The following is a 96260-nucleotide window of genomic DNA, read 5'->3' as shown; positions in this document are numbered from 1 at the left end:
GCGTCTATCGTAACGAAACAGTCTCTTATTTCTAACAGTGTCAAAATACCTGGTAACGTATTCATTTAATTAGACTTTTATCAACGGGTGCTTGTCCTAAGACAACCGCATTTTCACACGTAAATGCACTCACCATAAACAGTGCATCTCGTCTATCAGCTTGAGTAAACGAACCTTTTAATCGTTTCCCATCTAAGGCAATAACTTCACCATGGGTGAGCTTGCAACACGTTTTCATCCAAGATGAAAACGAATCTTGAAATTGTGTTATGTCTATGCAGCTCATTACTCGAACAATGGTATCGTGGCGAGGAATGCCATTTTTAAACGGTACAAACTTTCTAAGCCAATCTAATCTATCGCGTCCAAAACCTTCAATATCTTCCCAATCTTGACATCCTGAAGTGACAGCACTGACCGTTAAGAATATGATATCAAAGGGCTTGTGGACTACTTTACCTTGTTGTCGAGGGTCATCAATTGATTCGAAGTACTTAAAGAATTGTGGTTAAGACATAAGCGTGTTACTTAAAAAAGAAGTATAAAATCATACTTCTAAGTCAAGGTAAAGTTCGTGATCAGGCCCTATATTTTCATGACTTTATAATATGGGCTGTTAAAGGAAAATGGGGATGCTAGCGCTCATAACAGGTATTTACCAAGGAATTTTACTGCCATCGTAACTAATAAAGCCGCCACTCTCCGTATCAGTTAGGTTATCTATAACTTGCTTCAACCCTATAGCTGACTCTTGGGCTGTAATCAGTGCACTTGGTCCACCCATTTCAGTTTTAACCCAGCCCGGATGCAGCGCAACGGTTTTGATACCTTCTGGTAGCAGATCATTAGATAAACTTTTGACTACGGAATTCAAGGCTGCTTTTGAGCTGCGATAAATGTACCCGCCTCCCTTGGTATTTTCTGTATGGCTACCAACTCGTGACGAAAGGGCTGCAAATATTTTTTTATCGCTCAGTTGCAAATTACTATAAAACGCTTCAGCTAACTTTGCTGGAGCAATAGCATTGACTTCCATAACCTCTCGCCACGATTCAACATCACAATTTCCGAAGCCATAACCTTTTGGCCCGTAAAGACCCGCATTATTGATGATCAAGTCAATAGGAACGCCAGCCAGTGAATGAGCAAGCTCGTTCACTTGTTGATAATTCACAACATCCAACTCGTGTATCGCTAAGCTACCACTTGCTTCTTGTTCAACTAGCTTTTTTAGCGCCTCGGCTCTTGAGGACTCCCTCACCGTTGCCAACACCTGCCAGCCACTCGCCAAATACAACTCTGTTAAAGCTAACCCGATGCCTCTATTCGCTCCTGTGACTAATACACGTGCCATAAAACCCTCTATTTTGTTTGTCCATATCGCTTATGAAGTGCATTGTGAATAAGGGAGAAAATCTATTCAAGTAAACGAAGAAATAAAATCGTACAGCAGAGTTTGATAATGGTATTAGGTAACTAGGAGGCTGCTTCTAGCCAGCTTTTTGCTGCGTTATTTCTAGAAAAATAACGAGTTTGCCCGCCAAGTATCCACCCACCAATCGTGGACGTAATACGATGCAACCGACTATTCCCAATTACCGCAGTTTTTGTAAATTGTTCACTATATTGAAATGCAATCCTCATATCATTGAGTGCTTCCCCCATCTCCCATCCCGTCAACTCGGTGATGTCAATAAGCGCATAAACAGCATTACGCTGATTTCTAGCAATAGCGTGATCCACCACTGGTAATATAATCAGATAGTCTTTATGTGTCAGTTTACCAACCGCTTTAAAGCTCAGTAATAAACCAGACTCCCTCACCTCAGTAGTAACAGAAATTCCGTGGAATTCATTCATTGCAACAACCGTTCATCCAAGTAAACTTTTAGTAAACAAATCACATTATTTTAAAATAGTTCAAAATGACAAATCGCGCACATTTATTCAAATCGTCTATGCTTAAACTTATGCATTTGCCAGCAATAACAACTAATTTATGCTTCGAAAATAGGAAAAGCCTTGAAAATACTAATAATATTGATATTCAGTCTGTGCTCTTCACTTTGCTTTGCTAACACCGACAAAACGTGGTTTAACCAAGCTGTGTATACCAAATTTGAGGATGCAGATGTCCACTCTTGGCAAGTAAGTAGTCATTATTATTTTGCCCCTCAAGCTTACTTTGGGGTCTGGGATGATTTCGGCTATTTGGACACAGACAGTAATATTTTGTTGACTTACACCAATGACGAGGATGTATACACGGGCGTTGAAGGAGAAGCCTTTCTCGGTAATTGGTTTGCCCCTTTGGGCATCGCAGATCTAGGTAATGCTGATGACGATTATTCAATCGGAGTAGGTCACCTGTTTTATGATAGTTTTAAAGCGAGCGTCAGGCATCAGCGCTTAACGAATGGCGAAGACATCACGTGGTTTCAAGGTCAGCTCAATATCGACTTAAACACCGATGCTTATGTTGGTATCACAGCCAACAGTGATGATTCCCTAGATGATTGGACTGTCGAGGTACGATATTTCAGGGGGTTAGGGGGGCAAAAGTTCTTTACCTTGGACCTGTCTCATCACAATCAAACGACTAAAAACCACAATGACTTTTTGGCCAATTACTACTTTAATCAACACTTTGCACTGGGTGTCGGCAGTCATGCATCCCACCTTATAATTGAGGGTAAGTATTTTGTGAATCATAGTTTTTTTGTAAAGGCTCGCTATCAAGAGCAAAGCGATGATGAAAAGTCGTTAGAAATGTCTATGCAGGCACAATTCTAATCTAACCAGAGTCTAAGTACCTTCAAGTCTTAACATCTGTGATTTTCGCTAGGCACTGATGGTTTATAGAAGTAATCGTTACGTTATCCAACGGACCAACGCGCTCTGAAAGCCACTTCTCAAAGTCTGTAAACCGTTCAAGTTCATACATTTTACCAATTACTTCACGAGAGTTTAGTGACAGAGCATCGTATAAACAAAGCTCTCCTTGCCACTCTTGCTCAGATGTAGCAACTTGCTCGCCCCGTTTTATTAAATATGCACGCTGAAAAGAGCGTTTTATTTGCACTAGACCTAGTGTGCTGGTATCACCAGATTGTGGTAGTTTAAAATCAGTTCTCTTCCATTCAGGCTTCGGAAAAACGACTGAAAAGTCAGGGCTATCAGGTTGAACATATTTAAATACAATGAGTTTGCTTGGCGTCAAAACGGCATCATAAGGGCTAAAAGCAAAGGCAATGTTTAAGCTACAGTCACCTTCATGTAAGGATAAATCACGATATATCTGAATGTCTGTTGTAAGCTTCACTACATGCTCTGCCCAGTCCCCATCAGGGATGATTAGCTCAGCGTAGAAACACGCATCATCACCTCTATTTAATGCCTGCGCACGTTCTTTATCTAAGCAAAAGAATTCACCAACAAATACGTCTCCCTCAGACTGCTGCGACTGAGGCGTTAGCCAAGTTTTTAAGCTAATCCGTTCAGGTATTAATACACCATCAGACTGTAAGTACTGCACTAAATGCTTAAAAATAAAAACTTGTGGCTCACGCTTTAATAGCGCGGTCATAGTTTCAGAAATGATAATGTCGAAGTGCTGTTGTTTGCGCTTTGGTCGCCACTGGGTTGCATCACCATGCACTAATTCAATTTGGTAGCCTTCAAGGCCAAAATGCGTTATCAAAGTCTCAACCGCAGCTATATTTTCTTGATGGATATCCAGTAAAGTTATTTCCAGAGGAAGCTGTTCACTGCTGGCAGCCAAAAATGGTAAGAGTAAGGTTGCGTAAGGACCAGTGCCAGCGTAAAGAATTTTAATAGGTTTTATGTTCGCCAGTAGTTTGTCTGCAATCGCGTTTGCCACGCCTTGAGCAAACATTTGAGTGCGTACAGTTTCTTCAAAACACTTAGCTGCCTGAACAGGAGAAATGGCCACACCGCATGCCGTTTGGGTCTTTTTCGAGTCATTCATATCCGTATCAGTAAATACTTGCGTTACCTCTCCTAGATACGCAACCATTGCTTTGATTTCAGACTTGCTAATGGTCCCTTTTTGGGAGTGCAGTAGCTTATTTACCGTCTCAACAAATTGTGCTTTGGTTTGACACATAGTATCCCTACAGATTTTTCTTATATTATTTCAGAGGATAGAGTGACAAAGAGCAAAAGTAAAACCAGTAAACTCGCAAAAAATACTCTTAAATACCTAAGTTGCTTATTTGTTTTTACAACTCGGTGGAGCAGCCCACCCAAATATAACCACAACGTATCAACGCAGACTGCGACTAGAAATAGCGTCGAGGCTGCAATGACACTAGCCTGAGCTGCAGACTCCATAGGAATATTCGTATTAGCAAAAATTGCGATACATGCTGCATATGCCTTGGGGTTTAATAAGTTGAGAATAAAGCCATCTTTAAACCCTAAAGGCTGACTGCTAAACTCTGACAGTCCACCTTCATTGGTTGCTATTTTAAAGGCAACATAAAACAAATATACAAGTGCTCCTATCTGTAAAGCTTTGGTCAACTGAGGAAAGCTTAACAACAATGCACCCAGCCCCGTAGCAGACGCAACAATTGCAACCAGAAGTCCCGTCAAAATACCAAACAGAAAAGGTCGGCCTGCACGTACGCCAACGCTTGCCCCAACAGCCGCAAGTGCTAATGGCGCTGGGCCGGGAGAGCCAAGCAAAAAAAATGTTGTAAGTGCCAAAGACAGTAATGCTTCATGCATAATACATCTCCAAAAGATCCTTAAGAAATAGCAAAAATTGATTGGTATGTGATGAGAATGGATATTTTTAAGGGGACACATAAAATTGCCCCCAAACAATGGTTGTTTTGACTAATTACAAAATATCGGGAATGCGCACGGTACCTTCCATTAAAACACGTGCACTGCGGCTCATAATCGCTTTTTTCGCAAGCCAGCGTTCACCTTGTAATTGCGCTTCAGCACCGACTTTCAGAGTGCCTGAAGGGTGGCCAAATGTGATCTGTGTTCTATTTCCGCCACCAGCAGCTTGGTTTACCAATGTGCCCGGAATGGCGCCTGCGGTAGCAATCGCCACTGCCGCCGTGCCCATCATAGCATGGTGTAACTTACCCATTGAAAGCGCACGCACACACAAGTCGATGTCTTGCTCTGTGATGGCTTTCCCACTGGATGCCAAATATTGTTGAGGTCCACTGACAAAAGCAATTTTTGGCGTATGTTGTCGAACTTTCGCTTCTTCCAGTGTCGAGATCAGCCCCATTTTTAAGGCCCCATGAGCGCGTATTGTTTCCATGCGCGCCAATAGTTGAGCGTCACCATTAACGGCTTCTTGTAATTCTGTACCGTCAAAGCTAAGATCTTGTGCTCTGAAAAATAATGTTGGGATCCCTGCATTTATCATTGTGACATCAAAGCTACCAATATCTGGAACTTCAAGTGTGTCAACAAGATTGCCACTTGGAAACATGTCCGCATTTGCATCAGCTGGGTCTAAAAATTCCACGACAACTTCAGCTGCCGGAAAGGTCACACCATCTAGCTCAAAGTCACCTGTTTCTTGTACTTCACCATTTGTAATAGGGATATGCGCAACGATTGTTTTACCGATATTTGCCTGCCAGATGCGTACGACGGCAACGCCATTTTTAGGGATCCGCTCGCCAGAGACTAATCCATTACTGATTGCGAATGCTCCCACCGCAGCGGTTAGATTGCCACAATTACCACTCCAATCGATAAATGGTTTGTCGATTGCGACTTGGCCAAACAAATAGTCAACATCATGATCGGGTTTCGAGCTTTTCGATAAAATAACCGTTTTACTGGTGCTAGACGTCGCACCGCCCATACCATCAGTTTGCTTAGCATAAGGATCTGGACTACCGATCACTCTGAGAAGTATCTGATCTCTAATTTCTCCAGGTTTTTGGGCGGCTTGAGGTAAGTCATCCAGCTTGAAAAAGACCCCTTTGGAGGTTCCTCCGCGCATATATGTCGCGGGTATTTTTATTTGTGGTTTAAAGCTCATTATGTTTCCTAACGAAAAGCCCAAGCATTGCTTGGGCTTTAATTGATAACAGTGTTACGCGTTAGCTTCTAAGAAGTCTTTAGCGAATCGTTGTAATACCCCGCCAGCTTCATAAATTGACACTTCCTCTGCGGTGTCCAGTCTACAAGTTACTGGCACCTCTACGACATCGCCATTTTGACGGTTTATCACAAGCGTTAATGTGGTACCCGGCGTGCGTTTGCCTTTTACATCGTACGTTTCTGCACCATCTAAGCCTAACGTGAGACGAGTCGTTCCTGCTTTGAATTCAAGCGGTAATACGCCCATACCAATTAAGTTGGTTCTATGGATACGTTCAAAGCCTTCAGCGACGATAACTTCAACGCCCGCTAGGCGTACACCTTTTGCAGCCCAATCCCTTGACGAACCTTGACCATAATCTGCACCAGCAATGATGATCAGCGGCTGTTTACGCTCCATATAGGTTTCGATGGCTTCCCACATGCGAGTAACTTTACCTTCAGGCTCAACACGAGCAAGCGAGCCTTGCTTCACGGCACCATTGTCTTTGACCATTTCATTAAGCAACTTAGGGTTCGCGAATGTTGCACGTTGCGCTGTCAAATGATCGCCACGGTGGGTCGCGTAAGAGTTGAAATCCTCTTCCGGTAATCCCATTTTCGCCAAGTATTCACCCGCCGCGCTACTTGCTAAGATGGCGTTAGATGGGGACAAGTGATCCGTTGTAATGTTATCGCCTAGAATTGCCAACGGGCGCATTCCCTTCATGGTACGCTCACCGGCAAGTGCGCCTTCCCAGTATGGTGGGCGACGGATATAAGTACTCATTTCTCGCCAGTTATACAGAGGGTCATTGTCCTCACCATAGTCGACACTCAAGTCAAACATTGGGTCATACACCTCTCTGAATTGCTCAGGCTTAACACTTTGTGCGATAACTGAATCTATTTCTTCATCGCTTGGCCATACATCTTTGAGGGTAACTGGGTTGCCATTTTGATCATGACCTAATACATCTTTTTCGATATCAAAACGAACAGAACCTGCAATCGCGTAAGCCACCACCAAAGGAGGTGATGCTAAAAATGCTTGCTTGGCATATGGATGAATTCGTCCGTCGAAGTTGCGGTTACCAGATAAAACCGCTGTTGTATATAAATCCCTGTCGACCACTTCTTGCTGAATTTTAGGATCGAGCGCACCACTCATGCCGTTACAGGTAGTACACGCAAATGCCACGATACCAAAGCCCAATGCCTCCAATTCAGGTAATAACTGTGCTTCTGTCATATAAGAACGGACAGCTTTTGAGCCAGGAGCGAATGAAGTTTTGACCCAAGGCTTACGTTTTAAACCAAATTTGTTTGCATTACGTGCCAGCAAACCAGCAGCAACGACGTTGCGTGGATTACTGGTATTCGTACAACTGGTAATTGCGGCAATAATCACCGCACCATCTGGCATTTGGTCTTCTGTTTTTTCATAGTCAGCAACAATCCCCTGCTTTGCAAGGTCTTGTGTCGCAACTCTGCGGTGCGGATTCGATGGTCCTGCGAGGTTTCGACCTACACTCGATAGGTCAAACTTCAACACGCGCTCATATTTCGCTTGTGTCATAGAATCAGACCACAAACCTGTTAGTTTGGCATACTGCTCTACAAGCTGAACCTGCTCATCATCACGGCCAGTTAGCTTAAGATAATCAATCGTCTTTTGATCGATATAGAACATTGCAGCTGTTGCACCATACTCTGGTGTCATATTTGAAATTGTCGCACGGTCGCCAAGGGTCAGGTCGTCAGCGCCTTCACCAAAGAACTCTAAATAGCTCGAAACCACTTTTTCGTTACGTAAAAACTCGGTAATCGCCAACACAATATCCGTTGCGGTGATCCCTGGTTGGCGTTTACCTACTAGCTCAACACCCACGATATCAGGTAAACGCATGTATGACGCACGCCCGAGCATCACGCTCTCAGCCTCTAAACCACCCACACCGATAGCGATGACTCCCAATGCATCGACATGTGGCGTGTGGCTGTCTGTGCCAACCAAAGTATCAGGGAATGCAACACCATCACGCGCTTGAATAACAGGAGACATTTTCTCTAGGTTAATTTGGTGCAAAATGCCGTTGCCAGGTGGAATAACATCGACATTTTTAAAAGCGGTTTTGGTCCAATTGATAAAATGGAAACGATCGTCATTTCTGCGGTCTTCAATTGCCCTGTTTTTCTCAAAAGCATTTTCTTCGTAACCCGCATGTTCCACCGCTAAACTATGGTCGACTATCAACTGCGTTGGTACAACCGGATTTACTTTGGCTGGATCTCCGCCTTTCTCAGCAATCGCGTCACGTAAACCTGCTAAATCAACCAATGCAGTTTGACCAAGAATATCATGGCAAACCACACGCGCAGGAAACCACGGGAAATCTAAGTCGCGACGACGTTCAATAATTTGAGTTAAATAATCATTTAGTTTTTCCGGTTCGGCTTTGCGAACCAAGTTTTCTGCCAGCACTTTTGAGGTATAAGGTAGTCCTTCATATGCACCAGGCTTTATCGCTTCGATGGCTTCACGCGTATCGTAATAGCATAGAGTTGAATCAGGTAATCGTTTACGGTAGTGGGTGTTCATAACTGCTTATTCCAACTGAGGTGTGACGGTATGTATCCGCTTGAATCAGACAACACTTCAAGCGTGTAAAGGCCCAACATATGGGCCTATCTCCTGCTTATCTTTCAGAAATAGCAGGGACTGGACGTAATTCTTCGCCTGTGTATTCAGCAGAAGGGCGAATGATACGGTTATCTGCACGTTGCTCCATGACATGTGCAGCCCAACCCGTCAGTCGTGATATCACAAAGATTGGTGTAAACAATTTAGTTGGAATACCCATAAAATTATAGGCCGAAGCGTGGAAGAAATCCGCGTTACAGAAAAGCTTTTTCTCACGCCACATCACTTCTTCACAACGCACTGAAACAGGATAAAGTACTGTATCACCTACATCCGCTGCCAGCTTTTCAGACCATAGTTTAATGATCTCATTACGCGGATCTGATTCAGAGTAAATCGCATGGCCAAAGCCCATAATTTTTTCTTTGCGCTCTAACATGCCCATCATTTCTTCTTCAGCATGGTCAGCTGATTCAAATCGCTCAATCATTTCCATTGCAGCTTCGTTTGCACCGCCATGTAACGGACCGCGCAAGGAACCAATTGCGCCAGTAACACAAGAATGCATGTCAGACAGTGTTGATGCACAAACACGCGCTGTGAAAGTTGATGCATTAAATTCATGCTCTGCATATAAAATAAGTGAAACATGCATAACGCGCTCGTGAAGTTCTGAAGGTTTCTCGCCGCGTAACAGGTGTAGGAAGTGTGCACCGATTGAATCGTCATCAGTCTCAACATCAATACGTACGCCATCATGGCTGTATCTGTACCAATAACAAATGATACTAGGGAAGCATGCCAACATGCGGTCAGTTACTTTACCTTGTTCATCGTAGCTTGCTTCACCTTCAAGGTTACCTAGCATTGAACAACCGGTACGTAGAACATCCATTGGATGAGCATCAGCAGGAATACGCTCTAGCACATCTTTTAGTGCCAAAGGTAGTCCTCTCATAGACTTAAGAAGTGCTTTGTATTCGTCTAGCTCTGTTTGGTTTGGTAAGTTACCCTTTAAAATCAAATACGCAACTTCTTCAAACTGACAATTTTCTGCCAAATCTTTTACATCATATCCACAATAGGTTAAGCCTGAACCTGACTTTCCTACTGTTGAAAGTGCGGTTTTCCCTGCAACTTGACCACGTAAGCCAGCGCCACTTAGTACTTTAGCCATGATATTCTCCTGAAATTTTTACCTGCTGAATTTATAAATTTTAGTACGGGACAAGCAAAACACTGCTGCCCTCTTTTATTTGTTTATATGTTTATTTGTTTTTGCCTTCTGCAAATAGCGCATCAAGCTTTTGCTCATAGCCGTGATAACCAAGGTAATCGTATAAATCCATACGCGTTTGCATTGTGTCGACAACCGCTTTTTGATCACCGTCATTGAGCAATGTTCTATATACCAGTTCAGCCGCTTTATTCATTGCTCTAAATGCACTTAGCGGATATAGCACCATACCAACTCCCCACTCGGCCAGTTCTTGTTTGTTCCAAAGCTCAGTTTTACCAAACTCGGTCATGTTTGCTAAAATCGGCACATCAAGCGCTTCAGAGAAAGAACGATAATGCTCTTCAGTTTGAACCGCTTCAGCGAAAATACCATCGGCACCTGCTTCAACGTATGCTTTTGCACGTTCAATTGCAGCTTCTAAGCCTTCTTGGGCGAAAGCGTCAGTACGGGCCATGATGAAAAAGTCTTTATCTATACGAGCATCTACTGCGGCTTTGATGCGATCAACCATTTCTGCTGTTGAAACAATTTCTTTATTTGGTCTGTGACCACAGCGCTTTTGTGCAACTTGATCTTCAAGGTGAACGGCTGCTGCGCCTGCTTTTTCCATATCGCGGATCGTCTTTGCAATATTAAACGCCCCACCCCATCCCGTATCGATATCTACCATCAAAGGTAAATCACAAGCCGATGTAATACGCTGAACATCAGCAATCACGTCGTTTAAGGAAGTCATTCCAAGATCAGGTAATCCATATGAAGCATTCGCAACACCACCACCTGAAAGATAAATTGCTTGGTGACCGATTTGCTTGGCCATCATCGCACTGTATGCGTTGATGGTGCCTACAATCTGCAATGGTTGATTTACGCTTAATGCGTCACGAAATTTTTTTCCTGCACTCATGGTGGTGTTATCTCCTGTGATGATCTTTTACATTTTAGATAATTTGACGGCAATATTATTTTTTGAGTATTGAATGTGGCGTCTCATAAGAATTTCCGCCAATTCACCATCTCGATTTGCGATGGCCTTAACGATATGTTTATGCTCGTCATATGCGGTTGTTACACGAGGGCCTGTCATACCTAATTGCACTCGGTACATTCTCGCTAAGTGGTATATACCGTTACTTAACATGGTGATAAGTTGTTGATTTTGAGTGCCAACAATAATGCGATAGTGAAAATCTAAGTCGCCGGCTTCCTGATAATATGATTGCCCTTGCTTAACCAGCTCAAACTGATCGTCCAGCAAGTTAGAAAGCTTGTCTATTTCTGTTTCAGGCATGTTTTGTGCCGCTAAGCGTGCAGCCATCCCCTCTAAAGCTTCTCTGATCTGGTAAAGTTCAAGCAGCCCTTCAGCAGTCAAAGTAACAACGCGCGCACCAACATTTGCCTTTCGCTCAACAATATTACACGCTTCCAAACGATTAATAGCTTCGCGAACAACAGCTCGACTCACCTCGTACTTTGTCGACAATTCAACTTCACTAAGCTTTGCTCCAGCAGAAATCTCACCCTCAACTATTTCTTCTCTCAAACGAAAAAACGTTTTATCTGAGGATGTTACTGCCTGCTCTTGGAAAAAGCCCATTATCAGCCTATGTGTATGTAATCTGTTAATGCCAACAATATAGATACACTTTACGTTAACGTCAACCTAATAAATCTAAAATTGTCGACAATTTTATTATATGCTGTATTCACAAGATTTATTCTTCCATGAGCAGATAGACATGATTGAGTTTAAAGGACCCATTATAGGTTCAAATTCATGTCGATTTGATTGCACGCACATGTTCTAAATTAACAATATAAACAAGGTAGTAAAAGGTAGGGATATGAGATAATAGTCGAGAGAATGAATTTTGGGCATTAAAAAAGCAAGCTAAGCTTGCTTTTTTAGGTGTTTAAACTGTGACAGTTACAGCTTAACGATTTCTTCAGCCTGAGGACCTTTTTGACCTGTAGTAAGTTTAAACTCTACACGCTCGCCTTCAGCTAATGTACGGAAACCGTCGCCTTTGATTGCACTGAAGTGTGCAAATACATCTGGGCCATTTTCCTGAGCGATAAAACCGAAGCCTTTTGACTCGTTAAACCACTTTACTGTACCTGTTAAAGTATTAGACATAATAATAAATCCTGATAAAAAATATAAATGCCAATCCTTAAAAGCAAACTCTAAACTGCTTAAAGAGAATCTATTTTTACAAAACTGGCAAACCTATGCCCTTGTGGGCGCATAGACCTAAATTTTGCCGGTGATAAAACTTCAGGACGGTACTACTACAAGCTAACACTTATACAACATCGTAATGGAGATTTATAAACACTGACCGAAATTCTGTCTATGTTCATCTTATAGGGATACCCCTCTAAGTCAACTAATTTTTAAACATATTTATGAATGCTTAATGACATATTCTCATAAGCAATGTGAACAATTAAATACAGTTCTATAACACCACTGAAAATGCGGTGTGCAACGGGATTGACGCAACTCAATCTTTATTGATTTTTATGCACAAAAATGTCAAAAAAAACACGTTTTTTAAAGTAGAAATGTATAATCAATTTACTGAAAATTACTTGGGAATAGCTTAGTTGAATATTGTTATAATCGGATTAATTTTGACATTTAGCATTGCATCTTACGCAACAATTAATATAACACCGCCTACCAAGCTGACTATTTCATATATTGATCATCCAAGCGTTTTAAATCAAGCGCTACCGCTCGTTGCACAAGCTTACCAAGCTGAGCGCATTGACGTCGATTTTGTAGCTATCCCATCTCACCGCTTAATCAATGAAATTCAGGCACAACATATTGACGGCGACGTTATTCTCGCCAAGGAGATATTTTCGCCTTACAAAGAATTAATCGCTGTAGGCCCACCGCTCACAAAAGTGCAGTTTGTTTTGCTTTGTGTTGAAGGTGTACCTTGCAACCTGCAAGTGCTGCAAACCTCCCCAAAAACAATCTTAGCAACCGATGAATCAATGCGAGTAATTCTCAACAAATTTCCAACCTCACGAAGAAATAGGTATTATCAACTTAACCAATTAGGCAAATTGCCTCACCTACTACAAGAAAAGCGCTTTGAATATGCAATATATGTGATGTCCTCTTCATGGCCTATCCCACAAGCTTTAGAGCATCTAAACCGTCATACATTGTTCGAAACACCGGCCTATCATGTTGTACACAAAAAACACGCCGCGATAGCTAATAGAATTGCGCCTCGCCTCACAGCAATTTTGAACAAACAAAGGAAATGAAAACAGGCGTATTAGCCATTGCGTAATATGCGTTCAATTTCATCTAACGAGAGGGGGGTCGTAAAAAAGTGCCCTTGTAACTGGTTACAGCCATGAGTCGCCAAAGTCATTGCTTGGAACTCGCTCTCCACACCTTCTGCAATACAATTCACACCTAGGCTCTTTGCGATATTTATCATCACTAAAGCCAAATCATCCTGTTGCTCTGTACCATAGATTTCACTAACAAAGCTCGGATCTATTTTAATTGAATCAAAGTGAAGCTCTTTTAAAAGTACAGGGTTTGTTTGCCCCAACCCAAAATCATCTATAGATAGTTTAAACCCAAATTTACTCAGCAATACCAATCTATCGGATAGCTCATCAGCATTTTCAAGTAATGGGCGCTCCGCAATTTCAAGTTCAAACTGGCTAGGAGTTAATCGATACTTTTCTATTAAGTCTATGATTTGTTCGGGAAATGAGCCATCTAATAAATGTCGTACCGAAAGGTTCAAGCACAACAGTAATGAGGGTTTGTGTGTAATCAAGTCAGCGAAAGCAACTATTGCCTGTTCAAAAACTTGCATACTCAGTTGAATGCCAATCCCAGCTTCTTCAGCCGTTTCAATAAACTGCTCCGCCGCAACGACATCATCTCCATGTCGCCATCGCGCTAACACCTCTAGCTTTTCTATCTCATGGCTTTGTGCATTAACGATGGGTTGAAAGTAAGGAAAAAACTCACCGCAAGCAAGGGCAACGACGAGCTCCTTTTCACGCTCTAGGCAATACTCGGCTTCTTTATCCAACATGGTACAATAAAATTGATAGTTTGAATGGCCTACTTTTTTCGCACGATACATGGCGCTGTCTGCGCATTTCATGAGCGTGTCGGCGTTGTCTCCATCATTGGGGTACAGTGCAATTCCTGCGCTAAATGAGATATTTACTGAAGTCGTTTTGATACCATATTCACCGCTAGCTGCTGCAAATATCTTATCAATTACATGCCTTACATTGCGCCTGTCTTCCATAGCATCAATGAGTAGCACAAATTCATCACCGCCAATGCGAGAAACCGTATCACAAGCTCGAATGGTAGATGTTAACTTCTTTGCGACTTGCTTAAGCAACTCATCTCCAGAGTCATGTCCATAAGTATCATTTATTAATTTAAACTTATTTAGGTCCAGAAAAATAACCGCAAACTGGTGCTTATGACGCTTAGCCCTCTTGCATGCCTGGATCAATCTATCTTGCAGCAGCAATCGATTGGGTAATCCTGACAATGCGTCATGATGTGCCAGATGTGCCATCTTCTTTCTCAGTAATCGAGATTCTGTTACATCTTGAAAAACCAACACCGCGCCTGCTATCTGATCAGAGCCTAGAAAAATTGGAGAGCAAGAAATCTCAATAGCAAACTCTAGACCCAAATGATTGCGAAAGCAGGCAAGTTGGGTGAGCGAGACAGTCTGCATTTGGGCCATAGCAGATCCCATAGGGTCGCATATAGGCTCTTTACTTTCTTCATCAATAAGTGACATCACTTCATGAAAGGGTTTTCCAACCACCTCTCGGTCTAATAAAGCAAGTACAGCTTCAGCGACGGGGTTGACAAATGAAATATTACCCTCGGTGTCTGCACATATCACACCATCGCCAACTGACCTGAGTGTAATAGCCAGCAGTTCGTGTTGTTTTTGTATTTGAGTTTGTTCGGCAATATTGATTAACTGGCCGAGAAAAACACCTGAAAGATGCGTGTGATTCAAGCTAACAATAAAATGGGCTAACTCCCCACTTTGAGAATCCAGGTGCAGATCGAGTTGCTCAAACTCTTCCCCACCGTCTTGCCATTTTTGGAACATTTTAAAACTTTTTTCGTCTACAAGTTTTACTATCCCAGTTTCGATTAATTCATCCTCGGACATATTTACATACGCACACAGTCCTTGACTTACAGCGTAAAAAGTACCATTTTCACACACTAAAAACTGTGCGACTAAAGACTCTTTGAAAACCTCATAATACAACTCGCCATGTTCCCCAAAACCAATTTCTTGTTGTTTTTTTCGTGCCAAGAAGATCACGCCACCGCCAGTGACTATCGCCATTACGAATCCGACTATTCCCAATGAGAAATAGTTGAACAGTTCAATCAATGCTTCATTGCCATAGATTCCGGCTTCTGCAAATAACAGGTTTTCAATAAGCTGGCTAATCTGAATCCCAAAAGATAAACCAACCAAAAGGAAGAAAAAGCTAAACAAAAGCTTTTGGGTCACTTGATTCATTTAGTTGTCCATAGTAAACAAGGTTTATAAATTAATTTTTTACCAAATTTAATATTAGACACAGTCACATAAATTGGACAGTTGAGGCGAAACAAAGAGATTGTTTATATTTCTGGAATTAAATGGTTTTTTGTCCTACATCTAATAAGGGTGTAATCTTTGGAAACCAACTATGATGAGCTTAAGCGATGACTCAAAAGTGGTAGAGAACTTTGTGCGAGTTGCACAGATCATTGCCAATTTAGAAGCTATTTTGAGCCAAGCAAAGAACCTTTCGTTAACAGCGAAAAACGCGCGTGTTGTCGCTTTAAGAGCGGGGGACGCGGCGCTTGGGTTCAAGCCCATCACCAATTTTATTGACGAATTTTCTGAACAGACCATTTCTTCTACTACCAAGATTTCTAACCTGTCTAACCAACTTTTTAAAGTCGCGTTAGAGCTTGTTAGGTGCAGCCAGTATTACGAACAGATTTGCAGATTAAGAAAACAAGTATGTACCAATCAAGCAGAGAATATGTATGCAAAGGCCGTTAAGTCACAGCGCCTTGCGGCAAATCATTTATCTCAGGCTTTAAGCGAGCTTGAGAATCATTTCGAAGACATTCAAAAACAAATGCAAAGCGCTGAATATATTGCAGTAACTAGCCGTGTTGAAGCGACAAATGCAGGCGAGTTTAGCGACAGCCTGCAATCAGTTTCTGATTTTATCGCCAGTGCTGCTAAAACCATTAAAACAGCTGTAGTTTATAACTTAAGTGAAATTCATACATTGCGAGGGCTATTAAGGTGAAACTAACAGAACTGCACAAAGCTAAAACTCACAGTTGGTTAATACTTGAGCGCAATGACGAAATGCTCAATACACTTGGCTCAGTCAATCAGTATTTCATCCATTCCCAATATGAATCAATGATCATGGATCCCGGTGGCATTGAGCTCTTCTCTCCTATGCTTGCCGCCATTTTGCAGCAAACGGAGCTCGACAAACTCACAGCGGTTTTCGCATCCCACCAAGATCCTGACATTATTTCTACTTTGGGCCTATGGGATAAAGCAGTGCCCAATGCAACTTTATATGCGCCTGCATTGTGGGACAGGTTTATAGACCATTTTGACTTGGATAACCTCAACTATGAAGGCATCAATGACGACGGTGGCGAAATCCAGCTAAGTGGCGTAAGGCTCCGCCTATTACCAGCCCATTATTTGCATTCTGCAGGCAACTTTCACTTATATGACCCTGCGGCTAAGATACTTATGTCAGCAAATGTAGGCTCAGCGATAAAATCAGAATCAAGCACTCAGTTTGTTGAAGATTTCGCCCAGCACATTAAACATATTGAGCAATTCCACAGACGTTGGATGCCTTCAAACAAAGCAAAAGAAAACTGGATAGCTAGAGTAAAAGAGCTAGACATCGATATTTTGGCACCCAATCACGGTAAGCTCTATAAAGGTGACCAAGTGCATGAGTTTTTGGATTGGTTTGCTAAGTTAGATGTTGGAAGCGCAGTGCGCTAAGCCGTTTATCAGTTTAAAAATAAACTTAAGATGGCATTTACAAAAAAGTGTATCCGCGATAATTACCCTTACTTATAATTAGTTTTGGATAATGCAGTATCTATTAAATAGATGGTGTATATCCTTTTAGATCGAACAAGTCAGTTACATTTTGCAAGCGCTGTGCAAAATAGCTGATACAGGTGCTATTCATAAACCTTGTGCTAATTAACGCTTTCCCCTTCATCTTGTTGAATAGCATGATAAAGTAAACAAAAACTCTAAACACAAAAGTTCGTGCGTATTTTTAAATTTTTCAAACGATTAGGTTTCATCTCGATTATGACAATCAGCCCCCTTTCAAGTGCAATTGATGCACAGCCAAGTTTGCGTGAAATGATTGGCCAAAAGCTTATGCTGGATTTCCGTTACTTTTGCGAAACAGGCGATGCCAGTAACTGCCGTCAACCAATGACACAGTTACCTCCGTCACTTCAAAAGCTGTTGCAGAAATACCAAATTGGTGGGGTGATATTGTTTGCTGAAAATGTGCAAGGTACCGAACAAATTGTTAATCTCACCAAGGAATTACAGAAAAGTAGCCAAACTCCGATATTTATATCAATCGACCAAGAAGGTGGCCGCGTTGCACGTATCAATAGGGCTGAAGCAACTTCGTTCACCGGTAACATGAGTATTGGAGCCACCTACCCTCAACACGGTGATAAATATGCAACGGAGGTTGCCACGGTCATAGCTAAAGAGTTGTCTAGCTTAGGAATTAATGTGAACTTTGCACCTACTGTTGATGTGAACGCCAATCCATTAAACCCAGTGATCAACGTCAGGTCATTTGGAGAGGACCCTAATCGCGTAGCCAAATTAGGGGCTGCCCAAGTTAAAGCTTTTGAAAATAGGGGGGTGATTTCAGCTTTGAAACACTTCCCAGGCCATGGTGATACACAAGTTGACAGCCATACCGGGTTGCCAAAAGTAGGGCACTCTCTTTCGCAAATAAAGCAGCGTGACTTGCTGCCGTTTGCACACATTATTCAGGCTCAGCAACCGGGTATGGTCATGACGGCACATATTCAGTATCCAGCTTTGGATAGCAATACAATAATTAACAGCAAAGGCGAACGAATGATTCGCCCGGCCACAATGTCTAGAGCAATCATGCACAAATTACTTCGCGAAGAAATGGACTATCAAGGTGTTACAATCACCGATGCGCTAGATATGGCAGGGATCAGTGATTTCTTCACACCTATTGATGCGGTCGTAGAAACATTTAAAGCGGGCGTCGATATTGCGCTGATGCCAATACCTGTGCGCACACCTTCAGACATTGAAAAGTTTGAGCTATTTTTTGACGCAATTTTAACTGCCGTCTCTGAGGGTAAGCTGCAACAACAGGAAGTGGCCTCTTCATATCACCGAATTATGCGCTTAAAAGCACGCATTGCGAAATTTCAGTCCAGCCCAACTACCGCTATCGCAAAAGCGACCTTAGGCAATCCTCAGCATCGTCAGTTAGAAGCAGAGCTTGCATTGGCTGCAATTACCAATGTGAAGAATGACGGCTTGCTGCCAATTAAACCTAAAGCAGGCCAACACATTCACCTTATTATGCCTGACAGGCAAAAAGCCACGGCGATGAAGCAAGCCCTGCAACAGGCAACATCTGCGTCAATCAAAGTTACCATCACAAGCCTACAAGCCTATAAGCCTGAACGGGCACAGCGATTTATTGCAGATGCTGATGTTGTGATCAGCGCGCACGCATCACCTCAACAGAGCGCTGCTGAAATTGGTGGCATGGATGATGTCGCAGAATTGAAAAGCTATGAGCTCTCAAAACATGCGCAACCCAAAGCTTTATTAAAACTGATGCAATATGCGCACTCGCATAAAAAAGCGAGCATATTTATTAGTTTGCGAGCACCCTATGAAATTTCAAAATATGCACAATACAATCAGGCAGTTTTAGCAAGCTATGCCTATAATGTGGATGTAACTGAAAAAAATGATGTGCGCGGACCTGCTTACACGGCACTCGCTAATGTGATTTTAGGAAACGCTGAAGCACTTGGACGCTTGCCCGTAAGTATTGATATGGAAAGTTTGAAAAAGTAATTCGCTTTTACTCTGCCCGCGCTAATAATGACATGTATCTTACGTGGGGGAATTATGGATCCAAAGGCGTCCTTAACGGCACCTAATGCGATTCGAGAAATGATAAGAGCAGGTGACTACTCGGGCCCTACCAATGGGTTTGTGCCCGGATTCACCCAGTGTAATATTGTCATTTTACCCAAAGTCTATGCCTTTGACTTTCAAAAGTACTGCTTACAAAATCATGACTGCTGCCCACTGTTAGCAACCAGCGTTACACCGGGAGACCACCATTTAGATGCCCTTGGTGGTAATATCGATATCCGTAGTGATATACCAAAGTATCGTATTTTGCGAGACGGGCAGCTTATTGATGAAGTAAATAATATTCATCAATTATGGCGAGAAGATTTTGTGACTTTTGCACTTGCCAGTTACATTGCCTTTGATTACGTTTTGCATAGTTTTGGTTTTACACATTCGACGACTAGCCCAGCTCATACACTGCCAATGTATATTAGTAATATACCCAGCTTACCGGTAGGCCCCTTTGCAGGCGATAAAGTCGTGTGCTTAAGACCTATGGATACACAAGAAATCATCAAAGCCATTCAGGCAGGCAGTATTAGCAGAGTTCCCCATGGTATCCCCGTTCATTTTGGCGATCCAAGTCAAATTGGTATTAGAAACTTGAGCAAGCCAAACTTCGGCGAGCCAATATTCTTCGAAGAGGACAAGCAACCGGTGTTTTGGACCACCAGCTTGACCGCTCATCTCGCAATTACCCGCGCAGCACCAGAATTGTGTATTATAAACAGTCCACAACATATGTTGGTCACCGACCGGCCAGATATGGACCTATTAATACAGTAAAATAAGTTGGGTATATGCTTTTAAATTGTGACTTAGGGGAGAGTTTTGGCGTATGGGAAATGGGCCTAGACAGCGAAGTAATGCCGCATATCGATATGGCGAACATCGCCTGTGGGTTTCACGGCGGAGATCCAAGCGTACTCGCTAACACATTAGAGCTGGCCAAATTACATAATGTGACCATAGGCGCACATCCGAGCTACCCAGACCTACAAGGTTTTGGCCGTCGCTCTTTGAACATGTCTCGTCAAGAGCTTATACATTGTGTGCACTATCAAATTGCAGCAGTAGAAGGAATGGCTAAGGTTGCAGGCGTCACGCTGTCTTACGTAAAACCGCACGGCGCGTTGTACAACGATATGATGCGAGATGAGCACGTTTTACTAACCCTTATTGAAGCTATTAGCTTATACCCCTCGAACTTAAAATTAATGATTTTAGCCACAGCTCAGGCCGAGCATCATAAGTCTCTTGCAAAGCAATTTGGCGTGACTCTGATTATGGAAGCTTTTGCCGACAGGTTATACACTGACGAAGGCTTGCTTACACCCAGAAGCGAGGCGGGCGCTGTCCATAATGAAGAAAAGTTAATTGAACAAGTACAACATCTTGCACGCCACTGCGCCGTGATAACCGCTGGTGGCAAAACCTTGCAACTCCCCGCACAGACGCTATGTGTACATGGGGATAACCAAGCCGCAATAGCACAAATAAAGCAGATCAGAGCTATTCTAACTGACGAAAGTTAGCGCTCCCAAAGTCACACGAATCAAAATGGATACTTTATGGCGATTTCAACACCACGCTTAAAGCTTAGACTGCTAAACAGTAATGATTGGTTATTTTTTAAAAACTTGAATCAAAACCAACAAATCATGCAATACGTTGCAGATATCGAAGATGAGCAAACATTATTTTCTCTATTCGAATCACGCGTCACGACTAGAAAAAAAGGACAAGAAGGCTGGCTTAGTTTCGTAATAGAAATGGCTGATACTAACGAATTAGTTGGGTTACATGGTATTAAACCGGTAACTCAAAATGAGTGTCAAGCTGAAATTGGCTTTATGCTGCATCCCGATTTTCAAGGAAAAGGGTTTGCGCTAGAGGCTACCCAAGCGGTAATTAATTTTGCATTCAAAAATTTAAAATATGAAGCACTCCATGCGACTGTGACGGCTGGCAATGTCGCTTCGGCTAAATTACTTGAAAAGCTTGGATTTATTCACAAAAAAACCATTGAAAGTAATTACCAAATCAATGGCAAGTGGTACGACGATTTAATACTCGTTTTAGAGCATGACTAAACCCAAAACAAAAAAGCGTCACCTTGCGTAAAAAGGTGACGCTTGGTCCCTTAGAGAGTTAACTCAAAGGTTTGACATGTACGAGTTAAAACGGGCCCGCGTTTTGGGCTGGGTTTTGCCATAAACTAGACCAAACGAAGTTACCATGCACATAATAAATTGTGTTGTCATGAATAACGCCTCTGTCGTCCGAAGCTCGTACATAAGGAACGCTTTGTGATGGAGTTTCATAAGTTGCAACGCTGCTGCCTAAATAAGTCAAATTAGGCGTATCTCCCATAGTTACTTCAAACGCCGCAAGCTCATTTTTGTTACTCCAAATCATATCTCCCCCCACTTCTTGCTCTGTGCGCCAAGTCTCAACTGGCAGGGTCATTCTGAACTTCTCATCACTTGCCTTAAGAAAACCCAAAGCATGATGATCAAACTCAACAGGCGAGTACCCATTAGTAAAAATATGCTCATTTAATAGCTTGGGAGCGCTCATATCAGACACATCAAACAAGCTTACTTTGGCGCCTACTTGAGAAGCATTGTCGGTTTCAGGAGCGGCCCAAAACCACTCATCGACATTTTGCCCAATACCAATTAATAAAGACTCGGATACTGGGTGAAGATATGCTGAGTAACCTGGGATCTCTAATGCACCAGCGATAGTCGGATTTGTTGGATTAGCTAAGTCAATCACATAGAGAGGGTCAACTCTTCTAAAAGTAACAATATATGCCTTGTCTCCAATGTAGCGTACCGCATACACATTTTCTTCAACTTGACCGTTTGTCTCTACTTTTCCAATTGGCGTCGGCTGATCTTCATTGGGTAATTTAGCCAGTACACTTAATTCATCCCCTTGTTGCTCAAGAATAAACAACTGATGAACAAGCCCTTCCGTAGCACTGAAGCGAGTCGTCAACAACCTTAGCCTATCTTCATGCTCACTAAGCCTAAATGCGGCGTTGCTGACGCCACCAAAACCTAGCGAACCAGACACAGCCCCAGACGCTTTGTAAGAAATACTATCTGTTGAAATATCAAACTTGTGCAGCGCAGTTTGTGTTATATCTTCGACACTCGCTACATCATTAGGCCAAAAGCTGTTGTACAAATAGATGCTATTTTTAGCGGCATAAACACCCTCACTCGGTGTATTAATACAGGTTGATTGGAGTTGTGTGGGATCACTTAACGAAATTTTTGTAATAGTCGTAATACGGTTGGCACTGTCTAATGATGTCGTGCCTGCGGGAATGTAGCAATTACTAGGTTCAAAAAGCGAAGATGTAGAGCCAGTGCTCAGATCCGTAATTTTTGGCATTAGCTGAGAAATGTCAGCTTGATATAACGCTTGATAAGCGGCTAATGCTTCTGTTTGCGTAAACTCAAAGTACGCACTGTAGTTGCTTACGACATAAAGGTCTCCATTAATGACTCGACTATCAACGATATCGCCCTCAATTCGGTACTGTTTAATAATAGATGCTTGCTCTGGAGACGTTACATCAGCTACGCTCAATTCAAAGGTACTAGGGTATACACTCCCTATAGGCGCTGTTGAAGCGTCTGAATTTGCAGCTGCATTGTCTGTATTTACAGGCGAGCTATCCATTGTATAAACCGGATATTTAAATACCAAGGCGAGTCTATTACCGTCCAAATACAGCTCCTGATGGCTATATAAGCTATCGGATGCTTCTATTTTTGCAACCTCTTCTATTCCTTGTTCAGTGCGCTTCATTACACGCACAAACTGTTGAAAATCATCTTGTATAATCACATCTTGTTCAGAGTGACCTGCAATGTACAAATAGGCACCATCATATTCAATGCGGTCACCTTCATCAACACCCGACTCTTGCACATTGGTTGTCGAGAAATTGGAGGATCCACTGTCTGCTTCTGGGGCCGCATTTGCAACATTATCAGTATCATCCGCTCCAGATTGCCACTGGCTCAAGTACATGCCATTCTTGACCAATTGATGAAACTCACTAGATGATGCTTGGCGTAACGAAGATGACGACTCCGCCAACCAATTCAACTCAGGAACCGATTTTGGCACGTTGGAATTACCCTCTCCTGGCTTGTCTTCACTATTGTTACTTCCTCCACAGGCTACAAGCGCTGGCAGTGCCACAATAAAAAAACTGCTCCTCGCTATTAGGTGGGAATTTCTAAAGTACAACATAGTTTTTCTCCTTGACTGAAAGTAATTCAACTTTAATACATCAAGGTCAATCTTCTGTTATTTAGCTCGATCTATTTGTTATTTTATGTAACTACTTCTGGCAATTGATAAAATTACTGGTAAATTTAAGCCTATCTTTTACAGGAGTCGATTGATTGAAATATTTCTTCTTTTTGCTGCCCATCTATTTGCTATTAGTGAGCCCATACAGCATGGCAAGTTGTGAGGAAAATAATGAGCAATGTATTGAAGTTGGACAATGGGATTTCGCCGTAGCCCTCGGGGCGGGTGTTATTACGAATCCAGTCAGAGGGGGAGACAACGTTCCACTCGTTGTGTTGCCGTACATTAGTTATTATGGAGACAAATTTTTTGTCGACAATACAAGCCTAGGCTACACATTTTTAGAGCAGCCCAAATATGATGTGAGCCTCGTCGCGCAACTCAATACCGAGCGCGCATATTTCGAGCGCTTCCATCCATCCAATATTTTGGTCAGCAATAGTTTTACGAATGAGTCAAACACGCCTTCAACCCCCGTCACAAACCCTCACCCTGATACAGGCACCGACTCAGAACAGCCAGATGACGCCACGGGAGGGGACAATGATAAACAATCTCCAGACGTGATTACTATTGATGATATTTCGAAACGTGATTGGGCATTAGATGGGGGTATAATGGCACACTGGTATTTTGAGGAATATGGAAAACTCTCAATACTTTGGTTATATGATGCCACCGGTACCTATAAGGGCCACAATGGCCGAATAGATTATAGCTATAGCTTGCCACTGGGGATGCCAAGAGTTGCCAGACTGAAGTTAAAAATAGGTGCCGAGTATAAAAGTCAGAAGCTAGTAGACTATTATTACGGTATTAGCACAATAGACACAGAATCTGAGCGCCACCTATATAATGGTAAAGCTGCAGTTAACCCCTTTATTAGTATCGCGTTTAACTATCGCGTCAATGAGAACTGGCAAATCAAGTTTAGTGCAAAACAAACTTGGTTGGACTCGGGGATAACCAACAGCCCATTAATCGATAAAAAGTACACCTCCAACATCTTTATTGGAGGCTTGTATGAATTTTAAGTGGCCATATGCGCTTATGGTTTCAGTCTGTTTGGTGGCAACAAAAACGAGTAATGTATATGCCGCACCAAATAGCAAAGCAGAGCTAAAAGTTAAGCCCATGATATGTATGGTTAAGTCGATAGGGCAAATCTGTGAAATGACAATTGCCATTCAGTGGCAAACAACAACGGCTCAAGATGTCTGCCTTTATCAAGACACGCAACAACTAAAGTGTTGGCAAGACACTCAACAAGCGAAAGCAAAGCTAAACATCTCTTTGGAGCAAGATATGACCTTTTCACTCAAAAATGCGCGTATGGAAACGCTAACCTCTCAAAAAGTGAAGGTTAACGCTGCTTTAAGCAGAAAATATAGACGCAAACTAAAATCTGACTGGAGTTTTTTCTAATGGCCAAAGTAATACTTGTTGAAGATGACGAAAGACTTGCGCAACTCACTGGACAGTTTCTTGAAAGTAATAACTTTGCAGTTACGCTGGTACATGATGGCGCAGAGGCTGTTGAAAAAATCGTGTCATTGCAACCGGATATCGTGATTCTCGACATCATGCTGCCCAATATGGATGGCTTTTCTATTTGCCGCGAAATCCGCAACTCTTACTCGGGACCGGTACTATTCTTAACAGCCAAAGACAGCGATTTTGATCATGTAAGGGGTTTAGAGATTGGCGCCGATGATTATGTGATCAAGCCTGTTGAACCTTATGTTTTATTAGCTAGATTAAATGCCCTACTGCGCAGAGGTGGCGGACCAACCACGAGTACTGACACAATAAAATTGGGCCAATTAGAAGTTGATAAGGCGGCTAGAAAAGCATACTTAGCCGGGGATGAAGTCGAGCTGACGAGTTATGAGTTCGATTTACTGTGGGAGCTTGCAAATAATGCAGGACAAACCCTGAGTAGAGAACATATATACAAATGTGTTGTCGGCAGAGAATATGATGGTCTGGACCGTAGTGTGGATGTGCGTATATCTCGCCTGCGTAAGAAGCTCGGAGACAATACAGATCAGCCATTCCGATTAGTTACAGTATGGGGTAAAGGTTACCTTTGCTCTAAATCTGCATGGGATTAAATGCTACATGCTAAGACTACTCGCTAGCCTTTATCTTTTTGTGTTCGTCAGCATTGTATTTATTAACCAAAGCAGTGAGTATATTTGGAAAAACTGGGGTAACCAAACACCTAATGAGCTTAATTATGCCAAGCAAGTCGCATTGAATTTAAAAGCGGTACTTGATGATGTGGGTATTGAAAGCTATGAACAAAGTGATCAATTCAATGTAATCAATATTCATGATATTGCTTGGTTCCCAGAACAACTAGAGACTTTATACCGAGGCGAGATTGTGGTTTCCTTTGATGCCAACGATCACTATCAGCTCAGCATGTTACTGGATGATGGTCAGCATCTTGTGCAACTTGGGCCATATGCCCCCAGCCACGCCTCTTTTTTCGCGCAGTATGGATTTCGACTTGTTTCGTTTTCTATCTTGGCGCTATTATTAGTATTGTGGCTAAGGCCTTTATGGCGGGACCTTACTCAGCTCAAGTTGATCACGACTAAACTAGCGACAGGACAGCTTGATATTGAAACAAAACCTTCGCGTTTCTCTGCAATCTCGACATTAACACAACAGATCCAAAAGCTGGCATTGCAAACTGCCAGCCTTATGCAAAACCAAAAACACCTCGTAAATGCGGTATCTCATGAACTCAGAACACCGCTGGCTCGATTAAAATTTGCCCTAGCCATGCTCGCAGCAAAAGACCCTGAGCAAGTAAAAGCAATGAATAAAGATGTGTTGGAAATGGAGCAACTAATCGATGAAATGCTCAGTTATGCAAGACTTGAGTTTTCTGAAAGAGAAATGCAAAAAAGTACGATAGACTTTAGTCAACTGCTCAACGAGTCTATAGAAAAGGCCCAAAGTAGCACCAATAAAAAGATTCAATGCAATATTCAGAATAACCTGTATGTACTTGGCAATAGTCACTATCTTTCTCGTATACTGCAAAATTTACTGCAAAATGCAGATAAATACGGAGCGCATGAGATACATATTCGTCTTGATGCGACCAAAGAAGGAAACATACACCTTCAGATAAGTGATGACGGTCCAGGTATACCTCATGACAAACGCGAGAACGTGTTCAGCCCTTTTATACGATTAGATAAAAGCAGAAGTAAAGAAACAGGGGGCTTTGGACTTGGTCTCGCTATTGTAAGCAAAATCCTCGGTTGGCATGAAGGTCACTGCTGGATCAGCGACTCTAACCTAGGTGGCGCGACGTTCAACGTCACTATTGCACAGTTACAAGATTAAAACTTAACTGAACGTCGTAGGACTTTGGTCTGTGCGCGTTTGTTTTTACCATCTAAGCGCCTTTTTTGTGACCCTTTAGTTGGTTTTGTTTGCTTGCGTTTTTTTTCCACTTTAACGGCGCCTAAAATCAACTGCTTTAGCCTCGCTAGCGCATCCTCTCTGTTTTGTTCTTGCGTTCTAAAGTTTTGTGCTTTAATAATAATGACACCGTCTTTACTAATTCGGCTATCTGACAGTGCAAGCAATCGCTCTTTGTAAAACAAGGGCAAGGTAGATCTATCAATATCAAAACGTAAGTGAATTGCAGAGGACACCTTATTCACATTTTGGCCGCCTGCGCCTTGGGCTCTAATCGCGGTTAATTCTATCTCCCAAGAAGACAGCTCAACATTGTTTGAAAGTCTCAACATCTTATTCCTACTACCTCATACGGACGAGCTTTATACCAAACCGTTTTATGGCTTGGCCACAGCGCATGATGTTACAGCCAATTTACCATTTCAGAAAAGAATGTTAGATTGACTCGCCCGAATGGTGCACATTGCTGCGGCTTACCACCAAAGAGCCACATAATGCCAGCTGACAGCACGTATTATATCAATGTCGCCTCTGCATTGACCAGTGTAGATTTAAATACTGTGTAAGACCACATAGAGCATTTACGACTAGGCTGATGTCATACAATTCTAGTAGCCACCGCCGGCGGAAGTTGAGCAGCTCGAAAAGCCGGATATAGAACAGCTGCTTGACCTAGAAACAAAGTACACAAGCTACCATACACCATGTAACTCATCGGCACTATGCCCAGTTCAAATACATTGCTGAACGTAACACTCAATACAATTGCTGCAATAACGCCAAACATAATACCGAAACAGGTTAGGATCATGTTTTCCAGCATAAAGTAACGAACTATTTCACCTTTGCTCGCCCCCATCGCACGCCTGAGTCCGATTAGTTTAAAACGTTTTACAATGCCATAGCGAGATTGACCATAGATCCCCAAAGTGGTGACCAACAATAATCCAAAGATTACGCCAAATAACGTTTTGCTTGCCGCATTTTCGGCGCTGTATGCACGAGCTTTAACGTCAATAAAAGTTTCTACTTGGTCAATTTTACGTCCATACGTTTCCATAAGGTAGGAGAGTGTTTGATTCGTCACACTAGCTTGTCTACCAGGCTTGGCACGAATAACAAAATTTACAATGCCATCCGTTTCTTTGACAGCAGAAATCACACCATGCTCAACAACAACCCATGAGGGCCAAGCAGACTGTAAAGTTTGTACTACCCCCACGACACGCTGTGGCTTATTGTTGATATATAAAGTCTTACCAACAATGTCCGTCCAGTTTTGGTCAAATAGCGACTCAGCTAAAGCTTTGGTTACGATAGCTTCTGAGGCCACTTTATAGCCATCGACCCTTGTTGTCAGTTCTTCTTCTTTTAAAAAGTTTCGGCCAGCAATTAGCGACACTCCAAAGCTATCGATGAGTCGTGCATCACCACCATAATAGCCAGAAAAGGTGTCATATTTTGTATCGGGATTTATGGCGACCTCCACTAAGCGTCCCCAACCGGTCAAAGGGATCCCCGTAGATACCGAAGCACTTTCAACGCCATTTATGGCATTTAATTTTAATAAATCTTGTTCAAGCTTTGCTTCTTTTTCCGCATCTTCCACTGGCAAATTGGTCGCGACATAGAAAACATTTTGCTCATCTAACCCTGACGCTCTGGCAATAACCTCGCGCTTTTCAAACGCTAAAAAGATTGCGTTAACTAAAATCGTAAACGTAATTGCCACTTGTAGAATAAAAAGTAATGCAGCCGCGTAGTTGCTCTTTAAGGACTTTAATATTGGCAGTAAATCTTTCATATTTGCCTCTACAAACTTTTGAGTTGTTTGGCTGGTTGCACACCTATCGCCCGCATTATTGGGAATAGACCAAATAGCAAACTTGATACAACTGACAAAATAACAGTCACTAACATAAACTCAACACTCATACTCATAATGTCTTTGCTCAAATGAGTGTAAAGTTGACTAGATACATACAGACACACATGAGTCATAACTAGCCCAAATACGCCCCCCAAAAGCCCAATAATGCTGGTCTCGAACGCATATTGTTGGACTAAATCAAAACTACTTGCACCTACAGCCCTGCGCAAAGCTACTTCAGCAGCTTTCCCTTGGAACTTAGTCATAATAATGCTCATCGCGTTGAGCAGGCACAAAACTAAGAAGCAGCCAGCTAGCCATACTGCAATTTTACTATCGCTAGAGTACGCTCTACGCTCTTGCATATACTCTGAACCAGATTGTAACTCGTTTACAATAGGCCGTTGAAAGCGACCTAGCGCTTGCTGCTCTTGTACATACGCATCCAAGAAGGCTAGGTATTCAGGCTTTTTTTCTTTACTACTGAGCTCAACCCAAAAGAACACCCAAATGCACTCTGATGCCCAAAGCGCAGCAACAGTGGTATTTTCAGGCTCTTTCCAGCATTCGTAAGATTGAAGGTTTGACGTCCACAACTCTAAATTTATTTGTGTCTGAAACGGTACAAAAATATCTCGAGGAGGCTTAAATGCGCGCATAGAGTCACCATAAAAGCGAGGAAGTGCAAACCAGTCATCCAGCACACCAACCACTTTGAATTGGTGCTCACCGAGCATAACAGAGCGACCCACCGAGTTTTCACCAGCGAACAAAGTCTGGTTCATTTTTTTTGAAATGACAGCAACCTGTTCTCCATTCTGATCGCTGTCCTGGGGCCATCCAGAGCCATACAAGAACGGCACTTCAAAGGTACTAAAAAAATCTTTTGAGGTTGCGCGCACGAAAGTCATATTAGCGTCAATAGCTCCTTGCTCGGGAAGCTTTAACATGTCTTTAAAACCAGCAATAGGAACATGCCCTAGCGCTTTATCTTGCCTCATTAAATTGACGGTGTCTTGAACAGAAATATATGTTGGTGGCTGCTCTTTCACCCGGTTTCGGTATGCAGCTTCTGGGCTCCAATTATTCAACCTTACAAGAAAAACACGATCGCTTTTAGACGGCAGAGGATCCTTAGTCATCATATAGTTTATCGTGTAGGTCGTCATAGTCGCCGAAACCCCTACCGCAATAACCAAAATGGCCAAGAGGCTCAGAGAGCGTGTTTGCCATAAACTTAAACAAGCCAGCTTGATGTAATAAATAATCATAGGCTCCCCCTAAGCTATCGCTGGGGTTCGTCTACTTACTTCATTGATCACACCATCTTTAACTTCTATTACACGGCTGGCCTGTGTAGCTTGCACTAAGTCGTGAGTTACCATAATAATAGTCGTCCCCGCTTCATTAATTTCTTTGAGCAACGACATCACACCATCGGCCATTTTTGAGTCCAAATTACCAGTTGGTTCATCGGCTAACAAAAATGCTGGTGAACCAGCAAGTGCCCGAGCGATAGCTACCCGTTGTTGTTGCCCACCAGAAAGTTGAGATGGAAAATGAGTGTATCGACTACCCATACCGACTTGCTCCAGAGCATGCTCAACACGCGCTTTTCGTTCAGCGGTAGAAAGCTTACGATAGCGTAAAGGCATTTCAACGTTATCGTATATATTGAGCTCGGGAATGAGATTAAAGCTCTGAAAAACAAAGCCAATCTTTTCGTTTCTCAACCGAGACTTTTGCTTATCATTTAAAGAGCAGACATCTGCACCATCTAGCCAATACTCCCCTTCTGAGGCGGCTTCGAGTAACCCAGTTATGTTAAGAAAGGTTGTCTTACCTGAGCCTGACGGACCCACAACAGCAACAAATTCACCTTGTAGCACTTCTAAGTCAAACGGATATAATGCCTGCGTTTCGACTGTATCTGTGCGGTAAGCTTTCTCAAGTTTGCGCATTCTTAACATACTCACTCCTTTATTGAACGATTCTTACGCTGCCTGCTTCTTTAAACACGCTAAGATCAGAAATCACCACTTTTTCACCCATTGCCAAACCAGATACCACTTCCACTTGACCAAGGCTTCTCGAACCCAACTTAATTTTCTTTTTGATTGCTGTGTCGTCTTGAACCACGTACACATAACGACCTCCACCAGTTTCCGCAAATTGACCTCGAGGTAAAAAGTAAACATCACTTTTTTCCTCTAGAACCACGCGGCTTGTCAATCGTTGATTTTGCCTTAAGCCTTTAATATTTATACTTTTAAATCTAATTTTACCTTCAACCTGACCATTTACTATTTCTGGAGAAATAGCCGTTAATTCGCCTTTATATGTGTTGCCATTGAGCATTAAGTCCGCACTCATGCCCAATGCTAAATCGTCCGCATAGTTTTCTGGTATGTTGACTTCAACTTCATATTGAGACAAATCGACCACACTTAATAGCGGTTGATTTTTTGTGACAGTGTTCTTTTGCTCTACGGTCAAATTACCAACGATCCCTGATACCGGTGAAGTAATGGAAAGTGCTACCACTTGCCTGTGAATTTCGTCCACTATGACTTGTTGCGCTTCAAGCTCTAACGCACGAGTTTGAATTTCAAACTTTTGGCTTTCTTTAAGAAGCGCAACCTCTTTTATCGCTAATCGGTGCTCTCTTTGCGCATTTTCAAGGTCATCTTTGGCCTTTTGAAAATCGATATCACTGACAACTTGGCTTTTATGACCCTCTTCATTTCGTCTCATTTCGCGCTTTGCTGCATTGAGCGCCACTTGTGCTTTTCCAATATAATTCTCTTGCTCGAGATTTTGTTTTTTCCCCTGAATTTTTTCGCGCTCAAGCTGTGTTTTTAAGCGCGTTAAATCAGCTTTCTCTTGTGCCAATAAGCTTTTTAATTCCGGGCTATCTATTGTCGCTAACTGCTCTCCGACCTCCACTGTATCTCCAGGAGTAACAAGGTACGTAACTGTGCCCTGAGCTGGGCTATAAAGAGTTGGCCTTTTAGCGGCAACAACTCTACCTTGAACAGAAATATCTCTAACAAATTGGCCCTTTTGCACTTCAGCAACACGTATATTCTCTAAACGGACAGCGCCTTTTCCACTAAACCAGACCGATAATTGCGGCACAATTAATACAAAAAATACGATGATACCTACAGCAATAGCCAAATAGAGTTTGTAATTCCTTTTCTTCTCTATTTGCGTGTCTTGAGCACTGGTATCAGAAATATAAGTCATTTTTTACTTCCTTGAGAATCATGTTACAGCTTTTCATTCTATAAAATACACAACCCGACACCAATTGTCACTAATAATAAACATTTCGTTAAAGAGTTTTATCGATGATAATACCTAGGTGAAAGCTTGGAAAAATAAACAAAATGTAGCCAGTTATAGGGCTTTTAATTGATTTATTTGATCATTATTAAAATATTCATTGCTGTTGTAAACAATTTTTAAGGTAAGATCCCAGGGTGATTTGTTAACAACTAAGAGCTGTTATTAGAATAATAATGTCTTTTTCGGGATAAAAAGTGCAGCTTCCGTGCCGCAGCAAGTGCTTGGGAGTGATACTTAGTAGTATTAAATCATCGATATAACTGCAACCTCTTGAGTGCAAACTGAGCACCCAAGAGGTTTAACAGTAACATCACAACTTTTGCGTCAATACTGTTTCGCTGTTCGTGACCGCGCGTTTAATCGCTTGGGCAAAGTCTTTACCTTTAGCCTTAACCACAATACTTGGTAACCCAGGCAATAAAACTTCAATGCTACATTGAGTCAAAGTGCCATGAAGCTTCGAAGGGACATCATCAATGTGTACTTTGACCTTACGAATGTTATTAACGTATCTAGCAAACTTACTTGCAATTAGCTTTGTAGCTTTGCTCTTTGCGCTTGCACCTAATATTTTGCCTGTCATACGTAAATTTAATTTCATATCTATTGACCTCGTTCAAATAAACGCTCAAAAGTAACGTCGTATCGAAATTACTGATTGCGTCGATGCATTAAATCTACTAAGGTGGAATCAAAGATAAAAGCTGATTAATTCTTAGTTAGTCATCGAAATTTACGAAGTATTATGAATATCAACTATAACCACCTGTACTATTTTTGGCAGGTCAGTAAATTAGGCAGTATTGCAGCAGCCAGTAAAGTACTGCACCTCACACCTCAAACTATCAGCGCTCAGATAACTAGCCTTGAGCAACGATTAGGTAAACCCTTATTTTTCAGAGAAGGTAGAGGGTTGCGGCTTACTGAATATGGTCAATTGACCCAGCAGTATGCAAATGACATGTTTAATGTTGCTGAAGAGTGGCTGGAGACTACACGTGGAGATCTAGACAACCTAAATCGCACTTTGAAAGTTGGCATTTCAGACTCTCTGCCCAAATCTCTTGTCTCCAAATGGCTTTCTCCACTTATTAAGCATGAGCGCATAACTAATTTACACTGTATTGATGGCCAACAATCAGAATTATTGGCACAAATGGCGACACATAAAATAGACCTAGTACTCGCCGATAAACCACTAGATAGCTCTACGCCATTTAAAGCTTTTTGTCATGAGATAGGTAAAAGCCAACTTGGTTTGTACGGCAACTCTAACTATTACGCAAAATTGAGTAAAGATTACCCTAATGCACTCAAAGATATGCCAATCATTTTACCGGCCAAGTCAAGTCCCGTAACAAATGCCATTCAGTATTGGCTCGAAGACCTTGAGATAAACATGTCGGTTGCAGGGCATGTTGACGATAGCGCATTGATGAAATCACTTGGACAACAGGGGTTTGGTATTTTTCCAGCGCCTTTGTCAATCAGGGCGGAAATTGAAAGGCATTATGATGTCACATTTATTGGCAGCATAGAAAATGTCTACCAGTATTATTACGCTTTTACGCCTGATCGACTTATAAAAGACTCAATTTACTCCGAGTTTGTGCAAAACGCGCAAAAAGAAGACGAGTGATCCAACCTAAACAGCTTAAATGACAAGAAAGTGACAGCAATGAATAAACCCAAAATTACAATTCACTATTGTGTGCTGTGCCAGTGGCTTTTGCGAAGTGGCTGGCTTGCTCAAGAGCTGCTATCTACATTTGGCCAGGATTTAGGAGAAGTCGCGCTTGCTCCAGCGACTAAAGGCGTTTTTGAGATTTACTACAATGACCAACTAATTTGGTGCAGAGTCCAAGACGGCGGGTTTCCAGATGCCAAAGAGCTAAAGCGCCGTGTCAGAGATTTACTTTGCCCTGAGCGCGATTTAGGGCACATAGATAAACACGCTGAATAGCGACTTTGAGTCTCAAAAAACCTGAAAGAGAGTATTCTTACCTAAATCTCTTTCAGGGTAATTTACCCGTTAATTATTTTATGATTGGCAGGTAGATATCAGTAATAGCGTCATATTCAGCAACTTCAGGGAAAAAACACACTCTCTCCAAGAAGATTGGAAAATCTCGAAGCTGATATACAGAATCCGGCAGCCAAGTTGCGTATAACGTATAAATAGTTGACGGATATACCTAAGGTATCATCGCTACCAATGTGCCTTAGTACAGCGCAATCACCGGCTGGTATTCGCTTGGTAACAACATCAAGAGTATTCTCTTTTACAGGAGAGTCAATGGCGCACCCTATATCAAATTGATATTCATCTGCACTCACTAAATTTGGGTCGTTGTATAGTAAGTTGAACGTCTGGCTCGCGCTTGGCGGCAAATTATTTTCTCGCCGCCAGTCTATAAACGGTTTGATGCTCGTGCCGAGCTTTCTCGGGTCACCTCTATGCTCATTCACCGCAATCAAGGTCTCTTCAAAAGAGGTGATTTCCACTTCTGGCACAGTATCCATACGCTTACTTTTTGTCTAAGTAATAAAATTGGATCGTATTTAACATGCCACAAGCTCCAATCTGGCGACTTTCTGAAATTTGACGGGCTTAAGCAAAAATGCTTTTTAAATGCTCGAGAATAAGCTTCACGGCTATCAAAACCAGCGCTCAAAGCAATATCAATGATTTTCATCTCATTTCTAAATGCCAATTGGCAAAGCTGATGAACGTCTAGATCAGTATCGAGGTTTGCCTCGATATACTCCAATACTTTTATAAACTTTTTACCTTAGACATATTTTACCCTCAAAAGGGCAATATGAAGTGCTATAAACACCATAAGCTTGACCAATATTGCTCAATCGCCGATTTAAGCCCATAAGCGTAACTTAATGAATTAGGTGCAAAAAATTTATTGGGGTTAATGTCGTTTAATTTATGGGCGCAGACGAGGCGAAGTTATCGCCCTGCGTCCCTGCGGATTTGTTCAAGTAGCTCATCATCACGGACCAGGCGCTGCATAACCAATTGCGCTTCTGAACTGTTTGAGTTGTTATACAAATCTAATATGTCACTTGCTAGTTGCTGCTTAAGCTCCGGAGATGTTTCACCTGACTGATAGTATTGGCCGATTAGTCCTTCAGCAGCCATCGTTTTCATATACTTATTAGGCTCTTTCTCAATAATATCTTGCAATGATTTAGCGATGCGTGTGTCAACCACAGGTGAGTGTGCGACCACTTCCAATGCTTGAACTTTTAACTTTTCATCTTGACTATTTCGACTGATCTCGAGCACTGCATCAACGGTTTCATAATCAAACATTTCGCCCTGAGTGCGGTTAAGAATGTACATGTTCATTTGCAACTGACCCATTGCAGACAAACGCTCTGTCGGCGATAAGCTCTCATCAAGTACTTTACTGCGCAAATCCTGACTGACTTTCATTGCAAACTCAGGATCTGTTTTTAATTTGAGATCATAGCCTTTTGGTAAGTCATCATAAAAACCATATACCGGGTTATCTTCTCGGTTTTGTTCTTTATCTTTTCGCTCTTTTTCTTCTAATACCGCCAAGATGGTCTGCTCCATACTGTCAGCAGACGATGTAGTTGAGAAAGCTCTATTTTCAACTTCAAGAATTCGCTCTTCCAAATATTCAATGCGCTCAAGAAGCGCACTTTTCTCCATGGAGTCAAGGTCGCGACTGTTTTGGTCAACCGCAGAACTCTTTAAGGCCTCTGCCCGCGAGGCGTGGCGCGCTGCGTTTTGCTGTTGAGATACAGCCTGCTCACCCTGCGGTAGTGAGTGCGTAAGGGCTTGATTATAAACAGATAGAGCAAGCGCTACTGCTGCGACACCTATGGCTATATTACTTTTAGTTTTAGACATCTTGTACCTATATGCCTACTTTGAGGCTTTAAAATTGAAATTGCTTCCGTGACCAAAACTCGATTTCGTAATGTAGTTTATTTGGCTCTAAAAAACTGTTAAACGTTGTACAACAAATTTAGCCATAAATTAGGGGTAAATTGCAAACCATGCGCTTATATAAGTCATTTTGTCGCGAATCAGTATCTTATATGGGTTATCTGTGCAGTTCAAACCATGCTAGTTTTATCTCGTGTGTGGCCCTACTCTATTGAATCTCGCTTTTACCAGCATGGGCTAGAAGCGCTAAGCTGTTAACTTATGGTGTTCTATTTTGTGCGTTTGGATATATAGTTAACTTCAATCATTTTCCGCATGCATATCGCTACGATCCCTTAATAAAATATGACTATTTGATTGACTCTCTCTATATATTTTCAATCGGCTACGGACTTATTGATGTGCAGTAGTTTTTCATTTCTTAAACAATTGACTGTGTCTCGCCAAGAAGTAATAGGTGTGGTTTCTACTGTTAGCATCGTAACGTTATTCTCATACTTGCAGATGCGACTGCCAGATAACGGTGCTTATGTTTCTATTTTAGTGGGTTTTTATGCCGTGTTAGTCGCGCAATGCGCCAGCGTTGCTTTAGTGTTACTTCTAAAAGCGACTAAGTTAAGCCTCCTAAAGCGCTATTATTTACCTGTCATAGGCTTATTACTTGCGACGTTAGCAGACGCATTAATCGGACAGTTTTGGCTATTTGGTAATCAGGGGCAGGGCTACTTTCCGCTGATTAGAACCATAAACTGGTTTGTCTATATCAGCTCAAGTCTACTCATTATTCAGCTTCTTTGGGTATACCATCTGTTTGTAACTTCTCAACGAGGGCTGTGAGCATGCAAACTGAGACTTTAACAGTGAGTAACCTGTCGCATCAAAGGCCGTTTAGCACTGTCCCTAGGCATCATTAGGTGATATGAAAGCGGTAATTGAATCGCTGGTAACCTCACCAGTGTTTTATCATCTAGTAACCAAGTCGCAATTATGATGCCACCCAAGAGCAGTGCCTTGTCCATACTTTGCCGCCGTTAATGTGTGACTCACATGGCTAAGGAGCCGATAGTTAAGCTGTTTAGGTAAATCCAACCCTTGGCTTTCAAACCACATTTCCCAACTCATACTACTTGGCGCATCTTCAACACCGCTATGGTAAGTCAAAAAGTTACTCAGAGCGTTAATTTCACCGGCATAGTTTGGCGAGCAGACTGGGTATACATATTCATACACACTCCAGCTCTGTTTGCTACCCATGGCCGAAGTGTAGATGCCCATGAATATCGCGTTGATTAAAATCTACCAACTGTTCCGAGGCGTTCAATTGCAATTCAACATTTGGAAAACAATCATAGAAGTCATTTAATCTTGGTACTAGCCAATTCTCCAACAGTGACTGGACCACTTCTAGTACAAGGCGTTGCAACGATTCAATTTGTGTCGCGGCTCCCACGCCAGAACCGATTAATTCAAACCCCTTGTTGATTTGTTTAGTCAATTGCTTGGCTGTATCGGTTAACATCACACCTTGTGACTTACGATGAAACAAACTCATACCAAGCTGCGATTCCAATATCTGCATTTGATGGAGGCGCAAAAGTTGAGGCGTCTGCTTCACCGACCATTGTGCCGCTTCCTTACTCTAATGAAGCGCATATTGACCCCGAAGAAGCCTATGGCGTCTCACAGTCCAGTTGCCATATGCTGCTTTTCCTGCATTTTGCAGCCAAAGCTGGACTAATGTGGATAGCTATGTTGATAGCGCAGAAAGCTTAATGAAACATAACACGTAAGGCAAACTAGCCATGACACACGTTATACTTAAACCGCAAGTTGAATGGCAAGCAGGGAACTCTGTGATAGTAAAAACACTTAACCTTTTACATCATCAACCGCATGAAGCCTGCTTTCTCGCAAATTCTGTTAATACAGATACCCAAATTAAACCAAAATAACTAAAAGGTAATTTCGACCACATACTGTTCACCGTACGACGGGTTACTCACACGCCAACCAAAACAGTCACACACCTGTTTAGTGATTTTGCTGCCTAGGCCATAACCGCTAGACAGGTCGTTGATACCCACTCGATTTTCAAATCGCATGCCTTTATCGAAAACGAAGGCTGCTAAAGTTCCCTGTCCATGTTGTAGCGCATTTTTCGCAATTTGCGTGAGCATTAAATTGAACAGTGTAATATGCACAGTCTGGGTCACTTGCTTCTCTGCCCCCTTCAAATCAATATTCAATCCATGGTCTTTCCACTTAGCACACCACTGTTCTAGTTCATGGTTCAATACATGACTTTGTAGTTGACTCGAGTTCGGCCGACTTAATAATAAAATACCCTGTGCTATTTGTGACAGTTCTTGCTGGCTTAACGCCAGTGTTTCCAGTACATCCAGAGCTTCCAAAGGTACATCATCTATCTGTTGTATCCTGCTCATACTGTGGCTGATCTTTGTCAATGGTGTGCGTATTTCGTGGCTTAAAAAAGCAGCAAACAACCGTTCTTGATCAAGCGTATGCTGCTGGGCAAATTGGGCGGTTTTAAACACAGCTGCAAACTGTTCAAACTCAGAAAACCGAGATGGTTTAATTTCACTATTTGCGACACTGCCTAATACATTGTCCGCCTCATTAGAAACATTTGCGCCAATACGCCAGATAATAAACCCAAGTGGTAGCAGCATGGTGCCAGCTAAGATTATAAAAATGGGCATTAAGCTTGGTGAGTCTTGCACTGAAAAATAATGTACAACATATAGCGGCTCTTCATCCAAACCTTGCTCTTTAAGGATATAAATATCTCCAGACTTAGTAGCGAACAACGCGGTATGGGCGAACATGATTTCAGCGCTTTCAACAGATGAGCGATACTCTGCGGGCATCTGCTCGAGTGCACCAATATATTTACCTTCGAAGTGGTAAGGTAAAGACAACTGCCCACTCAAAGCTAGCTCTAAGTCCTGATGCAAGTAAAACTCGGTCGTATCATCCCATGCATAGTGATAAACCCACTTTGCCACCAGCGTCCATATCAAAACAAACAGAACAAACAATGCCCCTATTCGTCTAACTAAATATGCTGTAATACTTTGCTTTTTACTCACTATGCTTCCTCAGCACAAGGCCTTGACCTTTAATTGTATGCAGCAACCCTAGTTCGCTATCTCTACTAATATTTTTTCGTAACCGAGTAAGTAACGACTTATACATATTGTTGTTCACATCTTGGTCGGGCCAAATTTTACATAAAATATCTTCCTTACTTACGGGGTTAGGTGCACTTTTTGTCAGTAAACTCAGTAGCAACCATTGCTGCGGCGACAGCACTAGAATACGTTCACCACGTTTGGCAATTTGAGTATTAAAGTCAATCAATAACGAATCTAACTCAAAGGTATTTTCAGACTGTGTCCCTTGCTTCTTGGCCAATAATTTTAGCCGCACCGCTAATTCAGGAAGGTCAAAAGGTTTGGTTATGTAATCCAAAGCCCCCGCAGAAAAAGCAGCAAGCTTATCTTCTAAAGCAGTCGCAGCTGTACAAAATAGCACTGGCACACCCTGCCCTAATATTTGTTCGTTTATCAAGCTCATGCCATTGCCATCAGGCAGGTCCATATCTAAAATCGCCGCATCATAACGACTATATTTTGTTGTTTGCGCAGCGATCTCTTTCGCACTGCTAACAGAAGCGGCATAATCCACTTCAATATTTTCGTGTTGCAAAAAGTCAATCAATTGAGCGGCTAGCGCAGTATCGTCTTCAACAAGCAAAACCAGCATAAACTCTCTACACTGTTACCTTATGGTTACCATGCCTTTGATAGTGTAGCGCCATCTAACAGGAGTCAACTATGCGAGTAACAAATATGCCTATTTTTCCTTTATTGTTAGCTGGTCTATGTCTATCAGGATGTAACTCAGATTCAAGTAACCTGACAAACAGTGCGAATGTAAGCAACGATACGCAACCCCCAACAACGACAGACCAAGTAGCAGGTGAGTTTGCTACACAGTTATTCACCAACGGTAATATATATACCGTAAATAAGGATAAACCTTGGGCTCAGGCTGTCGCAATTAAAGGAAATAAAATAGTTTTTGTAGGCAGCAGTGAAGATGCAAAGCAATATGTGGGTGACAACACGCAAGTGATCGATCTGGCTGGAAAAATGATGATGCCAGGGTTTCACGATGTACATATGCACCCTCTTGAATCAGGTTCAAATGCCACGCAGTTTACCATCCCTGAAGCCGCATCCACAAACACGTACATTGCTTTGGTAGAAGAAGCGGCCTTGCAAAACCCGAATGCCCAGTGGCTGATTGGATACGGTCATAATATCGGCACTTTACTCGAAATGCAGGATAGTCCATTGGATGTGCTTGATGAAGCAGTGAACGACCGCCCTGTCATTATTATGGAACAGACTTCACATTCAATGTGGGTCAATAGCAAAGCTTTAGAACTTGCAGGTATTCATAGTGATAGCTTAGACCCAATTGGTGGCGTGATAGGCAGAGATGAACAGACGCGCCTAGATGGTATTTTATATGACAATGCTGGTAATCAAGTCATGGAATTGGCCATGCGTTCATTGAGTAATGCTCAGCAAAATGATTATTTGGGATTAGTAGAATATACAATGCCAGCCTTAAATAAAGCGGGGATCACCTCTATTAGTGACGCGCGAACATATTGGCAGCGAGGGCATTTAGAAACATGGCAACGTGTGGCAGATGAAGATAAGTTGACCCTGCGCGTGCATTTAGGCTTGTGGGCTTACCCGCAAATGAACGATGCCAGCCAAATAGTAAAGCTAAAGTCCTTATACCAAGCACTGCCAGATAGTTTACTCAAAGTAAACCAAGTTAAGTTCTATGTTGATGGGATTCTAGTCAATACAACCGCAGCAATGCATGAACCTTATCATCAAAACTGGCTAGAGCTTGAAGGTAACAAAGGCCTAAACTATTTCACTCAAGCAAGGTTAGAACAGTATATTAAAGCACTAGAACCTACAGGCTTTGACTTTAATATTCACGCCATTGGCGACCGAGGTATTCACGAAGCACTCAATGCTATTGAAAATGCCTCTACGGGTAAATCCCGTCATAGACTGACGCACTTGGAGGTGGTAGATCCGGCTGACTACGCAAGGTTTGGCAAGTTAGGCGTGATTGCAGATGCGCAAGTCGCTGGCGATTTTACCGATCCCAGTCACTGGCCAGAAAATATTCCGTTACTTGGCAATCCGCGTTCACAAGACTTGGTTCCAATTAAAAACTTGGTTGCTAACAACGCCACATTGACACTTTCAAGCGATTGGAATGTAAGCCCATTTAACCCTTTTACTGGCATCAGTAACGCAATTTTTAGAACGCCGCAAGCAATCACTTTGGCACAAGCACTTGAGGCTTACACATTAAATAGCGCATATGCCATGCGCCAAGATCACCTCGTAGGTAGTATAGAAGTGGGAAAACTCGCCGATTTAGTAGTATTGGATAGAAACCTCTTTGACAGCACAATCACAGAAATTGCCGAAACGAATGTGGTGATGACGCTGCTAGACGGAGAAATCATTTACAAAAAGTAGATAGGTAAGACATGGACACAAAGGCGTATTAGATGCCTTTGTGTCCCTAATTGACATATATTAACGCACATACAACCTTTGAGACTATTTCATTATCACTGAAGCGCCACTTAACTCATACCTATTACTTTTACCCAACAGACACCACACTTTTTCAACACTTAAGCTACGCAAAATTACATTTAATTATTCAAATATACTGAATAATAGCTAGATAATTTTGTTTCCGTCAGTGGTACCATTGCGCAAATTTTAAACCTAAGTACCCATACCATGTTCAAATCATCCGTAATATCAAGAATATCATTCGGATACACGGTAGTTCTTCTGGCAATGGTTGCCATAAGCGTTTTTTCTCTGTTTAGAATGACAGAGATAAATAGCAACTTAAAAAAAGTGACACAGTTCGCTCAGCCTATTGATATAAAAGTAAATTCTATAGAAAGTAAACTAGACCAGCTCAACTTATTTGTGTATCAGCATTACTACGCAGACAGTATTTCTGAGCAGTTGAAATTGGAAGGTTCCATCAGAGAATATAAGAATGCCATCCAGCAGCAGTTAGACGCGGTGTCAGCCTTGTTTGCGAACTTCCCAGATAATGACGAAAAGTTACGTGTATTAGAAGATTTTGAGCTCAGTAAATCTCAAGTTTTTATTGCGCAAAGTAAGTCAATGACCGTGGCCAGTGCCGCACTGAAAAACAAAGCAACTTTACAGCAATACCAAGCACAAATTGATGCGCTTGATAAACAATTAGCGGATTTAACCAAACGCTATCAAAGTTACACACAATCTCAGCTCGTCACCACAGCTCTTGGCCAACTGAGGTATGGCGTATCCATTGCGAAACAGTTTTTGCTTATTAACGACCTACAAGACTTACAGGCGCTATCCGCAGAGTATAAATCTTGGTTGATTGACTATGTAAACACCGGTTATCAGCTAGAAGCATTGAATACCAACCGTACATTGCAGCGAAATATACTGCAACCTTTAGGCAATATCGCGACCGAGCTTGCGTGGACACTAGGCCAGCAAGACGGTATAAAATCTCTCCAAAGCAGCTATTTATCTAGCAAAAATGTACTTATTAGCAACCTCTCTCAAGTTGAATCAGGCTTACAACAACTGAAATCTGATATGACGCGAATAAGCGAGTTGAGTCAGTCTTTTAGTGCAAAAGTGGAAGATCAAACAACAAGGTCAGTAGAGTCAAGTTTCGTGTGGATCTCACTCGCCACTGCCTCGACCTTGTTATTTGGCATACTCATGGCTTACTTTATTACCCGTAGTATAAGTAAACCATTGAAACAAACAGTTTCTGATATTGAAAAACTCGCCACAGGAGATCTGAGCTGTGAAATTGACGTCAGAGGCGAGGACGAAATAGCAAAACTGCGTCAGTCTTTGCAAAGCTTACGCATTGCTTTTGTAAATATCATCGCTGATATTAAAACCCAGTCAGGGCAAATAAACCTCTCGATTGAGACGTTATCTCAAAGCGCCCAACATACAACCACCATTGCAAATCAACAAAAAGATCAAACCACTCAAGTAGCCAGCGCGGTTTTAGAAATGACTGCAACGTCAAGCGAAATATCCGACACAGCTGAACAAGCCACCAATCTAATGGCACAAGCTGATGGTTTGGCAACTCAGTCACAAGGGCTTGTACAACAAAATCAGTCGCTTAGTGAACAATTACGCAGCGAAATGACTTCGGCAGCAGAAGCCGTCGCCTCTCTTGATCAAGAATGTAAGCAGATAGAGGAAGTCGTGAACGTTATCGACACCATTGCTGATCAAACCAATTTACTGGCACTTAATGCTGCGATTGAGGCTGCTAGGGCCGCTGAACACGGCAGAGGCTTTGCTGTAGTTGCAGATGAGGTTCGTACGCTGGCAATGCGAACACAAACCTCCACAGAGCAAATCCAAACCAAAATTAATCGGCTAATGGAGTCTTCTGACTTGGCGGTTAAAGCATTGCATAGCTCGCTTGCAAACACTCAGTCTAGCTCCAAAATGGCACAAGAAATAGATGTACAAATAAAAGAGTTTGCTCAAGGTGTAAGTAATGCTCATCAGCTTAATGAAGTCATTGCTGAGGCAGCAAAGCAACAACATGTTGCTGCGCAAGAGATCAGTACAAGCATTGAAAACATTGATGCGCTATCTCTGCAAACCCTTGCGCAAATTCAGCAAAACAATGCTGCTACCGACGAACTAGACAACGCTTGTGATGCGTTAGTCGCGATGAATGAACAATTTAAAGTGAATTAGAGGCTGCTATGTCAAAGTATTTATACCCCCTAATTGCTGTGCTGCTTTGGCCAAGCTTTAGCTTTGCTCAGCAACAGCTTGACCTATACACATGGCGACAACAAGAGCAAATATTGTGGGAAAAGGTCAACCAGAAAAACCTCATTGAAGACATTAAGGTCAATGTAAAAGTAATCGACTATGACACCTACCAAGCACATATACAGTTAGCGATACAGAATCAGCGCGTCGACCTATTTCAATGGTCGCCAGGCCCTGCAGCACTCGCTACTCTTGTTGAACATGGACTAATAGTGCCACAAATAGAGTCGCTGCCCTCTATTAATAGCAATGCATTGCCTGCTGCTACTGGTGCCGATGGTAAAATTTACGGGGTGCCTTTTGCAATGCAACTTGAAGGGCTCTTAGTTAACCAAAAGCTCCTAGCAAAACATGGGTTGGCAACTCAGCCGCGTACGCTCTCACAGTTAGAAAACTTATTTTCACAATTGCGAAGCAAAGGTATCACCCCATTACAAATGGCCAGTGATCAATGGTATTTATCGCAGGTTGTTGCTGAGGTAATGGCCGCTGGATTACTCGAAGCTTCGAGTGCACAGGCACTTATCCAAGGTGAAATGTGCTTTACTTCAAACGAATATGTCACTGTGCTGCAAACCCTAAAGGAGTGGCACAGCAAAGGCTTTATCAATCAAGATGTACTGAAGCAAGATTACCACGGTATGGGCACAAGTAAGGCACTCGGTAATTCAGCCCTCGCGTTAGATGGTGGCTGGCGCGCAGGTCCAAACTCGGTGTTTTATCAAGTAGACAAAGACTATCAAGTAGAATTTTGGCCAATTCCAGGAACAAGTGGTAAGTTTTATGGGTTTGCAGATGGCACCTATCAAGCGAATGCACTTAGCCAAAATCACGCGCTTGCACAAAAGGTACTGGACTTTACAACCACAAAAGCCTTTGCAACTTTATTTGCCAATAATCTAAATGAAGTGCCTGCATATGGTGGACATGTTCAGATCAGCAGCGAACACGTGAGAAAGCAAGCGCGACTACTTAACGAGCATAGCTATAGTGCAAGTTTATTTACCGCTTCTTCATTAAACCAAGGAAAGCCCGGCTATCAGCAACTGGTCACTGAGGCCATCAAACAAGTGTTTAGCGGTAGACCAGCACAATCTGCTGCTTTACACATTCAAAAAGGACTAAACAGTTGGCAATATGTTGGTGCCGAATACTGCAAAGTTTAACCAGTTTCAAAAGCCAGTTGCGCGCACAAAGTGCTGCGAAGGCCCAGATAGTAAAAGTATTAATATAGGTGTGCAGAGATAATATGAAGATTCTACTCTCATAAACACATACCAAAACACACCTTTTGTATGCAGTTGGCAGAGCTAAACCTGACCACTGCATTACAGTCCGTAAGGATAGTCAAGTTCTAGAAAAAATCACCACAATTAAATACTTTTCACCATCGAGCTATTAAACAATGAGGCACGCCATATTATTTTAAAATATACAACACACTTTACCATTTTAAATAATGAGGACATTACAATAGAAGTATTTTACTTTAAGTATATGATTTAAAATCGGTGAGCTAATTCTATAGCGTATTAATGCCCATGCCAGTTTCCATTATCATAACTCAGCCTTTTGATTGTTAGTTTATTTTCACTTTGATTATATAAGCCTGATGCTGACTCTTTTGCCTGAAGCATTGCCGCTTGGGATTGTTCCCCTGTGAATATAAAGCTAATGGTGATTGGGATATAGACATGCAGTTTACCACCCATAAGCTGATTTAGCTCTTCTATATATTGTTCGCTAAGAATAAGTGACGGCTCATACCTACCATTTGCAGTAACAAAATCACAATCTTGATTATAAATTGAGATGTGCTGCAAACCTTGCTCTCTAGCAAACTTAGCCATATTGTGTTGTGCTAATTAAAGAAGCTCATCTCGAAGTAAGTCCAGTGCCTTTATATGGCTGTTGGAAAACATCACCTTCTGGCATGACAAAGGTCGCGGACAGTGATTCTGTAATTGAATAAGCTAACACGGGAGTATGATTGTCTGAAGCAACGCTCTGGCCTGAGGTTGGTTGCGCTTTTCACTATATAGATACAACACAGTTGCAACGGCCAATAACAACACACAAAACAGTTAGTACATCTGTCACTGCATAACGCTTCAAACAGACAAGTCAAATCGATAAGCCAATCAGGAGCAAAGTTTAACTGACATTAAGAAGTAAAAAATCTCCCTCGCGCCGATAAATCTTGCTCAAACATCCAATATGACCGTTCAATTAAAATTTACCCTTGTATTAACAGACAGGCAGGGTATCGTATAGCAAAATTTTGTCCCGTTTCTCAATTGGAAGTTAGATGCGTAAACTGTTGTTATTACTTTTGTGGTTGTCGACCCCTGCGATGGCCTACCAAGTTCAACCGATGATTGTTGATCTAGCGTCGCATGGAAAAAACTCACTCGTCACTTATCGTCTACAAAATCCCAGTGACAGCGCATTGCCAATTGAAATCGAGGTATTCAAACGTACTTTTGATGAAAACCAAACTGAAGTTTTAGTACCAGCGGAAGATGATTTTATCGTCCTTCCACCGCAGGTAGAAGTGCCCGCTAAGAGTTATCAAGTATTTCGCGCCAAATACTTGGGTTCACCAGAGCTTAAAGAAACAAGCTCATACCGTATTGTCTTCAAGCAATTACCCTTACCCAACGAAGACGAGAAATCTGGCGTGAAAATGGTGTTTAATTTCGCGACTTTAGTATTTGTTAGCCCTGAGGGTATAAAAGCTCAGCAACAAAGCACGATAAATTGCGAAAAAATAAGCTTTTGTATGCTTACTATAAGTAATGAAGGTGAGCGCGTATTAGACCTTTCGAACTTTGACTACCATTTTCATGACGGCAAAACTAAGGTAAGTTGGGCCCAGTTTCAATCAGTTACACCGGGCCGCTTTATCATGCCAGGGCATAAAGTGGAGCTTGACATCAAACCTTTGTTAGAAGACAAGCCAACGCCAAGTGCCGCACTTATCAACTTGTTTGACAAAAAGTAAGACAACGCATGTTAAAAACGGGCTTATATACTCGGCCTGCTCAGTATAAGTGTGCCATTTTCTCACTACTTTTGTTTTGGGCTTGCACATCCATTGCTGCAACATTCGATATGGACTTTCCTGTGCGGCTAAATTATGCCGAGGTAGGGCAACTTTCTGCCACCACAAATGGCTTTGAATTAGCTTCGATCTCAGCAGCCGAATTTAAAACCAGTTTACACTCTGTGCTCAGCGAAAGTGTAAACGATTGGCTGACCAGCAAAGGTGATGCCCCCATTACACCTGAAGAGTTTGCAGCCAAAGGCATCGAACTTAAGATGCAACCGCAAGATTTAGCCATCGATATGACTCTGACCGAAGCAGCAATGGCCACCGACAGCCTCACCTATGGCAGACAAAAGCACTTTGATAAACCAAAAGGTGAAGCAAGTTGGGCCATGCTAAACAACTTCAATTTAAACCACGAGCGCAGTAATAACAGCCATAACCATAAATCTCAGGTAGAGTGGTTAATGAATGCTAACCTAGGCGGTGGCGAGGGCGTAAACATGCGAGGAGCGTTGTTTTGGGAAAACGGCAACACACAAGACAGTGATGTGTATCGCGGAGATATCGCCCTGTTTTACGACAGACCAGCTAAACCATTGCGCATTACGCTTGGGGACACACAAATTAATAGTTCAGGGCACCTTGCAGGTGCCCAACTTGCGGGCTTTAGCATCGAAAAAGCCTATTCAAGGCTTCAACCACAACGCAGGATCACGCCTAGTAACAGCCAACAGTTTGTTTTACCCCGCGCAGCAAACCTTGAGATTTACATTAATGACTTCTTAATTTCACGGATCAGGTTGAAAGCGGGGCGCTATGATCTTAGCGATTTGCCGCTTACATCAGGGGTAAATAATATCCAAGTAATTGCAACCTATGCCAATGGTGAAACCCAAGAGTTCTATTTTACAACACATTATAATGCTAGATTACTTTCCGAAGGGCTAAGTGACTACTCACTTTCCGTGGGAAAGCTTTCTTCCTTAGAGCAAAGGCGTTATGAATATGATGACGAGCTGTTCGCCTCTGGTAATTATGAATACGGTGTTACTGACAAACTCACATTGGGCATGAATGGTATGACACACCCAAGTGGTCATGTATTGGGGGCGATTGCAACGGTAAATAGCCCTATTGGTAATATTTCAGTCCGCTATTCCAAAAGTAAAGCCAGTAATCAATACGGTGATATCTATTCTATCGAAACGGAACATAGTATTTTTGGCCACGGCAATTTTGGTTCACCCAACTTACGCTTGGGCTATGAAGTGAGAAGCGACTTCACCAACACACCTTGGCAAGAGTTTGACACTATCTCAAGTAGCAGTAGAGCATTTATGGATTACAGCTACTTTATTAATGACAATTTAGACTTTAACTTCAGTACCTCTCGTGCCAAGGATGCTGACAACTTCGTTACTGACAATGCGTCAATTGAGCTTAATTTACGCTATGAAGAAATAAGGATCCGCGCTGGCTTTACACGTAACCACAGTGAAGATGCCCGTATTGTCTCTGACAACCAGTTTTTCTTGAATTTTACTTGGAATCACTATGACAGAAACACCAGCAACCGCGCCCGCACCCAGTATAGCAGCCGAGATAAAGTAGCCAGTGCAAGCTATGCGAAAACAAACAACAATTTTGTCAACGACTATGGCTATGAAGTACGCGCAGAACAAGGCAGTGACTTTAGACAAGAGCAACTAGAAGCCAGTTATACCGGCGCTTTTGTCAGAGCCGATGTCAGCGCCACTAATTATACGCGGAAGCAACAACACGCTGACAGCAGTGCGAGTATTAACCTATCTACAAGCCTAGGCTTAGCCGACGGTCATGTGGGTATGGGTGCCACGACAACCGCCCCCTTTGCCGTTATCACTAAGCATAAAACCTTGAAAGATGCCGAAGTATTAGTGAATGTGGACCGCCAAGGTCGCGCACAAACTGAGCCAAGCGACGATATTGGTGCCCTTATTGAATTGGGGACTGGATATAGTAACTCGCAGCTCAACATAGATGTACCTGATGCACCACTTGGTTATGATTGGGGTCCAGGTATGTACGTCGTCGTTGGTGGAGCCAGCACAGGCCATCACATTCAAATAGGCTCTGAGCTTTCTTATACCATCATCGGCAACCTATTAGACGATAAGGGCATGCCAATTGCAATGAAACGCGGGCATGTTGTAAAAACTCAGGTATCAAGTGACAATGAATCAGCACTATTAAGTTTGCCAATATTTACCAACCGCACAGGCCGATTTGTGGTAGAAGGGATCAGCGTAGGCAATTATGTTGTTGAAATTAATGGTATGACTGGGCAATTTAGTATTTCTGATGAAGAACAACGCTTTATAAGAGTGGGTGCTCTTACGCTAACCAAAAGTCAGCCTGAAGGAGGCGAAAACGAATGAAATCCGTGATCTTTACTTGGCTGATTTTAAGCTTTTTGCTAGCTGCACCCAAGGCAATGGCAAGCTGGAACGACTGTTATGGCAGTATGTTAGCCACTTCCAACCCTTCAGAAATAATTGAGGAGCACAACAACCGTGTAACTGTCTATATACCTTTGAAAATAAAAGTGTCCGACAGTTTATTAGACTGTGCTGATGAGATATGGGTTGAAGATGTCTACTACTATTCAATGGTGTTTTCAGGACCCACGCAAGACAAGTACGCTAAGCTATACGACTCTCAATTCAAAAAGATAAAAGTAAGAAATGGCATATGGCGTTCTGATCTCAAAGACCGCTCTACACAAATGTGGGTAAGATTAAGGCACTATAGTCTATTCCCTGCCGGCGCCTATACAGGCCATGTAATTGTATCTGTAGTCAAAAACAATGAAATCATTGAAGAGCAATATCTCGATTTAACCTATTACTCCGAGCCACAAGTTGCTATATCCCTTTCCAATTCCAGTAAAGGCAAGGTATCTGGGAGCAATGGTAATTACCACATTGATTTAGGCGAGCTTAAGAGTAATATGCGATTTAACTGGGGCATAAAAATACTGAGTAATAGCTCCTACGATATAGTCGTAGACTCTGAGTACAATGGTCTACGACATGAAACTAACACGCAAGCACTCATTGACTACTCGATTCGGTTTGATAACACACAAATCCCATCATCCGGAAGACTCCATCGCAGTTATAATTTTTATCCAGGAGTTAAAAATAAATGGTACGGATTTGAGTTTCAGCTTGGCAATGTCGAACTTATGCCTGCTGGCACCTATCAAGATAACTTATCACTAACGGTTTACCCAAGGTAACCACACTACAGTTCCATTACAAACCTATTGTATGAAGTAAACCTAATAGGGGAGTTGTGTTTTGACACTTCCCTCTCAATCAAGTGGTGCACACACAACTATATAAACCAAACTGACACAATACCCATACTTAACGTCCGAAAACGGACAAAACGAGTACATTTCACCCAACCTGCTTAAAAAAGACCACTTAGTTAGGTAACTTGATGAATAGCGGCATAAAACTAATATTCATCTTAATTAATTTACTGATCATACCCCATCACCGTCAAAATGCCGTCATTTAAAATAAATCACCGCTGATCAGCGACTTTTGCAACGTCAAAAAATACGTGGTACGAGTTTTGATGTAATTATTGAGCAAGTTCGTTCAGCAAGTTGGTGAGTATTTTTGAAATTACACAGATATTTTTAATGGTTTAAGTTGTTGATAATAAACAATTAAAATATAAACATTTCAAAAAAATAGAAATAGAGAAATATTTTTTCACTATTGGCATGACCTGTGCATTTAAAATATTAACTAAGGTGATAACACCTAACCATGAAAACTAAATAAAAAACCAACTCTGTGTTTTGTTAAGGGGAAAAGCCATGAACGCACTACTTAAGTCACTACTAGCTGCAACTGCAATCACTTCAATGGGCGCTGCGGCGGCGGTTTTAGACACAACAGGTACTGAAGCAAAGTTCACTTTTGAAGGTACTATCCAACCAATGTGTAAAACAAGCAGCGGTAACAACAGTGTTACAGACCTAAAACTTGACTCTTCTCAACAAACTCAAGAAATTGGTACTTTAGATGTTTGGTGTAATACAGGTGAAAACGCAACAACTGAGTATACTTCTGCAAATGGCGGCTTCTTAGTTGCAAACAGTGGTCAAGGTAGCAAAATCGCGTACACGCTTAACATTGGTGACACAGCAGGTATTGACCTTCAAACAGGTGCATACAAGCACACTAAAGCAACTGATGCTGGTACTGGTACTACAGGTGAAACAAAAGCAACATCACTAAAAATCACACCTCAGTCAAACGGCCTAAATGATGCAGGTACATACTCAGATACTATCACAGTAACTGTAAGCCCTAACTAATTAAGCACTTAGGCAGCAAAGTTTATGGCTTAATCTATACTGCCTAAACTACAAACTCAGGGCGAACTAATATAGTTCGCTCTTTGTCATTTTAAGCGATAACGAGCTTTCCAGCTACTCGTGGCAGCCATGTTTGTTAGACAGACTTAACAAGGATAAGATATGTGCTAGAGCATCAAGCGTTGAAAACTGTCGAAACGACTCTATAAATTAGCCGCTGCTGCCCCCTCACAAAGAAAAAGCAGCACTGGCTGTAGAAGGAAGTGAAAACCAATTAATAATTTGTTGAAGCCCAAAAAGGTTTCAATGCATAAAATTGGCAATAGCATAACGAGTATCTAGACTTCGGTTTGACAAGCGGCCATACCTTTCAAAAATGATAAAGCCTGTTCTTTAGACATATCTTCAGGGTCAAATTCAACTTGACCATTTTTACGCAGCAGTTCATAAAAGGCTTCGGAGCCAGCAGCATACCCCATTTTCCAGAGCTCAAAGGTCGGCTGTTCAACTTCGTCGTAACCTAGTATAGTCGCACCTTCATGTCGCGGATCATCCGCGATATCCAAATACAACTCATTTACTGTTTCTCTCTCTCCTTCAAGCGCTTGCAAGAAAAACTCGTTTTCAAAACACAACATACCGCAAACCTTTAATTCATTATTGTTAGAACGAGCAGTCTCTAAAATATTGCGTAAGTCTGACAAGTTCATGGTCCGTGAAGCCTGACTGTAATATACCAATCTAACTAATTTCATTTTATCACTCTCCTAGTAATTTATTGACACAGCTGATCTTTCGCCCAAAATTTAATCATTGGCTATAGTTAAACAAAAAACAAGGCAAGGTGCTCTGAGTTATGGACAATTTAAACAACCAAATAGTCGTTGTATCTGGGTCAACTTCTGAGGAGTTAGAAGTCATTTTAACGCAATCACAATGTGAAACGCACAATGCAGAAAACTTTAAGCTCTTTAAAAAAGCCTATAGAAAGCACCGTCCCGGCGTCTTAGTTTTATATGTGAATGATAACGAATCAGAGCAATTGGCCAGTCAAGCTTTATCGCATATCCGAAATGCCATGCAAGACAAAGACGCAATTTTTATCGTCGCTCACCCACCAGAGCATATGCCGGATGCGTTAAACTGGATAGAAGAATACAGCATCGCCAGCTTTATTACTTTATCTACAGACAAAAGAGCGCTTAACCAGAGCGTTATTGATCGCAATATCAAAGCTTGGCGACGTTTTGTGCAAGTCGCTGAGCAGCATCAAGCTGAGAGTAACTTATTGATGAGTGTCGCTCACTTACATCGAAATAATAACAACGTGAACGAGGTCATGCTTAAATTTATGCAAGCTCTATCTAGTATCGCTTGCGCTTCTGTTCAATGCAGAATCAAAGTCAATGCGCAAGGAGAAGGAACAATAACAAGCTGCTCCCCTGATTTAGGCGAACTTGAAAGCACCTTAATACAAGCTTTTCAGCTCCCCGCTTTACCACCCTACCTGCAACGGGCCCTCAATGAGAAAAAGCCGCAAATTGATCTACTACCAAGCATTGACTCATTTTCCGCTTTGAGTCAATTGCTCAAGTTGAAACTAAGTAGTTATCTTATCTTCCCAATCGTAGTTTATGGCAAAGTCTTGGAGCTCATGGTGTTTTTCATTGATGAGAATGCGATGGAGTCTGTCTCGATGCGTCAAATCGATGTAATCAGTAAAGCTGCTGAACAGCTCACTATGCTGCTCGAGCGTAAAGAGTCTGAAAGACGGCTAAAAAAGCAATGCACACGGCTCAAAAGCGCCCTGATTGAACTAAAAGAGACACAAGAACAGCTCGCACACAGCGAGAAGATGGCAACAGTAGGGCAATTTGCAGCTGGCATTGCCCATGAAATCAATAACCCTTTGTCTTTTGTCCTCAGTAATTTTGGTTCGATGGACAACTACCTTGATAGTATTTTAAACCTGCAAAATTTGCATGACCAATTTTTAAGCGCCGTTGAAATCGGCAACCAAAATAGAAGAGATGAGATCAAAGATGAGATAACCCATTATCGGGGCCAATCGGAAATTGATTTTATCTACGATGATATGCGCGAAATTGTAGCCCAATCCCAGATGGGCCTAACTAGAGTCAGTGAAATAATTAAAGATTTACAATCTTTTAATGGCAAAGCTCAGCGCACAGAACTTGACCTTAACGCTTTGTTATCACAAAGCCTGACGCTCCTACGTTCGACAAACGCCAGCGATATCCCTATTAAAACTCGCTTCACGCACCACAGCGAAATCGTTTCAAATGCAGGGTTCATTCAACAAATACTTACTAACTTAATCAAAAATGCGTATCAAGCATTGGCAAATGACCCATCAACCGAACCTGAAATTGAAGTCAGTTCGGAAGAAACTAACGGGGCTATTAATATCTCTGTTAGAGATAATGGTCCAGGTATCAGTATTGGAAAACAAAAACGTGTTTTCGATCCATTTTATACCACCAAAGCAGTGGGTGAAGGGACGGGACTGGGGCTCTCCGTCAGCTATAATTTGAGCAAAAGACTCGGAGGCAAATTACTCGTTGACTCACAAGAGGGTAAATACTGTCAATTTACTCTTGTTTTGCCAATACATACTGAAGGTTCACCCCATTAAAACTCTCGGTGTATTTAAAGAATAAGGCTTTGTTTATGTGTCCATCCACCATATCCATCCTTGCGCAGGAGGAAAGACTCAGCCACCAAAAGTGCAGAGCATTAAACGATAATAAGTTGAAATAACTCATTACCTAACAAATCACTCACACTTTCGGATTATTCCTTAACCTCCAATTTAGTCCCGTTAAGAAAAACAAACAAGCACCTTAAGCAATTGTTCTGTAACAAATTGTGAAAGTTAGGCTCATAAACCAACTCAGCTATTGCCCTTACGACTATTACAATTGAGGTGGCAGAAAAATACGTACCGTTAATCCACCACTTTTGCGATTATAAAAAGACAGTTTACCTTGATGCGCTTCAATTATTTCTCGACACAGTGCGAGGCCAAGGCCAGTCCCTGAATGTTTAGTAGAGTAGAATGGTAATAAGGCATTTTCTAAGACTTCAGGGGCCATGCCAGGTCCATTATCAGAGATCTCTATGCCAATACCACCTTGACTCTGCTCACTAATAGCCAAAGACACCTCTCCAATGAGAGCTAATTCTGAGTACGCCTCATGTGCATTTTTTAAAATATTGATTAACACCTGCTCTATTTGATGTTCATCCGCATAAACTTCGGCTTTGGGAATGTCTGCGATCAGATCAAATGTGTATAACGCGCCGATTTGCTCTAATAGCTCGTGCCAATCTATAAGGCGCTTGTCTGGCATTTTTAGCTTAGACAGCGCACCATAGCCTTTAATGAACTCATTTAGGTGACCAACTCGTCGAGATATTGAACTAAATACTCGGTCTAGCCTAGGCTCGTCTAGATTTTTAGCCAACAATTGTCCCGAGTGACACATTGAGCTGATGGGAGCTATTGAGTTATTGAGTTCATGACTAATCACTCTGATCACTTTTTTCCATGTTTGAACTTCTTGCCGATTCAATTCATTGGTAATGGACTTAAGTAAATACAAAGTGTTATTGGCTTGGTGTATCCGCACTCCAGACTTCGCTAAATGCCACGCTTGCTCTTCACCTTGTGCATTTTTTAACGTGAATATGCTCTCGCCACTTTGTTGTAAAGCTTGCACAAAATCGGGGGTTAATTTAGCGCAAACATCACTCCAGCTATAGCCCAAAATTGAGTTGCCATGATTGAACATCAGCTCCGCAGCTCGATTGGCAAAGATGATTCTTTGATTAATATCTACCAGAAAGGTCACAACCGGAGAAGTATTCAGCACCTTATCAAGCAGCATCTCTCGTTGATATAGGTGTTGGCGCTCTTTTCTCAATTTATCCGTACATCGATTAAACAATTCAGAAATTGCGCCTCGACTATCACCGTTAGCAGCAGGGATGCTGACAGAAAAGTCCGAGTCCATAAGGCTTAACAAACCTTGCTCTAGGCTGCGATCTGCGTTTTTCAGTTGTTTAGACCTTTGATGGATTAGGTATCCAATCACACCATTAAAGCTAACGCCTGCAACTAGTAGCAACCATGGGTATTGATTGATAAATAAGTAAGTCGCAAGAAAGAATAACGTTTGCCCAATAAATGCCGCCCATAGCATGCTACTGTTCACCCTTGACCAGTTTAAACTTTTCTATACGTCGGTATAGCGTTTGCCTGCTTAAACCAAGCTCTTGTGCTGCATGTGCGATAGTCCAATCATGTTTTTCTAACACCGCAGATATATGATCTTTCTCGCTCAAAGTCGCTGATTGCGCTTGGCCAGTGAGCGCGCTGGTTGTCACTCGCCCATCCTCAGCAAAAATCAGCGCTCGCTTGCAAGTATTTTCTAACTCTCTCACGTTGCCAGGCCAACTGTGTTGCAGTAAGAACTGCTCAGCGTCTTTTGAGAGAGTCGCATTACCTCCGATAAAATACTGAGCAAGGGGCAAAATGTCGCCTTTGCGTTTGTTCAATGGCAAGATGGATAATTCCATGCCATTTAAGCGATAATATAAATCCTCCCTAAAAGCGCCATTTTTAATGTCTATCAGCAAGTTTGCATTAGTCGCACTAATGACCCTCACATCCACTTTTTGCGTCACATTCGAACCCAACCGCTCAAACTCCCCAGTTTGCAAAACTCGCAGTAATTTCATTTGACCGGATAAAGTTAAATTGCCGATCTCATCTAAAAACAAAGTACCGCCATCAGCGGCTTCAAAGCGCCCTGCACGAGCTTGGTTTGCACCAGTAAATGCACCTTTTTCAGCGCCAAACAGCTCCGCTTCCATTAAATCTTGTGGAATTGCCCCCATGTTGACTTTTATAAACGGTGCGCACACTCGGCTTGATTTTTGATGAATAAAGTCCGCTAGCTTTTCTTTTCCCGAACCATTTGGGCCTGTGATTAGTATATTTATCTGTGCGGCAGCTACCTTCGTTGCGGTAAAGACAAGCTCTGCCATTTCTTTACTTTGATAAATAAGTGCATTGTTTTCATCAGGCTGGATTGAGCCAGAAATGTGTTCAGTTATTGTTTCAAGCAGCGTGTGGTCGTCCCAAGGTTTGGGTAGGTAATCAGCAGCCCCAGACTTTATTAACGTTATGGCGGTTTCCAACTGACTCCATGCTGTTATAACTATAACGGGTAAAGTTGGATTAAGTGCTTTTATCGTATAAAAAAGCTGTTTGCCCTCTTCACCCGATGTCGTGCCTTCACTGAAATTCATATCTTGAATCACGAGGTCAATTTTTTGCCGAGATACACTCAATAAAGCCTCTTTCACATTAGAAGCACTTAGCACTTTGTAATTATGTATGCTCAGCAATAGATCTAATGCATCCAAAATATCGGGGTTATCATCAACAATGAGAATTGTGTTCATAACTTGTTATCTAACCCTGCTCGACAAATTACAAGCAGGGTATATATCCTTTTTTATACCGTTCGGGTAGCCGTAACGGGCGCGATTTTTGTTGTTTTCCAAGCTGGTAACCAAGTTGCCAGTGTACCAGAGATAAACACGATAATAACACAACTTAAATAACTGGTAACATCGGGCTTAGGCATTGAAATCACCTTACCCAGTAGCATATTAATGGCAATCACACTGGCAATACCTAACCCTGCGGCAATCACGCTAATTAACCAGTTTTCACTCATAACATAGAGTAATACGTCTTTTTTCCGCGCTCCCAATGCACGCCTGATCCCGATTAATTTCTTCTGTTTTGAGGCATGAAAATGTGCATGAGCAAAGCTGCTTATCATGGTTACAAAAAGCATGAATGCCGTTAATAAGCTAAACAAAATTGCCAAACTCGTCGCTTCTTTATAATAGTCACTGTGATGCTGTGTCATTGTAAAGATATCTCTAATATCACGCTCAGGATGAACCTTCTTCAACGCTTCAATGGCTTTGTTTTTAGTTTCCTGTAACTTTCCAGGCGTCACTTTGAGCAGATAGAACAATCTAGCTTGCGCGCGTGCCATATTTCTAAATTTAAAAATGCCATGATGTGCATATTGTCGCGAAGGTGTAATGGCTATATCTGACACCACCCCAATTATACGGCCTTCGCTTGTCTGCTTACCAATTGCTGACTCATTCGGGTATAAAGCTTCAGCAAGCGATCGCGTTAAGATAATGTTTGGCTCAAAGTCAGTATCTTCTAAATAGCCACGAGTTGCATTGTCTGCCACTTCAAAGTCCCTACCCTGAAACATGTTTGCACCTAGAAGGCGAAAGAAATCTTTACCAGTGTAATACGTCGGAATGCCATTAAACTGGTTATCAACGGGCGCATCTTCAGGGTAGTTGATATCTTCAATAGAATGAAAGTTACCACCATGCATCAAAGGCAGCTGATTCGTATATGAAACGAACGAAACCTCTAGTAATGCTTTCAACGCAGCCATATCTTCATCGACAACAGACAAGAAAAAGTCTGCATCAAGAAACGCTTCGGAGGTGGGGCGAATTTGAATTGCCACAACATTATCCATTTCGAAGCCTACGTCACGAGACAATTTATCGTTCGCTTCTATACTCAATAATAAGCTGTTACAAGCTAATCCAAGGGTTAAAATGAGCTGAAATATCAGCAACCCTGTCGCGAACTTTCTCAGCAACATAGACTTAATTAATGCTTTGATATTCATAGCTACTCCCTATTTTAAAATGCTTGCAAGTGATGTGCGAGTACCTTGAATTAACGGATATACTGTACTCAAGAGGCTAGAGGTCAAGGCAACCCCAAAGCCAATTACAAGCATATGCAGCGGCAGTTCAGCTACCGGCGCGAGCTCATCAAATAATTGTCTATAAAGGGCTAATAAGCTGAATGCCAAAACAAAGGAAAGTAACGCGCAGATAAAGCCAAGTATGATGCTTTCTACCACACCTTGAAAGAACACTTGCTTTTTACTCGCGCCAACAGCTCGTCTTAAGTTCGCTTCAAACTGACTCGCTTGATATCGCGATAACATCAAACTGTTGGCATTGAAAATACAAACCAATAAAAACAAACCTGTCGCAATCGTAAAAGCCAGTAGATCTTTATTGACGACTTCATTTTCATCTAACCACTCCTTGACGTTGTAGAGTCGATTATCTACCTCATGGCGGTGGTTACCTTTTTCTTTCAGCTGATTAGCATAACCATCTATGAAAGTCTGAAATGCAAGGCGTTGCTTGTCATCTAATAGCTCAACAAAGACTTGGATGTAGTACGCATTAATCTGACGTGTTTGGTCGAGCGTTGTATAACTGTCGGTCGACATCGTGCGAGCAAAAACAGCCCAATTATTGTCGATAGCCACTTCAATGGGAACGAAAATATCATCGGTCTTATCAAATGCTTTTCCTTCAGAAGCATGGTAAAACAGTGGGCGCATTTCCCAAGGCTTAAGCACCCCCACAATTGTGTAAATTTTGCCTTGCAGTTCCAGCTTTTCTCCAACACTATTCGCTCCACCAAACAGCTTAGCGTTTAGCTCATGACCAATCACAATGTTATTGCTATGTTTATTTTTCCAGGGTTCTCCATAGGCAAATTGAGCGCCCATTACATCAAAAAATGAGGCCGTGGTTGCACGCGTTGGACTGGCATAACGTGTTAAGTCTTGGGAATCTGCTCTGCGACTATAAACCATACTTGAATAGTGCATTGTCGCATTGTTCGCAACCTTCGAGTCCAAAATTGCTTTTGCGTCACTGTATCTCAGTACATGCATGCTTCCAAACCGATTGTTTGCCCCTGCGTAGGTATTCATATTTACGTTAAAGATCTGCTCGCTCTTACCCGGGATCGGATCTTTATACATAAGAGACAACATCGATAAATTAGCTAATAATGTGCCAATGCCAATCGATAACGTTAAAGCCACAAGAGCAAAAAAGAGTGGCGTTCGCTTAACATTACGCGCAAATAAATGTATGTAATATAAAAACATTTCTATTATTAACTCCCTTCTTATGCTGGCAATTGTTTATCAAGTGCAATGCTCGAGTCTGGCTGCATTGGGGCGTAAATACTGTAGTCGGTGATTTGGCCATCAATAATTTGTATATTACGATTTACCTCCCTTGCCTGATCCGGGTCATGTGTGACCATAATAATAGTGCTCCCCTCAGCATTGATTTCTTTGAGTAAGTCCATAATTTGCCTAGCCATTAACGAGTCCAAATTACCAGTGGGTTCATCTGCTAATAGTATTTTCGGCTCTCCTGCTAAAGCTCTTGCAATAGCGACACGTTGCTGCTGGCCACCAGACAGTTGGCTCGGTAGATAGTTGTGTCGACTGGCCAAGCCCACTAACTCAAGCGCATATTCTATCCGGTTACGTCTTTGTTTCGCACTGAGTCCACGATAGCGTAGTGGCATGTCAACATTGTCAAAAATGCTATAGTCCGGAATGAGGTTGTAATTTTGAAAAATAAATCCTATTTTTTCATTTCTTAAACGCGACAAATCATCGTCTGATAAACCACTAACGTTTGTGCCATCTAAGGTATATTCGCCTTGTGTAAAGCCATCTAATAAGCCAGCCACATTTAAGAATGTTGATTTACCTGAACCAGATGGGCCGGTGACCGCAACAAACTCTCCTTTCTCGACCTCTAAACTAAAGTCCCTTAGAGCGTGAGTTTGAATTGTTTCACTTCTATATACTCTGCTAATGTTTTTCATTGAAAGCATTATCTTATCCTTTATAAATTTTATTCTTATTTATCAATATTAAATGTCTGACTTTGGCTAAACGCCTCGTAATCCGAGATAATGATTTCATCCCCTTCTTTCACGCCTGCAATTAGCTCAATGTAATCCACACTGGTAGCTCCGGTCTTAATTTCACGTAAATTCGCAACGTTTTCGGCGATAATAAACGCTTTTTTACCACCATAAGCGCTAAGGAAAGGGCCTCTTTTCACTTGCAATACCTGCGGTTTTTTTTCAAATTCAATCCGGCCATTGATACGCTGGTTTTGACGCAACTTTGTCCCCGTGTTACTCGCCACTTTTACACGCACAACGATCTGGTTCTGGTCAATTTCAGGAGAAACAGAGCTGATTTTCCCATCCAGTAGTTGACCTGCTAACGTCAGCTCCACATTGAGCCCAATACCCAAGTCATCAGCGTAAAACTCAGGTACGTGAAGCTCTGCTTCGTATTCAGATAAATCCACTATGGTCATCAGAGCTTGCGCATCTGCCACCGCTTCTTTTTGTTGTACTAGCCAGTTGCCAACAACTCCGGACACCGGTGCTTGAACCTCTAAAGCACGCTTTCTTCGTTTTAGTTCGTCAAGGATCTGCTTTTGACGTTTTACAGTAAAATCTCTAGTTTTCGCTTCAAAAGTTAATCGCTTTTTTGCCAGATCCACACGTTTTTGAGCATGTTGATGCATCAAATCAGCTTCGAGTAATGTGTCTTGGCTTCTTGCGTAATCTAACTGGCTAATCACTTGTTTTTCAAAGGACTCTTGTGAACGGAGTTGCTCCCGTTTAGCGGCGTTTAAGCGGACAGTGGCTTCATCCAAACTGCGCTCTAAATCAAGTTGAGCTTCATCATCAGCCAACAACCCTCTATCGGCTTCAAGCTTGAGCTGCGCTAATAACGACATTTGTTGCTCAATCAAAGCATCTAGCTCAGGACTCTCAATACGGGCAATGAGTGTGTTGTTATCCACTGAATCGCCCGGCTTAGCCAATAAAGTTACTTGACCAGGTTCCGGGCTATATATCTGCGGCGCGTTGGCAGCCACTAAACGTCCTGACACAGAAACATCTCGAATTAAATCTTGTCTTACTACTTTTGCGGTCAGAAGCTGCTCATAGGGTACTGTTTTGATCCCTGCATACCACTGACTAATTGCAGGAATAGAAACAACGGTCATAACTGTCATTAGTAAAGCGATTAAGGCATATTTCACCTTGCCCTTGGTTTTATTTGGCGTAATCAATTCATCTTGAGACTGCGTTCCATCTATCATAGTGTTCACCTTTTAACTTTCTATGCATAGATAAAAGCGAAGACAGTGCCAACATTTAATTAACTTTAAACCACTGATATAATTGTATTTTTTATTTTATTATTTTTTTATGGTGTCCGAACGGACACTTCAACTGTCCAAGCGTGTCACAGAAACACTGGGCTGGACACGTCTTTGGACACCATTTTAGACACGTCACAAACTGAGTGCGAATGCTTCTGCACAATTCGCTTTTCAAGAGCACGATTAAAGGAGAAGCGATATCGCATTTTTAATCGCTAACCTGCACAACAAGCACCCGCAATTACGCCACCTAAAGGACCTTTACACGGTTCTAACCTTATACCATTCAACTCAATTCACATGTAAAGCCATCCGATAAACTGCATAACTTTTGAACAGATGCAAAGTGCTTTTTAAGCTGTAAATGCAACACAAAATACATTCAAAAAAGAAAACGTTATGTACAAATTAAAATTGATACTGTGTGCGGTTTTCATTGCCTTTGCAGGCAGCGCAAGTGCTTGGACAAAGGTGCCATCAGGCGTCATTGAGAGCTGCTCTTAGCAATACGTAAATACTTACCGAAGTATCGGTGAACATATCGTAGAGTATCGGTCTACAGATTCATCTTACCGCTACAGAACAAAGCTCTATGACTACAGAGTGAGAGAAATACGCAATCACTAAGTCATTAACCAAATACAATACCCATAGCGGATAGATATTTGCCAGAGCTTCAATCTATATCTTCTCATGGGTATTTCAGTTTGCAGATAAATTAAAAAATATAATTTAATTATACCTTTCTTTAAAAAGGGAATTTATATTTAAATTCAATAATTTAAAATACAAGAGACAGCTTTAGATAAAACTATAAATGTTAACTCTTGCAATAAAAAAGCAACCCACTTTTAAAAATCATGATTTTATTTTAAAACCTCGCCGTATTGCCGAAAAATCAACCACTCCAACGGAGATGATCGTGAATACTATTGCTAAACTCGCACTCGTCGCTGCAATGACGACACTCGCAGCCTGCTCTGACGATAATGACCCTGTCATCACACCAGCCCCAGAAAAACCAGAAAACTCTGTGTATGATGCAGCCAAAGCTGCCGGGTCATTTACTACGCTGGTCGCAGCATTGGACGCAACTGGATTGGACGCAACACTCGACAATACCAACAATAACTTTACCGTGTTTGCACCAACTGACGCAGCATTTGACTTACTAGGCACAGAGACCATCAATGCTTTACTGGCTGACACCGACACGCTTAGCGAAATTTTGACATACCATGTTCTTAATTCAGAAGTAAACGCAGAAACGGCGCTGTCACTTGCAGGGCAAACAGCCGAAACTGTCAATGGCGCTAAAATTGCCTTGTCACTGTCTGGCGATAGCTTACTGATCAACACTGCAACCGTCACACAAACGGACATTACAACCGACAACGGTGTCATTCATGTCATTGATGCAGTGTTGATGCCACCAGCCCAAACAACTTCAACGCAAAATATTGCCGAAGTCGCAACCGCTGCGGGGTCATTCACCACATTACTCAAGGCAGCTGAAACTGCAGGCCTCAGTAGCGCCTTAACTGGTGCTGGCCCACTTACCGTGTTTGCACCAACCGATGCAGCATTTGCCGCACTGGGTACTGATACCATTAACACTTTGCTCGCCAACTCTGACGTACTTGGCGACATTTTGAAACAGCACATTGTTTCGGGCAACGTGGACGCAGTCACCGCGATGTCATTAAATGGCAAAAGCGCCACAACCCTACTTAATAATCAGTTGCCTGTCACAATAGATGCGACAAAAGATATGTTGAAATTTGCAGGCGTCACTGTGACTCAAACGGACATAGCCGCGTCTAACGGTATCATTCACGTAATAGATGCTGTCGTTGTAGCCGATGTTATCGTTCCTGAATCTTTAGGGTTGATCCCGCAAGTTGCTCAAAATGCAGGGTCATTCAGTACTTTAGTTAGCCTGCTCAGTGCGACAGGACTAGATCAAGTGCTTTCAGGTCCGACGACTAAATTCACAGTGTTTGCACCAACCGATGCAGCATTTGCAGCTTTGGGTCAAGCCACCCTTGATGCACTTGCAGCAGATACACAGATGCTGTCAGATATCCTCTTGTATCATGTCGTCTCGGGCCAAAACATAATGTCTGATGCCGCCGCAGCTGTCGCAACATCAAACAATAACATGGTAATGATGGCCAATTCAGACAATGCCGCGCTGAGTATAGTTGATAGCAAGCTGTTTATTGACGACGCCGTGATTAGAACTGCTAACGTAAACGCTGATAATGGTGTGATACACGTATTGGATAAAGTGATCATGCCACCGGTAGAGAAAACAGACACTACAAAAACAATTGTCGATGTGGCAGTAGAGACAGATTCATTAAGCACTTTAGTGACCGCTTTAACCACTGCAAACTTAGTTACAACATTATCTGACACTAGCAAAAAGTTCACAGTATTCGCGCCGACTAATCGCGCCTTTGAAAAGATACCGACAGCGACACTTAACGCGTTATTAGCCGATGTTCCTGCATTGGCTCAAGTACTTACTCAACATGTTTTGGGCCTTGAAGCACCAGCTACGACCGCTTTAAAACTCAACGGGAAACAAGTAGAAACGCTTGCTACCAACATGCTAGATATTAAAGTTGTTGATTTTGCCAGTACTATCAATACTAACTCAGATGCCGTAGCGTATAGTGCTGCCTCGCAAATGCTCATTGTCGGGAACGCCCTCGCCAAAGCTGGCTTTACCCTGTATGTGTTTGACAATGACCTTACTTTCTCTCAAAGCCAGTGTAATGATGCGTGCGCGACGAATTGGCCACCAGTCATCGCAACGGCAGAGCAAATCTCTAACATTCCTGGATTGTCACTAGTATCAAGACAAGACGGTTCAATGCAAGCAGCCTACTTAGGAAGACCATTATATATGTTCAGTGGTGATACTGAGGCGGGCCAAAATACAGGCAATGGTGTCAACAATGTGTGGTGGCAAGTATCTCTACCGACGTCTGGATTGCAAATTGAAGGGAGCAATGTCACACAAAAAGACATTTATACCGCAAACGGCGTTGTACACTTGATTGATACCGTGATAACTACGGTTGATTAAAGTTTATTTCCCATCGACTTTGGGTATGGCGTCAAGCCATACCCAATTTCTTGTCATCAAGCAGATTGATAGCTTTTCAATTCAGTGATATATCTCTGATAAAACAGCTCACATGCACCAACCAAAGCTGCATCAGGAAGTGAGCTAATACATATTTTAAGTTGTTCACACTGTTCAAATTGAGCAAAACGAGCGTGCATTGCCGCTTCGAAGAGATGATAGGCATTAGAAACCGACCCCCCTAACACAATCACATCCGGGTCATAGGCAAGTTGCATATGGGCAATTGCCACACCTAAGTGATTACCTAATTGTTCGAAAAGATTGAGCGCGCCTTGGTTACCAGAAAGTGCCAACTCATATTCATTCGCGCCATCCGTATCTAAATTGCGAAAAAACTGACCGCTACAATAATCCTCAAGAGTTTTTTTCAAATAAGGTGCACTCCCAAACTCTCCCGCAAGCCCGTGACGCCCTTCGTGCAGCTTGCCTGAAATAATAACTCCCGCGCCAAGTCCAGTACCGAGGCAAACACCTAAAAGCGTTTGGCATGGCAGACCTTTGTCAAAGTGCGCTCCATACTTATATTCACCATACGCAAAGCAATTAACATCATTGTGCACCATCACAGGCACCTGAAATCGCGTTCTTAAAATACCCGCTAAGTTGATATTTCGCCAATTTGGAATATTCGTCACTTCAAAGACATAACCAGAATCACTATCAACCACTCCGGGAATACCAATCGCAATACCCGTACAGTCGTCCGTTATTATTTTATCAATCAAATCAATTATGTAGGAAGTCATCTCGTTTTTAGCGGCGTAAGAAGGTACAGGATAACGCTTAACATTTTCTACTGCACCTTGAAACGCCAATCCGCACAGCGCTTTAGTACCACCTAGATCAATACATACAATTTTACCTGTCATCAATTATGCTTCCTGCTCCGACGGTTTTTTACTAAACAAACGTATCGTGTGATTGTTTACGATTGGTTGAGCCGCGATGGCGACATAGAAAATGTACCCTGTCGGTATCAAAAGAGTGAATAGAGCAATTTGCAACGAGCCGAAAACCTCCGCAAACAAGCCTATGATTGGGGATGCAAATGCCCCTCCAATGATTCCAGTACATAGAATGCCAGCGATAGCTCCATGCTCTTTGTCAAAAGAGTTCAGTGCTAAAGAAAACAACCCAGACCATAAAATTGAGAGAAAAAAGCCAGTAATTGGAAACGCGATAACTGCGACTTCGGCAGTGCCTGTTACGGCTAACGATAAGCTCACAGCAGCACCAATGCAAAACCAAGACAATAACTTTCTCACGTCGCACAGCTTCATAAGTGCCAAACCGAAAAAACACCCCACAGTGAGCATCATCCAAAACTCACTCACAACTGTTGCCCCTACTAGCTTTGCATCAAGCGCATGTGTTTGATGTAAAAAAATACCTATCGAGTTTGCGATGCCTTGCTCCAAAGCGACATATGCTGCAATCGCGAAAAAGAACTTAACCACGGTGGTATTTCTAAACAATGCAACGCATTCACGCCAACTAAACCTCTGTTGTTCTGAGCTTGAGTGCGTTTTCTCAAATTGAGTTGCAGCAACCCAAATCAACATCACAAAACTCATCAATGCGAAAAGCCAATACATACTCAGCCAACTCATAGTCTCTGGTACTATTGTACTGAGCAGGGTACTTTCGTCTTCAGCTAGGTTAGAAAGACGAAGATACACAACAGGTGACAAAGTGGCACCCGCGCCAAACATTAATTGGGCCACCACAGATAGCAGTGCAAAGTGCTGGCTGCCACCACAACGTCGCAGCAACGGGTTGATAGAAACCTGTAACAATGCCATTGCGCTACCGATTAAAAATAATGCGGCCATTGCAAGTTCGAAAGATGGGAAAATGGCAAATAACAGTGCGCCGAAAGCGGAAAGAGTAAATGCTAACAAAATGACAATTTTTTCATTTGTACGCTGTACAAGAAGCCCTGCCGGTATGGACATCACACCATAAGCTGCAAAAAATGCAAATGGGAAAAACCCAGCTAGCGCTAATCCAATATCAAAACTTCGGATCAATTCAGGAAAGATTGGACCAAGAATGTTTGTAAAAAAGGAAATCACAAAGAAAGTTGCGAGTACCATGCCCACAGCAGGCAAATTCTTTTTCATTTATAGTACCTTATTTTAATAAAAAGGTGATGGCAAAAATAGGATCTGTTTGTTGGCAGACAAATGATCCAAGGGGAATCCGCCATCACCTTAACTCGTCGAATAAGGCTAGTTTGCCGCTAAATAGCAAGACTTTGCGGCACTTTTCAACCCTTTATCAATACAATTCAAGCTCACGAGTAAGCTCGTTAAGGGCCAATAATTTAGTACTAAAATGTGTACTTAGAAAACATGCAATAAACTAAGACTATTTAAGAGAGATCAAATAACTACAGCTTAACGTATGCGCTTTTTTTAAGCATAGCGTCTGAATTCACTGCTATGAGGTGTGCTTCAAATACCACGTTTATGGACGTGAATTTAGTTCATATATCCACGCAAAAGAGAATCATTCTAACGTCAAATTATTCCAAAACAAAACGCAAAGTGTAATTTTATAGTATTTTAATGTTAGACGAATTTTGCAGATAAATATTTGCCAATAGTGTTCATGGGTGTTGGCGAAGGTGATTATAAAAAGACAACCTTAGTGGCACCTCACGTGTTTAAGAAAACTTCTTCGAATTATTAATTCACGAAATAATATTTTAGGAGTAGCAATAATAGGTCAAATGCGCCTAGAAAAAGAAAGGCCACACAGGGCCTTTCTTGATTAGGAAATACAATTAGCTTACCAACGTCCACGAACACCAAATGTTAAACGTCGCTCATAAATATTTTGCGCCATACGATTATCTTTCCATTGCGCATATTGAGATTCATACTCCTCAGTTAAGTTACTGCCAGACATATACACAGTGAAATGATCATTCACATCGTAACTGGCAGACAGGTCAATATAGGTCGTTGGCTCTGTCCAAATACCTATATCGTTCATACCGCCCGGTGTCGAGATAACATGTAAACGCTTAGAACGGTAATTTGCCGCCAATCTGAATTGAAAACCATCCCGTTCATACCAAAGTACGGCATTACCTGATTCTTTTGAATTATCAACAAGTGGCATTGCTTCACCACCAAACCCTGTTTTGCCACTTTCACTTTCTGAATAGGTGTAGTTAAAAGCAGCACCAAATCCACTCCAGAAACCGGGCAAAAAGTCAAAAGCTTGTTGGTAGCTCAGCTCAGCACCTTTCATTGTACCGCCGCTACCATTCACTTGACCTCTTACTGTTACATTTCTACGTAGCACACCATCAGCGTCTTCAACTGGGATTTGCCACTGCGCTGACTCGATAAAAGACTCTAGGTCAATGTTAAAAATAGCGGCGCTCAACAGCGCACTCGATGAGAAGTACCACTCGAGTGTCACATCGGTATTTTCCGCTCGCCAAGGTTCGAGATCTGGGTTACCTTGCATTGTGGCATTGGTTGCTATCAGCAAATCAGGGCTTATTCCTTCTGATGCGGCCAGCTCGTCACCCGCACGTGCTCGGCTGATTGTTAACCCTCCCGCCAGCTCCTTTAGGTCAAGACGCGTCATAGTCTTACCCCAAGATGCACGTAAGATTAGGTCCTCTTGCAGGTTAAACGCCACATTCACAGATGGTAAAAAATCGTTGAAAGAACGATTCGAAATAATATCACCGTCGTCCTCAGCCACTTCTGCTGGGCAATTACTACAAATAGAAGCGCCAACTTTATTTTGTAAGATATCTAGCTCTGTTTTAATGTATTGAAAACCGGCATTAGCACGATAAAAATCATTCGAAAAATCAGCTCGCCAGTAAACAGACTGTGTTTTCTCCTCAACCGTATAAGAGCTTCCGGGTACTCCACCTCTGATATTGTTTGGGTACAGGCTATTTTGGAAAGCAAAAGGGTCATCTAGCTGACGCGGGTCAACAAAGTAGTACTCACCTAAATTAACGGGGCCAAAATCATTATTTGTTTTCACCCAGCCTTGAGGCAAACCGCTAAAATTGAATGGGGTGTCTGCACCCATGGTAATATCTCCAGCCGACGCACTAGGTGTGCCACCGCTGCCATCGGTATCAAACGCTGCGAGACCTTGGTCTTTCCACATTACGTTGACGCTTCCTTCACCAACAGGATTAGAAAAAGGGGCCAACAATACATATTGATTTCGAGTTACATCTCGCTGACTTGCCCTGACTCCAAAGGTCATTTTCTCTAGATGCCCAAGGTCAAAAACATATTCACCATCAAATCGCAAAATATCTAGGTTTGCCTCCTCATCGTAATTGTTTTCTGAATAAGTGGATACAATTGCGTAGCGATCGATATTTGAGCCAAACACCTCTCCTTGCACTTCCCCTGGTACTGATAATGTCGGGTGTTCACCAGTGAAATTCAACCTCATTGGTATAGGGTCCGGACCATAACCATTGGGGTTTACGGCTGTAGGGCCTGTACCATCATTTCTTTTAAGACCATGGGCAAGACCGTTTGTCATATAACCCTGTGCCACATTTTCAGTATGACTGCGCTGTGCATCTGCGGTAATAAACCTTGCTTTGCCCGAAAAGTTCCCATCTCCCTTGTACTCTAATTCAAAGTTAAAATTCGTCGACTCTCGTTGATTGGTGTGGCTCTCGGAGTGTGATACCACACGTGGTGAGTGCAGAGTAATGTCTTGTGCGGTATATAGGTTATGTCCGTTTGATAGCGTGCCGCGATTGATTGGATCATGTTGTTCTTGCCAATCCCAATGCCCGCCCCATGCATTGTCAGCCGTAATTCCCATTTGTCGATCTGCATCATCCATATCTGTATAAAAGACATCGCTGCTAAACACCCAATTATCGCTCAACTGAGCCTGAAAACTGACTGTGGCCCCTGTCCGCTCTCGCTCTGTAAAGCGGTTCATAATCCCGTAGTTAACATAGGTAAATTCGGCGTCGTCAAAGTCACCATCACCTGTTATATCCGTTTTAGGGCAAAACCAACACTCCGCCCCCTCGTCATTTTCGTATGGCGCATAAGCCCAACCATCGTTGAGGGTGCCGAGCCGATAGTTGGCAAGATTGACTTCGTCATAAGAAACGGTCGCTAAAATAGCGAAGCGTTCACCATTGTACCCTGCAGAAACCATGAATTTAGGATCAGACTCTTCTGAGTACGACCCCGATGAAACTTCTGCCAACGCCGCACCACTATAGCCCTCTTCCAAATCAAATGGTTTTCGAGTCAATAAATCAACAGTACCAGAAATCCCGCCTGCCAATGTGTCTGAAGTAGGAGACTTCATCACATTCATCGCGCCAACCAAACTTGAAGGGATATCTGTAAAGTCGGGTTGAACCGTTGAGATGGAGCCCGCACTTAAAAACTGTTCACCATTGAGTAATGTGGTGACTTGAGGCATTCCGCGTACGTTAATGGTAGAGCCCTCCCCCGCGCTTCGGCGAATTTGGATCCCCGGTACACGCTGTAAAGAGTCAGCGATTGTGATATCAGGTAGTTTACCGATATCTTCTGCGGTAATAGAGTCAACAACACCATCTGCAAAACGTTTGGTGTTTAAGCTTTTTTCTGTTGAAGCTCTGATCCCTCTAACCTCAATAACTTCAACTTGCTCTTGTTGAGCGCCTACCGATTCCGCCATAGTACCTGTTGACCATACACCAGCTAAAACAGCACACGTTAAGGGGGACAATTTAAATGGGGACAATCTATGTTTCATCATTATTCTCTCTGATTATTTTTATATCTGTTTTCGACAAGAAGATTAGAGAAAGACCATACAACTTAAGACTTAGTAACCACATTCATCTGCCACTTTAATGAACAGCTAGACTGAAACACTTTTCAGAAAAAGCGCTACCAAAAATTAACAACTCTAATTTCATCCGTTACTTATTTGAGCAGCCTGAGCGACAAGGTGTTTGCAATTTCTATCTCATGTAGGTACAAATCTATCAAGTAATAGCGTTGTCATCGTCTGTAGGGGAGGTTTTAGAAGAAAGTTGGTTAGTACTATAATCAATTTGAATAATATTACTTCGCAATCTAAATATGATGAAAACTTTAATTATATGTAACCGTTTTAACCAAATTAGAAACTAGTAGAGACCATTGCATTATTAATAAAAAACGAAAAAGCCGTTAAATTTAACCTTAAAGCGGTTGCCATTATTAAGATAAAAATAATTAAGGATAATGTTATGAAAGCGATGTGTGAAAAGGTAATTCCATCATCCAACTGTTCATGGCGATACTGTTTGTACCAACTCAATGAAATACCATTTAATTGGCACTATCATCCAGAGTACGAGATTTGCCTAACCTTGAATAGCCAAGGAGTGTGCCATATTGGCGACTATATCGCGCCATTTGGTGACTATGACTTGGTTTTACTTGGCCCGGAATTACCTCATACTTGGCAGTCAAAACCGAACTCAGACGGTAGCACACAAAAAGTTCATGTCGCTCAGATCCCCGCCCTTTGGCTACAACAACAATTAAGGTTCAACAGAGAGCTAGATAGCCTGCGCTCTTTACTCTATGAAGCAAAATGCGGATTAAAATTCGATACTCACGTGGCCAAGCAAGCTGAATTGTTGTTTTTACAAATGGGTAATGCAACCCCCCTTGAACGCTATGTCTTGTTATTCAATTTACTCAACTTAATGGCGAGTAACGTATACCAAACCCTGTCAAGCATGGAGTTTAATTTTTCGAACCAGCAGGACCCTGCCAAAGACAAGTTTGATAGAGTGATCAACTTTATCTATGAGAATTATACAGAGCACTTGAGTGCAGATATTTTGGCTGAACAAGCACATATGAGTACCAATCACTTCCATCGTTTTTTTAAAAAGCGTACAGAAAAAACCGTCACGGAGTTTATTAATCAGCTACGCATTGCTAAAGCCTGCAAGTTACTTATTAACTCCCAAGCACCTATCACAGTGATAAGCGATCAGTGTGGGTTCAACAATTTATCTAATTTTAACCGTCGGTTTTTGGCTTTAAAGTCGTGTACTCCAAGCCAATTTCGAGCGCGAGTTCAACACAAAGCATTGATTTAATTTGTATTAGCATTTTGAAGGACTGACTCATAATGCGATACTTTCAATTCAGCACTCAGTCAGATATATGTTTATAGTATGCGTGCAACTATAATAACCAAACAGGTACATCATGCGCTCACCACTATACTTATTATTTAGCAGCCTTCTTTTAACGACAACCATTCCCTTACTTGCACAATCAAGCTGTCAAAAAGGCGAGCGCTGCACCATGGTCGTTTACAGTGAACAATCTGATACATGGAAAATCATCAATAAAGAGCGTGCGCAGCGCGCATTTAGTCCCTTTTCTACTTACAAAATCCCAAATACCCTTATTTTATTGGAGCAACGTAAAGTCGATACGACGTCAATATATCAAGTTGATACTGCGCAATACAAACCTGAAAAATGGTGGCCAAATACTTGGCTAAATGATGATATCCGCCTCAAAGATGCTTTTCACAATTCAGTATTACCTCTTTATCAAGGCTGGACTAATACTTTGACAAAGCCTCAGATCCAAGCTCATTTGGACAAGTTTAGCTACGGCAATAAAGATATCAGTGGGCCGCAAGATGCTTTTTGGTTGAATTCAAGCCTACAGCTTTCTGCAATTGAGCAAATAGATTTTTTACGTCGATTAGACAACAAATCACTGGGTCTGAGTGAGAAGACTTATCAGACCTTTGAATCGATATTTTTAAAAGAAAGTAATCAGGGCTACAAACTCTATGCTAAAACAGGTACTGGACCAATCGCGAGGCAAACCTATGTTGGTTGGTATGTAGGCAAGGTTGAAAATGCACAAGGCACGCATTATTTTGCATTTAATATGTATGCACCAACTTTTAGAGAAATGGTCAAAATTCGGGTCAAAAAAGCCCAAGCGACGCTTAAACAATTAGACATACTTTAGATTTTATGTGAATGGGCATTTGTTTGTGCCCACTCACTTTTTTGAGCCCATTAGACAAGCTTACGCAATAACCCCTGCGTATTTTGGCGCATGGTACTGGATACCATAAAGTAACCAATCGCAGCAACAAATGCCGCACCACTTACCGGTCCCAATGCCCAAATATAAGGGTGTAACTTTCCTTCAACATCAAAGAGCTCTCGCTGAATGATCACCAAAGTAATATCGCTCACCAGCGCAGCGACGAACCCTGCTAACGCTCCAAGCAATAAAAACTCATAAAGCGTTGCCAATTTGATCAAGCGCCCTTTAGCACCTAACGTACGCAGTATAACGATTTCTTGCATACGCTCAGCAAGGCTCGCTTGTACCTGAGAGATCAGTACCAAAGCGCCACTGGTCAATACGATAGCCAATACAAAGCTAATGGCCAGTGATACCTGCGCAATCATGGATTGTGCTTGCTCAAGTTGGCTTTTAATATCAATCATACTTATTGTAGGGTGAGCTTTTAGCAATTCACTAACCGACTTAGCATCCTCTACCGCAAACTTTGCCGCTGTAAAATAAGTGACAGGGAATTTTCCTGCCACAACAGGATTGAAAATCATCACGAAGTTAGGCTTTAACGATCCCCAATCAACACTGCGAATGCTCGTCACCTTAGCATCAAAAGTGCGCTCATTAACCAAGTAAGTCAATGTGTCACCCACGTTGATGTCAACCCGCTCAGCTAACCCTTTAGAAACTGACACTTCAAGTTCCGTGCTATCAGGGTTAAACCATTGCCCATCTATCACTTCATTGCTAGACGGTAACTCAGTCATCCAAGTAAGATTGAGCTCTCTACCAACGCCTTCTCTAGCATCATCATCCTGCTCTTCACCTTCTTGTTTCGAGGTTCTGCGCGCGAATGTTTCACCATTTAAGCCATTGGCACGACCGCGGAAAATTGGAAAAATATCTTCGTGGACAATCTTTTGCTCTGCAAAGAAAGACGCTATATTCGCCACTTCAGATTCATTGATATTAATCAAAAATGCGTTAGGTGCGTCTTCAGGCACTTGCATTTGCCAATCAGATATAAGGTCGTTTTTTAGTACAAATAGGAACAGCATCAGCTTAATTGCCAATGCAAAACTGATCAACTGTACCGCATTTGCATTTGCGCGTTTTTGCAACGTAGCGATAGCCAATGACCAGCTGCTGCCAGGACTTAACCCGAGTTTTCTGCCTGCACGAAAAATTAGCCGAGATAGGCCAAACAGAACGAGCATTAAAGTCGCTGTGCCACCAAATAAAAGTAACGTTGTTTTCAGCTCACCACTGAACAACCACATCAAAGAAAAAATAGTCAAAACGGAAAGCCCCATATGCACTTTACTTATCGCCAATTTATCGCCTAAATTGCGGCGTAATACACGCAGAGGGGGAATATCAAATAGATCAAGAAGCGGCTTCAAAGAAAACATCAGTGCACAAACAACACCGATTGAAATAGCCAAGACCCAAGGCTTTAACCCTGCTTGCGGTAGTTGCGTATTCATAAAACTCGCTAAATAATCCGTTGCAACAGACTGCAGAACAAAGCCGATTATCAGACCGATCGTTAAAGAAAACAGCGTAACCATAGACAGGTGAAGCAAAAATATATTGCGTATCGTGTGGCGACTTCCTCCCAACGTTTTCATCATTGCCACAGGGTCATATTGACGCTCACAGTATCGCTTCGCGGAAACAGCCATTGCCACCGCAGCTAGCATGATCCCAAACAACCCAGCCAGCAATAGAAAACTCTCTGAGCGTGCTAAGTTTTCACCAAGCGGAGACTGCCTATCTTTAATGCCCTGCCAGTTTTGATTTTCTCTCAGTTGTGGCTTCAACCATCCATAGTAGTCCGTCAATGCCTGCTCGTTACCAGCAAATAACATACGATAGAAAACTCGACTTCCTGGCTGAACAGCTTGAGTCGTTACAATATCGTCGTAATTTAATAGCACACGCTTGTTACCCGCCAATGAGAAAAATGGCGCGTCAGGCTCACTCACTAAGATTTTACTTGCTCGAAATACGCCCGCACCAATTTCGACTTCGTCCCCGACTGACAATCCAAGGCTGTAAAACAACCCTTCGCTGATCCAAACCTCGCCTAACTTAGGCACACCTTGTACTTCATACTCAGATGCTAAAAAATCATTTTTTAGCGTCACTTTACCGCGCAAAGGATAACCCTGCGAAACGGCTTTAATAGACCCTAAAACCAACTCATCATTAGCAAACAACATCGAGTCAAAAAACATTTGCTGTGCAGTATTTAAGCCCACACTCTTTGCTTCTTCTAAAAATGCTAGGTCGATTGGATGATTACTTGCAAGTCGTCTATCAGCAGCAATAAAATCCGCAGATTTTTGTTCTATGTTCAGCCTGATCCGCTCTGTCACAGAGGACAAACTAAACACGGTCAGTACAGCAAGCGCAATAGCAGCAAAAATAATGGTTAACTCTCCCCGACGCAGCTCACGCCAAAAAAGAGTGAGTGCTAACTTATACCACATATGCTTTTGCTCCCTCTCCTTCGCGGATCTTTTCCAGCTGACCCCCTTCAATATGAATAATGCGATCACATTGCTTTGCTAACGCTTCATCATGAGTGACCAAAATAAGTGTTGTCCCGTTTTGTTTGTTTAAGTCAAACAGCAACTTTTCAATCAAGTGACCATTTTTGCTATCAAGATTGGCTGACGGTTCATCAGCAAACAAAATTTTTGGCGATCCAATAAAAGCTCTAGCAATCGCTACACGCTGCTGCTCACCACCGGACAATTGCGATGGGTAATGGCCTATTCGATGTGATAAACCCACTTTTTCGAGTAGCGACATGGCTTGTTCTTTTGCCAACTGATCACCCGCTAATTCAGCGGGTAACATAACATTTTCCAATGCTGTTAGGCTTTGTACTAGCATAAATGACTGAAATACAAAGCCAACTTTCTGAGCTCGTAACCTTGCTCGCTCCTCTTCATCCAGCTTATGAAGTGCCTCACCATCAAGGAATACCTCACCTGCAGAGCCGGTATCTAAACCAGCTAGTAAGCTGAGCAAGGTTGACTTACCGGAACCAGACGTACCAACAACGGCCACAGACTCACCCGACTTGACAGTGAAATTTATATCGCTAAGGATATCTAAGTCACCTTCAAAGGTACTTACTGTCTTATTAAGTCCTTTGACCTGTATAATATTTAACTGAGAAAGTACTGACATGATTCGAATTTTCCTAAAACTTGTGGTGTTACTCGCCTGTCTTTACCAACCTATTGCTGCGTATGCAAGCGAGACTAAAATTATGATCATCGGTGATAGCTTAAGTGCGGGCTACGGACTTAAACAAGACCAAGACTGGGTTAATTTGTTACAAAATAAGTACGCTGAAGAAAAAAAATCGATCTTACTTATCAACATGAGCGTCTCTGGCCAAACCACCGATAATGCACTGCTAAATATCGACGCGCAACTCAAAGCGCACAAACCAAGCCATGTTTTAATCGAATTAGGAGGTAACGACGGGATCCGCGGCTTTCCAATTAAGCTGATCCGGTCTCACCTTTCTCAATTGGTGGAAAAAAGCAAAAACAGCGGCGCAGAAGTGGCGATAATGGAAATTCAAATACCACCTAACCTTGGCCCACGGTACACAAAAATGTTTACGAATAACTATCAAAAAGTAGCGAAAGCTACAGGTGCACATTTAATGGACTACTTTATGGTGCCGGTGGCGGTAGATAAAACACTCATGCAAAACGATAACTTACACCCTAATGAGAAAGCTCAGCCAATCATTCGCGACTTTATGGCTGAACAGTTCAATCAATGGCTCAATTAAACCGGCTGCTTTTCAGATTTAAATTGCGTCTCCAGAGGCGCATTTTAAATCTGTCTAAACAAAAACTCAATGAGGCAATCTAACGCCGCCTAGCTGCGATGAGAAGGACAGGTAATCATAAATTGGGTTCCTGCTTCACTACTGTCATAATCAAGCGAAATGTCCAGCCGCTGACACAATCGATGAACTATTGAGAGTCCCATGCCTAACCCTTCACTGCGTTTACCTTTGACACCCGAATCAAATAGCTGCGACCTAATCTCTTTTGGAATACCCGGCCCGGTATCTTCCACACTCAACATCCCTGCGGTAAATCGCACACACACTTGTCCTGTCTGTATGTGAGCAAATGCATTGCCTATTAAGTTACTCAACAATAAGTTTAATGCACTTTCGCCAATGGCCATGGTTGCACTAGCTGGTACTTCAATCGCTATCTCAATATCTTTCTCTGCAATTTGCTCTGCTTGCTGCAAAATACAGTTCTCAACAATGGGCAACAACTTCACTTCTTTTTGAGTAATAGTTTCTTCCCTAGCTAACGCGAGTAACGTTTCTACGCTCTGGGCCATTTGTGCCTGAGCAGACATTGCACGGCCAACCAATTGTTGCTGCTTGTCGGTTAATTCAGACTGATTTAGTAACGTCAATGCGCCTTGGGTGACGGCAATAGGTGTGCGTAATTCGTGGGATGCATCTCGTGTAAATGCCTGCTCCCTGTCTATAAATTGACGTATCCGATCAAGAGCTTGCTCTAACGTCTGAGCAAACTCACCAATTTCATCATTAACGAACTGTTTGGAAAAGTTCTGAGGTAGCTTTTCCACTGGGGCCTCTGCAACAATATCGACTAGTTTGTCCAAGGGTTTGAGGAGCTTTTTAGCCATTGCCAATGACAAATAAGCGAGGATCACAGCCACAACCAAAACAATTGCCAAAGCAATCAGTAAAAAGTTCAGCATACCCACTTTAATTTTCCGTACCACTAGGTGTTCGCTCACTTCTGCAAGTAGCACTCCTTTTTCCATTCTTACCATGTGGTAGTGTTTGCCATCCGCTGCTGCAAATTCCTTTGCTCGCGGCTCCTCAGACAGGGTATTCTTTATAAAATCAGGTAGTAGGGTTTCACTCTCAAGGTATTCTATAAACTTTAACCTAGGTACAGGCTGATTTCCTGCTTCTAATTGTTCTGTAATGTAAGATGCTTCATCTTTGAGCAAAAAGTTGAACAAATGATCTTCGATTGTATAAGCGAATAAAAAGCAAACAAAGCCGAATAACACACTAATGAAAAGAGATACACCTACAAAATAGGAAATAATTCGGGTACGTAACTGACGCGCTTTCATATGCTACTCAATATCTAATGCAAGACCGACACTGTGGATTGTTTTAATTACCGACTCATCAAACGGTTTATCAATAGACTTACGCAACTGATAAACGTGAGAGCGCAATGCATCTGAGTCTGTAGGCTCATCACCCCATATTTTGTCACTGATCTCACTGCGACTCAGCGGCCTCGGATGGTGCTCCATAAGGAGTTGTAAAATCTTAAAAGGAATTGGCTGCAATACAATAGTTTGACCGGCACGACTTACCTGTTGAGTCTGTAAATTGAGACTGATCAACTTACTGTCTTCACCCAACTTAAGCGTCCGTTCACTGTGTAACAAATGCCGTTTGGCAAGTGCTAAGCACCGCACTAATAGCTCTTCTAACGCAAAAGGTTTGGTCAAGTAATCATCCGCACCACTGGAAAACCCACCTAACTTGTCATCCAATGCATCTCGAGCTGTCAGCATGATAATCGGTATATGTCGATTTGCCTGCTCTCGGAGCAACTTACATACAGCTAACCCATCCATCTTAGGCAGCATAATGTCTAGAATAATGCAGTCATAGTAGTGATTCAGCGCCAAATCGACACCTTGCTCACCATCATAAGCAAAGTCCATGATCATGCCAATCGGCTCAAAATACTCAGCAATATTACTGCTGATCTCTTGATTATCCTCAATAACTAATATTTTAAACTGTAAATCCGTTTCAGCATTGGGTGCTTTGGATTGAGACACTGCGCGCTCCGTGAATATGAGTTTTGGCACAGCTTAACATGGCAATTCGTGAAATGATTGTGAAATGAGGTCAGAAACTAAGTGACATAGGAGCACACATTTGCAAGCTGTTTAAGGGCTTATTACAAAATTATGCTCACGTGAAGATACTTCTAACATAGCTAAAGAGTGAGCAATTTACTTGCTCACCCACGATGCAAAGCACGACTAATGAATTTATTTATTTTTATTCTTATTTTTTTAGAGCTTATTCGCTCTTTCCTCCCCCCCATAACCTAGGGTTTTTTACGTTAACTTTCCTTTATTTAATACGGTTTGGCTGAAAAATTTAGATAGCCATTGAAACAAGCTAGGCCTTGGGTCCAATTGGACTTCCAAATTGAAGCTATACCCTTTTTTGTAATGTGTTCTGATTACTTCACCCTCGAACTTATGTTTTGAAATACTACGACGAAGTTCTGATACAGCGCGATTAATCGCGTTGTTATCAACAAACTCTTGTTGCCAGATCTCTCGACACAATTCATCACGGCTAATGACGCGATCTCTGTGCTGAATAAAGTAAACTAACAAGTCATAGATCAAAGGTTCAACTTTTACCCTTTCTCCACAAAATGTTAACGAACGTTTCCTTTTATTCAGTGCATAATGACCAAATACCGCAAAGGTAAAGTCAGTATTTTCTTTATCACTTAAACTCATGATCAACAATATACTTCCTTTATATATGACTTTAAAAGCAGATATATTTTATCGTCCATACAACCAATTTGGAACGAATTTAAGCGTAAAATCACATGACTTTTGTTAATAGCGACATATAACCAAATTGCCCATAAAAGACACAAAAAACTTAACAGTAAACCACAAATAAACAGTATTTATACAAAAAATACACATAAACGAATAAAAAACCTACGCTTCATTTTAATAGATCACTCTTTATTTAGGTAATCATGACAGTGTTTAATTTAGGCCTTTTTTATACACTTTAGTAAATTTCATGATGTCATAATTTTTTAATTTTTTTGCGGGTGTGAGCCAGTAAAACTGGCCCAACCTTTCTTTAAAGAGACGCAATGAAAGATTTAATTTGTTGGTTTTTTGGGTACAATCTGGAACTTTTATTTAGTACCTTTATCGCTCTATCTCGTTGGTTTAGACGCACGTAAGCCTTAGCTAACGTGAGTTCCATCACTGGATGAGAAGTTTTGGTAAGAATATAGGATAAAAATCGCGCGCTGGCATCCACTTGGAACTCTGTTTCAGCATGCCTAATTTGGAGTACGCTCATCATAGCTAACATGTTTAAATCATAATCCTTAGTAGAAGACTCATAATTCTTCTTAGCAAGTTCAGGGTTTCGCAAAAACAATTCATAAAGTTTTACACTGGCATCATCTTGATACTCTTTTAGCGGCAGTGTCTCTATACCTAGTTTTGATACCATGGCTCTGGCTGTATCTACTGTCGAAAATGGATTTTGACCAGTGACCAAATTCCCATCTATCGTCACTTGATTTAGCATAAGGCCATCTTTTTCGAAACGAGCACCTCGCTCAATCAACTTATCCTCTAATAAAAACGCAAATTTATCTCGCCATTTTTTACCAAATGCAGACTCTTCTTGGTTAGTAAAACCATTGACACGTTTGCCATCGACTAAATAACTTCCGTCACTTAACTTTACATCTACCAATGCAGCTGGACCATGGCATACCGCACCTACAATTCCTTTACTTTCATACACTTCAGCTATGATTTCCTGTAGTGGTTGATGTTGGTAAAGATCAAACATAGGTCCTTTTCCACCAACAACAAAAACGCCATCAAATTCACTTGCTTCAATACTATCTAGCGTAAATGTATTTTTAAGCGCTTTCATCGCCTGCGAGTGTTGCAGAAATTTTTGGTTGTACTGCACGCCCTTTTCATATTGATCTGCAATAGGTTCTCCACCTGCCGGTGACGCCAAAGTCACTTCAATGCCGTGTCGGTTGAACACATGATATGCTTTGCTCAACTCGCCAAATTCATAACCAGGCTGAATGAGTTTGTGTTGGTTATCTAGCTTTCCATAGCTGCTTAACACCATCAAAATTTGAGGTGCTTCTTTGCCTATTGATGCGGTACTTACTAAAGCCGCACAGGTTAAGGTAAGTAGCTTGTTCATAACATCTTCCTTCTTGGTTGGGACCGTAAAGATACAAAGTTAGATGTGAAAGTGATGTGAAGTTTCTCGCAATGATACACAGTGCATAAATTACATTTTTTCAACTAAAAAAGCGTGAAATTTGAGAGCTAGGTAAACTGCAAATTTAGTAATAGAATGAGCAAAAGAGATAAAAAACAAATGAGTAATTGGTTAATTACTAACCCAATATTATCTTACATTTAATGTAATAAATTAAAATGGCAATTATTCAGTGAAAAACATAGGCTCAACTTTTAAAATGGTTGAAATCCCCTCACCGCTATGGGGTATATATCAAGAGGTTTATTTTTCACCTTTAAATGCAACGCACCATTATCTAAATGGCGCAATCATCAGCCTGTGGAATCCGAATGGAACGCCCATGAATATGCGGCAAAATAACTTTTTAGCGAAGAAGCATATTTCATTAATTTCTCGACAAAATAAATCAATAAAATACTTATATGGTGGCAATGCAGACATGTCCTATAGAGAACTGAGTTTCTCGATTGATACCTCTTTAGCCAAGGCCCAAAAGATAGCACTAAGGTGCCGCCAAAACGCTTTTTACTATGTAAAGCAAGGTCAGATCACTTTATATAACAGCACTCAATTAGAACAATACTGCCAATTAAATGCGCACTTTCTATCACGATTATGTCGTCCGACTTTACCCCGAAGTAATGCCGCAATTTGCCCTTAAACCTTGTAGGAAACATCAAAGCCACATCACAATCTACGAACCCTATTATACATTCGCCCCTTTATGTCATGAGCGTGTTTTTACCTCCCCAAAACCAGCAACTGCGGTACGCTTAGCAAAATAGACTAAGAGTCATGTCAGTGCAACGTCGCTCACTTATTGCGACTGACAAGAACACACATGTATCGCAGATTGATGCCCATTGCTAGCTTTTGTTTTGTATTGCTATTCTTATCGACTAACCATGGCCACATGGTCAAATTATCACTCTTAAAATATGAGAGTTTTGATTCAGAATAATAAAATGACAAACCTTTAGTTAAAGTGAAATTAGTATTGATGTATTGCCCAGCCGCACTCCGCGTGACCACTCTCTCGACTGGCCTGTGTTCAAAAGCGGCTTATGCAGCCTAATACACAAATTATTGACTAAACTTAGGTGTAAATAGACGGCCATTCTTGCCTATGCAACTCAAAACTCGACTACCTCTTGTGCTGGCAATTGCAGCACTCCTGCCTATGCTAGTGATTTTTTTCATCGCCATGCTACATAGTGCCAAACAGGCTGAGGAAATGAGTATACGTGCTGCACAATCAGAAGTACTCAATGCCGCTGCAATTTTTGATAACTACTTTTCTCTTCGAAAATCAGAAGTTGCGATGCTAGCTCGTCACACAACACTCCGCTCGATGCAGTTTGCGGATATTAAACCCATTTTATTAAGCGAAAAACTCGCCCATCAAGGCACCTACGAGAAGTTTATTTTAGGCAGAACAGACGGTAGTTTTCACAACACTGAGGGCGGTAACCCTCATCAAAACATGCTCAGGACATTTGATGATAAAAACCCAAGTGCAAAGTTAAAAACGATTGCCAAAAGAGATTATTGGCAATACACCATAAGTAACAACATAGAGCAAGCCGCAAGAGTATACGTATCTGAACCAATGATCTCCTATACAACGGGCGTAACCCAAGTTGTTGTCGCAGCTTCTGTTATTGATTCTGATAACCAAGTCGTAGGGTTACTTGGTGGCAGTATTCCTTGGACAGAAGTGGAGCGCCTCGTGACTCGTGCCAAAGCACATGTCCTGCAACAATTTGGTGAGCAAGCTAAATTCATGATGGTTTCCAGTGTGGGCACTTATATGTATCACTGGACAGAAGCAAAGAACATTCAATATAAACATGTAGATGGCCGCCACGTACTCAATGAAATAGGAGAAAAGGCGAGTACAATATATCAAATCACCAGAGAGCGAGATCCAAAACTCAGAGACATTGGTGTTAAAATGATTGCTGGCTTTGAAGGTTATGGCCGATTTTACCTTGACGATAAATCCACGGCGTTTACATTTTATGCGCCTATCAAGTCTGCGAATTATAGCCTTGCTGTCGTGCTTCCCGAACAAGTCGTTTTTTCTTCAGTTTATGCCTTACAAGGCAAGTTACTTTGGATATTGGTTGTCGCAACCTTCATAACGATGGGAGTTGCTTGGTGGATTGCCTACCGTCTTTATTACCCTATATCTAAACTAACTTACGCCGCACAATCTCTCGCTCAAGGCCATTATGACATTCACCTCAAACCTAAAGGGAACGACGAAATTGCAGAATTAAGTCGCACGTTCGAATCGATGCGCGATATGATCTCCAAACGTGAAAGTGATTTAGAGTGTCGCGTCGAGAAACGAACTCAAGCGCTGGCCAAAGCTAAGCACCTAGCTGAGTTGGCTGCATCGGCCAAAAGTCGTTTTCTAGCAAATATGAGTCATGAGATCCGCACACCTATGAACGGAATTTTAGGGACCATTCAATTGCTTGAACAAGAACAAAACTTTAGCAAAGAGCAAAAACACTTACTTAAACTAGCAAGCATTTCTGGGAGTAACCTACTTACACTCATAAATGACATCCTTGATATATCGAAATTAGAACAAGGGCAAATTAGATTATATGAAGAACCATTCAATTTACAGATAGCTGTTGACCATCTCATGCAATTGACACAGTCTAAAGTAGATTGTAAACCCATTACAATGAGTTACTACATTGACACCGACGTTCCCACCGAGTTAGTCAGTGACAAACATCGCCTGCAGCAAGTGCTACTAAATTTACTCAATAATGCCTATAAGTTTACGGCTGAAGGTAAGATCACGTTGCACATACGCGTGCACAAAGCTAACCCGCACTTTCTACAACTTGCTGTCAGTGATACCGGGGTTGGGATTTCTCAAGATAAGCAGACAAAGATTTTTGACCCATTTTGTCAAGAGGATGACAGCACCACAAAGCGTTTTGGCGGCACTGGGCTGGGGTTAAGTATCTGCAAACAATTGGTATCACTCGCCGGCGGCTCAATAACGTGTGAATCTATTCACGGCAAAGGCGCTACATTTTACTTTAGTTGGCCATTTGCGCCATGCAGCCTTCTCAAACAATCAAATGACAAGCCAAATTGTACGCAACTAGCAGGACATATTCTGTTAGCCGAAGACAATGCCATTAACCAAGTTGTGATTTGCACAATGCTTGAAAAACTGGGGTTAAGTGTCGAACTTGCTACCGATGGAAGGCAGGTTTTGGAAAAAGTCGCACAGTCGAATTTTGACTTAATTTTAATGGATATTCATATGCCCAACATGGATGGCATACAGGCTACCAAAAGGCTGAGGCTACAGCCTGAGCATTACAAACTGATCATCATTGCGATAACAGCGAATGTCTTTTTAGAAGATATCGCAACTTACTATAGTTCAGGTATGGACGATTTTATTGGTAAGCCCGTTGAATTAACAAAATTAGAGTCGGTACTGAGCAAGTGGTTACGAGTAAAAGACAGCTAACCAAACAGTTTCTTCATCTGGCTGCGTCCAACTGACTTTGTGCTTACAGTGAGCTGGAATATTAATATGTTCTCCTGGAAGTAATCTCACGACTTGGCCATTTTCAAAAGTGAGCTCCCCCGCCCCTTTAAGCACCATAACCCACTCATGTTGCTCTTGATCATACCACCCTTCATCTGGTGAGATGTGGCCCTTTGAAACAATTCGCTCAATCTTAACGTCACCATTTCCTGCGATAACCTCAAAAAACTCGTCATTTAAGTTGGCTGGAATTGCTTGAAATAGGTTGTGTTTATCTAGATCCATTAAAAGCCTCATGTGCAGCAATTATCGGTCACTCATCGTGTATCGAGTCTGTAGGAATGTGTATTGAAAAGTTTGGTGGAGCTAGGCGGGATCGAACCGCCGACCTCTTGCATGCCATGCAAGCGCTCTCCCAGCTGAGCTATAGCCCCAAAAAACATATTGATTTTATTATACCTTTTAGATTTGTAAAGTCGTTTTTGCTGATTTTTAAAACAAGTGGTAGCGAGCATTCTCATCAAATCACAGGGTAGCTTTTCAGCGTTGCCCCATCGCTACACACCTGTTACTTTTGGGGAATAGCCCATCAACTTAGTTAGCCAGTTGCTTCAAAGCACTCTCTAAAGAAGCTTCAATCTCATCATTGGTTAACTTTCCAGCTTCAACATCAAAATTATCAAAGAAGCTAGGAACTGATAGGCTAGCTTTTACATCAGCTGCAAAGTATGGTGCCGAATTTACCGCAGCGCCCAGTACACTTTGTGCGCCACCTGGGCCTGGAGAAGTCGCCATCAATAGCATTGGCGTGTCTTGATAAACTTTCATATTAATACGAGAAGTCCAGTCAAAAATATTTTTATACGCCGCGGTATAGGAACCGTTATGCTCAGCAAACGAAACTAGGATGACATCAGCAGCCCCTATTTTGTCGTAAAATCTCTGCGCTTGATCTGGAATACCACTTTCACTTTCACGATCAGAGCTGTAAATAGGCATTTCCAAGTCGTTTAAATCTAGAATTTCTACCTCAGCGTTTTCTATTTTTGATGCAGCATATTTTACCAACTGCTGGTTTATTGATTGACGGCTGTTGCTCGCTGCAAATGCTAGTACTTTCATGATGTTCTCCAAATGTTCGGGTAATTAAGTCTATTTAATGTCTCTCGACTTGATGACAAACAGTGTATATTAAGTTTTAATAAACATTAATACGGCAATTATAAAGTAACTATTTCCATATGAGTTATAATCTATTCGAAGGCATACAGGTCTTCGTTAAGGTCGTGCAATGTAATAACTTCGCGTTAGCCGCTGAGCAACTTGGTCACTCTCCGTCTCATGTCAGCAAAGTGATCAATCGTTTGGAAGCTCGATTGGGCTTGAGATTACTCAATAGAACAACGCGCACCTTAGCTTTGACGCCAGATGGCGAGGTTTATTTCCAACACTGTCAGCAATTGATCAACGATGCTCAGCAAACCCTTCAATTGCTGACCCATAAAGATGATAAACCCAAAGGTGTACTTAAAATAAGTTGCCCCGTCGCATTTAGCCTTGACTACTTACGTCCAGCAGTTGCGCAATATCTCCGTAAATACCCTAACGTCACAATTGAGTGGGACATCAGTGACCGTTCAGTCGATGTTGTAGGGGATGGCTACGATTTGGCAATTCGAGCAACCGCCCAACTAGAAGAGTCGAGTTTAATCTGTAAGCGTATATATCAATGCCGCACACTGGTCGTTGCAAGTCCGCAGTATATTGAGCAATACGGTAGACCCTACCACCCAAGAGAGCTCGCCAAGCATCACTGTGTCTGCTACAGCAACTTAAAAAACCCTGAACGATGGGAGTTTTCAGATCCGTTAGGCAAATCATTTACTGTCGATGTGCGCAAGCGTATAAATTGCAATAATGGTCGGATGCAAGCCGCAATGGCCATTGATGGGTTAGGTATCACTCGGCTTCCCGAGTTTTATCTCTGCGATGCATTAAATAGCGGGGAATTAGAGATCTTATTTGAGGAGTATTTACAAAAATCGGTTTACGTCTACGTGGTGTACCCTAGCCGAAGGCATCTTTCTCCTAAAGTGCGGTACTTTATCGACATGCTCAGTGAACACTTAGAACAATAACAACTTTAGCGTTTCAGCGTCGTACCGTAGCGAGCATAAATTGCCGCAATTTCATTATGCTCCCGCATCTTTGCTAACGCCTTATTGAGCTGTATTTGGAGTAAGGTTAGGTTTGGTTGCAATCTGATGTATACGGGTAATGTACTTATCTCATAGACTTCTTTGAAGGTTTTATAGGCATTTACGGTACGCTTGTAGTAGTCTGCGGTGGTGTCGCCCAGCATTACATAGTCTAATCGTTCATAGAGTAGCTGTGACAACAGCTCTTTTTCTGAAATATTATCGTATATTAGGATTTTATCTCGTCCAAAGTGCTGTTCAAAGTCACCGTAACGATAGCCACGTACGCGACCAATCACTTTTCCGTATAGCTGGGTAGGGTTTGTGACTACCACATCACTTTGTCGCCCCAATACCACCTCTGTTGAACTGGCGTAAGTATTCGTATATATACCAGGCACACCTCTTTGTGATCGCCAGCTAGGATGTACACCCGGCTCAATATCAATTTTACCTTCGTCGAATAGCTTTTGACCTTTGGCGACAGACCAAGGTACAAGCTCGAAGGTATGTCCGGTTAACTCACCCAGACGTTGAAATAAATCTTTGAAGATCCCACTTTGCTCATTATTGGCAATAAAATTATAAGGTGGATTTGCACCGTGATACACCAATACAGTATACGTTTCAGCTCGTGCGCAAAAAACACATAAAATCACTATTAAGCTAAGTATGTGACGCATAATGTCCTCACCTTGATACCTTCTCCCTCAACTTAGCATAAAATTTACACTTTTAAATTAATACTCCATTTTTTGAACAAGTAAACCGCGGTTTAAACACAAAACCGTAATGGTAAGAGGAGTGGCAACATAAGGGTTAGAACAATAATTCACATAACTGAATATTTAGACTATTTAATACGCATTAATTTCAATACTTAAATTTTTTCTTCACTTTTTTGACTTTAATCATAAATATTATATTCATTAACTCGTTTAATAATAGTGTGCAACGCGAGACAAATGTCACGCAGTCCAAACTTGTGAAGGAAATAGCACGATGAGGACGCAATCGCACATAAAACTTTATTAACCGAGCCGACTAGGCTCTCATTCTTCAGAAAAGGAAAAAACTATGAAAACTGGCGTATTATTCTCACTGATTGCTGCAGCTGCCATTGCTAACGTTTCAGCCCAAGAGCTGCCTTCTCAAGACGGTTACGCAAGTGTTCAAGAAGTGTTGGAATATGGTCGTAAGTATCAAACTATAAAGGCGCATTTAAAAGATGCAGGCTATCGATTCCATAGCTGCAATCAGCAAATAATTTATTACTTTGTTACCCCAATGCAAGCTGAATACCTTTATGCACAAGCAGAATGCACTTACTCAACGCCAAGTGGCGGCAACTTCTCGCTACAAACGGACTATGCAACCGTGAAAATTGACGTAAACTTCAACCAAGAACATGGCGTTTACAGAGAAGGCAATGTGGCAGTTAACTACATGACAGTTTACTAAACATTGATTACGCACAGCAAATGTTCGCATCGGTTAAGCATGTAAAGCTGTGACCAAGCTTCCCATATAGGGGCATCCTTCGATGCCCCTATTAAGCCAGTCTCTCAGGCTATGCATATTGAGTAAAAAAACACCCCGAACTGCTCCAAAAACAACCTCAATTATGGATTTAATCATAAAATCTTAAATTTCAATGGTGAAATAGCTCATAATATTTAACTGTGAATCAATAATATATAAGATACTCTCTATATCCCAAACAGACATTTAGTCAATTCATAAGTGCAAAAATACGGCCTTAAAAAACCACATTACATCCGCTTCTCTGAAAAAACAGCAGTGCACCTAGTGTTATGGCAATTTGCATTTACTCAAAAATGGTGAGGGAATGAAAATGGAATACAAGCAAGGTAAGGGCTTACGTTTATTAATCGCTGATGATCACCAAATAGTCAGACAAGGACTTCGCGCCTTGATAGTGCAAGCCAATCTTGGCCACACAATTACCGATGTTGCAAATGGTGAACAAGCCTTTCAATTCATGCAGTCTCACACTCCAGATGTCGCGATTCTCGACATCACGATGGGCGAGCTAAGTGGATTAGATGTATGCGAACTAGTTAAACAATACCAACTAAAAACGCGCATTATTTTTCTCAGCATGAATGAGAATATCAAAACAGTAGATAGGGCGCTTAACCTTGGTGCTTATGGCTACATACCGAAAAGTGAGGCATTCAGTACACTGATAAAAGCGATCCAACAAGTCTCTGCTGGGGAACTCTTCATTTGCCCTAGTTTGCAAAAACAACTACAAATTTTTCGAACCTCTAAGAGAGACTTTTTACTCACCACACGCGAACAAGAAATAGTGACCTATATTTCGACGGGACATACCAATCGTGAAATCGCCGATACCCTCTGTATTTCAATAAAGACCGTCGATAACCATAGAACCAAGGCAATGAAAAAGCTCGGCTTCAACAAAGCTGTGGAACTAGTTAAATTTGCCTGTCAAGAAGGTCTTGTTGTTTAACAAAAATGTCCACTCAAATTAGGGTAAACACCCTATTTCCATCTTAGGTACACCTATTTATCCTATGCTGGCAGCTATTCATTAGCTCAAACGGGCTTTTGTTAAAACCCGTCACTGCATCAAAAAACAAGGTTGATAGTTTTCGATGCGCACTTATACATAATTTAGGAAAGCCAAATGTTAACCAACAGTAATCCCACTAAACTCTCCAGCCGCCCTTATAGTTTCAATACACTGATTAAGACTTTGCTGGTAACAAGCAGCATATGTTTTCCTCTCTACACACAGGCCGAGACTCCGACCGTACTCGTAGATGAAACTAGGGTAAATACGGTAGCTGAACTTGGTTCAGTCAACTATGATTCTCGTGTAGCAAACCTAACAAATGGACACGTTGTCACTTGGATAAACATTGATACAGGAGCTCGCCAATCAATATTGAAAGCAAAAATATATGATGAACACGGCATCGCTGCTTCGTCAGAAATTCATGTTGGAGGAGTTATATCTTCTGAAGATCAATATATGAGCAGACCCGCCATCCAACCTGCTCCCGACGGCGGTTTTGCTATTGCTTGGGCAGAGACTATATCGGAAGCGAAGAGAGTCAGTTTTTTCAGACGCTTTTCTGCCGACGGAACAGCTTTGACCAATACCAAGACGATACATCCAAGCAGCAACAATCAAAGTGTGGCATCAGTCACATACCTTACCAATGGTAACATGGTCGCAATTTGGGAAGAATGGTCAACAACCAGTTTAGAATCTGATGTCTATGCCAAAGTTTACAATCAAAACTTGGAAGAACTAGTTCCCACATTTCAGGTCAATACATTTTCTTCTAAGCATCAAGGAGATGCATCGATAACGAGTTTAAATGATGGCGGTTATGTTATCACATGGCGTGGAGAAGGCTCTGAAGATAACTTCGGCATTTATGGCCAGAGGTTTGACGCAAATAACACTAAAGTCGGCTCTGAATTCTTAGTAAATTCAACAATAGCTCATCAACAATTTAATGCCTCCCCTGCCAAATTAAAAGATGGGTTCGTCGTTGTTTGGCAAAGTAATACCGACAACTGGAATGTGAAAAACATCAATGCCCAATTATTTCACGCCGATGGCACTAAAAACGGTCAAGAAATCATTGTGAATAGTCACCTTAGTCATGGCCGTCACCCATCAATTAGCGCCTTAGAACTAGGTGGCTTTACCATTACTTGGGAGAAAATACAAACAGGGAGTTCTGATGCGGATATTTACGCCAGAGTATTTAACGAAAAGGGGGAAGCTAAGGGCGATGAATTCATAATTAATACCTACACCGCTCACGACCAAAGTAATCCTCAAGTAGCCGGACTCGACAATAACCGCTATGTTGTCTCTTGGGATAGCAATGCACAGAATAAAAACGTGAAGAATATCTACACCAAACTGTTCGAATTACCAAGTGCACAATACAATCAGCTCGAAGCAATAATACCTACAACCCCTATCTATGAGGGTGACATAGTTTCACTTCCCCTAATCGTTCGTGGTCAAGACATCTTTGGTGTCGATTCAATGATTTCCCTTGACGCTCCTTCAGTCGCAAGTTTCACTGGCGGTAGTTATGGCGAGTTTCTTCCTTCAAATGAAAGATTGACGATTCCTTTAGATTACACCGATAATCAATGGCTAAGTGCCGCAAGTATTAAGGCCCCTTATAGTGCAAAAAGCGGCGAAGGCAATTACGCGACAGCCGAATTAATAGCGTATAAGCCAGGTACTCTTAATTTGACTGTCAACTCTCAATTTACAGATCAGAATGGCGCATATATACATCAGTCTCAAAATAACTATACATTAACTGTACTAGAGTCGGTTTTATTGTCAGGAAATGTCGCTGATTTGGCAGTTAATGGTGACTATACACACATCACATTTTTCATCAATGGTAAGCCAGTACAAATAAAAAGTGACGGTACCTTCAAATATCAGTCTGGTCTTGGTCCTGTTACTTTAAGTATTTCGGCACCTGGGTTTCTGACAGCAGAAAGACAACTGACTTTGTCTCCAAATCAAGCGGATATAGACTTTGGCGCAATTGAGTTAGTTGCAGGTGATCAAAATGGCGACAACAGTATTGATATCGCCGATTTAACCCAATTAATGAGCGCATACCGCTCAACCAGTAGTGATCCTGATTACCACCAAGGGTCAGACTTCAATCAAGATAACAAAATCAACCTGCAGGATTTAACCTTGTTGGGCAAAAACTTTGGTAAACAAGGGCCGCAACCTTTTTAACGATAAGTAGCGCTTGGCCTCGTTCAGCGTGGCCTAGCGCTTGGTTGCAAAGATAATAAAGGAACAATATGCGATATCTAATCTCAATTCTATTACTAATTCTTAACGCTGGTGTATTTGCAAATGAAGGGCAAGTACACCTGATTAGTTCCATACAGCAAGCTCAATCAGGTAGTGAATTTTATATCGACGTGCAAGCGAGTGAGCTTCCCGAAGTATATGGCATGCACTTAGTCATTAAGTTTGATGCAGACAAACTTACTATTGTCGACAAAAATACTAAAGACCCATCATTACCGATAGAACATGGCAACTTTTTTGATAATGACAGATTGTACGTATTAACTAATTCAGCCAATACACAGACGGGTAACATCGAGTACATTGTAAGCCAAGTAAAGCCTGCTCAAAGTGCTTCAGGCAATGGCCGCTTGGCAAGAGTATTCTTCAAATCAAAAGAAGGAGCCATGGCTACAAAGGTGTCTATTGAAAAGGTGGAGTTTGGTTCCAAAAATGGCGAGAAATTCATTTATGAAGCTGGCTCTGAACTGAGTTTTGAATTTGATAATACCTACCCAGTGCCAGTTGAGCCCCCAGCAGACTACCCATTTACGTCGGTGATCACTATTTTGGGTGCCGTATTAGCAATTTTATTGCTTGGGTTGTTACTTAAATCTAGAGGAAAAACAAACTCACGTAGTGCTATCACTGGGTAAGGCGCATCAATTGATGCACCTCCCTTTTTCACTAGAGTCATTTTTCAAATATATGGATATAACCATCGAGATCTGGCACCAAAACCTTAGTATTGCTTACAGCAGGAGAAGCATAAACGCCTCCATGAACAAAGCCCGCGATTTTGTTTGGCTGATATTCCCAAACAATGTCGCCAGACTCGGTATCAACAGTTAAAAAACCTCGTTCAGTGATGTACCAACCAGGCTCATCATGACCTGCCGAGCCAATATACACGCGATTTTCATGAACAACTGGTTGCCCCCAACTCCAACCCGGCGTAGCCGTTTGCCAAACAATTTCACCGCTTTGTGTGGCCATTTTGAATAATAACTTAGCGTCTGAGCTACCAATATAGAAGTAGTCGTCATCCTTGCCTGCCACAGCGCTAGACTCAACCCAAGAACCTCCTGGCAGCGCTTTTTTCCATACCATGTCTCCATTTAGCGGGGCGAAGCCATATAAATATGTGTCTCTTGAGCCAACCACTAAAACATCTCCAATAATCATGGGACTTGATGGTATTGCACCTTGGGTCTGATGCTGCCACACCACGTCACCAGTCATTTTATCAAGCGCGTATACAGTCCCTCCCCATGTTGTTACATATACAAGGCCTTGATAAAGTGAGGCAGTAGAACGAATTTTACTGTCAGCTTTAAACTTCCAACGCAATGCTCCTGTGCGTTTCACAAACGCATAGAAATGGCCATCGGCGCTACCTACATAAACGCTAGTTCGATCTGATATTGGGCTTGATTTAGTGTAATCAAACCCCCATGGCGCATGATTTGCTGGCAACACTCGTGCATAGTCAGCATCGTTTAAATCTGTTTGCCAAATCGGCTTTCCCGTCCAACGATTAAGTGCGTACAGGTAACCGTCATCACTGGTAAAGTACACCCGGTATTGATCGATTAATGGTTTTGAACGGGCTTTATCTCCAGTCGAAAATGACCAACGCAGCTTTGCTCTGTCGATATCAAGCGAGTATAACTTGCCATTATCGCTGCCAAAATATGCAAGATGACCTTTGAGTGATATGCTCCCCCAGTTTTCGCTGCCAGTTTGGAAGCTATACAAATAGTCTCCACTTTTGGCCAAAGGTTTGAATGACATAACAGTAAAAATCAGCGTTATGATGAATAGATATCGCAGTTGATGTAGTTTCATAGTGTGCTCCTTGTAAGGTTTTGGGGCACACTATCGCGCACTTAAAATGAAGTCCTGAAATAACTCTAAAACATTCTTAAAAAGAATTAGGGCTTTGATTTATATGATTTTAAAATGTATTTTTCGACCATTTCATTAAACTGTTGATTGTTTTTTAATGGTAAAAAGTGAGGGTCCGATGCCGCCCACATAAATGCATATTGCCCCGCGAGGCGTGATTGTTCGAGATAGTGTAGAGCTAACTGGTCATCTCCAATCGCAGTGGCATAGCGTGCCAATGACATAGGCGCCGAGTAGTGTCCAACATCTGCCTTACGCGTATCATGGAATAGCAACCATCGATAAACGCCTTTCATACCATGCAGATCAAACAAGCTTTTTACCTGAGTAAGTTCGTGCTGGCTGTAGCCTTCAAATGTCATAACCCAAAGTAACTCTTTTAGCGCTAATTCATACTCACCTAATTGCTCATAAATCGCTCTCAGACATACGTGATAAAAGCGGTTACTACTTGAGTAGGGACGCAGCTTTTCGAGTACTTTTTTTGCTTCATCAAAGTTTTGGCTCATCATATAAACCCACGCGACGCTTTCACTCGAAAAGCCGTTTGGGTCAAGAGATTGGTACGTCTTTATATGTGCCAAGGCTTCTTCTATTTTTCCTTGAGCTAATAAGTATTGACCGTACATATGGTGGCCTTCACTACTCGGTAAGGACCTCAAAAAGTAAGGTTTCGCACCCACAACATCCATCGTTCCCATAAAGATGAGTTTAGCAAACAAGAGGTTGGCACCTTTATGCTGCTCATTAGAATCTAAAATACGCTGTAAAATTACTTCAAGTTGTAATTTGTCACGATGGTAGTTAGCGCCTTGTGGCTGTAGTCGAATAAAATATGCTTTCGCCAACCAATACAAAGGATCTATCAGATCGGGTCTATCGACCGTCACTGTTTGCAATAAACTGATGGCTGTTTCTAGCTCCTCCGGATGATTATTAATAATGTATCGAGCTTGGTTGTATGGGTCGATAAGGTGCTCAGGTAGCTCCATACCCGTGGGCTTTCTCGGGAGCTGCCAAAATAACACCAATGCAATGATCAACAAGCCAAAGACGGCTTTCAACAAATAGCTATCAAGTACAAAGGGCAGTGGTTCGGATATTGGCGGACCAACCCAGCGATAACCAACGCCAGAAATCGTTTTTATGTATTTAGGCGACTTTGCATCATCTCCCAGTAGTTTTCGTAGTCCATTCACAGCAACATAGATAGCATCTTCACTGACAACCCTTTGCCCCCAAACCTCAGATAAAATCTGCGTTTTGCTCACGTCTTGATGTTTAAATTTAAGTAGCAATACCAATAGGGCATACTGCTTTGGGTCCAGCTCCACAACTTTAAACCCATTTTCTAGGCTTAACTGCCGATGATTGATTACCCACTGTCCTTTATTGGCGGTCTTCAGCATAATTCCTACCTGAGAATAAAAATTTATCGTTATTTAATTTAAAATTTCTAGGGTGAAATTTCGCCATTAGCATAATGGACTTGACGGGTCTTGTTAAGGATTCGTTTACATAAATTACAAGTTAAAACATTTGGAACTGGGTGAAGGGTGGCTTCACAGCTACCCTATTAAACTAAAATTAGTAATAGCTTGAACTTAAGCTGCCAGTTTGACTCGCTTCTGACACACTCCACTCATCCACTAACAGTGTGGTACCACCAGCATTGCTGCACTTTATGCCATAAATTAAACTAGCACTATACGCATGATAGTCAGTTTGTGCACTTTGGCTGAAAAAGTCGCTATGAATACCACTTACTTGTGCAGCACCATTAAATAATTTAGGCCCAGAAGCGTTAAACTCAACGATACTGCATTGCCCATCAGCCGCATAGGTGTCAATAGCCAGTTGAGGCTCTACTGTAACATCGGCAAAATACCCAGGAGCTCTGTTGCCAGAGGGTTGCCAATTCGCAAACTCCAGCGCTCTTTCATAGTTAATACTCGGCGCCGCCGGCACTTTGTGATGCACAAGGAAACTGCGATTGCTGTCGTGACAAGTAAGCTTTAAGACCTTTGGTAATGTTTCAAAGCCAGCATCCACACCGCCATACACTGCTTTATTGTCAGACACTTTAAGCTGAGCAATCAGCGTTGCTCCAGCTTCATCATATAAGGCTGCAGACGTACAGCTCGATTGACCATTTGTCGTAATAAATGCGGCAAGGTAATGCGCTGAGCTTGTCTGTACACTAACAGAACTGACAGGGCCGTAGCTGTATTGTGTAGTTCTACCCGCGTTACTATCCGCATCATAAATCGGTTCTAAAGCGTAAGCACTGCCCGCGAACATAGCACCTGCGGCTAAGATGTGTACTAGTTTCATGACTATCTCCTTTGAAAATATACATCCAATAAGTCTATTAATTTTACTAATTATTTTAAGCGCATGTTTTCGCATCAACGTTACTCGTTGAATACTTAACAAACCCGAGAATCACAAGCTCTAATAGGCCTTGATTTGTGCGCTTACTTGTCCATTTGAACACCCCAGAGATGTCCCTATTTGGGCCAACTATTTCACTGAGTGCTATTCAATAATGACGACAAAAACCAATAAGTCAATTGCTTTTACTTATTATCAAATCAACTTCCCTGCGCTTTTACCAATTATTAAAAAACGCCATTACCATATGATATTTATAGATATAT

At 41.9% G+C, this 96260-nt stretch carries 83 protein-coding genes, 1 tRNA gene and 2 pseudogenes; 35 read left to right on the top strand and 51 right to left on the bottom strand.

Annotated features, from left to right (window positions below; translation table 11 throughout):
* Positions 1–61 precede the first annotated feature (61 nt).
* The 3 genes and pseudogenes from N482_RS24540 to N482_RS20450 all read right to left on the bottom strand — a co-directional run.
* Positions 62–484, bottom strand: a pseudogene (locus tag N482_RS24540) (ISAs1 family transposase); the annotation flags it as partial.
* 171 nt (positions 485–655) lie between these two features.
* Positions 656–1354 carry an SDR family oxidoreductase gene (locus N482_RS20455; protein WP_063378823.1) on the bottom strand — a complete coding sequence of 233 codons (699 nt, stop codon included), beginning with the start codon at positions 1352–1354 and terminating at the stop codon, positions 656–658.
* A gap of 122 nt (positions 1355–1476) precedes the next feature.
* Complete coding sequence (locus N482_RS20450; RefSeq protein ID WP_063378822.1) at positions 1477–1860, bottom strand: STAS/SEC14 domain-containing protein; 384 nt, start codon at positions 1858–1860, stop codon at positions 1477–1479.
* A 162-nt stretch (positions 1861–2022) separates the two neighbouring features.
* On the opposite strand from N482_RS20450, the gene N482_RS20445 reads away from it, so the two are divergent.
* Positions 2023–2793 (top strand): putative porin, encoded by a 771-nt coding sequence (locus N482_RS20445; RefSeq protein ID WP_063378821.1) that lies wholly within the window; start codon positions 2023–2025, stop codon positions 2791–2793.
* A 22-nt stretch (positions 2794–2815) separates the two neighbouring features.
* Here the strand turns inward: N482_RS20445 and N482_RS20440 are convergent, their stop codons facing one another.
* From N482_RS20440 to N482_RS20405, 8 genes are all read right to left on the bottom strand, one after another.
* The gene (locus N482_RS20440; protein WP_063378820.1) at positions 2816–4126 is read right to left on the bottom strand and encodes a class I SAM-dependent methyltransferase; all 1311 of its coding nucleotides are present in this window, start codon (positions 4124–4126) and stop codon (positions 2816–2818) included.
* A 20-nt stretch (positions 4127–4146) separates the two neighbouring features.
* The gene (locus N482_RS20435; protein ID WP_063378819.1) at positions 4147–4752 is read right to left on the bottom strand and encodes a LysE family translocator; all 606 of its coding nucleotides are present in this window, start codon (positions 4750–4752) and stop codon (positions 4147–4149) included.
* A 115-nt stretch (positions 4753–4867) separates the two neighbouring features.
* Positions 4868–6043: a 2-methylaconitate cis-trans isomerase PrpF gene (prpF, locus tag N482_RS20430; RefSeq protein ID WP_063378818.1), complete on the bottom strand. Its 1176-nt coding sequence runs from the start codon at positions 6041–6043 to the stop codon at positions 4868–4870.
* 54 nt (positions 6044–6097) lie between these two features.
* The gene (gene acnD / locus N482_RS20425; protein WP_063378817.1) at positions 6098–8686 is read right to left on the bottom strand and encodes a Fe/S-dependent 2-methylisocitrate dehydratase AcnD; all 2589 of its coding nucleotides are present in this window, start codon (positions 8684–8686) and stop codon (positions 6098–6100) included.
* Between the two features lie 97 nt (positions 8687–8783).
* Positions 8784–9905, bottom strand: a complete 1122-nt coding sequence (prpC, locus tag N482_RS20420; RefSeq protein ID WP_063378816.1) for a bifunctional 2-methylcitrate synthase/citrate synthase — start codon at positions 9903–9905, stop codon at positions 8784–8786.
* A 91-nt stretch (positions 9906–9996) separates the two neighbouring features.
* A complete protein-coding gene (gene prpB / locus N482_RS20415) occupies positions 9997–10875 on the bottom strand; it encodes a methylisocitrate lyase (protein ID WP_063378815.1) in 879 nt (292 codons plus the stop codon).
* A gap of 27 nt (positions 10876–10902) precedes the next feature.
* Positions 10903–11565, bottom strand: a complete 663-nt coding sequence (locus N482_RS20410; protein WP_063378814.1) for a GntR family transcriptional regulator — start codon at positions 11563–11565, stop codon at positions 10903–10905.
* 330 nt (positions 11566–11895) lie between these two features.
* Complete coding sequence (locus N482_RS20405) at positions 11896–12105, bottom strand: cold-shock protein (protein WP_023398377.1); 210 nt, start codon at positions 12103–12105, stop codon at positions 11896–11898.
* A gap of 500 nt (positions 12106–12605) precedes the next feature.
* Here N482_RS20405 and N482_RS20400 point away from each other — a divergent pair, with 500 nt between their 5' ends.
* Positions 12606–13256 (top strand): hypothetical protein, encoded by a 651-nt coding sequence (locus N482_RS20400; RefSeq protein WP_231100905.1) that lies wholly within the window; start codon positions 12606–12608, stop codon positions 13254–13256.
* An 11-nt stretch (positions 13257–13267) separates the two neighbouring features.
* Here N482_RS20400 and N482_RS20395 read toward each other — a convergent pair whose 3' ends face one another.
* The gene (locus tag N482_RS20395) at positions 13268–15535 is read right to left on the bottom strand and encodes a putative bifunctional diguanylate cyclase/phosphodiesterase (RefSeq protein WP_063378812.1); all 2268 of its coding nucleotides are present in this window, start codon (positions 15533–15535) and stop codon (positions 13268–13270) included.
* A gap of 172 nt (positions 15536–15707) precedes the next feature.
* Between N482_RS20395 and N482_RS20390 the strand changes: the two genes are divergently transcribed.
* The 6 genes from N482_RS20390 to N482_RS20365 all read left to right on the top strand — a co-directional run bounded on the left by N482_RS20390 (position 15708) and on the right by N482_RS20365 (position 21330).
* Positions 15708–16325: a hypothetical protein gene (locus N482_RS20390; RefSeq protein ID WP_063378811.1), complete on the top strand. Its 618-nt coding sequence runs from the start codon at positions 15708–15710 to the stop codon at positions 16323–16325.
* Positions 16322–17056, top strand: coding sequence for an MBL fold metallo-hydrolase (locus tag N482_RS20385; protein WP_063378810.1), 735 nt, complete (start codon positions 16322–16324; stop codon positions 17054–17056). Before N482_RS20390 ends, N482_RS20385 begins: the two co-directional genes overlap by 4 nt.
* Positions 17057–17377: 321 nt before the next feature.
* On the top strand, positions 17378–19171 hold the full coding sequence (locus N482_RS20380) for a glycoside hydrolase family 3 protein (RefSeq protein ID WP_155730669.1): 1794 nt from the start codon (positions 17378–17380) through the stop codon (positions 19169–19171).
* A 54-nt stretch (positions 19172–19225) separates the two neighbouring features.
* Positions 19226–20023, top strand: coding sequence for a D-glutamate cyclase family protein (locus tag N482_RS20375; RefSeq protein ID WP_063378809.1), 798 nt, complete (start codon positions 19226–19228; stop codon positions 20021–20023).
* 14 nt (positions 20024–20037) lie between these two features.
* On the top strand, positions 20038–20772 hold the full coding sequence (locus tag N482_RS20370; RefSeq protein WP_063378808.1) for a 5-oxoprolinase subunit PxpA: 735 nt from the start codon (positions 20038–20040) through the stop codon (positions 20770–20772).
* Between the two features lie 36 nt (positions 20773–20808).
* On the top strand, positions 20809–21330 hold the full coding sequence (locus tag N482_RS20365; protein WP_063378807.1) for a GNAT family N-acetyltransferase: 522 nt from the start codon (positions 20809–20811) through the stop codon (positions 21328–21330).
* An 85-nt stretch (positions 21331–21415) separates the two neighbouring features.
* On the opposite strand, the gene N482_RS20360 is transcribed toward N482_RS20365, so the two are convergent.
* Positions 21416–23515, bottom strand: coding sequence for a beta-propeller domain-containing protein (locus N482_RS20360; RefSeq protein WP_063378806.1), 2100 nt, complete (start codon positions 23513–23515; stop codon positions 21416–21418).
* 212 nt (positions 23516–23727) lie between these two features.
* On the opposite strand from N482_RS20360, the gene N482_RS20355 reads away from it, so the two are divergent.
* The 4 genes from N482_RS20355 to N482_RS20340 are packed head-to-tail and all read left to right on the top strand — an operon-like array spanning position 23728 to position 26944.
* A complete protein-coding gene (locus tag N482_RS20355; protein ID WP_155730668.1) occupies positions 23728–24612 on the top strand; it encodes a MipA/OmpV family protein in 885 nt (294 codons plus the stop codon).
* A complete protein-coding gene (locus tag N482_RS20350; protein WP_063378805.1) occupies positions 24602–25003 on the top strand; it encodes a DUF3019 domain-containing protein in 402 nt (133 codons plus the stop codon). The genes N482_RS20355 and N482_RS20350 overlap by 11 nt, the downstream gene beginning before the upstream one ends.
* Positions 25003–25692, top strand: a complete 690-nt coding sequence (locus tag N482_RS20345; protein WP_063378804.1) for a response regulator — start codon at positions 25003–25005, stop codon at positions 25690–25692. Before N482_RS20350 ends, N482_RS20345 begins: the two co-directional genes overlap by 1 nt.
* A 7-nt stretch (positions 25693–25699) precedes the next feature.
* On the top strand, positions 25700–26944 hold the full coding sequence (locus N482_RS20340) for an ATP-binding protein (protein ID WP_063378803.1): 1245 nt from the start codon (positions 25700–25702) through the stop codon (positions 26942–26944).
* On the opposite strand, the gene arfB is transcribed toward N482_RS20340, so the two are convergent.
* From arfB to N482_RS20310, 6 genes are all read right to left on the bottom strand, one after another.
* Positions 26941–27354 (bottom strand): alternative ribosome rescue aminoacyl-tRNA hydrolase ArfB, encoded by a 414-nt coding sequence (gene arfB / locus N482_RS20335; RefSeq protein WP_063378802.1) that lies wholly within the window; start codon positions 27352–27354, stop codon positions 26941–26943. The genes N482_RS20340 and arfB overlap by 4 nt on opposite strands.
* A 266-nt stretch (positions 27355–27620) precedes the next feature.
* Complete coding sequence (locus N482_RS20330; protein WP_063378801.1) at positions 27621–28826, bottom strand: ABC transporter permease; 1206 nt, start codon at positions 28824–28826, stop codon at positions 27621–27623.
* Positions 28827–28834: 8 nt separating this feature from the next.
* Entirely contained in the window at positions 28835–30163 is a 1329-nt protein-coding gene (locus N482_RS20325) for an ABC transporter permease (protein ID WP_063378800.1), read from the bottom strand.
* Positions 30164–30172: 9 nt separating this feature from the next.
* Positions 30173–30862 (bottom strand): ABC transporter ATP-binding protein, encoded by a 690-nt coding sequence (locus N482_RS20320; protein ID WP_063378799.1) that lies wholly within the window; start codon positions 30860–30862, stop codon positions 30173–30175.
* Between the two features lie 10 nt (positions 30863–30872).
* Entirely contained in the window at positions 30873–32141 is a 1269-nt protein-coding gene (locus N482_RS20315; RefSeq protein WP_063378798.1) for an efflux RND transporter periplasmic adaptor subunit, read from the bottom strand.
* Between the two features lie 412 nt (positions 32142–32553).
* On the bottom strand, positions 32554–32844 hold the full coding sequence (locus N482_RS20310; RefSeq protein ID WP_063378797.1) for a hypothetical protein: 291 nt from the start codon (positions 32842–32844) through the stop codon (positions 32554–32556).
* A 144-nt stretch (positions 32845–32988) separates the two neighbouring features.
* Between N482_RS20310 and nhaR the strand changes: the two genes are divergently transcribed.
* Together nhaR and N482_RS20300 are read left to right on the top strand one after the other, a co-directional pair.
* Entirely contained in the window at positions 32989–33882 is an 894-nt protein-coding gene (nhaR, locus tag N482_RS20305; RefSeq protein WP_063378796.1) for a transcriptional activator NhaR, read from the top strand.
* 39 nt (positions 33883–33921) lie between these two features.
* On the top strand, positions 33922–34206 hold the full coding sequence (locus N482_RS20300; protein WP_063378795.1) for a SelT/SelW/SelH family protein: 285 nt from the start codon (positions 33922–33924) through the stop codon (positions 34204–34206).
* Between the two features lie 73 nt (positions 34207–34279).
* Here N482_RS20300 and N482_RS25995 read toward each other — a convergent pair whose 3' ends face one another.
* The 4 genes and pseudogenes from N482_RS25995 to N482_RS20290 form a co-directional block, all read right to left on the bottom strand.
* Positions 34280–34399 carry a hypothetical protein gene (locus tag N482_RS25995; RefSeq protein ID WP_331245824.1) on the bottom strand — a complete coding sequence of 40 codons (120 nt, stop codon included), beginning with the start codon at positions 34397–34399 and terminating at the stop codon, positions 34280–34282.
* Positions 34400–34502: 103 nt separating this feature from the next.
* Positions 34503–34766: pseudogene (locus N482_RS25990) on the bottom strand (GyrI-like domain-containing protein); the annotation flags it as partial.
* Positions 34718–35014: a helix-turn-helix domain-containing protein gene (locus N482_RS25770; RefSeq protein ID WP_331245823.1), complete on the bottom strand. Its 297-nt coding sequence runs from the start codon at positions 35012–35014 to the stop codon at positions 34718–34720. The gene N482_RS25770 and the pseudogene N482_RS25990, both read right to left, overlap by 49 nt.
* A 191-nt stretch (positions 35015–35205) precedes the next feature.
* Positions 35206–36138, bottom strand: coding sequence for a hypothetical protein (locus N482_RS20290; protein ID WP_063378794.1), 933 nt, complete (start codon positions 36136–36138; stop codon positions 35206–35208).
* A gap of 438 nt (positions 36139–36576) precedes the next feature.
* Here N482_RS20290 and N482_RS20285 point away from each other — a divergent pair, with 438 nt between their 5' ends.
* Entirely contained in the window at positions 36577–37014 is a 438-nt protein-coding gene (locus N482_RS20285; RefSeq protein ID WP_063378793.1) for a hypothetical protein, read from the top strand.
* A 126-nt stretch (positions 37015–37140) separates the two neighbouring features.
* Here N482_RS20285 and N482_RS20280 read toward each other — a convergent pair whose 3' ends face one another.
* Both N482_RS20280 and N482_RS20275 read right to left on the bottom strand, forming a co-directional pair.
* Entirely contained in the window at positions 37141–37452 is a 312-nt protein-coding gene (locus N482_RS20280; protein WP_155732151.1) for a hypothetical protein, read from the bottom strand.
* On the bottom strand, positions 37424–37729 hold the full coding sequence (locus N482_RS20275; RefSeq protein ID WP_155730666.1) for a hypothetical protein: 306 nt from the start codon (positions 37727–37729) through the stop codon (positions 37424–37426). The genes N482_RS20280 and N482_RS20275 overlap by 29 nt, the downstream gene beginning before the upstream one ends.
* Here N482_RS20275 and N482_RS20270 point away from each other — a divergent pair.
* Positions 37705–37950 (top strand): hypothetical protein, encoded by a 246-nt coding sequence (locus N482_RS20270; RefSeq protein ID WP_063378790.1) that lies wholly within the window; start codon positions 37705–37707, stop codon positions 37948–37950. The genes N482_RS20275 and N482_RS20270 overlap by 25 nt on opposite strands.
* A gap of 179 nt (positions 37951–38129) precedes the next feature.
* Here N482_RS20270 and N482_RS20265 read toward each other — a convergent pair whose 3' ends face one another.
* Both N482_RS20265 and N482_RS20260 read right to left on the bottom strand, forming a co-directional pair.
* Entirely contained in the window at positions 38130–39287 is a 1158-nt protein-coding gene (locus tag N482_RS20265) for a histidine kinase dimerization/phospho-acceptor domain-containing protein (protein WP_063378789.1), read from the bottom strand.
* Positions 39280–39963 (bottom strand): response regulator transcription factor, encoded by a 684-nt coding sequence (locus N482_RS20260; protein ID WP_063378788.1) that lies wholly within the window; start codon positions 39961–39963, stop codon positions 39280–39282. The genes N482_RS20265 and N482_RS20260 overlap by 8 nt, the downstream gene beginning before the upstream one ends.
* Before the next feature lie 71 nt (positions 39964–40034).
* Here N482_RS20260 and N482_RS20255 point away from each other — a divergent pair, with 71 nt between their 5' ends.
* The 3 genes from N482_RS20255 (at position 40035) to N482_RS20245 (ending at position 45313) form a co-directional block, all read left to right on the top strand.
* On the top strand, positions 40035–41780 hold the full coding sequence (locus N482_RS20255) for an amidohydrolase (RefSeq protein WP_063378787.1): 1746 nt from the start codon (positions 40035–40037) through the stop codon (positions 41778–41780).
* Between the two features lie 333 nt (positions 41781–42113).
* The gene (locus N482_RS20250) at positions 42114–44066 is read left to right on the top strand and encodes a methyl-accepting chemotaxis protein (protein WP_196765363.1); all 1953 of its coding nucleotides are present in this window, start codon (positions 42114–42116) and stop codon (positions 44064–44066) included.
* A gap of 8 nt (positions 44067–44074) precedes the next feature.
* On the top strand, positions 44075–45313 hold the full coding sequence (locus N482_RS20245) for an extracellular solute-binding protein (protein ID WP_063378785.1): 1239 nt from the start codon (positions 44075–44077) through the stop codon (positions 45311–45313).
* Between the two features lie 366 nt (positions 45314–45679).
* Here N482_RS20245 and N482_RS20240 read toward each other — a convergent pair whose 3' ends face one another.
* Positions 45680–45997, bottom strand: a complete 318-nt coding sequence (locus N482_RS20240) for a hypothetical protein (protein ID WP_063378784.1) — start codon at positions 45995–45997, stop codon at positions 45680–45682.
* 458 nt (positions 45998–46455) lie between these two features.
* Here N482_RS20240 and N482_RS20235 point away from each other — a divergent pair, with 458 nt between their 5' ends.
* From N482_RS20235 to N482_RS20220, 4 genes are all read left to right on the top strand, one after another.
* Positions 46456–47151, top strand: coding sequence for a molecular chaperone (locus N482_RS20235; RefSeq protein WP_063378783.1), 696 nt, complete (start codon positions 46456–46458; stop codon positions 47149–47151).
* An 8-nt stretch (positions 47152–47159) separates the two neighbouring features.
* A complete protein-coding gene (locus N482_RS20230) occupies positions 47160–49616 on the top strand; it encodes a fimbria/pilus outer membrane usher protein (RefSeq protein ID WP_063378782.1) in 2457 nt (818 codons plus the stop codon).
* The gene (locus tag N482_RS20225; RefSeq protein ID WP_063378781.1) at positions 49613–50479 is read left to right on the top strand and encodes a hypothetical protein; all 867 of its coding nucleotides are present in this window, start codon (positions 49613–49615) and stop codon (positions 50477–50479) included. The genes N482_RS20230 and N482_RS20225 overlap by 4 nt, the downstream gene beginning before the upstream one ends.
* A 594-nt stretch (positions 50480–51073) precedes the next feature.
* Entirely contained in the window at positions 51074–51577 is a 504-nt protein-coding gene (locus tag N482_RS20220; RefSeq protein ID WP_063378780.1) for a hypothetical protein, read from the top strand.
* A gap of 338 nt (positions 51578–51915) precedes the next feature.
* Here the strand turns inward: N482_RS20220 and N482_RS20215 are convergent, their stop codons facing one another.
* The gene (locus N482_RS20215) at positions 51916–52332 is read right to left on the bottom strand and encodes a BLUF domain-containing protein (protein WP_063378779.1); all 417 of its coding nucleotides are present in this window, start codon (positions 52330–52332) and stop codon (positions 51916–51918) included.
* Positions 52333–52433: 101 nt separating this feature from the next.
* On the opposite strand from N482_RS20215, the gene N482_RS20210 reads away from it, so the two are divergent.
* Complete coding sequence (locus tag N482_RS20210) at positions 52434–54233, top strand: sensor histidine kinase (protein ID WP_063378778.1); 1800 nt, start codon at positions 52434–52436, stop codon at positions 54231–54233.
* Positions 54234–54513: 280 nt separating this feature from the next.
* Here N482_RS20210 and N482_RS20205 read toward each other — a convergent pair whose 3' ends face one another.
* Genes N482_RS20205 through N482_RS20180 form a run of 6 tightly spaced genes read right to left on the bottom strand, consistent with a single transcriptional unit; the run spans position 54514 to position 61681 of the window.
* On the bottom strand, positions 54514–55803 hold the full coding sequence (locus tag N482_RS20205; RefSeq protein ID WP_063378777.1) for a sensor histidine kinase: 1290 nt from the start codon (positions 55801–55803) through the stop codon (positions 54514–54516).
* A 1-nt stretch (position 55804) separates the two neighbouring features.
* Positions 55805–57070: a sigma-54-dependent transcriptional regulator gene (locus N482_RS20200; protein WP_063378776.1), complete on the bottom strand. Its 1266-nt coding sequence runs from the start codon at positions 57068–57070 to the stop codon at positions 55805–55807.
* A 53-nt stretch (positions 57071–57123) separates the two neighbouring features.
* Complete coding sequence (locus tag N482_RS20195) at positions 57124–58347, bottom strand: ABC transporter permease (protein WP_063378775.1); 1224 nt, start codon at positions 58345–58347, stop codon at positions 57124–57126.
* Positions 58348–58356: 9 nt separating this feature from the next.
* A complete protein-coding gene (locus tag N482_RS20190; protein ID WP_063378774.1) occupies positions 58357–59640 on the bottom strand; it encodes an ABC transporter permease in 1284 nt (427 codons plus the stop codon).
* Positions 59641–59660: 20 nt separating this feature from the next.
* Positions 59661–60386 (bottom strand): ABC transporter ATP-binding protein, encoded by a 726-nt coding sequence (locus N482_RS20185; protein ID WP_063378773.1) that lies wholly within the window; start codon positions 60384–60386, stop codon positions 59661–59663.
* A gap of 26 nt (positions 60387–60412) precedes the next feature.
* Positions 60413–61681 (bottom strand): efflux RND transporter periplasmic adaptor subunit, encoded by a 1269-nt coding sequence (locus N482_RS20180; RefSeq protein ID WP_063378772.1) that lies wholly within the window; start codon positions 61679–61681, stop codon positions 60413–60415.
* Between the two features lie 985 nt (positions 61682–62666).
* Between N482_RS20180 and N482_RS20175 the strand changes: the two genes are divergently transcribed.
* Complete coding sequence (locus N482_RS20175; protein ID WP_063378828.1) at positions 62667–64841, top strand: fasciclin domain-containing protein; 2175 nt, start codon at positions 62667–62669, stop codon at positions 64839–64841.
* Positions 64842–64897: 56 nt separating this feature from the next.
* Here the strand turns inward: N482_RS20175 and N482_RS20170 are convergent, their stop codons facing one another.
* The 3 genes from N482_RS20170 to N482_RS20160 form a co-directional block, all read right to left on the bottom strand.
* A complete protein-coding gene (locus N482_RS20170; RefSeq protein ID WP_063378771.1) occupies positions 64898–65773 on the bottom strand; it encodes an ROK family protein in 876 nt (291 codons plus the stop codon).
* Positions 65774–65776: 3 nt separating this feature from the next.
* Complete coding sequence (locus tag N482_RS20165) at positions 65777–67027, bottom strand: MFS transporter (RefSeq protein ID WP_063378770.1); 1251 nt, start codon at positions 67025–67027, stop codon at positions 65777–65779.
* Positions 67028–67697: 670 nt separating this feature from the next.
* Positions 67698–70676, bottom strand: a complete 2979-nt coding sequence (locus N482_RS20160) for a TonB-dependent receptor (protein WP_231100903.1) — start codon at positions 70674–70676, stop codon at positions 67698–67700.
* A gap of 478 nt (positions 70677–71154) precedes the next feature.
* Between N482_RS20160 and N482_RS20155 the strand changes: the two genes are divergently transcribed.
* The gene (locus tag N482_RS20155) at positions 71155–72021 is read left to right on the top strand and encodes an AraC family transcriptional regulator (RefSeq protein WP_063378769.1); all 867 of its coding nucleotides are present in this window, start codon (positions 71155–71157) and stop codon (positions 72019–72021) included.
* 112 nt (positions 72022–72133) lie between these two features.
* Complete coding sequence (locus N482_RS20150) at positions 72134–72919, top strand: penicillin-binding transpeptidase domain-containing protein (protein ID WP_063378768.1); 786 nt, start codon at positions 72134–72136, stop codon at positions 72917–72919.
* Positions 72920–72969: 50 nt separating this feature from the next.
* Here the strand turns inward: N482_RS20150 and N482_RS20145 are convergent, their stop codons facing one another.
* Together N482_RS20145 and N482_RS20140 are read right to left on the bottom strand one after the other, a co-directional pair.
* Positions 72970–75474 carry an ABC transporter permease gene (locus N482_RS20145; protein ID WP_063378767.1) on the bottom strand — a complete coding sequence of 835 codons (2505 nt, stop codon included), beginning with the start codon at positions 75472–75474 and terminating at the stop codon, positions 72970–72972.
* Positions 75464–76183, bottom strand: coding sequence for an ABC transporter ATP-binding protein (locus tag N482_RS20140; protein WP_063378766.1), 720 nt, complete (start codon positions 76181–76183; stop codon positions 75464–75466). Before N482_RS20140 ends, N482_RS20145 begins: the two co-directional genes overlap by 11 nt.
* On the opposite strand from N482_RS20140, the gene N482_RS20135 reads away from it, so the two are divergent.
* Positions 76182–76802 (top strand): arylesterase, encoded by a 621-nt coding sequence (locus N482_RS20135; protein WP_063378765.1) that lies wholly within the window; start codon positions 76182–76184, stop codon positions 76800–76802. The two genes, N482_RS20140 and N482_RS20135, sit on opposite strands and share 2 nt — an antisense overlap.
* Before the next feature lie 89 nt (positions 76803–76891).
* Here N482_RS20135 and N482_RS20130 read toward each other — a convergent pair whose 3' ends face one another.
* The 4 genes from N482_RS20130 to N482_RS20115 all read right to left on the bottom strand — a co-directional run bounded on the left by N482_RS20130 (position 76892) and on the right by N482_RS20115 (position 81053).
* Positions 76892–78151, bottom strand: a complete 1260-nt coding sequence (locus N482_RS20130) for a sensor histidine kinase (protein ID WP_063378764.1) — start codon at positions 78149–78151, stop codon at positions 76892–76894.
* Positions 78152–78154: 3 nt separating this feature from the next.
* On the bottom strand, positions 78155–78880 hold the full coding sequence (locus N482_RS20125; RefSeq protein ID WP_063378763.1) for a response regulator transcription factor: 726 nt from the start codon (positions 78878–78880) through the stop codon (positions 78155–78157).
* Positions 78881–79165: 285 nt separating this feature from the next.
* Positions 79166–79582: a winged helix-turn-helix domain-containing protein gene (locus tag N482_RS20120; protein WP_063378762.1), complete on the bottom strand. Its 417-nt coding sequence runs from the start codon at positions 79580–79582 to the stop codon at positions 79166–79168.
* 364 nt (positions 79583–79946) lie between these two features.
* Complete coding sequence (locus N482_RS20115; protein ID WP_063378761.1) at positions 79947–81053, bottom strand: type 1 glutamine amidotransferase domain-containing protein; 1107 nt, start codon at positions 81051–81053, stop codon at positions 79947–79949.
* Positions 81054–81306: 253 nt separating this feature from the next.
* On the opposite strand from N482_RS20115, the gene N482_RS20110 reads away from it, so the two are divergent.
* The gene (locus N482_RS20110) at positions 81307–81777 is read left to right on the top strand and encodes a DUF3293 domain-containing protein (RefSeq protein WP_063378760.1); all 471 of its coding nucleotides are present in this window, start codon (positions 81307–81309) and stop codon (positions 81775–81777) included.
* Between the two features lie 465 nt (positions 81778–82242).
* Entirely contained in the window at positions 82243–84627 is a 2385-nt protein-coding gene (locus N482_RS20105; RefSeq protein WP_063378759.1) for a hybrid sensor histidine kinase/response regulator, read from the top strand.
* On the opposite strand, the gene N482_RS20100 is transcribed toward N482_RS20105, so the two are convergent.
* The 3 genes from N482_RS20100 to N482_RS20090 form a co-directional block, all read right to left on the bottom strand.
* On the bottom strand, positions 84607–84933 hold the full coding sequence (locus N482_RS20100) for a cupin domain-containing protein (protein ID WP_063378758.1): 327 nt from the start codon (positions 84931–84933) through the stop codon (positions 84607–84609). The genes N482_RS20105 and N482_RS20100 overlap by 21 nt on opposite strands.
* 73 nt (positions 84934–85006) lie before the next feature.
* Positions 85007–85082 (bottom strand) — tRNA-Ala (locus N482_RS20095).
* 160 nt (positions 85083–85242) lie between these two features.
* On the bottom strand, positions 85243–85770 hold the full coding sequence (locus tag N482_RS20090; protein WP_063378757.1) for an NADPH-dependent FMN reductase: 528 nt from the start codon (positions 85768–85770) through the stop codon (positions 85243–85245).
* A gap of 119 nt (positions 85771–85889) precedes the next feature.
* On the opposite strand from N482_RS20090, the gene N482_RS20085 reads away from it, so the two are divergent.
* Positions 85890–86786 carry a LysR family transcriptional regulator gene (locus N482_RS20085; protein WP_063378756.1) on the top strand — a complete coding sequence of 299 codons (897 nt, stop codon included), beginning with the start codon at positions 85890–85892 and terminating at the stop codon, positions 86784–86786.
* Between the two features lie 5 nt (positions 86787–86791).
* Here N482_RS20085 and N482_RS20080 read toward each other — a convergent pair whose 3' ends face one another.
* Entirely contained in the window at positions 86792–87529 is a 738-nt protein-coding gene (locus N482_RS20080; RefSeq protein ID WP_196763544.1) for a substrate-binding periplasmic protein, read from the bottom strand.
* Positions 87530–87923: 394 nt separating this feature from the next.
* Between N482_RS20080 and N482_RS20075 the strand changes: the two genes are divergently transcribed.
* The 4 genes from N482_RS20075 (at position 87924) to N482_RS20060 (ending at position 92348) form a co-directional block, all read left to right on the top strand.
* The gene (locus N482_RS20075) at positions 87924–88307 is read left to right on the top strand and encodes a hypothetical protein (RefSeq protein ID WP_063378755.1); all 384 of its coding nucleotides are present in this window, start codon (positions 87924–87926) and stop codon (positions 88305–88307) included.
* Positions 88308–88701: 394 nt separating this feature from the next.
* Positions 88702–89343, top strand: coding sequence for a response regulator (locus tag N482_RS25315; RefSeq protein ID WP_063378825.1), 642 nt, complete (start codon positions 88702–88704; stop codon positions 89341–89343).
* A 177-nt stretch (positions 89344–89520) separates the two neighbouring features.
* On the top strand, positions 89521–91632 hold the full coding sequence (locus tag N482_RS20065) for a dockerin type I domain-containing protein (RefSeq protein ID WP_063378754.1): 2112 nt from the start codon (positions 89521–89523) through the stop codon (positions 91630–91632).
* Between the two features lie 68 nt (positions 91633–91700).
* Positions 91701–92348, top strand: coding sequence for a cohesin domain-containing protein (locus tag N482_RS20060; RefSeq protein ID WP_063378753.1), 648 nt, complete (start codon positions 91701–91703; stop codon positions 92346–92348).
* Positions 92349–92385: 37 nt separating this feature from the next.
* Here N482_RS20060 and N482_RS20055 read toward each other — a convergent pair whose 3' ends face one another.
* The 3 genes from N482_RS20055 to N482_RS20045 all read right to left on the bottom strand — a co-directional run bounded on the left by N482_RS20055 (position 92386) and on the right by N482_RS20045 (position 95934).
* The gene (locus tag N482_RS20055) at positions 92386–93540 is read right to left on the bottom strand and encodes a PQQ-binding-like beta-propeller repeat protein (RefSeq protein WP_063378752.1); all 1155 of its coding nucleotides are present in this window, start codon (positions 93538–93540) and stop codon (positions 92386–92388) included.
* Positions 93541–93626: 86 nt separating this feature from the next.
* Positions 93627–95009, bottom strand: coding sequence for a winged helix-turn-helix domain-containing protein (locus N482_RS20050; protein ID WP_063378751.1), 1383 nt, complete (start codon positions 95007–95009; stop codon positions 93627–93629).
* 178 nt (positions 95010–95187) lie between these two features.
* Entirely contained in the window at positions 95188–95934 is a 747-nt protein-coding gene (locus N482_RS20045; RefSeq protein WP_063378750.1) for a hypothetical protein, read from the bottom strand.
* Positions 95935–96260 lie beyond the last annotated feature (326 nt).

Source organism: Pseudoalteromonas luteoviolacea NCIMB 1942 (genome assembly GCF_001625595.1).
GTDB lineage: Bacteria > Pseudomonadota > Gammaproteobacteria > Enterobacterales > Alteromonadaceae > Pseudoalteromonas > Pseudoalteromonas luteoviolacea_A.
The sequence above is the reverse complement of the archived record's forward strand: the minus strand, read 5'-3'. Positions and strand labels throughout refer to the sequence as shown.

Coding starts and splice junctions, on each gene's coding strand:
- N482_RS20455 (WP_063378823.1), bottom strand. CDS start 1,354: ATGGCACGTGTATTAGTCACAGGAGCGAATAGAGGCATCGGGTTAGCT.
- N482_RS20450 (WP_063378822.1), bottom strand. CDS start 1,860: ATGAATGAATTCCACGGAATTTCTGTTACTACTGAGGTGAGGGAGTCT.
- N482_RS20440 (WP_063378820.1), bottom strand. CDS start 4,126: ATGTGTCAAACCAAAGCACAATTTGTTGAGACGGTAAATAAGCTACTG.
- N482_RS20435 (WP_063378819.1), bottom strand. CDS start 4,752: ATGCATGAAGCATTACTGTCTTTGGCACTTACAACATTTTTTTTGCTT.
- prpF (WP_063378818.1), bottom strand. CDS start 6,043: ATGAGCTTTAAACCACAAATAAAAATACCCGCGACATATATGCGCGGA.
- acnD (WP_063378817.1), bottom strand. CDS start 8,686: ATGAACACCCACTACCGTAAACGATTACCTGATTCAACTCTATGCTAT.
- prpC (WP_063378816.1), bottom strand. CDS start 9,905: ATGGCTAAAGTACTAAGTGGCGCTGGCTTACGTGGTCAAGTTGCAGGG.
- prpB (WP_063378815.1), bottom strand. CDS start 10,875: ATGAGTGCAGGAAAAAAATTTCGTGACGCATTAAGCGTAAATCAACCA.
- N482_RS20410 (WP_063378814.1), bottom strand. CDS start 11,565: ATGGGCTTTTTCCAAGAGCAGGCAGTAACATCCTCAGATAAAACGTTT.
- N482_RS20405 (WP_023398377.1), bottom strand. CDS start 12,105: ATGTCTAATACTTTAACAGGTACAGTAAAGTGGTTTAACGAGTCAAAA.
- N482_RS20395 (WP_063378812.1), bottom strand. CDS start 15,535: ATGAATCAAGTGACCCAAAAGCTTTTGTTTAGCTTTTTCTTCCTTTTG.
- N482_RS20390 (WP_063378811.1), top strand. CDS start 15,708: ATGATGAGCTTAAGCGATGACTCAAAAGTGGTAGAGAACTTTGTGCGA.
- N482_RS20380 (WP_155730669.1), top strand. CDS start 17,378: ATGACAATCAGCCCCCTTTCAAGTGCAATTGATGCACAGCCAAGTTTG.
- N482_RS20375 (WP_063378809.1), top strand. CDS start 19,226: ATGGATCCAAAGGCGTCCTTAACGGCACCTAATGCGATTCGAGAAATG.
- N482_RS20370 (WP_063378808.1), top strand. CDS start 20,038: ATGCTTTTAAATTGTGACTTAGGGGAGAGTTTTGGCGTATGGGAAATG.
- N482_RS20365 (WP_063378807.1), top strand. CDS start 20,809: ATGGCGATTTCAACACCACGCTTAAAGCTTAGACTGCTAAACAGTAAT.
- N482_RS20360 (WP_063378806.1), bottom strand. CDS start 23,515: ATGTTGTACTTTAGAAATTCCCACCTAATAGCGAGGAGCAGTTTTTTT.
- N482_RS20355 (WP_155730668.1), top strand. CDS start 23,728: ATGGCAAGTTGTGAGGAAAATAATGAGCAATGTATTGAAGTTGGACAA.
- N482_RS20350 (WP_063378805.1), top strand. CDS start 24,602: ATGAATTTTAAGTGGCCATATGCGCTTATGGTTTCAGTCTGTTTGGTG.
- N482_RS20345 (WP_063378804.1), top strand. CDS start 25,003: ATGGCCAAAGTAATACTTGTTGAAGATGACGAAAGACTTGCGCAACTC.
- N482_RS20340 (WP_063378803.1), top strand. CDS start 25,700: ATGCTAAGACTACTCGCTAGCCTTTATCTTTTTGTGTTCGTCAGCATT.
- arfB (WP_063378802.1), bottom strand. CDS start 27,354: ATGTTGAGACTTTCAAACAATGTTGAGCTGTCTTCTTGGGAGATAGAA.
- N482_RS20330 (WP_063378801.1), bottom strand. CDS start 28,826: ATGAAAGATTTACTGCCAATATTAAAGTCCTTAAAGAGCAACTACGCG.
- N482_RS20325 (WP_063378800.1), bottom strand. CDS start 30,163: ATGATTATTTATTACATCAAGCTGGCTTGTTTAAGTTTATGGCAAACA.
- N482_RS20320 (WP_063378799.1), bottom strand. CDS start 30,862: ATGTTAAGAATGCGCAAACTTGAGAAAGCTTACCGCACAGATACAGTC.
- N482_RS20315 (WP_063378798.1), bottom strand. CDS start 32,141: ATGACTTATATTTCTGATACCAGTGCTCAAGACACGCAAATAGAGAAG.
- N482_RS20310 (WP_063378797.1), bottom strand. CDS start 32,844: ATGAAATTAAATTTACGTATGACAGGCAAAATATTAGGTGCAAGCGCA.
- nhaR (WP_063378796.1), top strand. CDS start 32,989: ATGAATATCAACTATAACCACCTGTACTATTTTTGGCAGGTCAGTAAA.
- N482_RS20300 (WP_063378795.1), top strand. CDS start 33,922: ATGAATAAACCCAAAATTACAATTCACTATTGTGTGCTGTGCCAGTGG.
- N482_RS20290 (WP_063378794.1), bottom strand. CDS start 36,138: ATGTCTAAAACTAAAAGTAATATAGCCATAGGTGTCGCAGCAGTAGCG.
- N482_RS20285 (WP_063378793.1), top strand. CDS start 36,577: ATGTGCAGTAGTTTTTCATTTCTTAAACAATTGACTGTGTCTCGCCAA.
- N482_RS20280 (WP_155732151.1), bottom strand. CDS start 37,452: ATGGGCATCTACACTTCGGCCATGGGTAGCAAACAGAGCTGGAGTGTG.
- N482_RS20275 (WP_155730666.1), bottom strand. CDS start 37,729: ATGAGTTTGTTTCATCGTAAGTCACAAGGTGTGATGTTAACCGATACA.
- N482_RS20260 (WP_063378788.1), bottom strand. CDS start 39,963: ATGCTGGTTTTGCTTGTTGAAGACGATACTGCGCTAGCCGCTCAATTG.
- N482_RS20255 (WP_063378787.1), top strand. CDS start 40,035: ATGCGAGTAACAAATATGCCTATTTTTCCTTTATTGTTAGCTGGTCTA.
- N482_RS20250 (WP_196765363.1), top strand. CDS start 42,114: ATGGTTGCCATAAGCGTTTTTTCTCTGTTTAGAATGACAGAGATAAAT.
- N482_RS20245 (WP_063378785.1), top strand. CDS start 44,075: ATGTCAAAGTATTTATACCCCCTAATTGCTGTGCTGCTTTGGCCAAGC.
- N482_RS20240 (WP_063378784.1), bottom strand. CDS start 45,997: ATGGCTAAGTTTGCTAGAGAGCAAGGTTTGCAGCACATCTCAATTTAT.
- N482_RS20235 (WP_063378783.1), top strand. CDS start 46,456: ATGCGTAAACTGTTGTTATTACTTTTGTGGTTGTCGACCCCTGCGATG.
- N482_RS20230 (WP_063378782.1), top strand. CDS start 47,160: ATGTTAAAAACGGGCTTATATACTCGGCCTGCTCAGTATAAGTGTGCC.
- N482_RS20225 (WP_063378781.1), top strand. CDS start 49,613: ATGAAATCCGTGATCTTTACTTGGCTGATTTTAAGCTTTTTGCTAGCT.
- N482_RS20220 (WP_063378780.1), top strand. CDS start 51,074: ATGAACGCACTACTTAAGTCACTACTAGCTGCAACTGCAATCACTTCA.
- N482_RS20215 (WP_063378779.1), bottom strand. CDS start 52,332: ATGAAATTAGTTAGATTGGTATATTACAGTCAGGCTTCACGGACCATG.
- N482_RS20210 (WP_063378778.1), top strand. CDS start 52,434: ATGGACAATTTAAACAACCAAATAGTCGTTGTATCTGGGTCAACTTCT.
- N482_RS20205 (WP_063378777.1), bottom strand. CDS start 55,803: ATGCTATGGGCGGCATTTATTGGGCAAACGTTATTCTTTCTTGCGACT.
- N482_RS20200 (WP_063378776.1), bottom strand. CDS start 57,070: ATGAACACAATTCTCATTGTTGATGATAACCCCGATATTTTGGATGCA.
- N482_RS20195 (WP_063378775.1), bottom strand. CDS start 58,347: ATGAATATCAAAGCATTAATTAAGTCTATGTTGCTGAGAAAGTTCGCG.
- N482_RS20190 (WP_063378774.1), bottom strand. CDS start 59,640: ATGTTTTTATATTACATACATTTATTTGCGCGTAATGTTAAGCGAACG.
- N482_RS20185 (WP_063378773.1), bottom strand. CDS start 60,386: ATGCTTTCAATGAAAAACATTAGCAGAGTATATAGAAGTGAAACAATT.
- N482_RS20180 (WP_063378772.1), bottom strand. CDS start 61,681: ATGATAGATGGAACGCAGTCTCAAGATGAATTGATTACGCCAAATAAA.
- N482_RS20170 (WP_063378771.1), bottom strand. CDS start 65,773: ATGACAGGTAAAATTGTATGTATTGATCTAGGTGGTACTAAAGCGCTG.
- N482_RS20165 (WP_063378770.1), bottom strand. CDS start 67,027: ATGAAAAAGAATTTGCCTGCTGTGGGCATGGTACTCGCAACTTTCTTT.
- N482_RS20160 (WP_231100903.1), bottom strand. CDS start 70,676: ATGATGAAACATAGATTGTCCCCATTTAAATTGTCCCCCTTAACGTGT.
- N482_RS20155 (WP_063378769.1), top strand. CDS start 71,155: ATGAAAGCGATGTGTGAAAAGGTAATTCCATCATCCAACTGTTCATGG.
- N482_RS20150 (WP_063378768.1), top strand. CDS start 72,134: ATGCGCTCACCACTATACTTATTATTTAGCAGCCTTCTTTTAACGACA.
- N482_RS20145 (WP_063378767.1), bottom strand. CDS start 75,474: ATGTGGTATAAGTTAGCACTCACTCTTTTTTGGCGTGAGCTGCGTCGG.
- N482_RS20135 (WP_063378765.1), top strand. CDS start 76,182: ATGATTCGAATTTTCCTAAAACTTGTGGTGTTACTCGCCTGTCTTTAC.
- N482_RS20140 (WP_063378766.1), bottom strand. CDS start 76,183: ATGTCAGTACTTTCTCAGTTAAATATTATACAGGTCAAAGGACTTAAT.
- N482_RS20130 (WP_063378764.1), bottom strand. CDS start 78,151: ATGAAAGCGCGTCAGTTACGTACCCGAATTATTTCCTATTTTGTAGGT.
- N482_RS20120 (WP_063378762.1), bottom strand. CDS start 79,582: ATGAGTTTAAGTGATAAAGAAAATACTGACTTTACCTTTGCGGTATTT.
- N482_RS20115 (WP_063378761.1), bottom strand. CDS start 81,053: ATGAACAAGCTACTTACCTTAACCTGTGCGGCTTTAGTAAGTACCGCA.
- N482_RS20105 (WP_063378759.1), top strand. CDS start 82,243: ATGCAACTCAAAACTCGACTACCTCTTGTGCTGGCAATTGCAGCACTC.
- N482_RS20100 (WP_063378758.1), bottom strand. CDS start 84,933: ATGGATCTAGATAAACACAACCTATTTCAAGCAATTCCAGCCAACTTA.
- N482_RS20090 (WP_063378757.1), bottom strand. CDS start 85,770: ATGAAAGTACTAGCATTTGCAGCGAGCAACAGCCGTCAATCAATAAAC.
- N482_RS20085 (WP_063378756.1), top strand. CDS start 85,890: ATGAGTTATAATCTATTCGAAGGCATACAGGTCTTCGTTAAGGTCGTG.
- N482_RS20080 (WP_196763544.1), bottom strand. CDS start 87,529: ATGCGTCACATACTTAGCTTAATAGTGATTTTATGTGTTTTTTGCGCA.
- N482_RS20075 (WP_063378755.1), top strand. CDS start 87,924: ATGAAAACTGGCGTATTATTCTCACTGATTGCTGCAGCTGCCATTGCT.
- N482_RS25315 (WP_063378825.1), top strand. CDS start 88,702: ATGGAATACAAGCAAGGTAAGGGCTTACGTTTATTAATCGCTGATGAT.
- N482_RS20065 (WP_063378754.1), top strand. CDS start 89,521: ATGTTAACCAACAGTAATCCCACTAAACTCTCCAGCCGCCCTTATAGT.
- N482_RS20060 (WP_063378753.1), top strand. CDS start 91,701: ATGCGATATCTAATCTCAATTCTATTACTAATTCTTAACGCTGGTGTA.
- N482_RS20055 (WP_063378752.1), bottom strand. CDS start 93,540: ATGAAACTACATCAACTGCGATATCTATTCATCATAACGCTGATTTTT.
- N482_RS20050 (WP_063378751.1), bottom strand. CDS start 95,009: ATGCTGAAGACCGCCAATAAAGGACAGTGGGTAATCAATCATCGGCAG.
- N482_RS20045 (WP_063378750.1), bottom strand. CDS start 95,934: ATGAAACTAGTACACATCTTAGCCGCAGGTGCTATGTTCGCGGGCAGT.